The 115,343-nt window shown below is 69.3% G+C and carries 84 protein-coding genes, 3 tRNA genes and 1 pseudogene (1 of these 88 running past the window's edge); 40 read left to right on the top strand and 48 right to left on the bottom strand.

Annotated features, from left to right (window positions below):
* From gltB to IPV10_RS00425, 4 genes are all read left to right on the top strand, one after another.
* A protein-coding gene (gene gltB, locus IPV10_RS00440; protein ID WP_242684460.1) for a glutamate synthase large subunit crosses the window boundary here: on the top strand, positions 1–3,839 show its 3' portion. Its footprint begins 709 nt before the window's first position; the window shows 3,839 of its 4,548 coding nt (coding positions 710–4,548); the start codon falls outside the window, past its left edge; it ends in the stop codon at positions 3,837–3,839.
* The gene (locus IPV10_RS00435; protein ID WP_207479196.1) at positions 3,832–5,298 is read left to right on the top strand and encodes a glutamate synthase subunit beta; all 1,467 of its coding nucleotides are present in this window, start codon (positions 3,832–3,834) and stop codon (positions 5,296–5,298) included. Before gltB ends, IPV10_RS00435 begins: the two co-directional genes overlap by 8 nt.
* 55 nt (positions 5,299–5,353) lie before the next feature.
* Positions 5,354–6,802, top strand: coding sequence for a pyruvate kinase (gene pyk / locus IPV10_RS00430; RefSeq protein WP_207479194.1), 1,449 nt, complete (start codon positions 5,354–5,356; stop codon positions 6,800–6,802).
* A gap of 73 nt (positions 6,803–6,875) precedes the next feature.
* Positions 6,876–7,742, top strand: coding sequence for a transposase (locus IPV10_RS00425; protein ID WP_207479191.1), 867 nt, complete (start codon positions 6,876–6,878; stop codon positions 7,740–7,742).
* Between the two features lie 25 nt (positions 7,743–7,767).
* Here IPV10_RS00425 and IPV10_RS00420 read toward each other — a convergent pair.
* A tRNA-Leu gene (locus IPV10_RS00420) sits at positions 7,768–7,853 on the bottom strand.
* A gap of 100 nt (positions 7,854–7,953) precedes the next feature.
* Between IPV10_RS00420 and IPV10_RS00415 the strand changes: the two genes are divergently transcribed.
* From IPV10_RS00415 to IPV10_RS00395, 5 genes are all read left to right on the top strand, one after another.
* Entirely contained in the window at positions 7,954–8,571 is a 618-nt protein-coding gene (locus IPV10_RS00415) for an ANTAR domain-containing response regulator (RefSeq protein WP_025103469.1), read from the top strand.
* A 2-nt stretch (positions 8,572–8,573) separates the two neighbouring features.
* Positions 8,574–9,128: a GNAT family N-acetyltransferase gene (locus IPV10_RS00410; RefSeq protein WP_207479190.1), complete on the top strand. Its 555-nt coding sequence runs from the start codon at positions 8,574–8,576 to the stop codon at positions 9,126–9,128.
* Between the two features lie 62 nt (positions 9,129–9,190).
* Entirely contained in the window at positions 9,191–9,901 is a 711-nt protein-coding gene (locus IPV10_RS17260) for a GAF and ANTAR domain-containing protein (protein ID WP_307861017.1), read from the top strand.
* On the top strand, positions 9,898–10,500 hold the full coding sequence (locus IPV10_RS00400) for an ANTAR domain-containing protein (protein ID WP_207479186.1): 603 nt from the start codon (positions 9,898–9,900) through the stop codon (positions 10,498–10,500). Before IPV10_RS17260 ends, IPV10_RS00400 begins: the two co-directional genes overlap by 4 nt.
* A gap of 113 nt (positions 10,501–10,613) precedes the next feature.
* Positions 10,614–10,946, top strand: coding sequence for a hypothetical protein (locus tag IPV10_RS00395; protein WP_207479184.1), 333 nt, complete (start codon positions 10,614–10,616; stop codon positions 10,944–10,946).
* 7 nt (positions 10,947–10,953) lie between these two features.
* On the opposite strand, the gene IPV10_RS00390 is transcribed toward IPV10_RS00395, so the two are convergent.
* A complete protein-coding gene (locus IPV10_RS00390; RefSeq protein WP_207479182.1) occupies positions 10,954–11,379 on the bottom strand; it encodes a hotdog fold thioesterase in 426 nt (141 codons plus the stop codon).
* Positions 11,380–11,425: 46 nt separating this feature from the next.
* Here IPV10_RS00390 and polA point away from each other — a divergent pair, with 46 nt between their 5' ends.
* From polA to IPV10_RS00360, 6 genes are all read left to right on the top strand, one after another.
* The gene (gene polA, locus IPV10_RS00385; protein ID WP_207479180.1) at positions 11,426–14,059 is read left to right on the top strand and encodes a DNA polymerase I; all 2,634 of its coding nucleotides are present in this window, start codon (positions 11,426–11,428) and stop codon (positions 14,057–14,059) included.
* Between the two features lie 78 nt (positions 14,060–14,137).
* The gene (locus IPV10_RS00380; protein WP_207479178.1) at positions 14,138–15,814 is read left to right on the top strand and encodes a DUF885 domain-containing protein; all 1,677 of its coding nucleotides are present in this window, start codon (positions 14,138–14,140) and stop codon (positions 15,812–15,814) included.
* A gap of 55 nt (positions 15,815–15,869) precedes the next feature.
* Positions 15,870–16,904, top strand: a complete 1,035-nt coding sequence (locus IPV10_RS00375; protein ID WP_207479176.1) for an LLM class flavin-dependent oxidoreductase — start codon at positions 15,870–15,872, stop codon at positions 16,902–16,904.
* Positions 16,905–16,946: 42 nt separating this feature from the next.
* A complete protein-coding gene (locus IPV10_RS00370) occupies positions 16,947–18,299 on the top strand; it encodes an MFS transporter (protein WP_207479174.1) in 1,353 nt (450 codons plus the stop codon).
* A 43-nt stretch (positions 18,300–18,342) separates the two neighbouring features.
* Positions 18,343–19,101 (top strand): SGNH/GDSL hydrolase family protein, encoded by a 759-nt coding sequence (locus IPV10_RS00365; RefSeq protein ID WP_207479618.1) that lies wholly within the window; start codon positions 18,343–18,345, stop codon positions 19,099–19,101.
* 11 nt (positions 19,102–19,112) lie between these two features.
* The gene (locus IPV10_RS00360) at positions 19,113–19,844 is read left to right on the top strand and encodes an SUMF1/EgtB/PvdO family nonheme iron enzyme (RefSeq protein ID WP_242684480.1); all 732 of its coding nucleotides are present in this window, start codon (positions 19,113–19,115) and stop codon (positions 19,842–19,844) included.
* Here IPV10_RS00360 and IPV10_RS00355 read toward each other — a convergent pair whose 3' ends face one another.
* Genes IPV10_RS00355 through IPV10_RS00340 form a run of 4 tightly spaced genes read right to left on the bottom strand, consistent with a single transcriptional unit; the run spans position 19,845 to position 22,185 of the window.
* Positions 19,845–20,261: a GNAT family N-acetyltransferase gene (locus IPV10_RS00355; protein ID WP_207479170.1), complete on the bottom strand. Its 417-nt coding sequence runs from the start codon at positions 20,259–20,261 to the stop codon at positions 19,845–19,847.
* A gap of 20 nt (positions 20,262–20,281) precedes the next feature.
* On the bottom strand, positions 20,282–21,607 hold the full coding sequence (locus IPV10_RS00350) for a nitrate/nitrite transporter (protein ID WP_207479168.1): 1,326 nt from the start codon (positions 21,605–21,607) through the stop codon (positions 20,282–20,284).
* 36 nt (positions 21,608–21,643) lie between these two features.
* The gene (locus tag IPV10_RS00345; RefSeq protein WP_207479166.1) at positions 21,644–21,928 is read right to left on the bottom strand and encodes a DUF1905 domain-containing protein; all 285 of its coding nucleotides are present in this window, start codon (positions 21,926–21,928) and stop codon (positions 21,644–21,646) included.
* A gap of 23 nt (positions 21,929–21,951) precedes the next feature.
* Positions 21,952–22,185, bottom strand: coding sequence for a hypothetical protein (locus IPV10_RS00340; protein ID WP_374192212.1), 234 nt, complete (start codon positions 22,183–22,185; stop codon positions 21,952–21,954).
* Between the two features lie 221 nt (positions 22,186–22,406).
* Here IPV10_RS00340 and IPV10_RS00335 point away from each other — a divergent pair, with 221 nt between their 5' ends.
* Genes IPV10_RS00335 through IPV10_RS00320 form a run of 4 tightly spaced genes read left to right on the top strand, consistent with a single transcriptional unit; the run spans position 22,407 to position 25,469 of the window.
* Entirely contained in the window at positions 22,407–23,024 is a 618-nt protein-coding gene (locus IPV10_RS00335) for a TetR/AcrR family transcriptional regulator (protein WP_207479162.1), read from the top strand.
* The gene (locus tag IPV10_RS00330) at positions 23,021–23,437 is read left to right on the top strand and encodes a GNAT family N-acetyltransferase (RefSeq protein WP_307861016.1); all 417 of its coding nucleotides are present in this window, start codon (positions 23,021–23,023) and stop codon (positions 23,435–23,437) included. Before IPV10_RS00335 ends, IPV10_RS00330 begins: the two co-directional genes overlap by 4 nt.
* Positions 23,438–23,479: 42 nt before the next feature.
* The gene (locus tag IPV10_RS00325; protein WP_207479160.1) at positions 23,480–23,857 is read left to right on the top strand and encodes a YciI family protein; all 378 of its coding nucleotides are present in this window, start codon (positions 23,480–23,482) and stop codon (positions 23,855–23,857) included.
* A 40-nt stretch (positions 23,858–23,897) separates the two neighbouring features.
* Positions 23,898–25,469 carry a phosphatase PAP2 family protein gene (locus IPV10_RS00320; protein ID WP_207479158.1) on the top strand — a complete coding sequence of 524 codons (1,572 nt, stop codon included), beginning with the start codon at positions 23,898–23,900 and terminating at the stop codon, positions 25,467–25,469.
* A gap of 44 nt (positions 25,470–25,513) precedes the next feature.
* On the opposite strand, the gene IPV10_RS17110 is transcribed toward IPV10_RS00320, so the two are convergent.
* Positions 25,514–26,197 (bottom strand): M23 family metallopeptidase, encoded by a 684-nt coding sequence (locus IPV10_RS17110; protein ID WP_207479156.1) that lies wholly within the window; start codon positions 26,195–26,197, stop codon positions 25,514–25,516.
* Between the two features lie 46 nt (positions 26,198–26,243).
* Here IPV10_RS17110 and IPV10_RS00310 point away from each other — a divergent pair, with 46 nt between their 5' ends.
* Positions 26,244–27,164, top strand: a complete 921-nt coding sequence (locus tag IPV10_RS00310; protein ID WP_207479154.1) for an AEC family transporter — start codon at positions 26,244–26,246, stop codon at positions 27,162–27,164.
* A 4-nt stretch (positions 27,165–27,168) separates the two neighbouring features.
* Here the strand turns inward: IPV10_RS00310 and IPV10_RS00305 are convergent.
* Positions 27,169–27,402 (bottom strand): annotated as a pseudogene (locus tag IPV10_RS00305) (DUF6510 family protein); the annotation flags it as partial.
* A gap of 630 nt (positions 27,403–28,032) precedes the next feature.
* Positions 28,033–28,290: a hypothetical protein gene (locus IPV10_RS00300; protein ID WP_207479150.1), complete on the bottom strand. Its 258-nt coding sequence runs from the start codon at positions 28,288–28,290 to the stop codon at positions 28,033–28,035.
* Positions 28,291–28,303: 13 nt separating this feature from the next.
* On the opposite strand from IPV10_RS00300, the gene IPV10_RS00295 reads away from it, so the two are divergent.
* Positions 28,304–28,588, top strand: a complete 285-nt coding sequence (locus IPV10_RS00295) for a MarR family winged helix-turn-helix transcriptional regulator (RefSeq protein WP_207479148.1) — start codon at positions 28,304–28,306, stop codon at positions 28,586–28,588.
* 9 nt (positions 28,589–28,597) lie between these two features.
* Here IPV10_RS00295 and IPV10_RS00290 read toward each other — a convergent pair whose 3' ends face one another.
* From IPV10_RS00290 to IPV10_RS00280, 3 genes are read right to left on the bottom strand one after another with little or no spacing between them, the layout of a single operon-like run.
* The gene (locus IPV10_RS00290; RefSeq protein ID WP_207479146.1) at positions 28,598–30,955 is read right to left on the bottom strand and encodes an excinuclease ABC subunit UvrA; all 2,358 of its coding nucleotides are present in this window, start codon (positions 30,953–30,955) and stop codon (positions 28,598–28,600) included.
* Between the two features lie 26 nt (positions 30,956–30,981).
* Positions 30,982–31,392 (bottom strand): VOC family protein, encoded by a 411-nt coding sequence (locus IPV10_RS00285; protein ID WP_207479144.1) that lies wholly within the window; start codon positions 31,390–31,392, stop codon positions 30,982–30,984.
* Positions 31,393–31,397: 5 nt separating this feature from the next.
* Positions 31,398–31,796: a helix-turn-helix transcriptional regulator gene (locus IPV10_RS00280; RefSeq protein WP_207479614.1), complete on the bottom strand. Its 399-nt coding sequence runs from the start codon at positions 31,794–31,796 to the stop codon at positions 31,398–31,400.
* A gap of 101 nt (positions 31,797–31,897) precedes the next feature.
* On the opposite strand from IPV10_RS00280, the gene IPV10_RS00275 reads away from it, so the two are divergent.
* The gene (locus tag IPV10_RS00275) at positions 31,898–32,491 is read left to right on the top strand and encodes an HdeD family acid-resistance protein (RefSeq protein ID WP_207479142.1); all 594 of its coding nucleotides are present in this window, start codon (positions 31,898–31,900) and stop codon (positions 32,489–32,491) included.
* Between the two features lie 66 nt (positions 32,492–32,557).
* Here the strand turns inward: IPV10_RS00275 and IPV10_RS00270 are convergent, their stop codons facing one another.
* Positions 32,558–33,322: an SDR family oxidoreductase gene (locus IPV10_RS00270; protein WP_207479140.1), complete on the bottom strand. Its 765-nt coding sequence runs from the start codon at positions 33,320–33,322 to the stop codon at positions 32,558–32,560.
* Between the two features lie 121 nt (positions 33,323–33,443).
* On the opposite strand from IPV10_RS00270, the gene IPV10_RS00265 reads away from it, so the two are divergent.
* From IPV10_RS00265 to IPV10_RS00250, 4 genes are all read left to right on the top strand, one after another.
* Entirely contained in the window at positions 33,444–33,917 is a 474-nt protein-coding gene (locus IPV10_RS00265) for an NfeD family protein (RefSeq protein WP_207479138.1), read from the top strand.
* 8 nt (positions 33,918–33,925) lie between these two features.
* Positions 33,926–34,852, top strand: a complete 927-nt coding sequence (locus IPV10_RS00260) for an SPFH domain-containing protein (protein ID WP_207479136.1) — start codon at positions 33,926–33,928, stop codon at positions 34,850–34,852.
* Positions 34,849–35,619: a glycerophosphodiester phosphodiesterase family protein gene (locus IPV10_RS00255; RefSeq protein WP_207479134.1), complete on the top strand. Its 771-nt coding sequence runs from the start codon at positions 34,849–34,851 to the stop codon at positions 35,617–35,619. The genes IPV10_RS00260 and IPV10_RS00255 overlap by 4 nt, the downstream gene beginning before the upstream one ends.
* Before the next feature lie 124 nt (positions 35,620–35,743).
* Positions 35,744–36,127, top strand: a complete 384-nt coding sequence (locus IPV10_RS00250; protein WP_207479131.1) for an RNA polymerase-binding protein RbpA — start codon at positions 35,744–35,746, stop codon at positions 36,125–36,127.
* Here the strand turns inward: IPV10_RS00250 and lnt are convergent.
* The 9 genes from lnt to IPV10_RS00205 form a co-directional block, all read right to left on the bottom strand.
* On the bottom strand, positions 36,067–37,644 hold the full coding sequence (gene lnt, locus IPV10_RS00245) for an apolipoprotein N-acyltransferase (RefSeq protein WP_207479124.1): 1,578 nt from the start codon (positions 37,642–37,644) through the stop codon (positions 36,067–36,069). The two genes, IPV10_RS00250 and lnt, sit on opposite strands and share 61 nt — an antisense overlap.
* Positions 37,645–37,655: 11 nt before the next feature.
* Positions 37,656–40,130 (bottom strand): RNA helicase, encoded by a 2,475-nt coding sequence (locus IPV10_RS00240; protein ID WP_207479122.1) that lies wholly within the window; start codon positions 40,128–40,130, stop codon positions 37,656–37,658.
* A 13-nt stretch (positions 40,131–40,143) separates the two neighbouring features.
* Complete coding sequence (gene tatC, locus IPV10_RS00235; RefSeq protein ID WP_207479613.1) at positions 40,144–40,902, bottom strand: twin-arginine translocase subunit TatC; 759 nt, start codon at positions 40,900–40,902, stop codon at positions 40,144–40,146.
* A gap of 63 nt (positions 40,903–40,965) precedes the next feature.
* A complete protein-coding gene (tatA, locus tag IPV10_RS00230) occupies positions 40,966–41,211 on the bottom strand; it encodes a twin-arginine translocase TatA/TatE family subunit (protein ID WP_207479120.1) in 246 nt (81 codons plus the stop codon).
* A 43-nt stretch (positions 41,212–41,254) separates the two neighbouring features.
* Positions 41,255–42,238 carry a YafY family protein gene (locus tag IPV10_RS00225; protein WP_207479118.1) on the bottom strand — a complete coding sequence of 328 codons (984 nt, stop codon included), beginning with the start codon at positions 42,236–42,238 and terminating at the stop codon, positions 41,255–41,257.
* Complete coding sequence (locus IPV10_RS00220; protein WP_207479116.1) at positions 42,235–43,227, bottom strand: YafY family protein; 993 nt, start codon at positions 43,225–43,227, stop codon at positions 42,235–42,237. The genes IPV10_RS00225 and IPV10_RS00220 overlap by 4 nt, the downstream gene beginning before the upstream one ends.
* The gene (locus IPV10_RS00215; protein WP_207479114.1) at positions 43,227–44,141 is read right to left on the bottom strand and encodes a hypothetical protein; all 915 of its coding nucleotides are present in this window, start codon (positions 44,139–44,141) and stop codon (positions 43,227–43,229) included. Before IPV10_RS00215 ends, IPV10_RS00220 begins: the two co-directional genes overlap by 1 nt.
* Positions 44,142–44,151: 10 nt before the next feature.
* The gene (locus IPV10_RS00210) at positions 44,152–45,171 is read right to left on the bottom strand and encodes a tRNA (adenine-N1)-methyltransferase (RefSeq protein ID WP_207479112.1); all 1,020 of its coding nucleotides are present in this window, start codon (positions 45,169–45,171) and stop codon (positions 44,152–44,154) included.
* Positions 45,168–45,851: an HAD family phosphatase gene (locus IPV10_RS00205; protein WP_307861015.1), complete on the bottom strand. Its 684-nt coding sequence runs from the start codon at positions 45,849–45,851 to the stop codon at positions 45,168–45,170. The genes IPV10_RS00210 and IPV10_RS00205 overlap by 4 nt, the downstream gene beginning before the upstream one ends.
* A gap of 89 nt (positions 45,852–45,940) precedes the next feature.
* On the opposite strand from IPV10_RS00205, the gene IPV10_RS00200 reads away from it, so the two are divergent.
* Entirely contained in the window at positions 45,941–46,792 is an 852-nt protein-coding gene (locus IPV10_RS00200; RefSeq protein ID WP_207479110.1) for a PAC2 family protein, read from the top strand.
* A gap of 3 nt (positions 46,793–46,795) precedes the next feature.
* Here the strand turns inward: IPV10_RS00200 and IPV10_RS00195 are convergent, their stop codons facing one another.
* Entirely contained in the window at positions 46,796–47,620 is an 825-nt protein-coding gene (locus IPV10_RS00195; RefSeq protein WP_207479108.1) for an undecaprenyl-diphosphate phosphatase, read from the bottom strand.
* A gap of 43 nt (positions 47,621–47,663) precedes the next feature.
* Positions 47,664–48,959, bottom strand: coding sequence for a M20/M25/M40 family metallo-hydrolase (locus tag IPV10_RS00190; protein ID WP_207479107.1), 1,296 nt, complete (start codon positions 48,957–48,959; stop codon positions 47,664–47,666).
* 113 nt (positions 48,960–49,072) lie between these two features.
* Here IPV10_RS00190 and IPV10_RS00185 point away from each other — a divergent pair.
* Positions 49,073–49,155 (top strand) — tRNA-Leu (locus tag IPV10_RS00185).
* Positions 49,156–49,235: 80 nt separating this feature from the next.
* Here IPV10_RS00185 and IPV10_RS00180 read toward each other — a convergent pair.
* The 3 genes from IPV10_RS00180 to IPV10_RS00170 all read right to left on the bottom strand — a co-directional run bounded on the left by IPV10_RS00180 (position 49,236) and on the right by IPV10_RS00170 (position 52,462).
* Positions 49,236–50,333, bottom strand: coding sequence for a VIT1/CCC1 family protein (locus IPV10_RS00180; RefSeq protein WP_207479105.1), 1,098 nt, complete (start codon positions 50,331–50,333; stop codon positions 49,236–49,238).
* Between the two features lie 131 nt (positions 50,334–50,464).
* Positions 50,465–50,641, bottom strand: a complete 177-nt coding sequence (locus IPV10_RS00175; RefSeq protein ID WP_207479103.1) for a hypothetical protein — start codon at positions 50,639–50,641, stop codon at positions 50,465–50,467.
* 78 nt (positions 50,642–50,719) lie between these two features.
* Entirely contained in the window at positions 50,720–52,462 is a 1,743-nt protein-coding gene (locus tag IPV10_RS00170) for a DEAD/DEAH box helicase (protein ID WP_207479101.1), read from the bottom strand.
* Between the two features lie 126 nt (positions 52,463–52,588).
* On the opposite strand from IPV10_RS00170, the gene IPV10_RS00165 reads away from it, so the two are divergent.
* Complete coding sequence (locus IPV10_RS00165; protein ID WP_207479099.1) at positions 52,589–53,416, top strand: SGNH/GDSL hydrolase family protein; 828 nt, start codon at positions 52,589–52,591, stop codon at positions 53,414–53,416.
* Between the two features lie 3 nt (positions 53,417–53,419).
* Here the strand turns inward: IPV10_RS00165 and IPV10_RS00160 are convergent, their stop codons facing one another.
* Entirely contained in the window at positions 53,420–54,220 is an 801-nt protein-coding gene (locus IPV10_RS00160) for an RNA methyltransferase (protein ID WP_207479097.1), read from the bottom strand.
* Positions 54,221–54,320: 100 nt separating this feature from the next.
* On the opposite strand from IPV10_RS00160, the gene IPV10_RS00155 reads away from it, so the two are divergent.
* Both IPV10_RS00155 and IPV10_RS00150 read left to right on the top strand, forming a co-directional pair.
* Entirely contained in the window at positions 54,321–55,160 is an 840-nt protein-coding gene (locus IPV10_RS00155; RefSeq protein WP_207479095.1) for a Sir2 family NAD-dependent protein deacetylase, read from the top strand.
* Positions 55,157–55,744, top strand: coding sequence for a histidine phosphatase family protein (locus IPV10_RS00150; protein WP_207479093.1), 588 nt, complete (start codon positions 55,157–55,159; stop codon positions 55,742–55,744). Before IPV10_RS00155 ends, IPV10_RS00150 begins: the two co-directional genes overlap by 4 nt.
* Before the next feature lie 14 nt (positions 55,745–55,758).
* On the opposite strand, the gene IPV10_RS00145 is transcribed toward IPV10_RS00150, so the two are convergent.
* The 5 genes from IPV10_RS00145 to IPV10_RS00125 are packed head-to-tail and all read right to left on the bottom strand — an operon-like array spanning position 55,759 to position 61,713.
* Positions 55,759–56,568: a CoA ester lyase gene (locus IPV10_RS00145; RefSeq protein WP_207479091.1), complete on the bottom strand. Its 810-nt coding sequence runs from the start codon at positions 56,566–56,568 to the stop codon at positions 55,759–55,761.
* Entirely contained in the window at positions 56,565–57,047 is a 483-nt protein-coding gene (locus tag IPV10_RS00140) for a MaoC family dehydratase (RefSeq protein ID WP_207479089.1), read from the bottom strand. Before IPV10_RS00140 ends, IPV10_RS00145 begins: the two co-directional genes overlap by 4 nt.
* Positions 57,048–57,056: 9 nt before the next feature.
* Positions 57,057–58,226, bottom strand: a complete 1,170-nt coding sequence (locus IPV10_RS00135) for an acyl-CoA dehydrogenase family protein (RefSeq protein ID WP_207479086.1) — start codon at positions 58,224–58,226, stop codon at positions 57,057–57,059.
* Between the two features lie 2 nt (positions 58,227–58,228).
* Positions 58,229–60,154 (bottom strand): biotin carboxylase N-terminal domain-containing protein, encoded by a 1,926-nt coding sequence (locus IPV10_RS00130; RefSeq protein WP_207479084.1) that lies wholly within the window; start codon positions 60,152–60,154, stop codon positions 58,229–58,231.
* A gap of 5 nt (positions 60,155–60,159) precedes the next feature.
* A complete protein-coding gene (locus tag IPV10_RS00125; protein WP_207479082.1) occupies positions 60,160–61,713 on the bottom strand; it encodes a carboxyl transferase domain-containing protein in 1,554 nt (517 codons plus the stop codon).
* A 113-nt stretch (positions 61,714–61,826) separates the two neighbouring features.
* On the opposite strand from IPV10_RS00125, the gene IPV10_RS00120 reads away from it, so the two are divergent.
* Positions 61,827–62,420: a TetR/AcrR family transcriptional regulator gene (locus IPV10_RS00120; protein ID WP_207479080.1), complete on the top strand. Its 594-nt coding sequence runs from the start codon at positions 61,827–61,829 to the stop codon at positions 62,418–62,420.
* On the opposite strand, the gene IPV10_RS00115 is transcribed toward IPV10_RS00120, so the two are convergent.
* The 3 genes from IPV10_RS00115 to pdhA are packed head-to-tail and all read right to left on the bottom strand — an operon-like array spanning position 62,413 to position 65,896.
* The gene (locus IPV10_RS00115; protein WP_207479079.1) at positions 62,413–63,771 is read right to left on the bottom strand and encodes a dihydrolipoamide acetyltransferase family protein; all 1,359 of its coding nucleotides are present in this window, start codon (positions 63,769–63,771) and stop codon (positions 62,413–62,415) included. The genes IPV10_RS00120 and IPV10_RS00115 overlap by 8 nt on opposite strands.
* On the bottom strand, positions 63,768–64,778 hold the full coding sequence (locus IPV10_RS00110; protein ID WP_207479078.1) for an alpha-ketoacid dehydrogenase subunit beta: 1,011 nt from the start codon (positions 64,776–64,778) through the stop codon (positions 63,768–63,770). Before IPV10_RS00110 ends, IPV10_RS00115 begins: the two co-directional genes overlap by 4 nt.
* Before the next feature lie 2 nt (positions 64,779–64,780).
* Entirely contained in the window at positions 64,781–65,896 is a 1,116-nt protein-coding gene (gene pdhA / locus IPV10_RS00105; RefSeq protein WP_207479077.1) for a pyruvate dehydrogenase (acetyl-transferring) E1 component subunit alpha, read from the bottom strand.
* Between the two features lie 170 nt (positions 65,897–66,066).
* Between pdhA and IPV10_RS00100 the strand changes: the two genes are divergently transcribed.
* Positions 66,067–66,540 (top strand): Lrp/AsnC family transcriptional regulator, encoded by a 474-nt coding sequence (locus IPV10_RS00100; RefSeq protein WP_207479076.1) that lies wholly within the window; start codon positions 66,067–66,069, stop codon positions 66,538–66,540.
* Here IPV10_RS00100 and IPV10_RS00095 read toward each other — a convergent pair.
* Complete coding sequence (locus tag IPV10_RS00095) at positions 66,512–67,432, bottom strand: alpha/beta fold hydrolase (RefSeq protein WP_207479075.1); 921 nt, start codon at positions 67,430–67,432, stop codon at positions 66,512–66,514. The two genes, IPV10_RS00100 and IPV10_RS00095, sit on opposite strands and share 29 nt — an antisense overlap.
* Before the next feature lie 81 nt (positions 67,433–67,513).
* On the opposite strand from IPV10_RS00095, the gene IPV10_RS00090 reads away from it, so the two are divergent.
* Positions 67,514–68,242, top strand: coding sequence for a 3'-5' exonuclease (locus IPV10_RS00090; protein WP_207479074.1), 729 nt, complete (start codon positions 67,514–67,516; stop codon positions 68,240–68,242).
* A gap of 79 nt (positions 68,243–68,321) precedes the next feature.
* Here IPV10_RS00090 and IPV10_RS00085 read toward each other — a convergent pair whose 3' ends face one another.
* The 3 genes from IPV10_RS00085 to IPV10_RS00075 all read right to left on the bottom strand — a co-directional run bounded on the left by IPV10_RS00085 (position 68,322) and on the right by IPV10_RS00075 (position 69,252).
* Entirely contained in the window at positions 68,322–68,525 is a 204-nt protein-coding gene (locus IPV10_RS00085; protein ID WP_207479072.1) for a DUF6458 family protein, read from the bottom strand.
* Between the two features lie 87 nt (positions 68,526–68,612).
* A tRNA-Ile gene (locus IPV10_RS00080) sits at positions 68,613–68,686 on the bottom strand.
* Positions 68,687–68,715: 29 nt separating this feature from the next.
* On the bottom strand, positions 68,716–69,252 hold the full coding sequence (locus tag IPV10_RS00075) for a gamma carbonic anhydrase family protein (protein WP_207479071.1): 537 nt from the start codon (positions 69,250–69,252) through the stop codon (positions 68,716–68,718).
* A gap of 139 nt (positions 69,253–69,391) precedes the next feature.
* Here IPV10_RS00075 and IPV10_RS00070 point away from each other — a divergent pair, with 139 nt between their 5' ends.
* Complete coding sequence (locus tag IPV10_RS00070) at positions 69,392–69,877, top strand: Dps family protein (protein ID WP_207479070.1); 486 nt, start codon at positions 69,392–69,394, stop codon at positions 69,875–69,877.
* 62 nt (positions 69,878–69,939) lie between these two features.
* Here the strand turns inward: IPV10_RS00070 and IPV10_RS00065 are convergent, their stop codons facing one another.
* The 6 genes from IPV10_RS00065 to IPV10_RS00040 all read right to left on the bottom strand — a co-directional run bounded on the left by IPV10_RS00065 (position 69,940) and on the right by IPV10_RS00040 (position 76,413).
* Positions 69,940–71,409, bottom strand: coding sequence for an amidohydrolase (locus tag IPV10_RS00065; RefSeq protein WP_207479609.1), 1,470 nt, complete (start codon positions 71,407–71,409; stop codon positions 69,940–69,942).
* Between the two features lie 23 nt (positions 71,410–71,432).
* Positions 71,433–72,074, bottom strand: a complete 642-nt coding sequence (locus IPV10_RS00060; RefSeq protein ID WP_207479069.1) for an FMN-binding negative transcriptional regulator — start codon at positions 72,072–72,074, stop codon at positions 71,433–71,435.
* A gap of 31 nt (positions 72,075–72,105) precedes the next feature.
* Positions 72,106–73,587, bottom strand: a complete 1,482-nt coding sequence (locus IPV10_RS00055; protein WP_207479067.1) for a sodium:alanine symporter family protein — start codon at positions 73,585–73,587, stop codon at positions 72,106–72,108.
* Between the two features lie 99 nt (positions 73,588–73,686).
* Positions 73,687–74,700, bottom strand: coding sequence for an Fpg/Nei family DNA glycosylase (locus IPV10_RS00050; RefSeq protein ID WP_207479065.1), 1,014 nt, complete (start codon positions 74,698–74,700; stop codon positions 73,687–73,689).
* A 1-nt stretch (position 74,701) separates the two neighbouring features.
* Positions 74,702–75,187 carry a ribose-5-phosphate isomerase gene (locus IPV10_RS00045; RefSeq protein ID WP_207479064.1) on the bottom strand — a complete coding sequence of 162 codons (486 nt, stop codon included), beginning with the start codon at positions 75,185–75,187 and terminating at the stop codon, positions 74,702–74,704.
* Positions 75,188–75,228: 41 nt separating this feature from the next.
* Positions 75,229–76,413, bottom strand: a complete 1,185-nt coding sequence (locus IPV10_RS00040) for a ferrochelatase (protein WP_207479062.1) — start codon at positions 76,411–76,413, stop codon at positions 75,229–75,231.
* A 125-nt stretch (positions 76,414–76,538) separates the two neighbouring features.
* On the opposite strand from IPV10_RS00040, the gene pepN reads away from it, so the two are divergent.
* The 4 genes from pepN (at position 76,539) to IPV10_RS00020 (ending at position 82,363) form a co-directional block, all read left to right on the top strand.
* The gene (pepN, locus tag IPV10_RS00035; RefSeq protein ID WP_207479060.1) at positions 76,539–79,091 is read left to right on the top strand and encodes an aminopeptidase N; all 2,553 of its coding nucleotides are present in this window, start codon (positions 76,539–76,541) and stop codon (positions 79,089–79,091) included.
* Between the two features lie 91 nt (positions 79,092–79,182).
* Positions 79,183–80,253, top strand: coding sequence for a mechanosensitive ion channel family protein (locus tag IPV10_RS00030; RefSeq protein WP_207479059.1), 1,071 nt, complete (start codon positions 79,183–79,185; stop codon positions 80,251–80,253).
* Positions 80,250–80,708, top strand: a complete 459-nt coding sequence (locus IPV10_RS00025; RefSeq protein WP_207479057.1) for a globin — start codon at positions 80,250–80,252, stop codon at positions 80,706–80,708. The genes IPV10_RS00030 and IPV10_RS00025 overlap by 4 nt, the downstream gene beginning before the upstream one ends.
* A complete protein-coding gene (locus tag IPV10_RS00020; RefSeq protein ID WP_207479055.1) occupies positions 80,705–82,363 on the top strand; it encodes an FAD-binding dehydrogenase in 1,659 nt (552 codons plus the stop codon). The genes IPV10_RS00025 and IPV10_RS00020 overlap by 4 nt, the downstream gene beginning before the upstream one ends.
* A 10-nt stretch (positions 82,364–82,373) precedes the next feature.
* On the opposite strand, the gene IPV10_RS00015 is transcribed toward IPV10_RS00020, so the two are convergent.
* Positions 82,374–83,033, bottom strand: a complete 660-nt coding sequence (locus IPV10_RS00015; RefSeq protein WP_207479053.1) for a hypothetical protein — start codon at positions 83,031–83,033, stop codon at positions 82,374–82,376.
* Positions 83,034–83,084: 51 nt separating this feature from the next.
* Between IPV10_RS00015 and IPV10_RS00010 the strand changes: the two genes are divergently transcribed.
* Positions 83,085–84,008 carry an acyl-CoA thioesterase II gene (locus IPV10_RS00010; protein WP_207479051.1) on the top strand — a complete coding sequence of 308 codons (924 nt, stop codon included), beginning with the start codon at positions 83,085–83,087 and terminating at the stop codon, positions 84,006–84,008.
* An 81-nt stretch (positions 84,009–84,089) separates the two neighbouring features.
* Here IPV10_RS00010 and IPV10_RS00005 read toward each other — a convergent pair whose 3' ends face one another.
* Positions 84,090–115,232, bottom strand: a complete 31,143-nt coding sequence (locus IPV10_RS00005) for a Calx-beta domain-containing protein (RefSeq protein WP_207479049.1) — start codon at positions 115,230–115,232, stop codon at positions 84,090–84,092.
* Between the last annotated feature and the right edge of the window lie 111 nt (positions 115,233–115,343).

The following is a 115,343-nucleotide window of genomic DNA, read 5'->3' as shown; positions in this document are numbered from 1 at the left end:
CGCAGCCGCTGCGCATGCTCGCGCACAACGGCGAGATCAACACGGTCGGCGGCAACCGCAACTGGATGCGCGCACGTCAGTCGCAGCTCGAGTCCGAGCTGCTCGGCGACATCGCCCCGCTCCTTCCGATCTGCACCGACGGCGCCAGCGACTCGGCCTCCTTCGACGAGGTCCTCGAGCTGCTCACCCTCACCGGTCGCAGCCTCCCGCACGCCATCATGATGATGGTTCCGGAGGCGTACGAGAAGCAGTCCGACATCTCGCCGGAACTGCGCTCGTTCTACGACTACCACTCGAACCAGATGGAGCCGTGGGACGGCCCGGCCGCGCTCATCTTCACCGACGGCACGCTCGTCGGCGCGACCCTGGACCGCAACGGCCTGCGGCCGGGACGCTGGACCGAGACGACCGACGGCCTCGTCGTGATCGGCTCCGAGACCGGCGTGCTGCAGTTCGAGCCGGAGCGCATCAAGCGCCGCGGTCGTCTGCAGCCGGGCAAGATGTTCCTCGTCGACACCTCTCAGCGACGGATCGTCGAGGACGAGGAGATCAAGCACGACCTGGCCGCCATGCACCCGTGGCAGGAATGGCTGGATGCCGGCGCGGTACGTCTCGCCGACCTCCCGGAGCGCGAGCACATCGTGCACCCGCCGGCGTCGATCACGCGGCGTCAGCGCACGTTCGGCTACACCGAGGAGGAGGTGCGGATCCTGCTGACCCCGATGGGGCAGACCGGCGTCGAGCCTCTCGGCGCGATGGGCTCCGACACCCCCATCGCCGTGCTCAGCAAGCGGCCGCGCCTGCTGTTCGACTACTTCACGCAGCAGTTCGCGCAGGTCACCAACCCGCCGCTCGACTCGATCCGCGAAGAGGTCGTCACCAGCCTGAAGCTCGGCCTCGGCCCGGAGAGCAACCTGCTCACCTGGGGACCCGAGCACACCAGGACGGTGTCTCTCGACTTCCCGGTCATCGACAACGACGAGCTCGCGAAGATCCGCCACATCGACAAGGCGCTTCCCGATCGCTCCAGCGTCACGATCAAGGGCCTGTACCACTTCGACGCCGGATCCCACACGCTCCAGGAGCGCCTCACGGAGATGTGCGCCGAGGTCGACGAGGCGATCGAGCAGGGCGCGGAGTTCATCATCCTGTCCGACCGCGACTCGAACAAGGACCTCGTCCCGATCCCGTCGCTGCTCATGGTCTCGGCGGTGCATCACCACCTGATCCGCCGCGAGAACCGGATGAAGGTCGGCCTGATCGTCGAGGCCGGAGACGTCCGCGAGGTGCACCACGTCGCGACGCTGATCGGCTACGGCGCCTCGGCGATCAACCCGTACCTGGCGATGGAGACGGTCGAGCACCTCGTGCGCACCGGCTACATCACCGGGATCACGCCGGAGAAGGCGGTTCGGAACCTCATCTACGCGCTCGGCAAGGGCGTGCTGAAGATCATGTCGAAGATGGGCATCTCGACGGTCTCGTCGTATGCGGGCGCCCAGGTCTTCGAGGCGGTCGGTCTCAGCCAGGAGTTCATCGACGCGTACTTCACGCGCACCGAGTCCAAGCTCGGCGGCATCGGCATCGAAGAGGTGTTCGCCGAGAACCAGGCGCGCCACGACTACGCCTACCCCGAGGACGCGGCCGCCAGGGCGCATGAGCGCCTCTGGACCGGCGGAGAGTACCAGTGGCGCCGCGACGGCTCACCGCACCTCTTCAACCCGGAGACGGTGTTCAAGCTGCAGCACGCCACCCGTGAGCGGCGCTACGACATCTTCCGCGAGTACACCCGGCTGGTCGACGACCAGGCCTCGGAGCTGAAGACCCTCCGCGGCCTGTTCAGGCTGCGCACCGGCACGCGCAGGCCCGTGCCGCTCGACGAGGTCGAGCCCGTCTCCGCGATCGTCAAGCGCTTCTCCACCGGTGCGATGAGCTATGGCTCCATCTCCAAGGAGGCGCACGAGACGCTCGCGATCGCGATGAACCGGATCGGCGGCAAGTCGAACACCGGCGAGGGCGGGGAGGACCCGGACCGCCTGGTCGACCCGGTGCGTCGCAGCTCCATCAAGCAGGTGGCCTCCGGGCGCTTCGGCGTCACCAGCCTCTACCTGACCGAGTCGGATGACATCCAGATCAAGCTCGCCCAGGGCGCCAAGCCCGGCGAGGGCGGTCAGCTGCCCCCGACCAAGGTCTATCCGTGGGTGGCGCGCACGCGGCACGCGACGGCAGGCGTCGGACTCATCTCCCCGCCGCCGCACCACGACATCTACTCGATCGAGGACCTCAAGCAGCTGATCTTCGACCTGAAGCGGGCGAACCCCGAGGCGCGCATCCACACGAAGCTCGTCAGCCAGTCAGGCATCGGCGCAGTCTCGGCCGGTGTCGCGAAGGCGCTCAGCGACGTGATCCTGGTGTCAGGCCACGACGGCGGCACCGGTGCGAGCCCGTTGAACTCGCTCAAGCACGCCGGCACCCCGTGGGAGCTCGGCCTCGCCGAGACGCAGCAGACCCTCATGCTCAACGGCATGCGCGATCGCGTGGTCGTGCAGGTCGACGGGCAGCTCAAGACCGGCCGCGACGTGATCATCGGCGCGCTGCTCGGAGCCGAGGAGTTCGGTTTCGCCACGGCTCCGCTCGTGGTCAGCGGCTGCATCATGATGCGCGTCTGCCACCTGGACACCTGCCCCGTCGGCGTCGCCACGCAGAACCCCGTGCTGCGTGAGCGCTTCACCGGCAAGCCGGAGTTCGTGGTGAACTTCATGGAGTTCATCGCCGAGGAGGTCCGCGAGCTGCTCGCGGAGCTCGGCTTCCGCTCGATCGACGAGATCGTCGGCCGCGCCGAACTGCTCGAGATGGATGCCGCGGTCGAGCACTGGAAGACCGATGGCCTCGATCTCACGCCGGTGCTCGAGGGGCCGGCCTTCCCGGCCGGCGAGCCTCGCCGCAGCGGCCGTGCGCAGGACCACGAGCTCGAGAAGCACTTCGACGTCCAGCTCATCGACATCGCGAAGGACGCTCTCCTGAACGGCGAGCCGGTCAAGGTGACGCTGCCGATCGCGAACACCGAGCGTGCCGTCGGCACGATGCTGGGTCATCAGGTCACCTCGCGCCACGGCGCGACCGGACTGCCGAAGGAGACGATCGACGTCACGCTGAACGGCACGGCCGGCCAGTCGCTCGGAGCGTTCCTCCCGTCCGGCATCATCCTCCGGCTCGAGGGCGACGCGAACGACTACGTCGGCAAGGGCCTCTCGGGTGGTGACATCACGATCCGCCCGCCGCGGGGATCGTCGATCGCCCCGCACGAGAACGTGATCGCCGGCAACGTCATCGGCTACGGCGCGACCTCGGGCACCATGTTCATCTCGGGCGTGGTAGGCGAGCGGTTCCTGGTCCGCAACTCCGGGGCGACCGCCGTCGTCGAAGGCGTCGGCGACCACGCGCTCGAGTACATGACCGGCGGGCTCGCCGTGATCCTGGGCTCGACCGGACGCAACTTCGGCGCCGGCATGTCCGGGGGAGTGGCGTACGTCCGCTCCCTCGACACCGGCAAGATCAACGCGCAGTCCCTCGGCAGCGGCGAGCTCCGGCTGGAGCAGCTGGACCGTGCCGACCTCGAGGTGCTGCGCAGCCTGATCGCCGAGCATGTGGAGCGCACGGCGTCCCCGCTCGGCGCAGACATCCTGGCGCGGTTCGAGGAGACCGCAGCCGAGTTCGTGAAGGTGCTCCCGCGTGACTTCGCCGCCGTGCGCAGCATGCGCGAGGAGGCAGAGGCCGAGGGCATCGATCCCGACGGCGACATCGTCTGGAACCGCATCCTGGAGGTGACCGGTGGCTGATCCCAAAGGTTTTCTGAAGGTCACCGAGCGTGAGCTTCCCAAGCGCCGCCCCGTTCCGGTGCGCATCATGGACTGGAAAGAGGTCTATGAGCCGGGCGATCAGGCGGTGCTGCGGCGCCAGGCCGGACGCTGCATGGACTGCGGCGTCCCGTTCTGCCACCAGGGCTGCCCCCTGGGCAACCTGATCCCGGAGTGGAACGACCTCACCTGGCGCGGCGAGGGCCGTGCGGCGATCGATCGCCTGCACGCGACCAACAACTTCCCGGAGTTCACCGGGCGGCTGTGCCCCGCCCCGTGCGAGAGCTCGTGCGTGCTCGGCATCAACCAGCCCGCGGTCACGATCAAGCAGATCGAGGTCTCGATCATCGACGAGGCCTTCGCCAAGGGCTGGGTCGAGCCGCAGCCGCCTGCACGTCTCACCGGCAAGACCGTCGCCGTCGTCGGCTCGGGCCCTGCCGGCCTCGCCGCCGCGCAGCAGCTCACCAGGGCCGGCCACACCGTCGCCGTCTTCGAGCGGGACGACCGCATCGGCGGCCTCCTCCGGTACGGCATCCCCGACTTCAAGATGGAGAAGGGGCAGCTCGAATCCCGACTGCGCCAGATGCAGGAGGAGGGCACCCGCTTCCGTGCCGGCGTCGAGATCGGCAAGGACATCTCCTGGCCGGACCTGCGGGCACGCTACGACGCGGTGGTGATCGCCACCGGCTCGACCGTGCCGCGCGATCTGCCCATCCCGGGGCGCGACCTCGACGGCGTGCACTTCGCCATGGAGTACCTCGTCGAGTCGAACCACGCGGTCGCGGGCGACAAGGTCCCGGAGCAGATCACCGCAGAGGGCAAGCACGTCATCGTCATCGGCGGTGGCGACACGGGCGCCGACTGCATCGGCACCGCCCACCGTCAGGGTGCGCTCAGCGTCACGAACCTCGCGATCGGCAAGCAGCCGGGCACCGAGCGGCCCGGCCACCAGCCCTGGCCGATGATGCCAACGGTCTTCGAGGTGCAGTCGGCGCACGAAGAGGGCGGCGAGCGTGTCTTCCTCGCGTCGACCGTCGAGTTCCTCGCCAACGAGGTCGGCGAGGTCCGCTCCCTGCGCGTGGCCGAGACCGAGTACATCGACGGACGGCGCGTGCCCAAGAGCGGCAGCGAGCGGGAGATCCCCGCAGATCTCGTGCTGATCGCGATGGGCTTCACCGGTCCCGAGGTCGACGCCTACACCGAGGAGACCCGGCCGCAGGTGACCGATCGCGGCGCCTTCCAGCGCGACTCGTCCTACGAGTCGACGGTCCCCGGCGTGTTCGTGGCCGGCGATGCCGGACGCGGGCAGTCGCTCATCGTCTGGGCGATCGCGGAAGGACGCGCCGCAGCGGCGAACGTCGACCGGTTCCTGATGGGCGAGACCGTGCTGCCCGAGCCCGTGCGACCGGATGATGTCGCCATCGGTCTCCAGCCCGCGTAGGCTGAGCCCGGCACCGTCGCCTGATTTCTATCCCCCTCTCACTCTGGAGAATCTGTTGAGACGCGCGAAAATCGTCGCCACCCTTGGTCCCGCCACCTCGTCGTATGAAAACGTGCGAGCGATCATCGAAGCCGGGGTGGACGTCGCCCGTCTGAACCTCAGCCACGGTGACTACTCCGTGCACGACGCGAACTACGCCAACGTGCGCCGTGCCGCCGACGACGCTGGGCGCGCCGTCGCCGTGCTCGTCGACCTGCAGGGCCCGAAGATCCGCCTCGGCCGGTTCGAGAACGGCCCCTACGAGCTCGCGGCCGGTGACATCTTCAAGATCACCACCGAGGACATCATCGGCAACAAGGACATCTGCGGCACCACGTTCAAGGGCCTGCCCAACGACGTCAAGCCCGGGGACTTCCTGCTCATCGACGACGGCAAGGTCCGCGTCGAGGTCGTCGAGACCGACGGTGTCACTGTGACCACCAAGGTGATCGTCGCCGGCGCGGTGTCGAACAACAAGGGCATCAACCTGCCCGGCGTGGCCGTCAACGTCCCCGCCCTGAGCGAGAAGGACGAAGACGACCTGCGCTGGGGCCTTCGCATCGGCGCCGACCTCATCGCCCTCTCGTTCGTGCGCAACGCATCGGACGTCGAGCGCGTGCACGAGATCATGGCGGAGGAGGGCGTCAAGATCCCCGTGATCGCCAAGATCGAGAAGCCGCAGGCCGTCGACGCGCTCGAGGAGATCGTCGACGCGTTCGACGGGATCATGGTCGCCCGCGGCGACCTCGGCGTCGAGCTGCCCCTGGAGGCCGTGCCGATCGTGCAGAAGCGCGCCGTCGAGCTCGCTCGCCGCAACGCCAAGCCCGTGATCGTCGCGACGCAGATGCTCGAGTCGATGATCAGCAGCCCCGTGCCGACCCGCGCCGAGACGTCCGACGTCGCGAACGCGGTGCTCGACGGTGCGGACGCCGTGATGCTCTCCGGCGAGACCAGCGTCGGCGAGTACCCGGTCGTCGTCGTCGAGACGATGGCGCGCATCATCGAGTCCACGGAGGAGCACGGTCTCGAGCGCATCGCGCCGCTGACCAACAAGCCGAAGACGCAGGGCGGCGCGATCACCCTCGCGGCCCTCGAGGTCGCGGAGTTCGTCGAGGCGAAGTTCCTGTGCGTGTTCACCCAGTCGGGCGACTCCGCGCGTCGTCTTTCGCGCCTGCGCTCCAGCATCCCGATGATCGCGTTCACCCCCGAGCCCGGCATCCGCCGTCGCATGGCGCTCACCTGGGGCATCCGCTCGAACCTCGTCGAGATGGTGCAGCACACCGACCTGATGTACCACCAGGTCGACGACTACCTGCTCGGCAACGGCCTGGCGGCCGAAGGCGACAAGGTCGTCGTGATCTCCGGATCCCCTCCCGGGATCATCGGATCCACGAACGACCTCCGCGTGCACAAGGTCGGCGATGCGCTCGGCGGTGCTGCGCCGATCTACAAGGCCGGCATCTGACACATCAGTCGTTCTGAGGGGCGGGGCTTCGGCCTCGCCCCTCTGTCGTCCCCGCGTCGGGCAGAATGGGGCGATGGCAGGCGACGAGGGTCTCACGCTCGAAGCAGTCGCCGTCGAGCTCTACGGCCTTCTGCCGGACGCGTTCACGGCGGCGCGGAATGCGCGTGCGAAGTCGATCGCGGATGCCGCTCTGGCAACCGCAGTCAAGGGCCTGCGCAAGCCGCTGCTCGCGGCATGGGTGGTCAACGTCTTCGCGCGGGAGCGCGCGGAGGAGCTCGGCGAGGCCCTCGAGCTCGCTGAGGCGCTGCGGGAGGCGCAGGCCGATCTGGATGCCGCGACGATGACGGCGCTGAACCGGGACCGGCGCGCGCTGGTGCGCAGGCTCGCCGAGCAGGCCGCCGAGCTCGCGAGTGCGCGCGGCGAGCGGATCACGCCCGCGACGACCGACGCCGTTCAGGAGACGCTCAACGCCGCGATGTTCGATGCGGATGCCGCGGCGGCGGTCGCGTCGGGGCGGCTGATCCGGCCGCTGGAGGTGTCGGGGTCGGGTGACGCAGACCTCTCGGATGCGGTCGCCGGGGGCCCGGTCGCATTCCCTCGGCGAGCGACCCCGCCGGAGGACGAGGTCGCAGCGCGCCGGGAGCGCAAGCAGGCCGAGCTCGCCGCGAAGACGGCCGATGAAGAGGTCGCCCGGGCCAGGCGCGAGGCTCAGGACCTCGAGCGGCGCCGCAGAACGCTCGGGGACCGCGCGCAGTCCCTCGAGGCACGGCTGTCCGAGCTCGAGACCGAGATGGAACGGGTGCGGGCGGACGCCGTCCGCGTGCACGAGGAACTGGACGAGATCCGTACGCGAGAGGCGGCCGCGTCCGAGCGCGTCGAGAAGTCGGAACGCGCCGCGGAGGCTGCCCGCGCCCGGCTGGATGCTCGCCCGCCGAGGTGACCCGGGATCGACGTTCGCCTCAAGATGGTGCCGGCGGTGGGACTCGAACCCACACGCCCTTTCGGACAAAGCATTTTGAGTGCTCCGCGTCTGCCATTCCGCCACGCCGGCTCGTGTGTCGCGTCTTCGACTTTAGCGCAGGCGGCAGCACCGGACGGCCTGCCGCCGTCCCTTCAGCAAGCACACGTGACGTCTCCACTAGGATGGAGACGTGACCGAGCAAGAACAGGCTGAGCAGCCCACGGCATCCGCACCCCGACGCGTCGTCGTCGCAGAGGACGAATCGCTGATCCGTCTCGACATCGTCGAGATCCTCCGCGACAACGGATTCGACGTGGTCGGTGAGGCCGGAGACGGCGAGACCGCGGTGGCGCTGGCCACGGAGCTGCGTCCCGATCTCGTCATCATGGACGTCAAGATGCCGCAGCTCGACGGCATCAGCGCCGCCGAGAAGCTGCACAAGGGGAACATCGCTCCTGTCGTGCTGCTGACGGCGTTCAGCCAGAAGGAGCTCGTCGAGCGGGCGAGCGAGGCCGGTGCACTCGCCTACGTCGTCAAGCCCTTCACCCCGAACGACCTGCTGCCGGCGATCGAGATCGCCCTGGCACGCCACGAGCAGATCATCACGCTCGAGGCCGAGGTCGCCGACATGGTCGAGCGCTTCGAGACCCGCAAGCTCGTCGACAGGGCCAAGGGCCTTCTCAACGAGAAGATGGGGCTCAGCGAGCCGGAGGCGTTCCGCTGGATCCAGAAGGCGTCGATGGACCGCCGTCTGACCATGCAGGACGTCGCGAAGGCGATCATCGAGCAGCTGGCTCCCAAGAAGTAGCGATGCTTCCGCTCGACGCGGAGCACCTCCTTCGGCCCGTCCGCTCCGGTGACGGGGCGGCCCTCGCGCGCGCGTACGTCGCGAACCGCGAGCATCTCGCACCGTGGGAGCCGACGCGCGCGCCTGCGTTCTTCACCGAGGAATGGCAGGAGCATCACGCCAGGCAGTGCGTGCAGGATGCCGCGTCAGGACGCAGCATCCGCTTCGTCATCGAATCGGATGACGGTGAGATCCGCGGGCGGATGAACCTGAACAACATCGTGCGCGGAGCGTTCTGGAGTGCCGACCTCGGCTACTGGGTCGACGTGACCCGCCTGCGTCGCGGGCTCGCATCGCGCGCGGTCGGCGCAGTCGCGGCATACGCGCGACAGGAGCTGCGGCTGCACAGGCTCCAGGCGGCGACACTGCGGCACAACACGGGATCCCAGCGCGTCCTCGCCGGCAACGGCTTCGAGCGCATCGGGATGGCGCCGCTGTATCTCCGGATCGCGGGGGAGTGGCAGGACCACCTGCTCTTCCAGCGGATCCTCGAGGCGCCAGAGCCCGTCGCGCGCTGAGGCGCGCCCCCGTTGCCGGTGCACCAGCCCCGGGCTAACGTGGAAGGGAGAGGTGGGCTGCTGTGGAAGACGCGTTTCGCATGGCGATGGTGAGTCTGGACGACCCGGACACGAAGGTGAGCTCTCTGCCGCACTCGTTCCTCGCGGTGCTCCCGGTGACGGGCGCCTCGGTGTCGACTCTCGGCAGCTTCCTCGGCAGCCAGACGGTCTCCGCGACCGACAGCTCTTCGGCGTGGCTGGACGAGCTGCAGTTCGATCTCGGCGAGGGGCCCTGCTGGGATGCGGTGCGTCTCGCGCGGCCGGTCATGGAGCCGCATCTGCGAGGGCGGCGAGGACCCGAGCGCTGGCCCGCGTTCGGGCGTGCCGTGCAGCAGCGCGAGATCGCCTCGATCTTCGCCTTTCCCCTCTCGGTCGCCGGCCTCCGCTTCGGTGCGGTCGATCTCTACTCGGACTCGCCGTTGGACTTCGACGAGGAGCAGACGCAGCACGCGAGTGCGCTCGCCTCCGCCGTCGCGCGACGCGTGCTGCGGCAGAGCCTCGCCGATCTGGACATCGCCGACGAGACGGCGCTGTCGCCGTTCTCACGCCGGCGTGTGCACCAGGCGACCGGCATCGTGCTCGCCCAGTTCGACGTGGATGCGGAGGACGCGCGGATGCTGCTGCAGAGCCACGCGTTCGCGAGCGATCGCAGCGTCATGGAGGTCGCCGACGACGTGCTCGCCGGCCGGCTGGCGTTCAGCAGGGAGTCGGGCGCGATCGAGGTGGACTCATGACCGCCCTCGAACGAGAGAAGCAGCTCCTCCGCACCTTCACGGAACTCGCCGACACGCTCGTCGACGACTACGACGTCGTCGAGCTCATGCAGCATCTCGTGGACACCTGCCGAGACCAGCTGCACGTGTCGGCGGCTGGCCTTCTGCTCTCCGACGACCGCGGCGAGCTGGAGCTCGTGGCGTCGACCAGCGAGGCGGCCGCCGTCGTCGAGGCGCTGCTCGACGGCTCTCGCGAATCGCTGGTCGCCATCCCGCTGCGGCTGCGCGACAAGACGATCGGCTCGCTCAAGCTGATCCAGGCCGAGGACGACATGCTGACGGAGGCCGACCTCGTGATCGCCCGCGCCCTCGCGGACATCGCCACGATCGGCATCCTGCACGAGCGCACCCTTCGAGAGACCGAGGCGCTCACCCAGCAGCTCCAGCACGCGCTCAGCAGCCGGGTGCTGATCGAGCAGGCCAAGGGCGTCGTCTCCTACACGAACGGCGTTCCGATCGACGACGCGTTCACGCTCATCAGGACGTACGCCCGCAACCACGGCGAGCACCTCGGCGATGTGGCGAGGCGCATCGTGGAGCGCCGGCTCACTCTCTCTTAATCCTTGACGGAGGCTGCGTCAAGGGGGCTCGCTGCATCGGCGGCCGGTGGTTATCATGAACCGCAGGTCGCCCTGGCCCCGGTGACACCACTCCACTCGGATTGGGGGTCCTCATGAAGCGCATCGTCACCACGATCGGCGACTTCCGCACGGGAGACGACATCGCCGACGCCATCGGCCGGTACGGCCTCGCGCTGGCGCGCGCACACGAGACGGATCTCGTGGAGTTCCCGTACCGGGATCCGCAGGGAGACGTCGACCGGATCGAGCTGCGGATCGGCTGGCTCGTCGACATCGGCATCGCACACGACGGCGGCATGGGAGACGAGCTGGTCGAGCCCGACACGGTCAGGCAGCTGCGCGACACCGCACTGGCGGTCGAGCGACTCGGGTTCGTGCCGGAGGATCTGTCCCGCTTCTGGACGAAGTGGGAGTACGACCTCTGACGCCGCGTCAGCTCGCCGGGAGGTCCTTGATCATGTTCGTGATGCGGATCGTCGAGCAGCGGCGGCCCTGATCGTCTGTCACGACGATCTCGTGGACGGTCACGCTCCGGCCGAGGTGGATCGGCGTGCAGACGCCCGTGACCCGTCCCGACGTCGCGGAACGCGTGTGGGTGGCGTTGATGTCGACGCCGACGGCGAGGCGGCCGTGGCCCGCGTGCAGGTTCGCCGCCATCGAGCCGAGCGATTCTCCGAGCACGACGTACGCGCCGCCGTGCATGAGTCCGACCGGCTGCGTGTTGCCCTCCACCGGCATCGTCGCGACGCACCGCTCGAGGCCGAACTCGGTGAACTCCATGCCCATCTTCTGGGCGAGTGCGCCCATCCCTCGGGCCGTGGCCCAGTCGAGCCCTTCGCTCGTCGCGCTCTCGGACATGCGTTCCTCCTCAGCGGGTGTCTGCCGTCCTCGTTAGGCTGACAGGGTGACGGACTCCGCAAAGCCTACCCTCATGGTCGTCGACGGCCATTCACTCGCCTATCGTGCCTTCTTCGCCCTCCCGGTCGAGAACTTCACGACGAAGGACAATCAGCACACGAACGCCATCTACGGCTTCCTGTCGATGTTCGTGAACCTCATCAAGGCCGAGAAGCCGACGCACATGGCAGTCGCGTTCGACACGTCGCGGCATTCGTTCCGCACCGATGTGTACCCGGAGTACAAGGCCACCCGCTCGGAGACGCCGCAGGAGTTCCGCGGGCAGATCCCGCTGCTGCAGGACTGCCTGGCGGCGATGTCCATCCCCGTGCTGACCAAGGAGGGCATCGAGGCGGATGACATCCTCGCGACTCTCGCCGCGCAGGGCGCCGAGCAGGGGTACGACGTGCTCGTCGTCTCCGGCGACCGCGACACGATCCAGCTGGTGACGGATGACGTCACGCTGCTGTATCCGTCGGTGCAGGGCGTCTCTCAGCTCAAACGCTACGACCCGGTCACCGTGCAGGAGCGCTACGGGGTGCGGCCCGAGCAGTACCCCGACATCGCCGCCCTCGTCGGCGAGACCAGCGACAACCTGCCCGGCGTGCCGAAGGTGGGGGAGAAGACCGCCGTCAAGTGGCTCACCCAGTTCGGCACGCTCGACGATCTTCTCACGCGCGCCGAGGAGATCAAGGGCGTCGTCGGCGGCAACCTCCGCGATCACATCGAGTCCGTTCGACGAAACCGTCAGCTGAACCGGCTGCTCACCGACGTCGAGCTCCCCGTCGCACCCGGCGACCTCGCCGTCGCCCCGATCGACGCGCAGGCCGTGCGCGACATCTTCGCGCGGCTGGAGTTCCGCACGCTGCTGCCCCGCGTGTTCGAGGCCGTGGGCGCCGGCGAGGTCGCCGACGACCCGGCATCCGCGGTCGTTCTTCCCGTTCCCGTCCAGGCGACCGCCTCCGACTTCCTGAGCTGGGCGCAGGCGCAGACCGACGACGTCGCGCTGCGCATCACCACGCAGGGCGGTGCGCCGGCGCGCATCGGCGCCGCGACAGAGACCGAGCTGCGCGAACTCGACTGGAGCGATGACGCCGCCGAAGCCCTCCGCCCGTGGTTCGAGTCGAACGCCGCCAAGGTGCTCCATGACGCGAAGCCGCAGGTGAAGGCGCTGCTGAGGCTCGGCATCCGCTTCGCCGGGCTCGCATACGACACCAGCCTCGCGGGCTGGCTGCTGCGCCCGAGCTTCCCCGACAAGACGCTCGGCGACCTGGTCGAGCGATACCTCGGTGAGAAGCTCCCAGAGGCCGATCCCACGCAGCTGGTGCCCGAGACCGAGGGGGCGACCCCCTCCCAGGAGGCGTGGTTCGCGCTCCGCGTCGCCGCGGCGCTGCGCGAGGACATCCCCGAGTCCGTGGCGAGGGTCCTCACCGAGATCGAGCTGCCGACCCTGCTCACGCTCGCCGATATGGAGGTCGCGGGCGTCGCGGTCTCGCATGAGGTGCTCTCCACCTTCTCCGGCGAGCTCGGCATCCGCGCCGAAGGCCTCGCACAGGAGGCGTACTCACTCGTCGGGCGCGAGTTCAACCTCGGCTCGCCGAAGCAGCTGCAGGAGGTCCTCTTCGACGACCTGCAGCTGCCGAAGACCCGCAAGACCAAGACCGGGTACTCCACGGATGCCGCCGTCCTGGCAGACCTGCAGGAATCGCACCCGCATCCGTTCCTCGGGCTCCTGCTGCAGCATCGAGAGGCGACGAAGCTCCGTCAGATCATCGAGTCGCTCGACACCGCGATCGGAGCGGATCACCGTGTGCGCACGACCTACGTGCAGACCGGCAGCCAGACCGGTCGCCTCTCCAGCACCGACCCGAACCTGCAGAACATCCCGGTGCGCACCGAGGAGTCGCGACGGATCCGCAGCGCGTTCGAGGTGGGCGAGGGCTATGAGGCGCTTCTCACGGCCGACTACTCGCAGATCGAGATGCGCATCATGGCGCACCTCTCGGGCGATGAGGGGCTGATCGAGGCCTTCAACAGCGGCGAGGACCTGCACCGCTTCGTCGGCGCGCGCGTCTTCGGCGTCGAGCCGGATGATGTGACCTCGGCGATGCGGACCAAGGTCAAGGCGATGTCGTACGGCCTCGTGTACGGCCTGTCGGCGTTCGGCCTCTCCAAGCAGCTCCGCATCGAGCAGTCGGAGGCGAAGCAGCTCATGGTGGAGTACTTCGCCCGCTTCGGCGCCGTGCGCGACTACCTGCGCGCCTCTGTCATGAAGGCGAAGGAGGTCGGCTACACCGAGACGATCTTCGGGCGCCGTCGCCCGTTCCCCGACCTCGCGAGCCCGAACCGCGTGCTGCGCGAGAACGCGGAGCGCGCCGCTCTCAACGCTCCCATCCAGGGCAGCGCCGCCGACATCATGAAGATCGCGCTTTTGCATATCCACGACGACCTCCGTGCCGAGGGGCTCGCCTCCCGCGCGCTCCTGCAGATCCACGACGAGCTCGTGGTCGAGGTCGCGCCGGGGGAGTGGGATGCCGCAGAGCGGATCGTCCGCACCCGCATGGGCGACGCTGCGGACCTCCGCGTTCCGCTCGACGTGCAGGTCGGGCGCGGCGCGGACTGGAACGAGGCGGCGCACTGACGCGTGCGGTCGCAGACCCGCCTCTGCGACCGAGTGCCGGAGATGCTGCGACGCAGTGCCGGGGTTTAGGCTGGACGGATGACTTCAGCCCCCCGCACCCCGTCTGCAATCGACAAGGTCGCCGATGAATGGGTCGACACCATCGTGGAACTCGCTCCCGTCCTCGGAACCTATATCGGCCGCAACGAGGTCAACGACCGCTTCGGAGATCTGAGCCCGGCGGGCCACGAGCAGATCACCGGCGCCGCCCGTGCGACGCTCGCCAGGCTCGCGGACCTCGAGCCGGTCGACGCGATCGACGAGGTGACCAAGACCGACCTGTCGGCCGAGCTCGCGCTCGACCTCGAGCTGCATGAGGCGAACTGGCACCTGCGCGACCTCAATGTGATCTCCTCGGCAGCCCAGGACCTGCGGTCGGCGTTCGACCTGATGCCGACAGCGACGGCCGACGACTGGGCCGTCGTGGCCGCGCGTCTCGAGGCGCTCCCCGAGGCGCTGCGCGGGTACACCGAGACGCTTCGCGCCGGCATCGCCGCCGGCGTGACGCCGGCGCGCCGCCAGGTGACCGAGGTCGCGACCCAGATCGGCCGCTACACCGCGGACGACGGGTTCTTCGCCGCCTTCGTGGCTGAGGCCGCTCCCGAGGAGGGCAACCTGCCCGCCTCCCTCGCGCGCACACTGGCCGACAACTCGGCTGCCGCGCGCGTCGCGTACGACGAGCTGCGCAGCTTCCTCGCCGAGGAGCTCGCGCCCGTGGCGGCCGAACAGGACGCGGTCGGCCGGGAACTGTACGCGCTGAATTCACGGCGGTTCCTCGGAGCGACCATCGATCTCGACGAGACCTACGAGTGGGGTCGCCAGGAGCTCGAGCGGATGGTCGCCGAGCAGACCGCCATCGCGAACGAGATCCTCCCCGGAGCGTCGGTCGAGGAGGCCGTCGCGCACCTCGAATCCGACCCGGCGCGCAAGCTCGTCGGCACCGAGGCGCTGCAGCGATGGATGCAGGAGACCAGCGACCGCGCCGTCGCCGAGCTCGGCGCGACCCACTTCGACATCCCCGAGGCGATCCGCACCCTCCAGTGCATGATCGCGCCGACGCAGGAGGGCGGGATCTACTACACCGGGCCGACGGACGACTTCTCACGCCCCGGACGCATGTGGTGGTCGGTGCCGGAGGGCGTCACCGAGTTCGACACCTGGCGCGAGCTCACCACCGTCTACCACGAGGGCGTTCCCGGCCACCACCTGCAGATCGCGCAGACGGTGCACAACCGCGTGGAGCTGAACTCCTGGCGCCGGCTCCTCGCCGGAACGTCGGGTCATGCCGAGGGCTGGGCGCTGTACGCCGAGCGGCTGATGCAGCAGCTCGGATACCTCGACGACCCGGCCGACCGGCTCGGCATGCTCGATGGGCAGCGCATGCGCGCAGCGCGCGTGGTGCTCGACATCGGCGTGCACCTCGGCAAGCCGCGCCTGGACGGCACCGGGGTGTGGGATGCCGAGTACGCGCTCGACTTCATGCGCAAGAACGTCAACATGTCCGACCAGTTCGTCAGGTTCGAGGTCAACCGGTACCTCGGCTGGCCGGGACAGGCGCCGTCGTACAAGGTCGGTCAGCGCATCTGGGAGCAGGTGCGTGACGCGTACCAGGCGGAGCGCGGCGCGGACTTCGACATCAAGGAGTTCCACAAGCGCGCGCTCGACATGGGCGGAGTCGGACTCGACACCCTGCGCACCGCGCTGCTCGCGCGCTGAGCGGGAATGCCGGGGGACCGGCGCGTGTTCATTCATCTGAATAGGAAGGGATGACATGGGCATCGAGTTCGGTCTGGACACATTCGGCGACATCACCCGCGGCGAGGACGGAGAGCTTCTCTCCGGCGCGCAGACGATCCGCAACATCGTCTCGCAGGCGGAGCTCGCCGACTCGGTCGGCGTGCACTTCTTCGGCGTGGGGGAGCACCACCGCCCGGAGTTCGCCGTGTCGTCGCCCGAGATGGTGCTCGCGGCCATCGCGGCCCGTACCGAGAGCATCCGGCTCGGCACTGCGGTCACCGTTCTGTCGTCCGACGACCCGGTGCGGGTCTTCGAGCGCTTCGCCACCCTGGACGCGATCTCGAACGGCCGTGCCGAGGTCGTGCTCGGTCGCGGATCCTTCATCGAGTCCTTCCCCCTGTTCGGCTACGACCTGCGCGACTACGATGCGCTGTTCGAGCAGAAGCTCGAGTTGTTCGTCGAGCTGCTGAAGGAGGAGCCCGTGACGTGGTCCGGCACGATGCGCGCATCGCTCGAGAACGCGAACGTCTTCCCCAAGACGGAGAAGGGCCTGCGCACCTGGGTGGGCGTGGGCGGCAGCCCTGAGTCGGTCGTGCGTGTCGCCAGGCACGGCCTCGGCCTGATGCTGGCGATCATCGGCGGACCGGCGATCCGCTTCAAGCCCTTCGTCGACCTCTACCACCGGTCGGTCGCCTCGTTCGGCACCGCCTCTCACCCGGTGTCGGTGCACTCGCCAGGGCACATCGCGGAGACGGACGCGGAGGCGTGGGACGCCGCGTACTCGGGGTTCGAGGCCATGAACGACACGATCGGCAGGGAGCGCGGGTGGCCGGCGTACAGCCGGGCCCGGTTCCAGAACGACGTCGGCCCCGAGGGCGCCCTCTATGTCGGCTCACCCGACCGTGTCGCCGCCAAGATCGCGGACACCGTGACGATGCTCGGCCTCGGCCGCTTCGACTTGAAGTACGCCACAGGCACGATGTCCCACGAGTCGATGATGAGGAGCATCGAGCTGTACGGCACCGAGGTGATCCCACGGGTTCGCCGGCTGCTCGACGCGCGCGACTGACCTCGCGTCACACGGGGCGGCGCCGGCTCTACGATGAGTCACATGGCCAACACCGCCCTGCCCAGCCGCGCCTCTCTCGCCGGGCGCCTGGATGATCTGCCGTTCACCCGGCGGCATCTGCGTCTGCTCACGGGATCGGGCGTCGGCTGGGCGCTCGACGCGATGGACGTCGGGCTGATCTCGTTCGTCATCGCCGCCCTGGGGCAGCAATGGGCGCTCACCAAGACCGAGGCCGGATGGATCGCCTCCGTGGGCTTCATCGGCATGGCACTCGGCGCGACACTGGGCGGACTGCTCGCAGACCGGCTCGGGCGACGACAGGTGTTCGCGCTCACTCTCCTGATCTACGGGGTCGCGACGGGGGCGAGCGCCCTCGTCGGCAGCATCGCGCTCCTTCTCGTGCTCCGGTTCTTCGTCGGCCTCGGTCTCGGCGCCGAGTTGCCGGTGGCATCGACGTACGTCAGCGAGTTCGCGCCGGCGCGCATCCGCGGGCGTCTGATCGTGATCCTGGAGGCGTTCTGGGCCGTCGGCTGGACGGCCGCAGCCCTCATCGGCTTCCTGGTGATCCCGGCTTCCGAATCCGGCTGGCGCTGGGCGTTCGCACTCGGTGCGATCCCGGCCGTGTACGCGCTGGTCGTGCGGTGGGGGATGCCGGAGTCTCCGCGATGGCTCGCCTCCAGGGGCCGCATCGCGGAGGCCGAGCGGATCGTCGCGGAATTCGAGGCTGACGCCGGGATCGTGGCGGGGCCGCCGATCCGCAGGGAGCCGCAGTCCCGCGCCCTCGCGGTGACCGCGCGAGCGCGGCTCGCCACTCTGCTGAACGCGGAGTTCCGGCTGCGGACCCTGTGTCTGTGGATCGTGTGGCTGTGCGTGAACTTCGCGTACTACGGCGCCTTCATCTGGATCCCGAGCATCCTCGTCGATGCGGGATTCGACCTGGTGCGCTCCTTCGGCTTCACCCTGATCATCACGCTCGCGCAGCTGCCGGGCTACGCGGTCGCCGCGTGGCTGATCGAGCTGTGGGGGCGGCGCACCACCCTCTCCGTCTTCCTCGTCGGCTCAGCGGGATCGGCCGTGCTCTTCGGCACCGCGACGAGCGAATCGGGCATCATCGCGGCGGGCATGGCACTGTCGTTCTTCAACCTCGGCGCCTGGGGCGCGCTGTACGCCGTGACTCCCGAGATCTATCCGACCTCGCTGCGCGGCACCGGGAGCGGCTGGGCAGCAGGGGTCGGGCGCATCGCGTCGATCGTCGCGCCTCTCGCCGTGCCCGTGCTGCTGGTCGCCGGAGGTGCGCCGCTGCTGTTCGTGGTGTTCGGCGCCTGCTTCGTCCTCGCCGCCGTGGCGGCGTGGGGACTCGCGGATCGGCGAGGGGTCGCGCTCGACGACCGCTGAGCGCGAGCCGCCTCGCCGGGAATAGGCTGTGCTGGTGACAGAGGTGCGTTTCGTGGCTATCGGCGATTCCTTCACGGAGGGAGTCGGTGACGTGCTGCCCGACGGGCGTGAACGCGGCTGGGCCGACCTGGTGGCGCAGGGATGGGCGGATGCGGCGGGGCATCCGATCCGCTACGCGAACCTCGCCATCCGCGGCCGGCTCGCCTGGCCGATCGTGGAGCAGCAGCTCGAGCCTGCGCTCGCGCTGCGGCCGACGCATCTCTCCTTCAACGGCGGCGGCAACGACATGCTGCGTCCGCGGTCCGACCTGGAGCACATCGCCGATGCGTTCAGCAGGGTGCTGCGCCGCTGCGACGAGGAGGGCGTCACGCTGATTCTCCTGTCCGGCGCGAATCCCAGCGGGCAGCTCCCGATGGGGAGCGTCGTGCAGCGACGTGGCGACCTGCTCTCCGAGGCGGTGCTCCGCCGCGTCGAGGGCCGGCAGGACGTGGTGCGAGCCCTGAACTGGCCCGATGGCGAACTCTCCAAGGCGCAGTACTGGTCGGAGGACAGGCTCCACATGAACTCCGCCGGACACCACAGGGTCGCGGCCCGCGTGCTTCACGCGCTCGGGTTCGAGCCGCCCGAGACGTGGTGGGCGCCGACGATGCAGGCCGGCGCAGGGCCAGCGGGCCTCGCGTACTACCGCGAGTTCGTCGGACCGTGGGTGAAGCGCCGGGTGACCCGCACGTCCTCCGGGGACGGCCGTGCGGCGAAGTACCCCGACTGGGTCGAACGGACCCCGCGGTCCTCGGACTCGTGACCGACATCGAGATGCGCCGCATCCGTGGCGGACAGGTCACGCTGCACGATGCGCGGCGCAGGATCGAGCGCACCGTCGTGCTCGAGGACTTCGAGATCGGAGTCTTCCCGATCACCGAGGAGCAGCTCGCCGAGGTGCTCCCGGTGCCGTCGCGCAGTCCACGCCGACCCGCGGCGGATGTCAGCTGGCTCCGTGCCGTGCACTTCTGCAACGCGGCATCCGAATGGGAGGCGCTCGACCCGGTCTACCGCTTCGACGGCGAAGACGTGACGTGGGACGTGACCGCCGAAGGCTACCGACTGCCGACCGAGGCGGAGTGGGAGTTCGCGTGCCGTGCGGGTTCCACCGGTCCGCACTACGCGCCGCTCGCGGAGGCCGCATGGACCGCTGCGGACGGCATGGGCTCCCCGCAGGACGTCGGCGGGAAGCTGCCGAACCTCAACGGCCTCTTCGACACGCTCGGCAACGTCTGGGAGTGGTGCTGGGACCTGCTCGATCCCGCCAGGTACGACGACTACCGGGTGTTCCGTGGCGGCGGCTACGCCGACGACGCGTGGAGCGTGCGGGCGTCGGTGCGCCGCGGCGGCGCGCCGCGGATGCACCACGAGGATGTCGGTCTTCGGGTCGCCAGAGGCGCGTTCGACATCCCAGACGAGGCGCAGGGGTGGTCGGCGCGGGCCGATCGCGAACGGGCGATTCTGGATGGCGCGATCCCGTTCGGCTGGACTCCGCGCGGGAGATGATCAGGTCATCGGCCTGATGAGATAGCGGTCGGGATCCTCGGACGGGGCGAATCCGTACTGCTTGTAGAGTCCGTGGGCGTCGGCCGTGGCGAGCATCACCCGCTTGAGCCCCAGCGGCGTCAGATCCGCGATGACGCCCTCGACCAGCATCTTGCCGATCCCGCGCCCCCGGACGCCCGGTTCGACGAAGACGTCGCAGAGCCACGCGAAGGTCACGCCATCCGTCACCACGCGTGCGTACGCCACCTGCTCGCCCTCGGCGTCCCAGACGCCGTAGTTCCGCGAGGCGTCGATGGCCGCATCCTGCACGTGCCGGGGGCGGCCTTTCGCCCAGTACGCCTCCCCGCTGAGCCACGAGTGTATGCGCCGGCGATCGAGGCGAGAGCTGTCAGCGGAGAAGGCGAATGAGGAGGGCATCCCTCATCCTACGAGAGGACTCAGCGGTGCCGATCGGGGTCCAGGCCCATCCGGATACGCGTGCGCTTGCGCTCGATGAGGATGAAGACGACGCCGATCAGCCAGAGCGGCACCGGCATCAGGAACGCGACCCGGAACGCCTCAAGCGAGTAAGTCTCCGGAGTGCCTGCGCCCTGCAGATCGAGCGCCAGTCCGATCAGGAAGATCGCGATCAGCGCGGCGATGAAACCGCCGGCATTCGTGACCCCGGTCGCGGTGCTGAGCCGATGAGAGGGGTTGTGGGTCCGCGCGTGATCGAACGCGATCATGGACGCCGGCCCTCCCGTCGCGAGGGCGACCGCGAGGACGTACAGGAGCCAGAGCGGAGCGGCTCCGGGGAGGAGGATCACCGTGAGCCAGGCCAGCAGCTGCACCCCGACGGCCGGCAGGACGAGAGCGAACGAGCGTCGATACGGCATGCGACGCGACAGGTCTCCGATCAGCGGGCCGAGCGCCATGCCGGCGACCACGTAGACGGAGATGATCCCCGCTGCGTGGGCGGCATCGAGACCCTGCGCGGCGGTCAGGAACGGCATCCCCCAGAGCAGCACGAAAGCCGTACCCGCGAACGGGGTCGTGAAGTGCGACCAGAACGCCAGTCGAGTGCCCGGATGCGCCCAGGCCGCCCGGATGCCGACGCCGACGTCGATCGCGGATGTGACGACGCGGACGAGGCCGGTGTCGGTGTTGACGCTCACGTCAGCCGCCCGTTCCGGCGGATGATTGCGGATGACGGCGAAGACGAGGAGCGTGAACAGCACGCCGAGTCCGGCGATGCTCCCGAACGTGATCGTCCAGGTCGTGGCATGCAGCAGGGCGGCGAGCGGAACCAGCGCCACCAGCTGCCCTGCCTGGCCCAGGATGCCGGTGAACTGGACCATGAGCGGTCCCCGCTGGGCCGGGAACCAGGTGGCGACCAGACGGAGCACCGCGGGGAAGATCGCGGCGTCGCCCGCGCCGAGCAGGATGCGCGCGACGATCGCGATGCCGATGCTCGGGGAGAGCGCCATGGTCAGCTGGCCTGCGGCCATCAGGAGCATGCCGATCGTCATGATCGGGCGGGAGCCATGGCGATCGAGCAGCACGCCGATCGGGATCTGCATGCCGCCGTACACGGCGAGCTGCACCACCGCGAACAGCGCCAGCGTGGATGCGTCTGCCTGAAACCGGTCGGCGGCTTCGACACCGACCGCGCCGAGTGACGTGCGGTTCGTTATCGCCAGGACGTATGCGGCGACGCCAACGCCCCAGATGAGCCAGGCCCGCCATCCCGGAGCTGCGCTGGGGGAGTGGGAGAGCTGGGGCACGTGTCAACGCTACTCCTGCTCGCGGGCTCGCCTACCTCAGCTCAGGCGCTCGGTCAGGTGAACGGTGACGTCGTCGCCGCCGGTCTTGCCGATCCGCCTGCGGATCGCTGCGGCGACGGGAAGCTTGTGCGTGCCGTCGCCGAGCGCCATGAACGCGCCGCGGAACGGCTCGCCGTCGACGGTGCCGGCGACCTTCACCAGCCCGCGCGTGCCGAAGACGGTCGCGGAGTCGGAAAGCTGGACGCAGGTCCAGGTGTCGCCGTCGCGCACCTTGCCGAGCGTTGCCGTGAATGTGATGTCGAGAGGGCCTGACGTGCTCATGGGAGATCTCCGTTCGTCCGAGTTCAGATGAAGAGGCCGAGGATGGCGCCGATGACGGTGAGCTTGACGATCCAGTCGAGCAGGTGGATGCCGGCTGCCGGCAGAGCCGTGTTCTCGTGGATCACACCGCCCATCAGCAGGATGAGCGGCAGAACCGACAGTGACAGGCCGAGCAGACCGCCGGCGAGTGCGCCGTGCCAGCCCGCCGCAGACATGAGTCCGGCCAGGAGGCATGAGGCGATGAGGCTGCGAAGCAGACCGAGCCCATCTGAACGGCGAGGGGCAGCCCCGGCCGCGGGGTGCTGCTGCGCGTCACCAGTGCCGAGACAGGCGGGATGGCGTAGAGCGCGGCGCTGGCGAGGAACGAGACGACGGTGGCGACTGCGATGCCCAGAACGATCATGGCGACTCCTTTAGTACCGTATAGTACTCAATCTAGGAGGCGGTTTTGATACTGTCAAGTACTAATATGGCTTCCATGACCTCACCACTGCGAGCACGCGGGCGGCCGTCTGGGCGCACCGGCGATGAGCTGATCTCTGTCGCGCGCGAGGTCTTCCTGGAACGCGGATACGCCGGGACCTCGATGGATGAGGTCGCGAAGCGTGCGCGGATCTCCAAGGCATCGCTGTACCGCGAGCACCCTTCGAAGAGCACCCTGTACGCTGCGGTCGTCCACCAGTGGACCCTCGCCGGGAGGAGCGCGATGCGTCCGGCGCTCGAGCGACTGCGGGGGAGCGGTGACCTCAGAGAGGGGCTGATCGAGCTCGCGCGGACTATGCAGAGCGGCATCCTGAGCGAGCCGGTGCTCGCGATGCGCAGGCTCGTCACCGCGGAGGCGCAGGCGCAGCCCGAGGTCGCGCAGACGTATCTCGACGAGAGCTGGAATCGCAACATCGGGGATCTCGCCGCCGTGCTCGACTCCATGACGGGGGAGGGGCGCCTTGCTCTCGACGATCCTCGTACCGCCGCCGAGCAGTTCACCTGGCTCGTGATCGGCGCCCCGCTCAACTCACGGCTCCTCGGCAGTCCGGCCGAAGCGCCGCGAACCGACGATGCCGTGGATCTGTTCCTCGCCGGATATGCGCCTCGGTGAAGGAGCCGGATCTTCTCACCGTCTTGCGCAAGGACACGCTCGACGCGATCGGCTACTGCGGGCTGGTCTTCCACGGCACAGGAAGCGCGGGCGAACCCGAGATCGCGTTCGAGCTCTTGCGCGCGGCGCACGGGCGGGGCCATGCCACCGAGGCAGCGACCGCGGTCATCTCGTGGGCCGAGAAGTCAGGGCATCCGCGTCTGTGGGCCTCGGTGTGGGACTGGAACATCGCGTCTCGACGGGTGCTGGAGAAGCTCGGATTCCAGGATTCGGGGCGGAGCGATCTCCTCGGGCAGCACGGAAGGAGCCTGATCACCGTGCGTGGCGGTGACCCAGCGCACGATCTGCGCAAGGGCGGCGAGAAGATTCTCGGAGAGGATGTCGATCCGGCGGTCGCTCGTTCGACGAAGTGATGAGGGCGACATCCCGTGGCCCCGAGACGAAAGGTTCCGATCATGACTCAGTACTTTCTCACCGTTCCGCATGACTCCGCGACGGAGCCGACGATGGAGTCGATGCAGGAGTTCGATCCTGCGGAGCTCGCCGCTGTGTTCGCCGCAGTCGACGAGTTCAACACCGCGCTGAAGGACTCCGGTGCCTTCTTGTTCGCCGGCGGACTCAACCCGCCTTCGACGGCGAAGACGATCGACGTGAGCTCGGGGGAGACCCGCGTGCTCGACGAGCCGTTCGTGGAGGCGGAGTCGTACGTCGGAGGCTTCTGGGTGATCGAAGCCACAGACGAGGCCGCAGCCGTGGAATGGGCGACCAGGGCCTCGCACGCGCTGCAGTGCCGGATCGAGGTGCGGGCCCTCCAGGAGGAGCCCGACGCATAGGGGCTCGAACAGAGCGCATAGGTCGTTCTACGCTCGGTGCATGAGACTGCTCTCACGTCCGCGCGTCGCCCTGCGTCGCGTCAGCATCCTGCCGCGGTGGGTGCGTCGCGTGGACGCGCGCGTCGCGAAGGCGGTGAACGGACACCGGCATCTCCCCGGTCTCGATCGTCGGCTCGCCCGGCTGTCGCACCTGGCGGATCGGAGCAGGCTCTGGGTGGCGATCGCGGTCGTCCTCCACCTGCTCGGGGGTGCGCCGCGGCGGGGAGCGGTGAGAGGACTCGCCTCTCTGCTCGTCGGGAGCGTGCTCGCGAACCTCGTCGGCAAGCGCATCTTCGGCGGTGACCGCCCGCTGCTGAAGGACGTCCCGGTGCCGCGGCGCCTGAAGACCTTTCCCACCTCCGCCTCGTTCCCTTCAGGGCATTCCGCATCGGCTGCGGCATTCGTGACCGGCGTTGCTCTCGAATCGCCCCGCGCCGGGGCGGCGCTGGCGCCGCTCGGCGCTGCCGTCGCGTACTCACGCCTGCACACCGGGGCGCACTGGCTCTCCGACGTCGTCGGGGGAGTGGGACTCGGGGCTGCGATCGCGATCGCCGGGCGGATGCTGGTGCCCGCTCGGCCACGTCCGGAGCCTCCGCCGACTGCACCGAGGGCGCTCGTGCCGGCGCTTCCGGACGGATCCGGCGCGTTCATCCTCGTGAATCCGTCGTCCGGGATCGACCCGTTCCGGCCCGATCCCGTCGAGTTCATCTCCGAGGCGCTGCCTGGCGCTGAGCTGCACGTGCTCGAGCCCGGCGACCACATCGCCGCGCTCGTGCGGGAGGCTCTCGCGTCGCCGACGCCGCCACGCGCGATCGGCATCTGGGGCGGTGACGGGTCCGTCGCGTCTGCTGCAGACGCTGCCCGACAGGTCCGGCTTCCGCTGCTGGTGCTCCCAGGGGGCACGTTCAATCACTTCGCGCGCACCGTCGGCGCGGCCACCCTCGACCAGGCGACCGAAGCGCTCCGGGCGGGCGCAGGAAGGCGCGTCGACGTGGCCGAGCTCGTCCTGGAAGACAGCGAGGCGGTCACCGTGCTGAACGCGTCATCCGTCGGCCTGTATCCCGACTTCGTCGAGATCCGTGAATCGATGGAGAAGAAGCTCGGCAAGCCGCTCGCAGCTCTTGTGGCGGCGGTCAGGGTACTGGCCAGGGCCGAGACGATCGCCGTGCGCGTCGACGGACGCCCGGCGCTGGTCTGGTCGGTCGCCGTGGCCGCAGGGGAGAACCGGTCACCGGCCATGGTGCCGCTCCAACGGCGCCGCCTCGACGACTCCGTGCTCGACGTGCGGGTGCTGCATGCGCACGGACGGATGCCTCGATTGAGGGGACTCATCGCCCTGGCATTCGGCGTCCGCGCATCCGCCGTCGTCGACCGCATGCCCGGACGCACTCGGCGAACGACCATCGAGTCGTTCACGGCGAGCTCGGTGCGCATCGAGGCGCGCAATGAAGGCCAGACGCTGAGCATCGCGCACGACGGAGAGATCACGCTGAGCGCGCCGCTCGGTCCTGGCCACGGTGCAGCTGCGACGATCACCGCGGTTCCCGGCGGGCTGGACGTGTACGGCGGGTGAGCGGGGCGGGGCGGATCTCCCTTATTCTGACATAATGTGCATTATCAGCGATTGCGTATTCGTTCGCGAGCACCGGGTATGCCGCGCTCGACACGTTCCCAGCCGCCTGCGGTGTGCACGTCGTACTCCGCGAACGCGCACGCGATTCCGTGTGCGCGCATGAGATCGGCCGAGTCCATCAGTTGGAAATGCAGATGCGGCGACGTCGAGTTGCCAGTGTGACCGACGCCCCCCAGGATCTCGCCGGACTGCACCGATTGACCCACCTCCACGGCGACCGTTCCCGGCGCCAGATGTGCGAACCCCGCGAACACGTCGCCGGAACGCAGCACGATGTGGTTTCCGAGTATCGACGGGATCTTCTCGGGCCGAAACGTCACACCGTTCCACATCATTCGTGCGGCCTCCCGAAACGGGTTGATCCACGCGCGCTCGGGCACGCCGTCGACGGCCGCCACGACCTCCGCGGCGAAGGGAGCGTGGATCGCGGCGCCCCAGGCGTAGCAGTCGACTGTCCGGCCGCCGATCGTGTTCGCCACGAAGCTGGACGTCGGATGCACGTGCACACCCGGTCGATCATCGACCTTGACGAAGTCGAACGCGAACCGCTGTCCGAGAATGTCGACGCCGTGGCTCGGAATCCGCGCAGCGGGAGTCGTGACGGCCATCCATCCCTCACCCCGGAGCGGAAACTCCACGACCACCGGGTTCTCGAGTTCGCCAGCCACGACCCGAGCTTACGGTGCCACTGCAGCGCACGGATAGCCTGGAAGCGTGATCGAGTCGCTTATCGGGTTCGTCGTGGTCGGCGTCGCGATCCTGGTGGGCTGGATCATCGGGCGAATCGATCTGCTCGGCGAACATGCGAAACCGGTGCTCGCGCGCCTCACATTCTTCGTGCTGTCGCCGTTCCTCCTGTTCGTCGTGCTGGCACAGGCTGATGTCCGCACGCTGTTCTCGGCGCTCCTTCCGGTCGCTGCCATCGCCGCCGTGTCGATCTTCTTGATCTACACGCTGATCGCCCGCCTCGCGTGGAAACGCCCTCTGGGCGAGATAGTCATCGGCGCGCTCAGCTCAGGACAGGTCAACTCCAACAACATCGGCATTCCGCTCTCGGTCTATCTGCTTGGCAGCGCGGCGTACCCCGCACCGGTGATCCTCTTGCAGCTGCTGATCTTCACGCCGATCACCATGACGATCCTCGATGCCGTCACCAACGGCCGCACGTCGCCGGGACGAGCCCTCGCGCGGACGATATCGAACCCGATCGTCCTGGGCTCGGTGCTCGGCACCGTCGTCTCGATCAGTGGGATCGAGCTGCCACCGGTCGTCCTCGAGCCCGCGATGCTCATCGCCAACGCCTGCGTGCCCGTCATGCTGATCAGCTACGGCGTCTCTCTGTACGGACAGCGTGTTCTGGCGCCCTCCGGCCGCCGGCGCGACGTCATCCTCGCCACGACCCTCAAACTCATCGCCATGCCGCTGATCGCCTGGGCGGTCGCGCAGTTCGTGTTCGGCCTGTCGGCGCGGGATGTGCTCATCGTCGTCGTGCTCGCGGCCCTCCCGACCGCGCAGAACGTCTTCAACTACTCACAGCGGTACAACATCGGCGAGGCGATCTCGCGCGACACGATCTTCCTCACGACCATCGGGTGCATACCCGTGCTGATCGCCGCGACTCTGATCCTCGGCTGAGGCGTCAGCTCTGCGGAATGTCGCGCTGAAGGCTGCGCTCAAGACTGCTCAGTGACGCGACCATCACGCGCACGCCGCCCTCGTCCCGCATGACCGTGAACAGGGTGTGCGAGCATCCGCGGCACCGCACGATCGCCGCCCTCTCATCGATCTCCACCATCGCTTCGGCGAGCGCGGCATGGGAGTCGCATCCTCTGCAGACACCGACCATCGTCGTCGCGTCACCCGCGAAGACGTCGCGTCCTTGTCCAAGTGCGCGCCCAAGGGGATGCGCATCAGCGGCATCCCGTCGATCTTCAGCTCGGCTTCGAGAATGATCTCGCGATCCCCGGTCCGCATTAGGGGTTGGGCACTCACCAGGTGATCAGCGTTGATCCAGATTGTGGGATTCCCTGACGCGTCCGGAACCCCAAGCATGCGCATGTCGACACAGTACGACGTGATCGTTTCGGAGGCGTAAAGGCGAGCCGAACATCGCCGGCATCCCCGTACCCAGAAGCGCGCGTTCGGTTTCGGAGGTCTCGTTGCGGCCCAACGGGCCGCCGAGCGGACGGTGCAAGAGGAAACAGAGAGGGTCGCCGGCGCCGTCGACACCCTCCGTGTGCGACGGTGCCCCGCCGCGCCCAGCGTGTGGAAGTGGGAGGTGCTCCGTGGCCAGAAAGAGTCGTCGGAACAGCAAGCCGCTCACCATCGAGGGGTTTCGTCCCGTCGCGAACCCCGAACTCGAGCACTGGAACCGCGAGCTCGCACGCTCCAACGCAGCGCGACCGCACACCCCCACCCCTCGCAAGGGCACGCGCCGAGAGCGCGAACGCCAAGCGATCCGCGATCAGAGAAGGGACCGAGACCGATGACCAGGAGTCTGGAACTACAGACCTGCCCCACCAGTACGCAGATCCCGCCGGCGATCGTCGACGACGACGGCTTCTGCAACGAGCATGGCTGGGACTGCGGCGACTACCAGCTCGTCCAGCACGAGCAGGAGCTCGACGACGATGCCGCGGATGAAGACATCACGCACGTCGTCTGGAACGGCGAGACCGGGTACTCGGACGAATCCATGCGATTCGACACCCGCACTGCAGCCGACGCCTGGATCTTCGAGCAGGAGTGCGGGGATTTCCACTCCCCTCTCTCAGGTGGCGATCGGCACGTTGACCCGTCTCGATCGGCGCGACGTGGCGGTGACACTGGCCACCCTCGAGAGCGACGGCCTCATCGAACGCGCTCCTGACCCGGACGATGCGCGCCGCAACCTCGTGGTTCCGACTCCGGCGGGGAGAGAACGGCAGCACCTGCTGGCGGGCCTGGCGGCCGATGCGCAGGAGGACGTCCTCGCTCCTCTCGATGCGGAGGCGCGTGCCGCCTTCCTCGCAGCCTTGAGGCTCCTGGCAGGCGCAGCCGTCCTGCCGTCTCAGTCCTGAGACGGCAGCTCAGCCCCCGACGTACTCCGCGAGGTGCTCCCCCGTGAGCGTCGACTTCTGAGTCACCAGTTCGGCGGGCGTGCCCTCGAACACCACTCGCCCGCCATCGTGCCCCGCGCCGGGCCCGATGTCGATGATCCAGTCGGCGTGCGCCATCACGGCCTGGTGGTGCTCGATCACGATGACCGTCTTCCCCGAGTCGACCAGCCGGTCGAGCAGCCCGAGGATGTTCTGCACATCGGCCAGATGGAGGCCGGTGGTGGGCTCATCGAGCACGTAGATGTCGCCCTTCTCCCCCATCTGGATCGCCAGTTTGATGCGCTGGCGCTCTCCACCCGACAACGTCGACAGCGGTTGCCCCAGCGACAGATAACCCAGTCCGACGTCCTCGAGACGCCCCAGGATGGCGGCCGCGGCGGGGAGCTTCGCCTCGCCCTCGGAGAAGAACACGCGCGCCTCGGACACCGGCAGCTCCAGCACCTCGGTGATGTCCTTCCCGGCGAGCTTGTAGTCGAGCACGGCCGCCTGGAAGCGCTTGCCACCGCAGTCCTCGCACGGCGTCTCGATCGTGTCCATGAAGCCGAGCTCGGTGATGATCACGCCGGCGCCCTTGCACGTCGGACAGGCGCCCTCGGAGTTCGCGCTGAAGAACGCGGGCTTGACGCCGTTCGCCTTCGCGAACGCCTTGCGGATCGGCTCGAGAAGTCCGGTGTACGTCGCGGGGCTGCTGCGGCGCGACCCCTTGATCGCGGCCTGATCGATCGACACGACGCCGGCACGGTGCGAGACCGAGCCGTGGATCAGCGAGCTCTTGCCCGAGCCAGCCACGCCCGTGACGACCGTCAGCACACCGAGGGGGATGTCCACATCCACGTCCTGGAGGTTGTTGTCCGAGGCTCCTCGGACCTCGATCGTCCCGTCTGCCGAGCGCAAGGAATCCTTCAGCACCGCGCGGTCGTCGAGGTGACGGCCGGTGCGGGTTCCGCTGGCCTTCAGCCCCTCCACGCTGCCCTCGAAGCAGATCTCGCCGCCGCCGGAGCCCGCACCGGGACCGAGATCGACGACATGGTCGCCGATCACGATCGTCTCCGGCTTGTGCTCGACCACGAGGACCGTGTTCCCCTTGTCCCTGAGCTTCAGAAGCAGGCCGTTCATCCGCTGGATGTCGTGCGGGTGCAGGCCGATGGTCGGCTCGTCGAAGACATAGGTGACATCGGTGAGAGAGGAGCCGAGGTGGCGGAGCATCTTGATCCGCTGCGCCTCTCCCCCGGACAGCGTGCCGGACGGGCGCTCGAGGCTGAGGTAGCCGAGACCGAGCGTGACGAACGCGTCAAGATTGGCACTCAGTGCCGTCAGGAGCGGCCCGGCACCCGGCAGGTCGAGTCCGCGGACCCATTCCGCGAGATCGGTCACCTGCATCCGGCAGGCATCCGCGATGCTCACGCCGGCGATCTTCGACGACCTGGCACCCTCGGTGAGTCGCGTGCCGTCGCACTCCGGGCACGTAGCGAACGTCGCGACCCGCTCGACGAACGCGCGGATGTGCGGCTGCAGCGCCTCGAGATCCTTCGAGAGCATCGACTTCGTTATCTTCGGGATGAGTCCCTCGTACGTCATGTTGATGCCCGAGATCTTCACCTTCGTGACCTCGCCGTAGAGGAACAGATGACGCTGCTTCTCACTGAACTGCGCGATCGGCTTGTCGGCCGGGTAGAAGCCGGACTGCGAGAAGCCCTTCACCATCCAGCCGTCCGCGGTGTACCCGGGCACCGTGATCGCGCCCTCGTCGAGAGACTTGGACTCATCGACGATCTGCGAGAGGTCGAGATCCGACACCGCGCCCCTGCCCTCGCAGCGCGGGCACATGCCGCCGAGATATATCGCGTCCTTCACGATCTTCTTCTCGCCCCCAGGACCGGTCATCACTCCACTGGCCCGCTGCGTGGGGATGTTGAAGGAGAACGCCGTCGGCCCGCCGATGTACGGCTGCCCGAGCTTCGAGAACAGGATGCGCAGCATCGCGTTCGCATCGGTCACCGTGCCGACCGTCGAGCGCGGGTTCGCCCCGAGCCGCTCCTGGTCGACGATGATCGCCGTGGTCAGTCCTTCGAGCACATCCACGTCGGGACGCGGCACCGACGGCATGAACCCCTGGACGAAGGCGCTGTACGTCTCGTCGATCATGCGGCGGGACTCGGCGGCGATCGTGTCGAAGACGAGCGAGCTCTTGCCGGAGCCGGAGACGCCGGTGAACACCGTGAGCCTTCGCTTCGGGATGTCGACGCTGACGTCCTTGAGGTTGTTCTCGCGTGCTCCCTGCACGCGAATGACGTCATGGGCGTCGGCGAGGTGTTCGACCGGGGTCATCGGGGTCCTTCGGCTCTGGGCGCGGATCACGCGGCCTGGTTGATGCGGAGCAGATTTCCTGCGGGGTCGCGGAACGCGCAGTCGCGCACGCCGTAGGGCTGATCCATCGGCTCCTGCACGACGTCGGCGCCCTTCTCCACGAGGCGCTCGAAGAGCGCATCGAGATCGTCGCTCGCCAGCGTGAGGGCGCTGTAGCTTCCCTTCGCGATGAGCTCGAGGATCGTCTGCCTCTCGGCATCCGTCAGTCCGGGATCGGTCGCCGGCGGATGCAGCACGATCGACGTCTCGGGCTGCCCCTCGGGGCCGACCGTCAGCCAGCGCAGGCCGTCGTAGCCGACGTCGTTGCGCACCTCGAAGCCGAGGGCGTCGCGGTAGAAGCCGAGCGCCGCATCGGCGTCGGTGTGGGGCAGGAATGCGTAGCGGATGCTGATCTTCATGATGTTCAGGCTAGGTGGGCATCGGTGCGCGGCGCTTCTTGATTCCTGATCGGTCGGATGACCTGCTTGGCCTGGAACGTCGGGATGCCGTCGACGTTCGCTGCGCGTTCACGGTACACGCCGGGTGAGACACCGACCAGCTCGGTGAACCGGGTGCTGAATGTGCCGAGCGAGGAGCAGCCGACTTCGAAGCACACCTCTGTGACGCTGAGATCGCCGCGGCGGAGCAGCGCCATCGCCCGCTCGATCCGGCGGGTCATCAGGTAGGAGTACGGAGACTCACCGTACGTCTCCCGGAACTTCCGGCTGAGGTGCCCCGCCGACATGTGCACGCCACGGGCCAGTGCCTCGACATCCAGAGGCCTCGCGTACTCGCGATCGATGCGGTCGCGCACCCTGCGCATCACCGCGAGCTCGCGGAGGCGCACCTCATCGACGGGAGTCACGACTCGATCCTGCCACGACGTCGGCGCGCAGCGGGCGAGCGTGCGCTATGGTCACACCCATGTCCGAACTCATCGCAGACGCCAGGTCGGCGTTCAAAGCCGTCCGCATCTCGCTCGCCGTCTCCGGCGTCCTCGCGCTCATCGCCGGTGTCGTCCTCCTGGTGTGGCCCGTGAAGTCCGCCGTCATCGTGACCGGCATCTTCGCGTCGTACCTGATCATCGCCGGGCTCGTCTACGCCGGACTCGGCATCTTCTCCAGCTCCAGGGGCGGCTGGGCCAGGATCGGGCACGTCGTGCTGGGTCTGCTCTACGTGGTCGCGGGCGTCATCGCCTTCGCCAACCTCGGCGCGGCCGCTGCCACGCTGGCGATCGTCGTGGTCGTGTTCATCGGAATCAGCTGGATCCTCGACGGAGTGGTGTCGCTCACCCTGCTCGGCAGCGACAGCTCCCGCATCTGGACGTTCCTCTATGCCGTGCTCAGCGTCATCGCCGGCATCTACGTCCTCGTCAACGTGCTGGCGGCGGGAATCGTGCTGTGGATCTTCCTCGGCATCTCGCTCTTGGTGCTGGGCGTGGTCCAGATCGTTCGCGCCATCACCCTGGGCAGGGACGCGAAGACCGTCTCCGCGGCGCTGCGGGGCGACGCAGCCTGAGCCGCGCGGAGATGCAGATCGGCCCCGTCCCGCGTGGAGCGCGACGGGGCCGATCTGCACGTGCGGCTACTCCGCGGCGAAGGCGCTCACGTCGCCGACGAGGCGCGTGTTGTCGGCCGGGACAGGGTCGACGACGGCCTTGGCGACCTCGGCGGCGAACTCAGAGACGTTGTAGAGCTTTCCCGCCGACTCGCGGCGCTCGGCGATGGCGCCGGGGTTGGCCCGCTCGAGCAGGGTCGCCGTGATGGTTCCCTCGATCATGTCGCCCGAGACGACGGTGAACCCGATGCCCTTCTCGGCGAGGCCAGGGATGAGCTCGCGAAGAGCATCCTCACCGGCGCGCTTGGAGAGTGCGACCGGCTCGTACTCCGGCATGGTCGGCGTCGTCCGGATGAAGTGCGCCTGGTGGCTGGTGACGAACACGACGCGCGATCCCTCGCCCAGCAGCGGCGTCGCCGCGTTCAGGACGTTGAGCTGGGCATCGCGGTTCAGAGTCAGCGCGTAATCCTCGGCCATGCCCGACTCCATGCCGCCCGACGCGTTCAGGACGAGCACGTCGAGCCGGCCGAACTCCGTCTCCACAGCGCCGAACATCTCCTCGACGGAGGCCCTGTCCGTCAGGTCGGCGCCGACGACGAGCACTCGACGGCCCAGTTCGCGCAGCTCGCGCGCCAGCTTCTCGGCCCGCGGGGCCTTGTTGCGGAAGTTGATCACGACGTCCGCGCCGGCCTCGGCGAGGTAGCGCACGGTGTCGGCGCCGATCCCCCGTGACGATCCGGTGACGAGCGCGACTCTGCCGTCGAGAGAACCTGCGGGTAGAACGTCGGTCACGATGACTCCTCATGGTGCGTGAGATCGCCGCGGTGACGCGGCATCTCACACTATCAACCAGCGTCGACGGCGCCCGGGTCGCTCGCCGGGCGCGTGATAGGTTGACCGCAAAGGAGGCCGCATGGACAACTTCGCGACATTCGTTCAGTTCATCGACCAATGGGCCTGGATCGGCTGGCTGGTCCTGATCGCCGCTTTCCTCGTGATCGAGATGCTGACGCTGGACTTCACGTTCCTGATGCTGAGCTTCGGAAGCGTGGTCGGCCTGCTCACCGATCTCGTCGGCCTCCCGGTGTGGGTTCAGGTCCTCATCGCCGCCGCTGCCGCCGCGGTCTTCATACTCTTCCTCCGCCCGCCGCTGCTGAAGCGCCTGCGCCGCGGCGAGGATCCGACGAAGTCGAACGTCGACGCGCTGATCGACCTGCGCGGCATCGCACTGCAGGACATCACCCAGATCTCGGGTCAGGTGAAGCTGAGCAACGGGGACACCTGGACCGCGCGCACCGCGACGTCCGTCCCGATCCCCCACGGATCGCCGATCGCCATCAGCGCGATCAACGGTGCGACCGCCATCGTCCGTCCCGTCAACGACTAGGAGAACCAGTGGACGACACATCGTTCATCCCCACCGCGCTCGCGTGGATCCTCGTGATCGCGATCATCATCTTCGTGGTGGTCACGCTCGCCCGGTCGATCCGCATCATCCCGCAGGCCACGGCCGGCGTGGTCGAGCGTCTCGGCCGCTACCACAAGACCCTCACTCCCGGGCTCAACCTCCTGGTGCCCTTCATCGACCGGCTGCGCCCGCTGCTCGACATGCGCGAGCAGGTGGTCTCGTTCCCGCCCCAGCCGGTGATCACCGAGGACAACCTCGTGGTCTCGATCGACACGGTCGTGTACTTCCAGGTGACGGATGCCCGGGCCGCGACCTACGAGATCGCGAACTACCTCGGTGCGGTCGAGCAGCTCACGACCACGACGCTCCGCAACGTGGTCGGCGGACTGAACCTCGAGGAGGCGCTGACCAGCCGTGACAACATCAACGGCCAGCTGCGCGTGGTCCTGGATGAGGCGACCGGCAAGTGGGGCATCCGCGTAGGCCGTGTCGAGCTCAAGGCGATCGACCCGCCCATCTCCATCCAGGACTCGATGGAGAAGCAGATGCGCGCCGAGCGCGACCGCCGTGCCGCGATCCTGACGGCCGAGGGCACCAAGCAGTCCGCGATCCTCGAGGCCGAGGGGGCACGCCAGGCCGAGATCCTCCGCGCCGAGGGCGACAAGCAGGCCGCGGTCCTGCGTGCACAGGGTGAGGCTGAGGCGATCCAGAACGTCTTCTCCGCCATCCATCAGGGCGCCCCGGACGACAAGCTGCTCGCCTACCAGTACCTCCAGATGCTGCCGAAGATCAGCGAAGGGCAGTCGAACAAGCTGTGGATCATCCCGAGCGAGCTCACCGAGGCGCTCAAGGGAATCGGCACCGCCTTCACACCGAAGCCCGGACAGTCACCCGACGGCACGCACGGCGCGTGACGCACCCGTACTTCGAGAAGGCACGACTTCCCAGAGTCCTCGCCCACCGTGGTCTCGTGACCGCGGCCGGCGAGGACTCGGGCGTCTGGGAGAACTCCGCCGCGGCCTTCGCCGCCGCCCACGCAGCCGGCGCCGAGTACATCGAGACCGACTGCCGGGTCACCGCGGACGGCGATGTCGTGCTGTTCCACGATCAGACGCTGACGCGGCTGACCGGCGACGACCGGGCGGTGTCGAGCGTGTCGACCGGCGAGCTCAGAGAGATCTTCGCCGATCACGGCGGGCTGCTCACGGTCGCCGAGGCGCTCGCCTCCTTCCCCGGCATGCGATTCAACATCGATGTCAAGACGGATGCCGCGGCGCGCCCCCTCGGAACCGCCGTCGCCGATCACGTCCGTCGCGTCCTCGTCACGAGCTTCTCCGACGCCCGGCGACGAGCCGCTGTCGCGGCGGTGCTCCAGGCAGGCGCCGAGATGAGGCCCGCCACCTCCGGCGGAAGCAGCACCATCGCCGCGCTGAGGGCCCTCTCCGCGGCCCGCCTCTCCCCCGCCCGTGTACTGCGCGACATCGACGCCGTGCAGATCCCCGAGCGACAGCGCGGTCTGCGCATCATGACACCAGCCCTCGTGCGGGCCGCCCGCCGCCACGACGTCGAGGTCCACGTCTGGACGGTCAACGACGCGGACGACATGCGACGCATCATCGCGGCCGGCGCACATGGCATCGTCTCGGATCGCGCCGACCTCGCACTGGCGACGCTCGCCTGAGGTGCGACACGGTCTTTCGTCTCCGGCGCTGAGATTACGCTGTGAATCCTGCCGAGAATCCGCTTGCTCGGATGAAGCGCACAGGCTCGAGCGTTATACCTGACAGCGACGAGAGGACCACAAAATGGCAGATCGCAGCCTGCGCGGCATCCGACTCGGCGCCCAGAGCCTACAGAGCGAAGAGGGCGTCGTGTTCATGGAGCGCCGCGAGACCATTTACACCTGTGACGAATGCGGACACGTCACGAACCTGATGTTCGCGGCGGACGCCGAACCGCCTCAGACCTGGGAGTGCCGTTCCTGCGGCGCCGACGCGCGCCTGAACGTCGACGGCCACGCCGTCACGCTCGAGACCGCAGACGTCAAGGCCGCCCGAACCCACTGGGACATGCTCCTGGAGCGCCGCACGCGCGCCGAGCTGGAGGAGCTCCTGGAGGAGCGCCTCACCTACATCCGCGGTCGCCGCGGTGCGGGTGAGGACCCGACTCGGGAGAAGATCGGCGCCTGACGCCACCGGGAGCGCCACCACCCGAAGACCAGCGCGCCCAGTCCGCCCCACAGCATCAGAAGCTGAAGCCAGGGGCCGACCACGACACCAGCCGTGAGGCCGGATCGCAGCTCGACATCCTCGAGCAGCGCTCCGGCCTCATCTGCGTCCAGGGCTGCGACGGTCGAGCCGTCCGGCCGGATCACCTGACTGGCCCCGACGGTGGAGATGTTCACGACACTGCGGCCCGACTCGATCGCACGCATGCGGGCGAAGGCGAGCTGCTGGAGGTTCTCGTCCGTTCCCCGGAAGTCGGCATTGTTCGTCTGGAGAACCAGGACCTGCGCACCGGAGGCGAGGCCCGCGTGGATCACGTCGTCGTAGATGACGTCGAAGCAGACGGCCAGGCCGACGGACACGCCGTCGACGTCCACGACCGGCGGGTTCTCCCCCGGGGCGTATTCGCGCTGTAGCAGACCGATGAGGTCCGGCACGAGGGCGTTGTAGAAGGGGCGGTCCGGCACGTACTCGCCGAACGGCACCGGATGCCGCTTGTCGTGGAACTGCTCGCCCGCGCCGTCCTCCCACACCATCGAGGTGTTGTAGAAGAGGCCGTCGCGCTCCGTCGCCGCGTTCGCGAGCAGCGGGGCGGCGATCCGCGTCGACACGAGGGTCATGCGCCTCGCGATCGTGTCGTACTCGAACGGGCTCCCGTCGAGCGAGCCCTCCGGCCACACGAGAAGATCGACGTCCTCTCCGTATAGGGGCTCGGTCGCATCGGTCTGGGCCTGGATGACGGAGAACGCCTCACGCTCGTCGAAGTAGCCGGTCGGCCCGTTCCCCTGGACCGCGGCGATGCGCATCGACCCCGCGTGGGCAGTCGGGAACAGCGGCGTGAAGAGCAGGACGAGGGCTGTCGCAGCCGGCACCAGCAGGGCGAGCGGCCGGCGCCAGAGACGCAGGCGGACGATCTCGATCAGCATCGCGACGAAGAACACCATCAGGAAGCTCAGGCCGCTGACGCCGACCCACGAGGAGACGGGAGCCAGCGGGCTCTCTGCCTGGCTCATCCCGAGCCTCGCCCAGGGGAAGCCGCCGTACGGCCAGGACCCGACGAAGACCTCGCGACCGACCCACACCGCGGCGACCACGGCGGGAAGGCCGAGCAGGCGCCCTGCGAGCCCTGAGAACACCCGGGGCATCCAGCGATACGCGAGTGCCGTGGGGATCAGCGCGATGGCGGTGAGACCGCCCTCGACGACGCTGAGCGCCGCCCACGGGATCGGGCCGAGGTAGCGGGAGGTCCAGGACACGAGGAGGGCGAAGAAGAGCACGCCGAAGACCGCGCCGACCAGCAGCGCTCCCCCGGCGCGGCGTCCGACCAGCGCGAGCAGCAGCAGCGCCGTGGCGGGGAAGGCCAGAACCCACACCGCCGCCTCGGGGTACGCGGCGTCCATGAGGAGCGCGGCGGCGGCCGACGCGAGCACGGCGGCCCAGAGCGGGAGGAGCGGGCGTTCGCGCGCACGGGAATCAGGCATCCCGTCAATTCTCACATCGACGAGTAGGCGACGATGCCACGTCGCACGCCGTCGAGGGCGGTCCGCGCGGTTCGAGCGATCGCCGCGTCCTCCGCGACGATCGACAGCTGGTCGAGCAGGTCGATGGTCTGCTTCGCCCAGCGGACGAAATCGCCGGCCGCCATGTCGGCGTCGACCAGCACTCGATCGAGCATCCCGCCGCGGGCCCACGAGTGCATCGCTCCGGCGAGACCGGCCGCGAGCGGCTCGCTGCCGGGCAGGTGGTGATCCTTCTCGAGGTCGTCGAGTTCCGACCACAGCGTGGTCGTCTTCTCGTGCGCCGCGCGGAACGGCCCGCGGGGCAGACCCCGCTCCCCCGAATTCGCCTCGTCACGGCGCGGTTCGTATACCAGGCAGCATGCCATGGCAGCCAGCGAAGGCGCGTCGAGGTTCTTCCAGAGCCCCTGGCGGAGGGACTCGGCGACCAGGAGGTCGCGCTCCCCGTAGATGCGCCGCATCGTGCGGCCGGCATCCGTCAGCTTCGTCTCGCCCGCATCGTCCGTGAGGTAGTCGAGCGTCTCCAGCACCTCGACCACGCGGTCGAAGACGCGGGCGACCGTGCCGGTGCGGGTCTCGATCTGACGGCGGATGCGGTCGGTCTGGCGCTTCAGCTTCCAGTAGCGCTCCGCCCAGCGGGCGTGCGACTCGCGATCGGGGCAGCGATGGCACCCGTGGCGCTGCATCCGGTTGCGCAGCGACTGGATCCGCTTCATCCGCTTCTCACGCGACGCTCGCGGAGCCTGCGAGTCCTGCCGGTTCTTCTTCTCCAGGTCGCTGAGCTCGCGGCGGATGGCCGCGTAGTCGGCGAAGTCGCCGTGCTCGCAGGCCATCGCTGTGACATAGCCCTCGAGGGACTCCTCGGCCTCGCGGACCTGTCTCGCCAGCCCCACGACCGAGCGGTCGGCCTGGAACTGGGCGAAGGAGGACTCCAGGATCTGCCTGGCGCGAGCCTTCCCGAACAGATCGATCAGGTTCACGGCCATGTTGTACGTCGGCCGGAAGCTGGAGTTCAGCGGGTAGGTTCGGCGCGATGCGAGCGCCGCGACCGCCTGCGGGTCCATCCCCTCCGTCCACTGCACGACGGCGTGCCCCTCGACGTCGATGCCTCGACGGCCGGCGCGTCCGGTGATCTGCGTGTACTCCCCCGAGGTGATGGCGACCCGCGCCTCGCCGTTGAACTTCTCCATCTTCTCGAGGACGACCGTGCGCGCCGGCATGTTGATGCCGAGCGCGAGCGTCTCGGTCGCGAAGACCGCCTTGACGAGTTTGCGCTGGAACAGCTCCTCGACGACCTCCTTGAACGCGGGCAGCAGGCCTGCATGGTGGGCCGCCACGCCGCGCTCGAGGTTGTCCAGCCACTCCCAGTAGCCGAGCACCGCGAGATCCTCGTCCTGCAGGCTGCGCGTCCGTTCCTCGACGATCGCGCGGATCTCCGCCCGCTCCTCGGCATCCGTGAGCCGGATGCCGGAGCGGCGCACCTGCTGCACCGCCGCGTCGCAGCCGACGCGACTGAAGATGAAGAAGATGGCCGGCAGCAGATTGGATCGCTCCAGCAGCTTCACGACGTCGGGACGGTCCATCCGCTCGATGCGCCCGACGTTCGCGGAGCGCACCGGCCGTCGCCCGCCCCTGGGCGGACGCTGCGCCTGACGGCCGGCATGGCGCCCGCTGCTGTACGACTGCGCCTGCCTGTTGCTCTCGTAGCGCGACCCGGTGAACGACCGGATGCGCATGAGCTCCTGATTCACCTGCGCGGTGGCGATGCCGGCACGATCGTCGAACAGCGGGAGAAGATCGTCACGGACGAGCACATGCTGCTCAAGCGGAACGGGACGGATCTCGGAGACGATCACCTCTGTGTCGCCGCGCACCGTGTCGAGCCAGTCGCCGAACTCCTCGGCGTTCGACACCGTCGCACTCAGGGAGACGAGCCTGACGTGCTGCGGGAGGTGGATGATCACCTCTTCCCAGACGGCTCCGCGGAAGCGATCCGCGAGATAATGCACCTCGTCCATGATGACGTACCGCAGATCCCGCAGCGCGGCGGAGTCCGCGTAGATCATGTTCCGGAGCACCTCGGTCGTCATCACGACGATGCGCGCGTTGCCGTTGATGTTCGTGTCGCCGGTGAGGAGGCCGACGTGCTCGGCCCCGTAGACGTCCACCAGCTCACGGAACTTCTGATTGGAGAGCGCCTTCATGGGCGTCGTGTAGAACGCCTTGTCGCTCGGGGTCTGCATCGCCAGGTGGATCGCGAACTCGCCGACGATCGTCTTGCCCGCCCCGGTCGGCGCTGCGACGAGCACGCTGTGGCCGCGCTCCAGCGCGTGGCAGCCGGCGACCTGGAACGGGTCGAGCTCGAACTTCTGCTTTGCGGCGAACGCGCCCGTCTCGGGATGCTCGGCGGCTTCTCGCGCCGCGGCATATCGATCCGAAGGAGAGGTCATGCCGGGCCCGGACTCACGCGGCGCCAGGCAGGAGCCCTGCCGCCAGGTTGCGCTTGCGCTTGCGCCGGTCGAACAGGAGAGAGAGTCCCGCCGCGGCGAAGTACAGCACGACGAGGATTCCGGCGAGCATCAGCATGCTGATCACGTCGGCGGCCGGAGTCGCAAGTGCAGCGAACACCGTCGCCACGACGATCGCGATGCGCCATCCCTTGAGGATGGCCTTGCCGGACATGATCCCCGCGAAGTTCAAGGCGACGAGGAACACCGGAAGCACGAACGAGATGCCGATCACGATCATCAGCTTGAAGATGAAGTCGTAATACTCCTGCGCTTGGTAGAGGTTCTTCGCACCCTCGGGGGTGAACGCCGCCATCAGCTCGATGACGTGCGGCTGGATCAGCACGCCCACGTAGCATCCGGCGAAGAACAGCGGAATCGCGGCGGCGATGAAGCCGACGGAGTACTGGATCTCCTTGCGGGTCAGCCCAGGCATGATGAACGCCCACACCTGCCACAACCAGACCGGGGCGGAGATGAACAGGCCGATCGAGAACGCGATCCGCATGCGCATATCGAACGGTCCGGTGACCGTGGTGTAGTTGAGCGCTGCGAACTCGTCGCCGCGCTTGTCTGCGATGACACGGATCGGCTCCGTGATGAAATGCAGGATCGGGTCGGTGACCATGAATGCCACGACCATGCCGATCAGCAGCGCGAGCGCCGCGATCATCAGTCGCTTGCGCAACTCCACCAGGTGCGCACCGAGCGACATCCTCCGGTCGCGCTGCCGTGCCTTACCCTCGTCCGCGGCGGATTCTGAGACTTCCACGGACTGTCAGGCGCGCGGCGGAGTCTCAGGGTCGGTGCCCGAGTCCTTCACCGAGGTGGGCTCAGCGGCGACAGACGGAGAGGCCGCGGTTCCCGGGGCATCCTCTTCCTTCATCGCCTTCATCTCGCCCTTGAACACACGGGCGGACTGGCCGACGCTCTTGGCGAGAGCAGGCAGCTTCGCTGCACCGAACAGGAGAAGGATCACCGCGAGGACGATCAGCAGGTGCCAGCCTTGCATTCCAGCAAACATCTCAATTTCCCGTCTTCGTTGGGTGGTGTCAGCAGTCTACAGCTCAACCGGCGGAGCCGGGGCTCTGGTAGAGCGCAAGTCCGGCACCGGCCCATTCGCGTGTCGCCGAGCGGGCCACCGCCGGGTCGATGACCTCGAGCGCACCCCCGAAGCGGGCCGCGATCCGCTTGATGCTGCGCGGATCCGCGAGATGCAGGCGCGCGGTGACGACGTCATCGACCGTCTCGACGTTGTCGGCGGACAGGAAGGCTCCGAGCAGCGGGGCGAGACGCGCGGGCAGCCGGACGCTCACCTCCCGGTCCTCCTGGATCGCGGAGAAGGCCTCAGGGACGTGATCGCCCGCGTGCGTGATCGGGATCTCGGTCAACTGCGGGGCGCTCACCCGATCGAGGTGGAACGTCCTCATCGCCTGGCGGAGATGGCACCATCCCTGCAGATACCACTGCGCGTTCGTGATCAGGATCTGGACCGGGTCGACCGTGCGAGTCGTCGGCTCTGCGTCAGGAGCCTGGTAGGTGAAGGACACCGCGACGCCCTGCTGCACTCCCCTGGCCACGACCTCGCGCACCTCGTCGACTGCGCTCGGGGCGACGACGACATCGGCGGGCGCGTCGGCGGCCCCGCGCGACAGCTTCGAGATCAGACCGGCGACGAGTCCCGAATCCGATACCGCCGGCACCGCAGCGACCATCTGGAGACCGGCGAGGAGAGCTGCGGCCTCGCGGGCGGTGAACCGCGGCACCCGGCGGAGTGCGACGTCGTTCGTGATCTCGATGACGTCCTCCTCGTCGAGGAGGTCCCAGTTGATGTCGAACATCTCCTGGGGCTGCTGCCAGTAGCCCGAGTCGCCTGGCAGCCCGATCACCGTCAGCTTCTCGACCATCGCGCGCATCTCGTCGCGCGTGACGCCGAACTCCTCGGCAGCCTCGTCCAGGGAGACCTGACCGTGCTCGAGGAGGTAGGGCACGAGGGTGAGATAGAGGCGCACCCGCTCGGCGGCGAGCAGCGGTTTCGGCTGGGCGCTCATCGCGTCTCCTCCCGCTCGGCGTTGGCGGCCACCACGGCGCGCAGCCGGGAGATCACCGCATCGCGCAGCGAATCCGGCTCGACGACCCGCACTTCAGGGCCGTAGGAGGCGAGCTCGTCGGCGAGGATGTGCATGTCGACGAACGGCAGGCGGATTCCCTGTGTGGCCGGCGTCGCACGGCGCCCCAATCGCAGCGCCGCCTCGGTGCCGGGCGTGACCTCGAGAAGGGCCGAGTTCTCCGTCGCGACGCGTTCGAGGCCGGCAAGAGCACGCTCCCCCGCCCCTTCGCGGAGCTCCGGGTCGAACGTCCTCGTCGTGATCCGCACGTCGCCGACGATCCGCCCCAGCAGGAACATCCGGTCGGCATCCGCGTCGACGTCGATGCCGAACACATGCCAGCGCGCCTCGTAGTCGACGAGCGCGAGGGGCTGGATCGTCCGCTGGCGCGGGGCGTCCTCCCCCGGCTTGAGATAGTCGAAGACGACGACACGGCTCTTCTCGATGGCCTCCTGCAGGGGGCCGAAGGCCGCATCCCTCGCGGTGATCCGCGGGGCGAATCCGATGATCGGCTCGTCGCCGTCGATGCCGAGCGCCCGGATCTTGCGCACACCGGCCTGAGCATCGCCGGAGACGGACTCGGCGCTCCACACGCTGCCGGCGAGGCGCAGCACCGCCAGCTCCGCCGGGGTGAACTCGATGTCGGCGGGAAGGTCGTATTCCGCCTGCGGAATACGGTAGCGGGCCTCGCGGAGGTCGTTCGGGTCTGCCGCGTCGCCGATCGTCTCGACGGGGATGCCGAGCGTACGCAGCTCATCCTTGTCACGCTCGAACATCTTCTCGAGCGCATCCGAGCGTGCGCCGGCGTCGGCACGCTGCCGGTACCCCGAGACGTTGTCCAGGATCTGCTGCTTGGTGAGCCCGATCTCCGTGGCCATCAGCGCCACGACGAGATTCGTCAGGCGCTCCTCCGCGGGAATCCGGGCTGCCATCACTGTGCCGGTGCGGGAGAGATTCCGAGGATGTCGACGACGATCGCGGTCGCCGCCCCGCCTTCGGCGCCAGGGACCACGACGAGCAGCTGAGAGCCGACGGTCGCACCGACAAGCTCCTGGGCGGCAGGGCCGATGTTGGGATCGGTGCCCCATGTGCTGGAGGCGACCTTCTTGTCGTCCCAGCCGACCGCCATGACGTTGCTGATCACCGTGGAGCCCTCCTCCACGACGGCCCCGTCGCCCTTGATCAGGGTCTGCGTGACCGGCTCGGCAGGCGCGGCGCTGTCGGGGATGATGACGCCCGGCGTGCCGTCCGGCGCCCGGACGACCGTCGGCAGACCGCGGGCGTCGTTGAACTGAGAGGCGCCCTCCGCGTGGGCGAGGTGCACCTCGAGGATGTCGATGACGGCCACGACGTTCTCGTCCGCATCCAGGCCGAAGCCCTCGACGTTGGCCGCGCCGAAGTCCTCCGGCGTGAGCGCGGCCACGATGCGGGTGCCGGCGGTGGCGCACTCGAGGACCTTCTCGAGGCCGGGCGACCGCTGCGTCCAGTAGTCGATGTTGTGGACGCGGCTCAGATCGCCGTCGAACTCGGATTCGTAGACCTTCTCGCCGCTGTCGCCGCCGAAGAACGCGATGTCGAGCACCATCGGCTGCGTGAAGGAGGTGAGCGCCTCCCCTTCGCCGACAGTGATGTCCGCGAAGGAGGTCTTCTTCACCTTCACCGGTGCGTACACCGTGGCGTCGGGGCTCTCTCCGAGCTCGCCCTCGACGGTGACCGCGTCCTCGATGCCGTTCGCATCCGACGTGCGATCGCACGCGGCGCCGTCGTAGGTCGGAGCCGACGTGCACCCGGTCAGGGCGAGGACGGCGAGGCTGAGTGTGGCCAGAACGGCGGACGTTTTACGCACGCGCTCCAGTCTATTCCGTCGCCGCGTCCGTTTCGCGCGAAGAGGCGGCCAGGCGCGCCCCGTCGGCGGCCTTCGCGGCCTCTCGCGCGCGCTTGCGCAGGTTCTTGTCGTTGATCTCGCGGTCGCCGACCGCGCCGGGGGTCCACACCTCGACGTCTTCGTCGCCGTAGCTGCTCTTGGACGCCCGTCGCTTGACGGAGGGCGCGATCGCGCCGGGCGCGAGCCGGCGTGCGGTGAGCAGGAACCCGGTGTGCGCGACCATGCGGTGGTCAGGACGCACGGCCAGGCCCTCGACGTGCCAGCCTCGGACCATGGTCTCGGAGGCGTCGGGATCCGTGAAGAGGCCGGTGCTGCGGATGTACTCGGCGACGCGCGAGAGCTGCGTGGCGGTGGCGACGTAGCAGAGCACGACGCCGCCGGGAGTCAGCGCGTCGGCGACGACGTCCATGCACTCCCAGGGTGCGAGCATGTCGAGGACTACCCGGTCGACGGTGCCGGGCGCGAACTCGTCGGGAAGCTGCTCGGCCAGGTCGCCGACCACGACGTCCCAGGTGTCCGGCGTCGTTCCGAAGAACGTCTCGACGTTGCCGCGGGCGACCTCGGCGAAATCGTCACGACGCTCGAACGAGGCCAGCCGGCCGTCCGGTCCGATGGCGCGCAGCAGCGAGAGCGAGAGCGCCCCTGAGCCGACGCCCGCCTCCACGACGACCGCACCGGGGAAGACATCGGCCAGCATCACGATCTGCGCGGCATCCTTGGGGTACACGATCGCGGCTCCGCGAGGCATCGACATCGCGAAATCGCGCAGCAGCGGGCGCAGCGCGAGGTAGTCGTGACCGGAGCTGTTCGCGACGACGGAGCCGTCGGGAAGCCCGATGAGGTCGCGGTGCCGCAGCACTCCCTGGTGGGTGTGCAGCTCACCGGTCTCACTCAGCGTGACCGTGTGCAGGCGCCCCTTCGGTCCCGTCAGCTGCACCCGATCGCCCTCTCGGAACGGGCCGCTGGGCCGGTGCGCGCGTGCGTGGGTCATCGAGATGCTCCTGACATGGACGTGATGCGGGTGAAGAGGTCGACGACGTCGGCGGCGCCCTTGTCGGCAAGACTGGGCCAGAGCTCATGCGCCCCGACCTCGTCGAGCGAAACGATGTGCGGGATGCCGAGGGCGACGGCGCCCGATGCGATGCCCGCCCGCAGGCCGGTCGGGGAATCCTCGATCACGACGGCATCCGCGATGTCGATGCCGAGCAGGGTCGCCGCCTGCAGATACGGCTCGGGGTGCGGCTTCGGGTTCTCGACGTCGTCTCCTGCGACGATCACGTCGAACGCCTCGAAGTCGATGAGATCGACGACGCCGAGCGCCATCCGCCGCAGCGACATCGTCACGAGGCCGGTGCGGATGCCGACCGTCTTCAGTTCGCGCAGCAGCTCCCTCGCGCCCGGCCGGAACGGGACGCCGTGCGTGCGCAGAGAGGCCTGCACGGCGTCGGTGAGGTGGGAGATGATCGCCTCGGGCGCCATGTCCACACCGGCGTCCTGCAGGATGATCGCGCTGTCGATCAGGCCGTTGCCGACGAGCTGCAGCGCGTCCTCGTGGCTCCAGGTGCCCCCGAAGGACTCGACCAGAGTCGTCTCCGCCGCCATCCAATAAGGCTCGGTGTCGACCAGGGTTCCATCCATGTCCCAAAGGACCGCGCCGGGCTGTCTGCTCACTGAACCATGTTAGCCGTGGCGCCACCCCGGCCCGTCCGCGCGGACTAGCCTGGAGGGATACCGATCCGGCATACCGAAGGGAGCACACGATGGATGTTCTCGGTTCGCGCATCATCATCGCCGCCTTCGACGGCTGGAACGACGCGGGTGAGGCGGCCAGCGGCGCCATCGCGGCTCTTCGCGAGATGACGGACTACGACCTCGTGCACTCGATCGATCCGGAGCTGTACTTCGACTACCAGTACACCCGGCCCGCCACGAAGATGGACGCCGAGGGACGCCGCCAGCTGACCTGGCCGGAGGCGGGCCTGTGGCGTCCGCGCGACCCGGGCGAAGGCCCCGAGTTCTGGCTGCTGACGGGTGTGGAGCCCGCGCGGACCTGGCAGGCGTTCGCGGCCGAGTTCATGGATGTGGCCCTCCGGGACGACATCACGGGTCTCGTGACCCTCGGCGCGATGCTCTCCGACGTGCCGCACACCCGGCCGATCTCGATCTTCGCCTCCAGTCAGAACGAGCAGGTCCGCGAGGTGCACGGACTCGAGCGATCGCTCTACGAGGGGCCCGTCGGCATCCTCAGCGTCTTCGAGCATTTCGCCGAGAGCGCCGGCATCCCCACCGCCAGCCTGTGGGCCAGCGTGCCGCATTACGTGGCCACCGCGACGCCCTCCCCCAAGGTGACGCTCGCGCTCCTCGACCGGCTCGAGGAGCTCACCGGCGTCGACGTGCCGCGCGACCAGCTGCGCACGGACGCCGCCGCGTGGGAGGCGTCGATCGACGCCGCCGCGGCGGAGGACGAGGACATGACCGAATACATCCATCAGCTGGAGCGCACGCGCGACACCTGGGACTCGCCGGAGGCATCGGGCGATGCGATCGCCCAGGCGTTCGAGCGCTACCTGCGCCGTCGCGGCGAGGGCGGCCCCGGCGACTTCAAGCGCTGAGACTCAGGCCGGGATCACTCCCGTGCCGAGCAGCACCAGCAGCGTCGTGCCCAGCAGGATGCGGTAGATCACGAACGGCAGGAAGCTGCGCTTCGAGATGTAGTTCATGAAGAACGCGATGACTCCGAGCGCCACGACGAACGCGATGCCGGTCGCTGCGAGCGTGTCGCCGAACGAGAAGAACGACGGCTCGTCCCAGCTCTTGAACACCTGGAAGAAGCCGCTGCCGAACACGGCGGGGATCGCGAGCAGGAACGCGTAGCGTGCGGCGGCGGCGCGCTCGTAGCCGAGGAACAGACCCATCGTGATCGTCCCGCCGGAGCGGGAGACGCCGGGGATCAGGGCGAGCGCCTGTGCGAACCCGTAGGCGATGCCGTGCGGGTAGGTCAGCTGGTCGAGCCCCCGGCGCTTGGCGCCGACATGGTCGGCGATACCCAGCAGGATGCCGAACACGATGAGCATGATCGCCACGATCCACAGCGACCGGAGGACGGTCTCGATCTGATCCTGGAAGAGCAGGCCCAGCAGCACGATGGGGATGCTGCCGATGATGATCATCCATCCCATCCGCGCATCCGGGTCTGTGCGAGGCGCCCGGCCGATCAGCGACCGGAACCATTGCGAGATTATCCGGACGATGTCGCGCCAGAAGAACACCACGACCGCCGCCTCGGTGCCGATCTGCGTGATCGCGGTGAACGCCGCGCCGGGGTCTTCGCCGGAGGGCAGGAAGGTTCCGAGGATGCGCAGGTGCGCGCTGGAGGAGATCGGCAGGAACTCGGTGAGTCCCTGCACGATGCCGAGGATGAGCGCTTCGAGCAGGTGCATGGGGGTCTTTCTGGTCGTGAACGCAGATGCGGGGAGCGATCGCTCAGTACGTGCGCAGCAGATCGGCCAGCACCTGCTGGCCGAAGACAAGCGATTCTACGGGGACGCGCTCGTCGACTCCGTGGAACATCCCTGTGAAGTCCAGGTCAGCCGGGAGTTTCAGCGGCGCGAATCCGTATCCGGTGATGCCGAGATAGGCCAGCGCCTTGTTGTCGGTGCCGGCGCCGAGCAGGTACGGGATCACCGGCACTCCGGGGTCATGGCGGCCGAGGCTCGCGACCATGGCGTCGACGAGATCCCCTGAGAACGGGGTCTCCATGCCGATGTCCTGCACCACGATCTCAATGGCGACCTCGTCTCCGACGATGCCCTGGAGTTCGGCGAGCACGGCATCTTCGGTGCCGGGGATGACGCGGACGTCGATGAGCGCCTCGGCGCGCTCGGGGATCACGTTGTGCTTGTAACCCGCCGTGAGTGCCGTCGGGTTGGTCGTGGTGCGGAACGTGGAGCGCAGGAACGCCTCGGCCGGCCCGGCGGCGGCCGCCAGCGCGTCGGGGTCGTCGACCGGACGACCGGTGAGCGCGCTGAGTCCTTCGAGGAGCGCCTCTGTGGTCGGGGTGAGGCGGATCGGCCAGCGCGTGCGCCCGATCGCGGCCACCGCCTCCGCGAGCTTGGTGACCGCGTTGTCCTCATGAAGGCGGCTGCCGTGTCCGGCGCGGCCCTTCGCGACGAGGCGGATCCAGATCAGCGCCTTCTCCCCCACCTGCAGCAGGTAGGCGCGGCGATCGTCCACGGTGATCGAATAGCCGCCGACCTCGCTGATCGCCTCTGTCGCGCCGTCGAACCAATGCCGGCGGTTCTGCACGACCAGTGCGGAGCCCTCGACCCCGCCGTTCTCCTCGTCGGCGAAGAACGCGAGGATGAGATCGCGCTCGGGCTGCTCCCCCGCACGAACGATGTCGGCGACCGCCGTGAGGATCATCGCGTTCATGTTCTTCATGTCGACGGCGCCGCGGCCCCACAGCATCCCGTCCTTCACGATGCCGCCGAAGGGGTCGACGCTCCAGTCCTCGGCCATGGCGGGCACGACGTCGAGATGTCCGTGCACGACCAGCGCCGGCTTGCTGCGGTCCCGGCCGGGCACGCGTGCCATCACGTTCGTGCGGCGCGGGATCGGCTCGTAGTACTCGACATCGAGGCCGAGCTCCTCCAGGTAGGCGCCCACATACTCGGCGGCCTCCTTCTCGCCCTTGGCGTTTCCGCCGCCGAAGTTCGAGGTGTCGATGCGGATCAGCTCGCTCGCGATGCGGACGACCTCGGCAAGCGTCGGATCAGTCATGAGGTCAAGGCTATCGAAGCCGCAGGGCGCGCCCGGGCGGAGCGCTCGGTTTCTGGGAGCCGCCGCGCTCGTGCTAATGTAAATCTTCGTTCGGCAACGAGCATCCAACACCTGCGCGGGTGGCGGAATGGTAGACGCGCTACGTTGAGGTCGTAGTGCCCGTAAGGGCGTGGGGGTTCAAGTCCCCCTCCGCGCACAGAGAGAATCGAGAGCCCCGGCCAGCTGGCCGGGGCTCTCTTTCGTCGTCTCAGTCAGCGTGCATGACTCAGGCGCCGCCTAGACTGCGCCCACCCCGAAGAGCAGCCCGAGCAGGTACGTGATCGCGGCCGCGCCGACTCCGATCGCCAGCTGGCGCAGGGCACGGCGCAGCGGCGGTCCGCCGGAGAGGATGCCGACCATCGCGCCTGTCGAGAGCAGCGCGACGCCGACCAGCACGAGAGCGACGATGATCGCTGTCGTGCCCTCGAGGCCGAAGATCCACGGCAGCACGGGCACGATGGCTCCGGAGGCGAACAGCAGGAAGCTCGAGACGGCGGCGGTCCAGTCGCTGCCGACGACGTCGTGGTCATCGCCGCCGTGGAGCCGGACGGGGCCGGTCGAGGCGCGCTGCGCCCCCGCCCTGGCGGCGGCGACGATGCGGTGGGCGCGAGCCAGCGCCTCGGTCTGGTCCATCCCGCGGGCGCGGTAGACGAGCGCCAGTTCGTTCTCGTCGATGTCGAGATCGCCGGCAGATGCTGCGGCATTCTCGTTCGCCTCGGTGGCAGCCAGGAGCTCGCGCTGCGAACGCACCGAGACGAACTCCCCCGCTCCCATGGAGAGGGCGCCGGCGAGCAGGCCCGCGATGCCGCTGAACAGCACGAACGCGGAGCTCACGCCGGTCGCACCGATGCCCAGGACGAGGGCGAGGTTGCTGACCAGGCCGTCGTTCGCGCCGAACACCGCCGCGCGGAAGGACCCGGACAGCCGCCGGCGACCGCGCGCAGCGAGGCCGCGGACGACCTCGTAGTGGACCTTCTCGTCGGCGCGCATCGCGGGCGTCGCATAATGCTCCGTGTCGTACGGCGAACGCGCCTCCGCGCTCTGCGCCAGCGCGAGCACGAAGATCGATCCGAAGCGGCCGGCCATCCAGCCGAGAAGCCGGGAGCGGATGCCGGCGCGCGGCAGGCGAGCAGGCTCACCGCCCAGGAGACCGAGCCAATGCTGCTCGTGCCGCCGCTCGGCGTCGGCGAGGCTGAGCAGGATCTCGCGCTCCTCCCCCGTCCGTCGAGCGGCGAGCTTCTGATACACGAATCCCTCGGCGCGCTCCTCGACGAGATAGCGCGCCCATCGGCGGCGGTCGGCGGGGGTCGGGTCGGCGGCAGCGGGGGCTGTCATTCGTCCTCCAGATCGGCGGGAACCCGTTGAGGGCAACCGTTCAACGCTAGCCGCGGGGGTCGGTCGAGCTCCAACTCAGACGACGATTGCCAGCATTTCGGGGCTCCGAAGGGCGCTGCTGTCCGCGTACCTCATCGGCCGGGTGGGCCGGTGGTGGCGAGGGCGCGGAGCGCGTCGAGCGTGGGTTTCGGGGTGCGCCATTTCCGGTCGGGGTCCCACCAGGCCGGGCCCCGGATCTGCGGGATGCCGCCTGCCATGCGGATCTCCCACTCGGAATGGTCCAGGCTGTGGTGGATGCTCCTATGCATCAACGACCAGTTCCTTCCTCGGTCGTTGAATGAGGGAGCGAAGCGAGTGAGACGGGACGCGGTTTCGGTTCCGTGCTCTCAGGAGCGGACGCGCTTGCGGAGCACCTCGATGCGCGACTGCAGCTGCGCGACCGTGGCCTGCGCGACGGCCGGTCCTCCGCAGATGCGGCGCAGCTCGGCATGGACCGCACCGTGCGGCTCCCCCGCCTGACGCGCGTACAGCCCGACGAGGCTGTTCAGCAGCTGCCGCTGCTCGCGGAGGGTCCGGTGCAGCGGAGCTGGAAGCGTCGTCGTCTCGACCGGGTCGGCCGTAGCCTCACGCACCTCCCGCAGACGCGACTGCCGCGCCTGACGCTGCATCAGCAGCTCATGGACGTGCTCGGGTTCCAGGAGACCCGGGAACCCGATGAACTCCTCCTCCTCGGGCGTGCCGGGCTCCGCGAGCTGCCCGAACTCCTGACCCTCGAACACGATCCGGTCGAAGTGCGCGACGGAGGAGATCGCCTGGTAGCTGAACTCCTGGGTCAGCGCGTCAGAAGCATCGTCCTCGCGGTTCGCGCTCTCCAGCAGCGAGTCGTCGAGCCCGTCCTCGTCCTTCGACTGGCGATCCAGCGCGTGATCGCGCTGCTTCTCCATCTCGTTCGCGAGCCCCATCAGCACCGGGACGTTCGGCAGGAACACGCTCGCCGCCTCGCCGCGGCGACGCGCGCGGACGAAGCGTCCGATGGCCTGCGCGAAGAACAGTGGAGTCGACGACGACGTCGCGTACACGCCGACGGCGAGTCGCGGCACGTCGACGCCCTCCGACACCATGCGCACCGCCACCATCCACCGGCTCGTGTTCCCGCTGAACTTCTCGATGCGCTCGGAGGCGGACGCATCGTCGGAGAGCACGATCGTCGGCTGCTCGCGGGTGATGCTGTGCAGGATCTTCGCGTACGCCCGTGCGACGGTCTGATCCGTCGCGAGAACGAGCCCCCCGGCATCCGGGACATGGTGGCGCACCTCGGTCAGGCGGCGATCCGCGGCCGAGAGCACCGCCGGCATCCACGAGCCCTCCGGATCGAGGGCGGTGCGCCAGGCCTGGGAGTTGACGTCCTTGGTGTTGTCCTGGCCGAGATGCGCCTCGAGCTCATCGCCCGCGCTGGTGCGCCAGCGCATCTTGCCGGCGTACATGTGGAAGAGCACGGGACGGACGACGCCATCCGCCAGGGCGCGGCCGTAGCCGTAGGCGTAGTCCGTGGTCGAGATGCGGGCGCCGGATTCGTCCGGCAGATAGTCCACGAACGGGATGGGCGCAGTATCGCTGCGGAACGGGGTGCCGGAGAGCAGCAGCCGGCGCTTCGCCGGACCGTAGGCGTCGCGGATCGCATCGCCCCAGCTCAGCGCGTCGCCGCCGTGATGCACCTCGTCGAGGATCACGAGAGTCTTCGCATCCTCGGTCAGGTGACGATGCACCGACGACTTCGCAGCCACCTGCGCATAGGTGACGACGACGCCGTGATACTGCCGGGCCGGCGCCCAGTGGCTGTTCCGGAAGCGCGGATCGAGGCGGATGTGCACGCGCGCGGCGGCATCCGCCCACTGGGTCTTCAGATGCTCGGTCGGAGCGACCACGATGATGCGGTTGACCTCGCCGATGCGGAGCAGCTCCACGGCCAGGGTGAGCGCGAACGTCGTCTTGCCTGCACCCGGCGTCGCGGCGACGAGGAAGTCGCGCTGGTCGGCCTGGAAGTACTGCTCCAGTGCTTCCTGCTGCCATGCTCGCAGCTTGCTCGCGGTACCCCAGGGGGCGCGCTGAGGGAAGGACGGAGAGAGCATCGACTCAACGATAATCGCTCCCGCCGACACTCGCCGCCGCAGCGGACACAGCCTGCGACGCCGGGTAGGCTCGGTCTCTGCGCCGCCGCGAACCATGGACGGCGCTCGTTCGCGAAGGAGAGCTGGATGACCGACCAGGATTCGACTCGGACCCCGTACGTGGCCAACGAGACGCTGCACCCGTGGCGGCGCTTCGTCGCCATCGGCGACTCGTTCACGGAGGGGATCGGCGACCCTGACCCGTCGAACCCCGGCGGTCACCGCGGCTGGGCCGACCGCGTCGCCGCCGTGCTCTCTCAGCAGGTCGACGGCTTCGCCTACGCCAACCTCGCCGTCCGCGGCAAGCTGATCGCGCAGATCGTCGCCGATCAGATCGAGCCGGCGGTCGCGCTGCACCCCGATCTCGTGTCCCTCTGCGCCGGCGGCAACGATGTCATCCGCCCCGGCACCGACCCCGACGCCATCGCCGCACAGCTCGAGGATGCCGTCACGCGTCTCGCCTCGACCGGCGCGGCCATCGTGCTCTTCACCGGCATCGACACCGGGTTCACGCCGGTGTTCCGCGCCTTCCGCGGGAAGGTCGCCATCTACAACGAGAACGTCCGCGCGATCGCGGATCGACACGACTGCATCGTCGCCGACCAGTGGGCTCTCAAAGCCGTGCAGGACATGCGCTTCTTCGACGACGACCGCCTGCACTACAACTCACTCGGTCACCACGAGATCGCGCGGATGGTGCTGCGCGCCCTCAACGTGCCCAACGACCTCGAGGCCATGCAGCCGGAGCCCATCCCCTTCCGTACCTGGCGCGAGGCGCGCAGCGAAGATCTCGGGTGGGCTCGCGAGCACCTCGTGCCCTGGGTGCTCAGGCGTCTGCGACACCAGTCGTCCGGCGACAACATCGTGGCGAAGCGCCCTGACCCGTCGCCGGTCGTGCGACCCCAGACCGACTGAGCGTCAGGCCTTGAGCGCCCAGAGCGCCACCGCGGCCGCTGAGGCCACGTTGAGCGAGTCGACTCCGCCGAACATGGGGATCGTGACGACAGTGTCCGCGCTGTCGATCGCCGTCCGGGAGAGACCGTCGCCCTCTGAGCCCATCACGAGCGCGACACGCTCAGGACGGTCGGCAGCGTAAGCGTCGAGTGTCACCGCATCGTCGCTCAGTGCGAGTGCCGCGATATCGAAGCCCGCGAGGTGCAGATCTGCGATCGCGGCGTCCCAGTCCATGATGCGGGTCCATGGCACCTGGAACACCGTCCCCATGCTCACGCGCACGCTGCGCCGATAGAGCGGGTCCGCACCGCGCGGCGACACCAGCACAGCGTCCGCGCCGAGCCCGGCCGCCGCACGGAACGCGGCGCCCACGTTGGTGTGATCGCCGACGTTCTCGAGAATCAGGACGACGGAGGCGCCGTCGATGACCTCACGAACGGTCGGCAGCTGCGGACGGTGCATCGAGGCGATCGTCCCCCGGTGCACGGCAAAGCCCGTCACTGCTTCGGCCACCTCGTCCGGAACGACGTACACCGGCACATCGAGCGCGCCGACGATCTCCCTGATGTCTTCCACCCGCCGCTCCTGCACCAGAACGGACCGGGGACGATGGCCTGCAGCCACAGCACGGGCGATGACCTTCGTCGACTCCGCGATGTAGAGTCCGCTGGACGGATCGCGCACGTTCCGCAGTGCCACGTCGGTGAGACCGCGGTAGTCGTCCAGGCGTCGATCGTCGGCATCGGTCACACGCAGCAGTTGCACGGCACCCACTCTGCCATCAGCACGCCCGGTCCGCTGACACCGGGTGGGAACGCGCGCGACCACCTCAGGTGCACACCGTAGACTCGCTCGGGGAGGTCATGTGAGCACGTCGAGCGCTGCCGAGCTGTCGGCCCCCATCGCACAGGCCGCAGAACTGCTCCGTGGCAGGCGCGTGGCGCTCCTCACCGGAGCCGGCATCTCCACAGACTCGGGAATCCCGGCCTATCGAGGCGAGGGGTCTCGCAACCGCACCGACCCGATGACGATCCAGCGCTACCTCGCCGACGAGGCGGCACGACGCCGGTACTGGGTGGGCGGTCACCTCGGCTGGCGCGCATTCGCTGACGCGGCGCCGAACCCCGGACATCTCGCGCTTGCGGAGATGGAGGCTGCGGGCCTGGTCTCCGGCATCATCACGCAGAACGTCGACGGGCTGCACCTGCGCGCCGGCAGCTCGCATGTGATCGAGGTGCACGGCACGATGCGCCGCGTCACCTGCCTACAGTGCGGGCAGGTCTTCGACCGCCGCGACATCGCCGTGCAGATCGAGGAGCGCAACCCCTGGATCACGGTGCCGGACAGCATCGCGCTGGCACCGGACGGCGACGTGCTGCCGGAGACCACCGACGGCTTCGTCGTCCCCGTGTGCACCGTCTGCGGCGGGATGCTCAAGCCCGACGTCGTCTTCTTCGGGGAGTTCGTGCCGCAGGACCGCTTCCGCGCGGCCGAATCGCTGCTGCGCTCCAGCACCGCACTGGTCGTCGCAGGCTCCTCCCTCGTCGTGAACTCCGGAGTCCGGCTCGTCGAGAGAGCCCGGCGGCGCGGCATCCCGCTGATCATCATCAATCGCGAGCCGACGCGTGCGGACCCGTGGGCGGACATGACGCTCGCGGCAGGCACGAGCGAGGTGCTCCCCGCGCTCAAGGAGATTCTGACATGACCCTGCTCACGCTCGTCCGCCACGGCCAGACCGACTGGAACCTCGCCAAGAGGATCCAGGGGACCACCGACATCCCCCTCAACGACACCGGGCGGGCGGATGCGCGCGCCGCAGCTGCACTCCTCGCCGACGGCACGCATCACGCCATCTACGCCAGCCCTCTCGCCCGTGCCAGGGAGACCGCCGAGATCATCGCAGGTGAGCTCGGCCTGAACGACCCTCACCTCGTACCGGACATGCGCGAACGGGAGTTCGGCGACGGTGAGGGCCTGCTGGTCGCCGACTACCTCGCCGCGTACGGCGACTGGTTCGCCGCAGTCCCCGGCGCCGAGACGCTCGAGGCTGTGGCCGATCGCGCCCTCGTCGCCCTCGACCGGATCGCGAGGCACTCGCGCCGTCGCTCGACACCGCTGGCCGAGTCGATCGTGGTGGTGACGCACGGCGGCGTGATCCGGTCACTCATCGACCGCGTGTCCAGCGGCACGCTCCCCCGCGAGGGCGAGCCGCTGCGCAACGGGTCGGTGCACCGCTTCGAGTCGTCGCCGCACTCGCTGCGCCTGCTGGAGCTGGCAGACCTGCGCTGATCGCCAGGGCGCTCTCAGCGCACGCGCGACATCACGGATCGCGCATGCCGGAGCACCGGCTCGTCGATCATCCGCCCCTCGAAGCGGAACACGCCGCGCTCGGTCTCAGCGGCCTTCAGCACGGCGCCGGCCCACGCGATCGCCGCCTCATCCGGCCGGTAGGCGTCCCTGATCACGGCGACCTGATTAGGGTGGATGCAGGCGGTCGCCCGGAAGCCGGATGCCGCGGCATCCGCCGCCTCGCGCTCCAGCCCGTCGACATCGTCGAGGTCGACGTGCACGGCGTCGATCGCCGCCTTGCCCTGCGCTCCCGATTCGAGGAGGACGCGGGAACGGGAATAGCGGGCGATGTCACGATACGAGCCGTCGGAGTGCCGGCTGGACGTGCCGCCGAGGGACGCGACCAGGTCCTCCGCCCCCCACATCATCGCGACCACCCGCGGATGCGCGGCGATGCGGTCGGCCGCGTGGATCCCGCGTGCCGTCTCGCACAGCGCGATCAGCGAGAAGCGCCCGTCGAACACGTCGAGACTCTTCGCGCTCTCCGTCTTCGCCACCATCACCGTGCGGAAGTCGGTCTGCGAAAGCGTGGCGATGTCCGAGGCGAACGCCTCGCTCCCCGGCGCGTTCACCCGCACGATCACGCGATCCGGGTCGACGTCCGCGTCGATCAGGTTGCCTCGCGCCGCCGCCTTCGAATCCGGCAGCACCGCGTCCTCGAGGTCGAGGATGACGGCATCCGCCTTCGCCAGAGCGCCGCGGAACCGCTCCGGACGATCCGCGGGGCAGAACAGCAGCGCAGGGCCCAGATCGAACGGACTCATGCCGAGGCCTCCGGAAGACGGTGCACGAGCACGGTTCTGGTCGCCGTGGCGACGACGGTGCCGTCCTGGTTGCGGCCGGTGTGCGCGATCGAGACCACGCCCTGCCCTGGGCGCGAGGACGACTCCCGCTTCGACACGATCACGCTCTCGGTGTACAGCGTGTCACCCGCGAAGAGCGGATGCGGGAACGCGATGTCCCCGAGCCCGAGCTGTGCCACGAGCGTCCCCTGCGTCAGCTGAGCGACCGAGGCGCCGACCATCGTGGAGAGGGTCCACATCGAGTTCATCAGGCGCGCGCCGAACTCCTGCGTCGCCGCGAACGCGGCGTCCAGGTGCAGCGCCTGGGTGTTCATCGTCAGCGTCGTGAACAGCACGTTGTCGGCCTCGGTCGCGGTGCGACCGGGGCGGTGCAGATAGCGGGCGTCCACCACGAACTCCTCGTAGTAGAGGCCCCGCTGGATGATGTCCTGAGCGCTCATGGCTTCACGCTACCCGGCGAGGCCGAGCGCCCGCGCGATCACGAGCAGCTGCACCTCGGTGGTGCCCTCGCCGATCTCCAGGATCTTCGAGTCGCGGTAGTGCCTGGCGACGGGGAACTCGTTCATGAACCCGTTGCCGCCGAAGATCTGGGTGGCATCACGGGCGTTGTCCATCGCCGCCTCGCCCGAGACGAGCTTGGCGATCGCCGCCTCCTCCGCGAAGGGCTTCCCGGCATCGCGCAGCCGCGCGGCATGATGCCAGGCGAGGCGCGCGGTGTGCACGCGGGCGCGCATCCTGGCGAGGGTGAACTGGGCGTTCTGGCGGGTGCTGAGAGCACTGCCGAAGATCGTGCGGCTCTTCGCATAGTCGACGGCGGCCTCCAAGCATCCCTCCGCGGCGCCGGTGGACAGCGCGGCGATCGCGATGCGCCCCTCGTCCAGGATGCTGAGGAAGCTGCGGAAGCCGCTCCCCCGCTCGCCGAGCAGATTGGATGCCGGCACCCGAGCGCCGTCGAAGGTCAGTGGATGCGTGTCGGAGGCGTTCCAGCCGACCTTGTCGTACGGCGCCTCGACGGTGAAGCCGGGCGTGCCGTTCGGGACGATGATCGTGGAGATCTCCTTCCTCTCCCCACTGGGTCCCTGAGCCTGTCGAAGGGTACCGGTGACCGCGGTGACGGTGACGAACCGGGTGATCGGCGTGCCCGAATTCGTGATGAACTGCTTCGACCCGTCGATGACCCACTCGTCGCCGTCGAGGCGCGCGGTGGTCCTGGTCGCACCGGCGTCGCTGCCCGCCTCCGGCTCGGTGAGGCCGAAACCGGCGAGGGCGCGCCCGGCGAGAAGGTCGGGCAGCAGCTCGCGCTTCTGCTCCTCGGTGCCGAACCTGTAGACCGGCATCGCCCCCAGGCTGACCCCCGCCTCCAGGGTGATGGCGATCGACTGGTCGACCCGGCCGAGCGCCTCGATCGCGATGCCGAGCGCCATGTAGTCGCCGCCCTGCCCGCCGTACTGCTCGGGGAAGGGCAGCCCGAACAGTCCGAGCTCCCCCATCTTCGCCACGACGTCCATCGACAGCGTGTGCGTGCGGTCGGCTTCGTAGGACTGCGGCGCGACGACGGTCTCGGCGAACTCTCGCACCATCGCGGCGAGCTCGCGCTCCTCCTCGGTCAGATCTTCCATCTTCAGTCCTCCTCGATCACGCGCGCGACCGGCTGGTCGCGCCGCACCTGGTCGCCCACCGCGACCAGGAGGTGCACCGTGCCGTCATGCGGCGCGAGCACCGGATGCTCCATCTTCATCGCCTCGATCGAGACGAGCGGCGTGCCGGCGGCGACCGTCGCGCCCTCCGTCACGTGCACCGCGACCACGCCTCCGGGCATCGGCGCCCTGGCGTCGGGTTCGGTCGCGGTGATCGCCCTGTCGCGGGCGGCGAGACGCCGCAGCATCCGCCCTCGCCTGTCGAGCGGCCGCAGGCGCACGGTGCGCCCCTCGGCGCTGACCCAGACCGCCCCGTCAGCGTCGGTGGCGACCCTCGCACGGGATCGGCCGCCCTCCACGGCATCCAGCACCTCGCCGTCGTCCGTCATGAAGACGAGTGCGCGCGTCCCCGCGTCGGAGAGCTCCTGCCAGGTGCTGCCGGCGCGCCGGGCCACAGTGTCGGGCAGACGCGACCCCTCCGCGCACGGCGTCTCGTGCAGGGTGTGACTCCTCGCGGCCGCGAGCATGGCCTCCGTCGGAGCCTCCGCCGCGTAAGGCAGCAGTGTCTCGATGAGACCGGTGTCGAGGTCTCCTGCGCGCACCCGCTCGTCCTGGCAGAGCGCGCGAAGGAACGCGATGTTCGTCTCCACACCGAGCACGACGGTGCGGGCGAGCGCCTCATCGAGCCGCCGCAGCGCTGTGGCGCGGTCGTCCGCCGTCGCGATGACCTTGGCTATCATCGGGTCGTAGAACCCGGTCACCTCGCTGCCGGTCTCGATGGATGCGTCCACCCGCACACCGGCTGGCGCCTCGAACAGGAGCACCCGTCCGGTCGACGGGAGGAATCCGCGCTCCGGTGCCTCCGCGTAGATCCGCGCCTCGACGGCGTGGCCGTGCACCGCGGGAGCCTGCTCGAGCGGGCGTCCTGCCGCGACGCGCAGCTGGAGCTCCACCAGGTCGAGACCGGTGACCTGCTCCGTGACCGGATGCTCGACCTGCAGCCGCGTGTTCATCTCGATGAAGAACACCTCGTCCGGCTCGTCGGCGTCCACCAGGAACTCGACGGTGCCGGCGCCGACGTAGGAGACGCTCTCCGCCGCCTGCACGGCCGCGGAGAGCAGCCGGTCCCTGGTCACGTCGGGGATTCCGGCCGACGGCGCCTCCTCCATCACCTTCTGGTGCCGGCGCTGCAGCGTGCACTCGCGCTCCCCGAGGGCGATCACGGTGCCGTGGCTGTCGCCGAACACCTGCACCTCGATGTGCCGGGGCCTTCGGATCAGGCGCTCCAGGATCAGCGAGTCGTCACCGAACGCGGCCGCGGCGATCCGCCGCGCCGAGGACAGTGCGGCGCTGAGGCCCTCGGCATCCGCCACGACCTCCATGCCCTTGCCTCCGCCGCCGGCGCTGGGCTTGACCAGCAGCGGGAATCCGACGTCGACGGCCTCTTCGGCGATCTCGACGTCGGAGAGTCCCCTGGCGTCGAAACCGGGAACGACCGGGACGCCGTGGCGGATCACGTGCTCGCGTGCCTTCGCCTTGTCTCCCATGATCTGCAGAGACTCGACGGACGGACCGATGAAGGTGATGCCGCTCTCGGCGCAGGCCTCGGCGAGGCCGACGCTCTCCGAGAGGAACCCGTACCCGGGATGGATCGCCTGCGCGCCGCCGGCACGGGCGGCTGCGATGATCGCGTCGATGTCGAGGTACGACTCCGCGGCGGGAGCTGGGCCGATCCGGACGGCGTCGTCGGCTTCGCGCACGTGCGGGGCGCCGGCATCCGCATCGCTGTACACCGCGACGCTCCGGATGCCGAGCCTGCGCAGGGTGCGGATGATGCGGTGGGCGATCTCGCCGCGATTGGCGACGAGCACGGTGTCGAAGAGCACGGTGTCGAAGAGTGCGGTGGTCATGACGTTCACATCCGGAAGACGCCGAAGCGCGGCTCGGGCAGCGGGCTGCGGGTGACGACGTCGAGCGCGAGACCCAGGACGTCGCGGGTCTGCTCGGGGTCGATGATGCCGTCGTCCCACAGACGTGCGGTGGCGTAGTAGGGCTCGCCCTGCTTCTCGTACTGCTCGCGGATCGGCGACTCGAAATCGGCACGCTCCTCGACGGACCAGGAATCGCCTCGGGCGCCGAGCTGATCCTCCTTCACCGTGGCGAGGACGGATGCCGCCTGTGCACCGCCCATCACCGAGATGCGGCTCGCGGGCCAGGTCCACAGGAACCGGGGCGAGTAGGCGCGCCCGCACATGGAGTAATTGCCGGCGCCGAACGAGCCGCCGATGATGACGGTCAGCTTCGGGACCCTGGTGCTGGCCACGGCCGTGACCATCTTGGCCCCGTCCTTCGCGATGCCGCCGGCCTCCGCCTCGGAGCCGACCATGAACCCCGTGATGTTCTGCAGGAACAGCAGAGGGATGCCACGCTGATCGCACAGCTCGATGAAGTGCGCTCCCTTGAGCGCCGATTCGCTGAACAGCACCCCGCTGTTGGCGACGATGCCAACCGGGTGGCCGTGCAGGCGCGCGAATCCGGTCACCAGCGTGGTGCCATACTCCGCCTTGAACTCCCGGAACGTGTCGCCGTCGACGAGCCTGCTGATGACCTCGTGCACGTCGTATCCGGCGTTCACGTCGACCGGGACGACGTCGTAGAGCGACGACGTCTCCGACGGCGGACGACTCGGGTGCACCTCCCAGGCGGGTGCCAGCGGAGCGGGAAGCGTGGCCACGATGTCGCGGAGGATCTCGAGGGCGTGCTCGTCGTCTTCTGCGAGGTGGTCGACCACGCCGCTCCGCCGCGCGTGCAGCTCACCGCCGCCGAGCTCCTCGGCGGTCACGATCTCGCCGATGGCCGCTTTCACCAGAGGAGGACCCCCGAGGAAGATCGTGCCCTGACCGCGGACGATCACGGTCTCGTCGCTCATCGCCGGAACGTACGCACCGCCGGCCGTGCACGAGCCGAGCACAGCCGCGAGCTGCGGGATGCCGGCCGCCGACATCCTGGCCTGGTTGAAGAAGATGCGACCGAAGTGATCCCGGTCGGGGAAGACCTCGTCCTGCTTGGGCAGGAACGCGCCGCCGGAGTCGACGAGGTACAGGCACGGAAGGCGGTTCTCGAGGGCGATCTCCTGCGCGCGCAGGTGCTTCTTCACGGTGAGCGGGTAGTACGTGCCGCCCTTCACCGTCGCGTCGTTGCAGACGACCATGACGTGGCGTCCGTGCACCAGGCCGATCCCGGCGATCACACCGGCACCGGGCGCCTCTCCCCCGTACACGCCCTCCGCCGCGAGCGGCGCGACCTCGAGGAACGGACTGCCCTCGTCGAGGAGCCTGGCGACGCGGTCGCGAGGCAGGAGCTTGCCTCGCGAGACATGCCGCGTCCGCGACGTCTCCGGCCCCCCGAGCGCGGCCACCGCGAGCCTCTCGTGCAGGTGCGCGGCCAGCGACTGCTGGGTTTCGGGCATCGTGACGTCCTCCTCGACCCACGGGTGCACCGTCGTAACGCTCTGGCGCGGTGCATGCTTTTTCGGTTAGTGTTCACTAACCCGTTGATTCAGGTTAGCGAGGATTAACTGAGATGACAAGCCTGCTCACCGCACGTGATCGCGCCAAAGCCGAGCGCTCGGGCGCCATCCTCCGCGAGGCCGCGACGCTCTTCGCCGCGCGCGGATACAACGGCGTCAGCCTGGAGGACATCGGCACCGCGGTCGGGGTCTCCGGTCCGGCGGTCTACCGTCATTTCGCCGGCAAGCAGGCGCTGCTCGGCGCCGTCCTGATCAAGGTGAGCGATGACCTGATCACCGGCGGCACCCGCGTCGCCGAGGCTGCGGATGACGATGGGGCGCGGATGCAGGCGCTGATCGGGTTCCACGTCGACTTCGCACTGGGCAACGCGGAGGTGATCCGGGTGCAGGACCGCGACGTCGCGCACCTCGCAGACGCGGATCACGCCGAGGTGCGCCGGCTGCAGCGCGCCTACATCGAACTGTGGATCGACGCGCTCGCCGCATTGATCGATGCCACTCCGGAGGAGCTCCGGCTGCGCGTGCAGGCGTGCTTCGGGCTCATCAACTCCACGCCGCACAGCACCAGGGCGGCCTCGCGACGGCACTCCGCCACCGCGACGGTGCTCGCCGCGATGGCCGAGGCCGCCGTACGCGTCGCTATCTGAGCAGCATCGCCCGGCCGGGCTCCTCGAGGATGTCGGCGACGTCCTTCAGGAACCGCGCACCCTCTGCCCCGTCCACCAGGCGGTGGTCGAACGAGAGGCTCAGCGTCATCATCTGCCGCAGGGCGATCTCGCCGCGGTGCTCCCACGGCTGGCGCCGCACGGCGCCGACGGCGAGGATTCCCGACTGCCCGGGCGGCAGGATCGGCGTGCCGGCATCGACGCCGAACACCCCGATGTTCGAGATCGAGAACGTGCCGCCGGCGAGCTCGGCCGGCGACGTCCTGCCGGTGCGGGCCGTCTCGGCGAGCGACTTCAGGGCGTCGGAAAGCTCCACGAGGGTGAGGCGCTGGGCATCGCGGATGTTCGGCACGATCAGGCCGCGCTCGGTGGCAGCGGCGATGCCGAGATCGACGTAGTGGTGCTGGACGATCTCCCCCGCCTCCTCATCCCAGCGGGAGTTGAGCCCCGGTGCGCGCCCGAGGGCCAGGCAGACCGCCTTCGCGATGACCGCGAGCGGGCCGATCCGGTGCTCGGCGAGCGAGCGGTCGTCGCGCAGAGTCGCGAGCAAGTCCATCGTGGCGGTCACGTCGACCGTGTGGAACACCGTGACGTGCGGAGCGGTGAAGGCGCTCTGCACCATCGCCGCCGCCGTGTGCTTGCGCACGCCGCGGATCGGGATCCGCGACTCCCGCTCGTCGCCGCCCAGCGCGGCGGCGGTGTCCGGCACCGTGGGTGCGCTCTGCGTGGCCGGCTCCGTGTCGCGGATGCCGGTGCGCTGCGCGTACTCGTCGACGTCGTCCCGAGTGATGACACGGTCGCCGACCGCGGCAGCGACCAGCACGAGGTCGATGCCCAGCCGCTTGGCGTACGCGCGCACCGGCGGCGTCGAACGAGGCCGCTCCACGACGTGCTCGACGTTCGCCGTCGGCGTGGCATCGTGCGGTGCGGCCTCGAGGACCGCGGTGTCGGCGACGACGGGCCGTGCGCCGACGCGTCGAGCGCGACGTGCGGGGCGACCCGAACTCGAGGGAGCCGCGCCGTACCCGACCAGATTCGGCTGCGCCTTCTCCTCGGCATCCGAGGTCTGCGCAGGCGCCGACGGCTCGTCGCCGCCGTCCACGTCGAAGTCGATCAGCGGCGAGCCGACGGCGACGGTCTGCCCGGCCTCGGCGTGCAGGGCGGCGACCGTGCCCTCGTAGGGTGAGGGCAGCTCGACGATCGCCTTGGCTGTCTCGACCTCCGCGAGGGTCTGGTTCAGCGTCACGGTGTCGCCGGGGGCGACGAGCCAGTTCACGACCTCGGCCTCGGTGAGACCCTCGCCGAGGTCGGGGAGCCGGAATTCGGCGATCATGCGTCTGCTCCCGTCAGGCTGTTCGGGCGGTCGAGGACCCGGTCGACCGCGTCCAGCAGACGATCGAGGTCCGGGAGGTGATACTTCTCCAGCTTCGCCGGCGGGTACGGCACGTCGTGCCCCGTCACCCGGAGAGGCGCGGATTCGAGGTACTCGAAGCAGCGCTCCGTGATGCTGGCGATGACCTCGGCTGCGACACCCGCCTCACGGGACGCCTCATGGGCGACGACCACGCGACCGGTCTTGCGGACCGATGCCGCGACCGAGTCGTAGTCGACGGGCGAAAGCGAGCGCAGGTCGATGACCTCGAGCGAGATCCCCTCGTCTGCTGCGGCTTCAGCGGCCTGCAGCGCCGTGGTGACCATGGCCCCGTATGTGATCAGAGTGGCGTCGGTTCCGGCGCGCACCACGCGTGCCAGGCCCATGGGCGGGGCATCCGCCAGTGGCGCCTCGAGGTCGACCTCTCCCTTGTGGTGGTAGAGCCGCTTCGGCTCGAAGAAGATCACGGGGTCGTCGCTGGCGATCGCCTGGCGAAGGCTCCGGTAGGCGTCCTCGGGGTTCGAGACCGCGATCACCCGCAGTCCCGCGGTGTGCACGAAGTAGGCCTCCGGCGACTCCGAGTGGTGCTCGGCGGCGCCGATGCCGCCGGCCCACGGGATGCGGATCGTGATCGGCATCTTCACCCGGCCCTGCGTGCGATAGTGCAGCTTCGCGACCTGGGCGACGATCTGATCGAACGCCGGGTACACGAATCCGTCGAACTGGATCTCCACGACCGGGCGGTAGCCGCGGAACGCGAGTCCCACCGCCGTGCCGACGATGCCGGACTCCGCGAGCGGGGTGTCGATCACGCGCGACCTGCCGAACTCGTCGAGCAGTCCGTCGGTGATGCGGAAGACGCCGCCGAGCTTTCCGATGTCCTCGCCGAGGAGCACGACCTTCTCGTCGTCGCGCATCGCCTGGCGCAGTCCCGCGCCGAGAGCCTTGCCCAGTGTGAGCTCGGTCATGCTCAGGCCTCGCCTTCGAAGCTCGCGAGGTACGCGGCGTACTCGTCACGCTGGCGCTCGAGGCCGGTGTGCGGCTCGGCGTAGACCCCGTCGAACACCGCGAGCGGCGGGCGAGTGACCATTCCGAGGCACGCGGCGCGCATCTCGCGCGCGACGGTGTCTGCCGCCGCCTGCGTCTCGGCGAGCTGCCCATCGCTGAGCTCGCCGAGGGAGCGGAGGTACGCCTCGAGGCGGGCGATGGGGTCGCGGCGGCCCCACGCCTCGAGCTCGCTGTCCTGGCGGTACCGGGTCGGGTCGTCGGCCGTCGTGTGCGGTCCCATCCGGTACGTGACGGCCTCGATGTAGGCGGGGCCCTTGCCGGAGCGGGCGTGCTCGAGAGCCCAGCGCATGGCGGCCATGCAGGCGAGCACGTCGTTGCCGTCGACGCGCAGGCTCGGGATGCCGAACCCGGGGGCGCGACCCGCGATCGGGAACTGCGACTGCACCGACACCGGCTCGGAGATCGCCCAGTGGTTGTTCTGGCACACGAAGACGACCGGCGCCTGGTAGGAGGAGGCGAAGATCATCGCCTCGTTGACGTCGCCCTGGCTGGTGGCGCCATCGCCGAAGTACGTGACCGCCACCTCGTCGGCCTTGTCGTGGCGGATGCCGAGGGCGTACCCGACGGCGTGCAGCGTCTGCGCGCCGATGATGATCTGCAGCGGTGCGACGCGGAGTGCGGCCGGATCGTACGCCGCGCCCTCCTCGCCGCGCCACATACGCACGTAGTCGCCCGGCTGCGCACCTCTCGCGTAGATCACGCCGGTCTCGCGATAACTGGGGAAGACATAGTCCTGCGGGTCGAGTGCCCTGGCGGTGCCGATCTGCGTGGCCTCCTGACCCCGGCAGGGGGCCCAGAGCCCGAGCTGCCCCTGGCGCTGCAGCGCGACGCCCTCGGTGTCGATGCGGCGGAGGATGACCATGTCACGGTGCAGCGCTCGCAGCTGGGCGGCGTCCACGTCGGTCACGTACGCGTCCAGCTGAGGGTTGACGATGCGGGTTCCGTCCGGCGTCAGGATGCGCTCGGAGAGCTCGAGATCCTGGGCGGTGTCGGCGATGGGCGTGATCTGCGGTGACATCAGCGTCCTCCTCATTCGTGGCGGCCCTCGTGGGGCGACGCACGTGTGCGCCGGCGTCTTCACCGGCTCATCTGAGCGTACGTCTACTGCACACCTCGCTCAAGCAATTGCGAGCCTCTTGAGCATGTTGCTCAATATGTGACCCTGCACCCCTGCTACTCTTTGGCACTATGCCAGGACTTGACCGCATCGATCTGGAACTGCTCGCCGCTCTCGCCGACGATCCGCGCATCACGATCGTCGCTCTCGCCGAGAACCTCGGCCTGTCGCGCAACACGATCCAGGCGCGGATGGCCCGGCTGGAGCAGACCGGGGTGTTCCTGTCCTACGAGCGGTCCTTCTCCCCCGACGTGCTCGGCTTCCCGCTGCAGGCGTTCGTGAGCATCGGCGTGCGCCAGACCGAGCTGCCCAGGATCATCAACGAGCTGGCGCGGATCCCAGAGGTCGTGCAGGCTCACGGCCTGAGCGGATCGGTCGATCTGCTGGCGCGCGTGGCGTGTCGTGACGCGCGGCATCTCTTCGACACCGACGCCCGCATCCTGTCGATCGACGGCGTGGAGCGGACAGAGACCTCCCTCGCCATGGGCGAGGTCATCCCCTTCCGGGTGGCCGGCCTCATCGGCCTCGCGCGACGGGAATCCTGAGGAATCTGCGGATCGCGCCGGCTGCCTCCGCCGGCGTCTCGTAGTGGATGAGGTGCCCGACATCTGCGATCTCGACCAGGGTCGCGTCGCGGAACAGCGTGGCGAGCGTCCGCTCGGCCTCGATGGGCGTGATGTCGTCACGCTGGGCGGCGATCAGGAGCGTCGGCGCGTCGATCTCCGGCGCGTACGCCCGCACGTCGTTCGACACGCTCGCCACGAACGCGTCCCGGAGCATGTCACGGTCTGAGAAGCGCGAGAAGTAGGTGTCGTGCTGGTCGTGGATGAAGCGCCGGAGGCCGGCGTCCTTCGTCTTCGCCATCGTGATGCTCATCGCGCGGACGATCACTCTGTTGCGCAGGAGCGCCGTGCCGAGCCTCGACGGCAGCCGCGCGCCCAGCGCGTAGTACAGCACGGCGAGGCGCGTCATCACGCCTTTCGGGCCCTCCAGCGCCGGGGCGCCGATCGGGTTGATCAGGATCAGCCGGGGCGTGGCCAGACCTCCCGCGACCGCAGCCGACGTCACGATGGAGCCGAACGAATGCCCGAGGATCACCGCGCCCGGCGCCGTCGCGGCAGCGAACTCCTGCAGCCAGGCCGCGTACTCGTCGAGATCGTAGGTATGCCCTGGCACCGGCGCGCTCTCGCCGAAGCCGGGAAGGTCCGGCGCGATCACCCTGGCCTCGGGGAGGAAGGCGAGCACGGACTCCAGGCCGTGATGCTCGCCGCGGAAGCCGTGCACGGCGATGATCGTGGTCGCGTCCTCCGGTGCGGTCCCCGGCTCGGCCGACGGTCCGTACACCCAGTACGCGGTCGTCCCGCCCCGCACCTCGACCTCGTGACGTTCGACCGGCAGTCGGCGGAGGCGCTCGGCGTAGGGCGAGGGGACGGTCATCCTCCGAGTCTACGGAGTCGGAGCCGACCGGTCCCCGTGCGCCTGCCGTTCGATGTCGGCGCCCGCCTCTACGGTGAGCACATGTCCTCCGTCGCCGCCCTTCCGCACTGGCTCACCCGCGTCGGCGTGTTCGATCTGGAGACCACCGGCGTCGACGTCGTGCACGATCGCATCGTCACCGCGCACGTCGGCGTGCTGGATGCCCGGGGCCACGAGTTCGCGGCGAAGGACTGGCTCGCCGACCCCGGCATCCCGATCCCCGAAGGCGCGACGGCGGTGCACGGGATCACGACGGAGCAGGCCCGGCGCGAGGGCCGGCCGGCAGTGCAGGTCGTGACGGAGGTCACGGCCGCGCTGCGCTCGCTCCTCTCGCAGGGGGTCCCGGTCGTGGCGTACAACGCCTCCTACGACTTCTCGCTGCTGGCGCACGAGGGCGCCAGGCACGGCGTCGCCCCGCTGATCGACCCGTCGCCGATCATCGATCCGCTCGTGATCGACAAGGCCTACGACCGCTATCGGCGCGGCAAGAGGACGCTCGAGGTGGTCGCCGCCCATTATTCGGTGCCGCTCGACGGCGCGCACGACGCTTCTGCGGACGCCGTCGCCGCCGGCCGTGTCGCCCAGGCGCTGGCGAAGCGGTTCGCGCTCCCCGACACGCTCTCCGAGCTGCACACCAGGCAGGTCGGCTGGGCACGGTCGCAGGCGGAGAGCCTGACCGAGTACTTCATCAGCATCGGGCGGCTCGAACCCGAGGAGTCGCTCGACGGCACGTGGCCCGTCCGCTCAGCCCACGCTGCCGTCACGCAGTAGCCGCCGGCCCCGCGGGGACGGCGCACGCCCCTCGGGCAGGACCGACCGGCGGTGGTGCCGCCCGACCCTGCCCGATGCCTCAGGCCACTTCGTCGTCGACCACTCCGTCCCGACGTCCGCGCCGGGTGAGCAGGAGGATGATCCCGATCAGGAACGCCACAGCTCCGGCGGCCATCAGGATGTAGCCGACCATGTCGAGGTCGACGAACTCGGTCTGCACATTGAGGGCGAACACGAGGATCGCCCCGATCACGAACAACACGATTCCGGTGCCGATGGTCATGGTGTCTCCTCCTTCGTGGCGGAATGCCGCCTGACGAAGAAGATGCCGGATGCCCGCGGATTCCAGAAGGGGGTTGACACCGGAGAGTAGGGCGGGCGGGACTTGAACCCGCGATCGTTGGGTTATGAGCCCACTGCCTTAACCAGCTTGGCCACCGCCCCGTACGGCTCCAGCCTAGCGGCCGGGAGTATCAGGCCGGCGTCGCCGCCGCATGCGTCCTCAGGTGCCCGAGGTAGATGTCCGCGTTCTCGACCAGGCCGGCGCGCTCCTCGTCGGTGAGCTCCCTGCGCACCTTCGCCGGCACCCCTGCGACCAGCGAGCCGTCAGGGATCTCGGTCCCGCCGAGAACGACCGCACCGCCCGCGACCAGGCAGCCGGACCCGATCACGGCGCCGCTGAGCACGACCGCGCCCATGCCGATCAGCGATCCGTCGCCGATCGTGCAGCCGTGGACCACCGCGTTGTGGCCGATCGACACCTTGGAGCCGATCACCACCGGATGCCCTGCGTCGACGTGGACGGAGACGTTGTCCTGCACATTGCTGCCAGGTCCGACGACGATCCCGGCCGAATCACCGCGGAGCACGGCGTTGTACCAGACGCTCGCGCCGGCGCCGAGGGCGACGTCGCCGACGATGCGCGCGCCCTCGGCGACGAAGCTGCCGTCGGCCAGTGACGGGGTGCGGTCTGGGAGGGCGAGAACGGATGCTCCTGGCGCGATGGTCATACCGCGAGAGTACTCTCGGGCGCCCGGATTCCGCGTGATTCCGGGGCACTAAGCCCAGCCTTCGCTTGCTTGCGGAATGTCTGAGGCTGAGTAGCGTTGAGTTCAGCAGGTACGAGAAGACCCTTCGGAGGAGCCCAAGATGAGCAAGGCACAGACCGTTTCCACCACCGCCAGCGACCCGACCGTCGCCGCGGCCGCAGCCCAGTTCCTCTCCCCCGTGGTCCTGGGCCTCGAGGCCCTCACCGTGAACGGCAAGCAGGCGCACTGGCACGTCCGCGGCGCGAACTTCGTCGGCGTCCACGAGCTGCTCGACACGATCGTCGCGCACGCGGGCGACTTCGCCGACACCGCCGCTGAGCGCATCGTCGCTCTCGGCCTCCCGATCGACGCACGCATCGGCACCGTCGCGGAGAAGGCGGGCTCCACGTCCGTCCCCGCCGGCTTCACCCAGTCGGACGAGCTCGTCCGCGCCGTCATCTCCGACATCGACGCGATCCTCGTCGACGTCAAGGCGGCCATCGACGGCCTCGACGACGTCGACCTGACCAGCCAGGACGTCGCCATCGAGATCATGCGCGGGCTCGAGAAGGACCGCTGGTTCCTCGTCTCGCACATCGCGGCGTAAGCCTCCGATTCGCGGAAGGGCACCGGGATCCGTCCCGGTGCCCTTCCGCGTATCCGCACACGTCAGGCGAGGTGCGTGAGCCTGCCCGCAAGCATCGTCGCCGCGACCGGCATCGCCCTCAGCCCGTCGCCGTTCGCGCGATGCGGATCCAGTCCGCACAGCACGACGTCGGCCGCCTCTCCTGGGCGCAGCGCGGTGCGGACGCTCGCCTGCAGCGCCTGGTCGACCGTGAGCCTCTCCTCCGGATGCCATGGCGCCCGGTCATCGTCTGTGCGGGCCACGGCTGCGGCGATCGCCTGCCACGGGTCCAGTGCCGCGACAGGCGCATCGGATCCGAACCGCAGCTCGACGCCGGCGTCCCGCAGCGCCGCGAGCGGATAGCCGATCGAGGTCTGCCCCGCCCAGTGCCGCTCGACGAGGTCACGATCGTCCAGCGCGTGCTGCGGCTGCACACTCGCGACGATCCCGAGCCTCGCGAACCTCGCGAGGTCCGCGTGACGGACCAGCTGCGCGTGCTCGACCGTGCCGGTGGCACCGGTGGCCGTGAACGCGTCGAGTGCGGCAGTCACCGCCCTGTCGCCGATCGCATGGACGGCGGCTCCGAGCCCCGCACCTGTCGCGCGCGTCAGCAGCTCGACGAGTTCCGCCGCATCCACGTTGAGCACGCCGAAGTTCTCCCGGTCGCCGGGATAGTGGTGCGAGCAGGCTGCCGTCCTGGTGCCGAGCGAGCCGTCGGTGATGATCTTGAGGGGTCCGGTGCGGATGAGACCGCGTGCTCCGGACGGCGTCTCCGCGAGGTCGCGGAGCTCGCCGGTGCGCAGACCTGCGGCGATCGCCCGGTCCAGATCGAACGGGTAGACCGCGAACTCGACCCTGTGGGCGGCGAATCCCGCCGCGACGCGGCGCGGCCAGGCATCCGCGTTCCAGGCCATGTCGAAATCGACGAGCCCGGTCACGCCCCTGGCCGCGGCGCGCTCCCCCGCCTGCTGGACCGCGCGGTCGCCGTGCGCGGGGTCGACGGCATTCAGGCGGCGCGAGATCTCGAACGCCTGCTCTTCGCGGAGCACGCCGTCGATGCTGTCGAAGCCCTCTCGCCTGAGCGCCGCCGAGTTGAGCCAGGTGCTGTGCACATCCGCGTTGATGAGGTACGCGGGCGTCTCGCCGGTGGCGGCGTCGAGCAGGTCGAGCGAGGGCTCGTCCGGCCACATGGCGTCGCGGTATCCGGTGCCGACGAGCCGTCCGTCCGGGAGCGGCGCCGCATCGGCCATGATCCGGGCCGCCTGCGCAGCGGTCCCCGCCGCGCCGAGCGGCACGCGCTCCGCGGCCAGCGCCCACTGCACGGTGTGCACGTGGTTGTCCCAGAGACCGGGCACGGCCCAGGTGCCGTCGGCGTCGAGCACCTCGCCCTGCGGACGGAGCGCCCCGGTGGGAGCGATGTCCGCGATCCTGCCGTCCGCGATGACGATGTCGACCGGCTCGTCGTCGATCAGGAACTCGCGCCCCGGACCCGCGATGCGCACTGCGCGGATCATGCCGATCTGCGCGCCGACTCCGCTCACCGGGCCGCCCCGGTGCGGGCGTCCTGTGCCCGGCGCATCTCCCGCGCCAGGGCCGGCTGCGCGTAGGGGCCGTCTCCCTCGAGCGCGGCGATGACGGCCTCGATGGTCTCGGCCGGCTTGTTCTGACTCAGCTTGCGCTTCGCCACCACGCGGGTCGGGGTGAGCCGGAACCCGACAGTGCCAGCGGCGAGGCGGTTCACGAAGGCGGGATCGTTGGGACGCTCCCACATGCGCCGCGGCTCCGGCATCCGCCCCTCGAACCGATCGACGAGCCGGTCCAGCACCGCGAGGTTCTCCTCGTCTGTCAGGATCTCCGCGACTCCTGCGAGGTGCACCGCGGTGTAGTTCCAGGTGGGCACCGCCTGCACGTCGCCGTACCAGCCCGGCGACACATAGCCGTGCGGCCCCTGGAAGATCACGAGAAGCTCGCGCCCACCCAGACCGTGGATCAGGTCATCCGGACGGCCGACATGTCCGACGACGGTCAGGTCGTCGCGGTCAGGGTCCAGCAGCACGACATAGTGCGACGCGACATGCCCGTCCTCGCCAGCACTGACGATCGTCGCCCACGGGTTCGCGTCTATGACGCGGCGGATCTCTGGCACGTCGGCGAGCGTGAAACTCGGGTTCTGGCGCATGCACTCAGCCTACGACCGGGCGGCACCCGCGTCAGCCGCGTCGCCCCACCACGGGGACGGCCTGCGTCTTCCAGTCCTCCCAGCCGGGCGTCCCCGCCATGAAGGCCTCGATCTGATTCCTGTCCGCGCGCAGCTTCGGATCGTTGTCGAGGTACTTCTTCGTCTCCCTGGCGACGAGGCCGGACAGTATCAGCAGGCCGATCAGGTTCGGCAGCGCCATCAGGCCGTTCATCGCGTCGGAGAACGCCCACACCACGCCGAGCTGCACCGTGCAGCCGATGAACACGACGAGCGAGAACAGGATCCGGAAAGGCATCACGGCCCGGCGCCCGAGGAGTCGCTCGATGTTCCGCTCGCCATAGTAGGACCAGCCGAGGATCGTGGATGCCGCGAACATCACCAGGCCGATCGTGACGATGATGTGGCCCCAGTCTCCCGGGAGGCCGTTCGAGAACGCCGCCCCGGTCATCAGGGCGGGGCTGATCTGCTCTCCGGTGGCCGGATCGATCTCCTTCCACGTCCCGGTCGCGACGATGACGAGGCCGGTGCAGCTGACAACGATGATCGTGTCGATGAAGGTCTGCGTCATCGACACCAGCCCCTGGCGGACGGGATGGCTCGTCTGCGCCGCGGCGGCCGCGATCGCCGCCGACCCCATGCCCGACTCGTTCGAGAAGATGCCGCGGGCGACGCCGAACTGCACTGCGACGATGATCGCCGAGCCGGCGAATCCGCCGACCGCGCTCGTTCCGGTGAACGCCTCGCTGAAGATCTGCGCGAAGGCCGCGGGGATGGCGCCGACGTTGACGATGAGGATGTACAGCGCGCCCAGCACGTAGAAGATGATCATGATCGGCACGAATCCGGCCGTGACCCGGCCGATCGACTTGATGCCGCCGACGAGCACGACCATCGCGAACACCGTCAGCACGACGCCGGTGACCCACGTGGGCACCTCGAAACTCGCCTCCAGGTTCTGCGCGATCGAGTTCCCCTGCGTCATGTTGCCGATGCCGAAGCAGGCGATGACCGCGAACACGGCGAACGACAGCCCGAGGATCTTTCCGAGAGGACCGGGGATGCCGCGCTCGAGGTAGTACTGCGGCCCGCCGGACTTCTCGCCCGCGTCATCCGTCTTGCGGAATCGCACCCCGAGGAACGCCTCGGAGTACTTCGACGCCATGCCGAGGAGACCGGTCACCCACATCCAGAAAAGCGCGCCGGGACCGCCGATGCCGATCGCGGTCGCGACGCCGACGATGTTGCCGGTGCCCACTGTCGCAGCGAGCGCCGTCGTGAGCGCCTGGAACTGGGAGATGTCTCCGTCGGAGCCCGGGTCCTTGCGTGTCAGGAGCCCCAGGCGCAGCGCCGGCCCGAGGCGGAGGAACTGCAGCCCGCCGAGCCTGATCGTCAGATACAGCCCGGTGCCGAGCAGCAGCGGGATGAGGAAGAACGGTCCCCAGATGAATCCGCTGATCGTCTCGAGGATCGTCTGCAATGCGGTGAGGTCCACGTCTGCTCCTGTCTCGCGGGGTGTGCGGCGCTCTCACCCTATTCACAGGAACCGGCACGCGTCAGGCAATGCGCTCCGCGTGTCCGTCGAGCCGGATCCTCAGGCCTGGCAGCGCGGGCACCAGTAGAGCTTGCGCGCGCCGATCTCCTCCAGCGCGATCTCGGTGCCGCACACGCGGCAGGGAAGCCCCGCACGGTGGTAGACCCAGTGCCGGTCGTCACGGCTCGCCATCGCGGCGCGGTAGCCGTCGGGCGAGAGGTCGTCCATCGTCATCATCTGACCGGTCTCGACGCCGACGGCGAGCAGGCGCACCCAGTCGTGCCACAGCGCGCGCACGATCTCCTCCGGCACGTCACGACCGGGCGTGTGCGGGTTCAGACGCGCGCGGAAGAGCATCTCGGCGCGATAGACGTTGCCGATGCCGCTGACGACCGCCTGGTCCATCAGCAGGAGCGCGATCACGGTCTGCCGCTTGCGCACGGCGCGCACGAACCGCTCCTCGTTCTCGGCAGGGTCTCCCACCAGAGGGTCGGGCCCGAGCTTCGCCACCGTCGCGAGCATCTCCTCCGGGGTCTGCAGCACGCACGCCGTCGGGCCGCGGAGGTCCGCCGCGGTGATGTCGGTCATGAGGCGCAGTCTCACCTGGCCGACGACCGGCGGCGGCCACTCCAGACCGTCGTCCGCGAGCCCCTTCGTCTGCTCCGACATCCTTACGTGCACGCGCGCGCGGCGCGGGGCGCCGATCGAGGCGAGCGAGTTCTCCCCCGCATCGTCGAGGATCGCATCGTCGAGGACGGGGGCGTCGAGGACCGTGCCGCGCTGGTTCGTCTGCCCCATCCGGCCGTTCGCAGCGGCGATCGTCGGGTCGACGAGGATCTCTCCGGCGAAGTCCCACGCGCCGTACAGGCCCAGGTGCACGCGGAGCCAGAGGTCGCCTTCCGCCTCCAGGAACATCTGCTTGCCAACCGCCTGGACGCTCACTGCCTCACGGCCGTCCAGAACGGCCGCGCCCTCGGCGAAGCGGCCCTGCGGGCTCGACGCGTGCATCGTCTTGCCGACGAAGTTGCGGTCGAACTGCCGCGCGATGCGGTGGACGGAGTGGCCCTCGGGCATGTCAGGCCCGGGGGTCCGGCAGCAGCGACCCGTCGCGCTCGAAGTCGGCGATCTGCGCGATGCGGCGCACGTGCCGCTCGTCGCCGGGGAAGGGCGTGGCGATGAACGTGTCGATGAACGTGGTGACCTCGTCGAAGGTGTGCTGGCGCGCGCCGATCGAGATGACGTTGGCGTCGTTGTGCTCACGGGCCAGCTCGGCCGTCGAGACGTTCCACACGAGGGCGGCGCGGATGCCCTGCACCTTGTTGGCGGCGATCTGCTCGCCGTTGCCGGAGCCGCCGAACACGACGCCGAGGGCCTCGACGCCCGTGCTCCGATCGGCCACGACCGCCTGCGCCGCACGGATGCAGAACGCAGGGTAGTCGTCGACCGCGTCGTACTCCACCGGGCCGTGATCCACGACCTCGTGCCCTGCGGCGCGAAGGTGGTCCTGCAGCTGGGTCGAGAAGTCGAGTCCTGCGTGATCGGTGGCGATGTGGATGCGCATGGCTTCCATCCTATTGAGGGTGCCGGATGCCGATTCCGGCGTTACGGGACGAGTCCGGCGGCCGCCGGCTTGAAGCCGGCGCGGATGTTCTCGCAGCAGCCGGGGCGGCAGACGTCGAAGCTGCCGCCGAGGCCGGTCACGGCGCCCCGCTCGGCGAGCGGGCGTCCGTCCAGACGCTCCTCGATGAGGTCGACGATCCCGGCGACGAACGCGGGAGACACGCCGGGGGTCGGGGTGCGGACGAAGCTCAGACCAGCCGCCTCCGCGGCCTCCGCGGCCTCGGTGTCGAGGTCCCAGAGCACCTCCATGTGGTCGCTCATGAACCCGACCGGGACGACGACGACCGCCCTGCGCCCGCGCGCCGGGAGCTCGCCGATGACATCGCACACGTCCGGCTCGAGCCACGGCTGCGACGCTGGACCAGAGCGCGACTGGTAGACGAGCTCCCAGTGCACGTCGGCTGCTGCCGGAAGCGCCTGCCGCACGCGGTCCATCACCCAGGCGGCGACGGCCTCGTGCTGCGCCGCATATGCGCCGCCGGGACCCCAGTCGATGTCACGGGCGCCGGAGCGCTCGGCATCCGCGGTGGGGATGCTGTGGGTCGAGAACAGGATCTGGATCTCGGAAGCGCCGACGCCCTCCGCCAGGAACCTCTCGACGGCCTCGCGCACGCCGTTCTCGAACGCGTCGACGAAGCCGGGGTGATCGTAGAACGGCCGGACCTTGTCGATCGTGACCTTGTCAGCGAGTCCGGTCTCGTCGAGCACCCGCGCGAAGTCCTCTCGGTACTGGCGGCAGCTGGAGAAGGAGCTGTAGGCGCTGGTCGCGAAGGCGAGCAGGGTCGTGTGGTCGTTCGCCGCGGCATCCTGCACCGCCTCTTCGAGGTAGGGCGCCCAGTTGCGGTTGCCCCAGTACACCGGCAGCTCATGTCCGCGACGCGCGAGTTCGACCTCGAGTGCCGCCTTGAGCGCGCGGTTCTGGCCGTTGATGGGGCTCACTCCGCCGAAGTGGCGGTAGTGGTGTGCGACCTCCTCGAGGCGCTCGTCGGGGATGCCTCGACCGCGCGTGACGTTGCGCAGGAAGGGGATGACGTCGCCCTGTCCTTCCGGACCGCCGAAGCCGGCGAGGAGGATGCCGTCGTACCGGACGGGCGTCGTCACGAACGGTGCTCCGCCGGCAGCAGCCGCGGATGCAAAGGGAACGATTTTCGGCTCGATCGCAGTCACCCGTCCATCCTTTCACCTCCGGAGAGCGAGACGGTCCGCCGCCCTGGCGTAGGCTGTCATGGTTGCCGCGGGCGCCAACTGCGCCACGATTGCGGCTGCGTCCCCTCACCCCTGGGAGTAGAGCTGTGCCTGGAGAGAACCTCACCCGCGTCGAAGCGCAGGAGCGCCGCGACGTCATCGACACTCAGTCGTACGAAGTCGCCCTCGATCTGACGAAGGGCGCCGAGGTCTTCGGCTCTCGCAGCGTCGTCCGCTTCACGGCGACGCCGGACAGCTTCACGTTCATCGACCTGATCGCGCGCGAGGTCAGGGAGATCTCCCTCAACGGCGAGCAGCTCGACCCCAGCGACGTCTTCGCCGACTCCCGCATCACGCTGACCGGCCTGCAGGCGGAGAACGTCCTGGTCGTCGACGCCGACTGCGTGTACACGAACACGGGCGAGGGCCTGCACCGCTTCGTCGACCCGGTCGACGGCGAGGTCTATCTGTACTCCCAGTTCGAGGTTCCCGACTCCCGCCGTGTCTTCGCGGTGTTCGAGCAGCCCGACCTGAAGGCCACGTTCCAGTTCACGGTCACGGCGCCAGCCGCGTGGAAGGTCGTCTCCAACTCCCCCACGCCCGAGCCGATCGTGCACGACGACAAGACCGTCGCCACGTGGGGCTTCGAGCCCACCCCGCGGATCTCCTCGTACATCACCGCGCTCGTCGCGGGCCCCTACGAGGCCACCTTCTCCGAGCTCACGAGCGCCTCCGGCCGCGTCATCCCGCTCGGCGTCTACGGCCGCAAGAGCCTCTGGCAGCACCTCGATGCCGACTACATCTTCGAGAAGACCCGCCAGGGATTCGAGTACTTCGAGTCGAAGTTCGCAGTCCCGTACCCGTTCGCGAAGTACGACCAGCTCTTCGTGCCGGAGTTCAACGCCGGAGCGATGGAGAACGCGGGCGCTGTGACGTTCACCGAGACGTACGTGTTCCGCAGCAAGGTGACGGATGCCGTCAAGGAGCGCCGCGTCGTCACCATCCTGCATGAGCTCGCGCACATGTGGTTCGGGGACCTCGTCACCATGAAGTGGTGGAACGACCTGTGGCTGAACGAGTCGTTCGCCGAGTGGGCGTCGACCATCGCCACCGCCGAGGCCACTGAGTGGACCGAGGCGTGGACCACCTTCAACGCCATGGAGAAGACCTGGGCTTACCGCCAGGACCAGCTCCCCTCCACGCATCCGATCGTCGCGGAGATCAACGACCTGGAGGACGTGCAGGTCAACTTCGACGGGATCACGTACGCCAAGGGCGGATCGGTCCTCAAGCAGCTGGCCGCGTGGGTCGGCATCGAGGCCTTCTTCGGCGGTGTCTCGCAGTACTTCCAGAAGCACTCCTGGGGAAACACCGAGCTCAGTGACCTGCTCACCGAGCTCGAGGCCACGAGCGGGCGCGATCTCGGCAGCTGGTCGAAGAAGTGGCTCGAGACGGCGGGCGTCAACACCCTGGAGCCGGTGATCGCCGACGACGCGTCCGGCTCGATCACCCGGTTCGCGGTCACTCAGACCGCCCCGGCGGACTACCCGACCATCCGCCCGCACCGCCTGGGCATCGGGTTCTACAGCCTGCAGGACGGCAGCCTGCAGCGCACCCACCACGCGGAGGTCGACGTCGACGGCGATCGCACAGAGGTGCCGGAGCTGCACGGCCTGAAGCGCCCGGATCTGGTGCTGCTCAACGACAACGACCTGGCGTACGCGAAGATCCGCCTCGACGACCGGTCACTCGCCACCGCGATCTCGCATCTCGCCGACATCGCGGACCCCCTCGCCCGCTCGCTGGTGTGGGGCGCCGCCTGGGACCAGACCCGCGACGCGGAGAGCGCGGCATCCGCATACATCGACCTCGTGCTCGGCAACATCGGCCGCGAGTCCGAGTCGACGACCGTGCGCACGACGCTCGCGCAGCTGCGCACCGCCGCGACCCTGTACGTCGCGCCGGAGGCGCGCCTCGCCGCGCGTCAGAAGATCGCCGACGGGCTGTGGTCGCTCGCCGAGGCCGCCGAACCCGGCAGCGACAGCCAGCTGCAGTTCGTCACCGCATTCGCCGGTGCACTGGTGACCCCGGAGCATGCCGGCATCGTCGGGCGCCTGCGCTCCGGTGAAGAGCCCCTCCCCGGGCTCGAGATCGACGCGGACCTCAACTGGCAGCTGCTCGTCGGCCTCGCCACGATCGGCGCGACGGATGCCGCCACGATCGACGCGGCCCTCGCAGCGGACAACACCTCGAAGGGCGGCGAGTTCGCGGCCCAGGCTCGCGCGGCGCTGCCCGACCTCGCCTCGAAGCAGGCCGCATGGTCCTCACTCATCGAGCACCACGACGCACCGAACACGATCGTGCGCGCCGCCGCGCACGGGTTCGTGCACCCGGCAGGCGTCGCGGTGCTCGGCGAGTTCGTTCCCGCCTACTTCGACATGCTGCTGCCGATCTGGGAGTCGCGCACGTATCAGATCGCCCAGTACCTCATCGTCGGCCTCTTCCCGACGGCGCTGGCGAACACGCCCCTCCGTGACGCGACCCGCTCCTGGCTCGCCGCGCACCAGGATGCGGCTCCGGCGCTCCGCCGTCTCGTGATGGAGAACCTGGCCGACGTCGAGCGGGCGCTCGCCGCCCAGGCGCGCGACGCCGACGACTGACCCTTCGACAGGCTCAGGGACCCATGTGCCTGGTTCCTGAGCCTGCCGACATCCAGCCCGCGCAGAGGCCTGATCGTTAGTATCGGGAGTGATGATGATCCCTTTCGAGACCACCCCTGATCCAGAACCGACGGAGCTCCCCACCGTGTGGGCAGACCTGCTCGACGTGCTCGCCACGATCGGCGGCAAGGCGCTCCACGTCGCGATCATCATCGCCGCCTGCGTGCTCATAGCCTTCGCGTTGCGGATCGTCATCCGTCGCATCGTGCATCGGATCGTCGACAGCGCGAAGAGCAAGGCGGCGGTCGACGACACTCAGGCGCTGGAGCGCTCGCCACTGGCCGACATGCGGCTCGTGCAGCGCACGAGAACCCTCGGCACGATCCTGCAGAACATCGTGAACGTGATGCTCGTCGTCATCGCCACCGTGCTCACCGTGAATGCGCTCGACCAAAGCCTGCTGGGCTCCCTCACGCTGCTGACCGCCGCCGTCGGCGCCGGCCTCGGCTTCGGCGCGCAGAACATCGTCAAGGACGTCTTCAACGGCATGTTCATCGTCGCGGAGGACCAGATCGGCATCGGCGACGTCGTCGACCTCGGTCTCGCCACCGGCGTGGTCGAGTACGTCAGCGTCCGCATCACCCAGGTGCGCGATGTGAACGGCACGCTCTGGTACGTGCGCAACGGCGAGGTCACCCGGATCGGGAACATGTCGCAGGGGTGGGCGCGCGCCATCATCGACCTCGGAGTTCCGGCGGACTCCGATCTCGACACCGTCGAGCAGGCGATGCTGGAGACGGCGCAGGGGCTCGCGAAGGACCCGAAGTGGCGCACCCGGATCGTGGAGAAGCCGGAGCTGTGGGGTCTGGAGTCGATCGGCGGCGACGCCCTCGTCGTGCGGATCGTCATCAAGGCCAGGGCGAACGCGAAGGACGACGTGGCCCAGGAGCTGCGGCGGCGCCTGCGCACCGCGCTCTCCGAGAAGGAGATCGCGATCCCCAGCATGGTGGACGTGATCCCGACGGGCCTGGACGGCGCGCGCCGCGTCCGCGGGGCGAACCCGCCGAAGACCCGGCCGAACGCGGTGACGGGAGTGCCGCCGGTGCCAGAGCGCGGCATCTGGCGACGCAAGAAGACGAACGACGACGGGAGCGGGAAGTGACCTTCTACGACGAGGTGGGCGGACACGAGACGTTCGCGAAGATCGTCCACGTCTTCTACCGCGAAGTGGCCCTCGACCCTGTCCTCAAGCCGATGTACCCGGAGGAGGACCTCGGGCCGGCCGAGGACCGGCTGACGATGTTCCTGGAGCAGTACTGGGGCGGGCCGACGACCTACGGCGAGACCCGCGGGCACCCGCGGCTGAGGATGCGCCACATGCCGTTCCATGTCGACCCCGATGCGCGTGATCGGTGGCTGCGTCACATGCGCACCGGCGTGGAGGCCGCGCAGCTCTCGCCGCTGCACGAATCCACGCTGTGGGACTACCTCGAGCGCGCGGCGTATGCCATGGTGAACACATTCGAGCCCTCGGGCATCGGAGCAGTCCCCGGCGGACGGCCGACACTCGAGGCCGTGTCGGAGCAGTCACGTCAGGAATCAACGGAGAGCACATGACGAACACGCCCCTGTCCGCAGACGTCCTGGTCATCGGATGGGGGCTCGCCGGTCTCGTCGCGGCGGCCGAGTCGCTGGATGCCGGGCGTCGGGTGATCATCGTGGATCAGGAGCCGCGCACGAATCTCGGCGGGCAGGCCTGGTGGTCCTTCGGCGGACTGTTCCTCGTGGACTCGCCGGAGCAGCGGCGGATGGGCATCCGCGACTCGCTCGCCCTCGCCACTCAGGACTGGTTCGGCAATGCCGCCTTCGACCGCGCCGAGGACCACTGGCCGCGCCGCTGGGCGGAGGCGTACCTCGACTTCGCGGCCGGAGAGAAGCGCGCCTGGCTCCGCGAACGCGGCGTCGGGCTGTTCCCCGTCGTCGGCTGGGCGGAGCGTGGCGGCTACGGGGCGCTCGGACCGGGCAACTCGGTCCCCCGGTTCCACATCACCTGGGGAACCGGGCCGGGCATCGTCGCGCCGTTCGTCGCGGCCGTCGAGCAGGGCGAGCGCGAGGGCAGGGTCACGGTCCTCCCCCGCCATCGGGTGACCGAGCTGATCGTGACCGGAGGCGCAGTCACCGGGGCACGAGGCAGCATCCTCGCGAACAGCGCCGCCGCACGCGGCGAGGTGTCCTCCCGCGAGACGGTCGCGGAGTTCGTGATCTCCGCCGGCGCCACCGTCGTGTCGTCGGGCGGCATCGGCGGCAATCATGACCTGGTCCGCGCATTCTGGCCGGAGCGTCTCGGCACACCGCCCGCCGACATGCTCACCGGAGTCCCCGCCTACGTCGACGGGTCGATGCAGGCCGTGAGCGATGCCGCCGGCGCGAACCTCATCAACGGCGACCGGATGTGGCACTACGTCGAGGGCATCAGGAACTGGGACCCGGTGTGGCCAGGGCACGGGATCCGGATACTGCCAGGTCCGTCGTCCCTGTGGCTCGACGCGACGGGCCGCCGGCTGCCGGTGCCGCTGTTCCCCGGCTTCGACACGCTCGGCACCCTGAGCCATCTGCGCTCGACCGGACACGACCACTCGTGGTTCGTCACCTCGCGCCAGATCGTCGAGAAGGAGTTCGCGCTCTCCGGCAGCGAGCAGAACCCGGACCTCACCGGCAAAGACATCCCGCTGCTGCTGAGATCGCGTCTGGCGAAAGGACCAACCGGCCCCGTGCAGTCGTTCCTCGACGAGGGTGCCGACTTCATCGTCGAGAACGATCTCGAGTCGCTCCTGGAGAGTATGCGAAGCCACCCGGGCGGCGACCTGCTGGACGTCGACCTGGTGCGCCGCGAAGTCGTCGCGCGGGACAGGGAGATGGACAACGACTTCACCAAGGACGCCCAGATCGGCATGCTCCGGTCGATGCGCGGCTACCGCGGCGACAGGCTGATCCGGACGGCGGCGCCTCATCGCCTGCAGGACCCGTCGGCCGGCCCGATGATCGCCGTGAAGCTGCACGTGATCACGCGGAAATCGCTCGGCGGAATCAGCACCGACCTCGATGGCAGGGCGCTGCGTCTCGACGGCACCGTGATCCCAGGGCTGTACGCCGCGGGCGAGGCCAGCGGGTTCGGCGGCGGAGGCATGCACGGCTATCGCGCGCTGGAGGGGACGTTCCTCGGCGGATGCCTGTTCTCCGGCCGGACGGCCGGTCGCGCCGCGGCGGGCTGAAAGAGCGTGCCTAGGCGCCGGTTCCCCGCACCGCGGTGAGTCCGGTGGCGACGGGTCCGCGGGCGAGCACGTGCCCGCGGCGGAAGGCGACGCGGGTCCACCTGCCCGATCGCATGACCGGCACATCCTCCTCGCCCGAGATGAAGCCGAACGCGTCTGCGGCGAAGGCGACGCCGCGCGGCAGATCGCCGAGGTCTGCGTCCGGCTCGCCCCAGATCGCGGCTCGGAGGGCACGAACGGCTTCCTCCCCCGCGCCGGGAGTGGCACCGCGGGCGACGGCGCTGATGCCCCATTGCGCACGCTGGGCCACGAGTGACGCCGGAAGCACCCCGGTCTGCTGCCATTCGCCGCGCGGTGGCGCGATGCCGGCCCACGCGGGTGAGAGCCCCGTTTCCGGGAACTCCAGCGTGTGCTCGTCTTCCGTGGACGAGAGGGATCCGACCACGACGTCGCACTCCAGCTCAGGGTCGGCGTTCACGATGCGCATCGCCAGGATCGTCGGCGTCTGGTCGAAGAGCCCGTGCGGCGCCAGCGCGGCCGCGGTGAGGGCGAGAACACCCCGTGCGGCCTGCAGCCGGACCCCCTCGTCCGAGATGCGGGCCGCCCGTCCGATGAAGGTCAGGACGTCCTTGGACGTGTCGGCATCGGCGAGTACGAGGGTATGCGGCACGCCCTCTAAACTAGCAACGCCGGCGGCACCGCAGTCGCAGGAAGGAACACCATGCGACGCACCGATCCAGCTGGCCGACTCGAATCCGAACCGGACGCGCACGCGATCCGCACCGTGGAGCAGCTGCTGGCGGTGCTCGACCTCGACTCGACGCAGGCCCGCACCACGGAGGACATCTTCACGGGATCGTCGCACCCGATGCCCACCGGCCGGATCTACGGCGGCCAGGTGCTCGCACAGAGCCTGCTGGCGGCGGAGCGCACGCTCCCGGAGGATCGCGCGGTGCATTCGATGCACGGCTACTTCCTCCGCCCCGGCGACGCCTCACAGGGGATCACGATCGCCGTCGATCGCATCCACGACGGCCGGTCGTTCTCGACCCGTCGTTCTCAGGCGTACCAGAACGGCGTGCCGATCTTCTCGATGATCGCGTCGTTCCAGGATGCGGACCCCGGGCTGGAGCACGCCGTCCCGATGCCGGAGGGCGTGCCTGATCCCGACGCACTGCTCCGCGACGAGGACAGGGTGGAAGGACTCCCCCCTGGGACGGCGCGGATGCTCAGCGACCGCGCAGCGGACGTACGTCACGTCGAATCGCCGCTGTTCCTCCCCGGCGACGAGGGCCGCGCCCCGCAGCAGGCCGTCTGGATGCGGATGCGGGCCCCGTTGCCGGACGATCCGCGGATCCATCGTGCGGCCCTCGCCTACCTGAGCGACATGACCATCCAGGAGTCGATCCTCCGGGCGCACGGCGTGTACTGGGCGCTGCCAGGGCTCAAGGTCGCGAGCCTGGACCACGCGATGTGGTGGCATCGTCCCGCACGCGTCGACGAGTGGCTGCTGTACGTGCAGGAGTCGCCGAATGCGCGAGGCGGCCGGGGCCTCGCGAACGGCCGCATCTACGCACAGGACGGCGACCTGATCGCCACCGTCGCGCAGGAGATCATGATCCGGGTGCCCGGCGATCCTCACTGAGTGACCGGCCGGCCTGAAATGACTGGCGGGTCGGGACCCCCGGGGGAGGTGAGGCCCGACCCGCCAGAGACCTGTGCCGGCTCAGGCTGAGCCGTCGTCGGTCACGATCGTCACCAGGCCGCGAGAGCGCTTGACGTTCACTGCGCCCGACGGTTCAAGTCTGATGACGAACGATTCGGTGTTCTCGGCGACGGAATCGCCGAGAATGGTGAAGGTGATCGTCGAGGTGGTCTGACCTTCCGCGAACGTGATCACCCCGGAGGTCGGTCCGGTGACGTCGGTGCCGAAAGAGGCCGTGTCGCCTTCTTCCGCGGGGCCCGCGGTCCAGCCGACCGAGAGCGTGCCCTCGCCGGACGACCGCGTGACCGTGAGCGTCACCGTCCTGGTCGTGCCGCTGCGGCCCTCCGTGACCGACGCGTCGGAGATCGAGACCGCCTGCAGGGCCGCGGGCGCTCCCGTGTAGGCGTCGTCATCCGTCCGCATGCGGTACTCGTCGGCGGAGACCACTGCTCCGGCGCCGAGTCCGAACACTCCCTGCCTCCCGTCGCCGAGCGGCGAGTTGAAGGCGAACGATGCGAGCACCTGACCGTTCAGAGTCACTGTCACGACCGTCGCCTTCAGCACCACGTTCAGGGTCAGCATGGAGCCTGAGACGATAGTCCTCGCGATCGCCCTGTCCACGACCCTGGCACCCCGGGCGACATGCCCGATGAGGATGCGCTGGCCGGCGACGTCGACGGCGACGAACTTGTGATCGGATGCCGAGTACCAGTCGAAGACGAATCCGGTGATGCCGACGGCCTGCATCCGGGCCTCGAGCTCGACGTAGCTCGTGGCGTCGAAGGAAGGCACCCCGGTGTGCCCTGCCGGCACGACTCCGAGCAGCGAGATCGCGGTGCCGGTGGCATCCGCCGTGCCGGTGAAGCGGCCGTCCTGCGTCGTAGTCCAGGTGCCGGTCTGCGCTTCCGACTGCATCTGCGGCGTGCCGTCGAAGTACTCGGTGCGATCCACCGTGATGGCCGGCGCGATGACGGTCAGGGCGATGTTGTCGAACCATCCTCTGGCCTGATCCGATCCGAACCCGGCCAGCCCCTTGTTCAGTGCGACCTGGTCGCCGTTCAGCACACGCGGGGCGAAGGTGTGGGACAGCGCGTTCCTGCCGTTCACGGTCACCGTCACGACGAGCCCGTTCACGATGACGTCGAGCGCGTAGTACGTGCCGGCCTTCACGCCGCCGGGAACGGTGCCCTGCGCGAGTGCCGCCCATCCCCAGCTGGCGCGCTGCCCGATGACGAGCTTGTTCGTCGACTGGTCGATTCCGGCGAACTTGAAGTCGGTCGGGCTGAAGTAGTCGAACACGATGTAGGCGTTCGCCTTCCACCCGCCGGTGGGCTTGTCCATCGAGATCTTCGCCGACAGCTCGTAGTAGACGCTCTTGTAGGCGTCGGAGTACCAGACCGCGATCGCGTCGCCGCTGGAGTCCGCGGCCGTGACCTTGAGGACGCCCTGCTGCACCGAGAAGATACCGGAGTCCGTCGCGAAGCCCTGCATCGTGCCGTCGTTGAAGTCGGACCCGCGGAGCGTGTCCCGCCGCCCGCCCGGGATGTTGCCCGCCTGCGGGTCGGTCGGGCCGCCGGTCTGCGTCTGCCACTGTCCGTGATCGTGCTGCGTGATGAGACCGAGTTCGCCGAACGGCTCGCCGTTGCGGATCTGCTCCGTGCCCTCGTCGCTCCAGCGGGTGAGATCCGCGCCCTGGCTCCTGCTGAGCGCGTACAGGAACTCGGGCAGCTGGGGCTCCACCTGGCGACTCACGGTCGCGATGCCGAAGGGCGAGAACGGCACGATGTACGAGTTGAACTCGCCGACCCAGTCGATCAGGCGGTCGCCGCCGGTGTTCCCGATCAGGATGTCGAGGCCGGCGCCGCCGAACACGCGATCCTGGAAGCTCGAGTTGACGCCGTCCGGGGTGTCGTTCAGCCAGGTGTCGCCGGTCTGCGTGCAGGTGCCGTTGGACTGCATCATGACGCAGCCGGAGTGCAGATCGTCATCGGCCTGGTGGAGATCGTTGCCCCACCCGCCCCACAGCGTGTCCTTGCCGGTGCCGCCGACGAGCCAGTCGTTGCCGAGGTCGCCGAAGATCATGTCGTCGCCGTCGGACCGCTGCGTGCCTGTCGTGGCTGTGCAGCTGCCCTGGTTGTCGACGGCGATGCAGGCGGTGACGTGGTCGCCGGTGAGATCCTCGTTGTTGAGGAACCACTGGTTCGGGAACAGCGCCCGTTCGGCGCTGCCGGTGCAGGTGTGGCCGCTCGGCGACGTGGAGGTGCAGCGCCAGACGGAGCCTGCGCCGTCGAACAGGATGGCGCGGCGCGGGTCGTACTCGTCGTACAGGACGAACTCACCCAGTCGCAGCTCGTTGTGGTTGTTGGCGTGCCACGGGTTGGTGTCTGCGCCGAAGTGCAGCACGTCGCCGGGGTTCCACGGGTGGGCGAAGTCGATGTACTCGAGGCCGATCGGGTCTCCGTCAGCGTCGAAGTGCTGCGCGTAGCCCGAGGCGCCGCCGACGCCGATCGCCTCGGCTCCGCTGATGGCGTCGTCGCCGGCACCGCCGTGGATCCAGTCGCCTCCCCAGCCTCCGAAGATGATGTCGTCGGAGTTGTTGGCGTCGAAGGTCGGCTGGTTGGCGACGTGCTGCTGGCTCTGGTTCGTGTCGGGGCCCAGGTTGTAGACGGTGAGGTCGACGCTCTTCACGAGGGCTCCTGCGACGTTGATGGTCGCGGTCTGCACCTGGCCCGGCGTGTAGATGTACTCCCCCAGCACGTCGCCCTGGCTGGTCTTCGTGTCGGGGTCGACCGTGCGCAGCCGGCGGACGCCGTAGAGGGGCTCGGCGAACTCGGTGCAGATCGCGGTCGAGGCGACGGAGCATCCGGCGTTGCGGCTGGTGAAGATGCGTCCGTCGTCGCCGAGGATGCCGTCGGAGCCGGTGCCGCCGGAGATCCAGTCGTTGCCCCAGCCGCCGATCAGATCGTCGTTCTGGGCGTCTCCGAAGAGGATGTCATGGTCTGCGCCGCCGTACACGGTGTCGGCGCCGGTCTCGCCGTGGACTTCGTCGCGTCCGCCGATCTGGCTGGTCTTCCACGCACCGGCCGACGTGTCGAGCACACTCGAGCAGACGGGCTGCGTCACCGAGTCGTGACAGTCGGCGCCCGCGCCGGGTCCGAACTCCTCTGGGCGGTAGTCGGGGCCGCCGACCGTGTAGTCGAGCAGGTGCACGCCCCGGACGACGATCCGCTGGGAGCCCGCATCGATTCCCCCGTGAACGTCGTACACGAAGGTCACGTAGTTCGGCCCGGGCGTCGGCGCGACGCCGATCGACCCCGTGTTCGCGTTCCCATTGACGTCGACGTGGGCGGTGCCGACGATCCGGATGATGCGTCCGTTGTCGCCGATCATCGTGTCGGAGTCGCGTGCGTCCATGTCGTTCGCGGGCGTCGCGTCGGCCAGGGAGCCGCCGGTCCCTGGAGTGCTGGCGAGGGCGCCTGCACCCGTGGTCTGGTCGTTGATGCCGATACGGGTGCCGGCGCCGCCGAACAGGATGTCCGCACCACGGTCGTGACCAGGCAGGTAGGCGCCGTTCGGCGCCGGAAGCCCGTCGGGGCGCATGTCGGGCGTGTCGAGGCTGAAGAAGTCGCTCGACCCGCCGACGAGGTCGTCCTGCCCGAGTCCGCCGAAGATCACGTCGTTGCCGGCGTTGCCCTCCAGATAGTCCTGCCCGTCGGTCGCAGCTTCCACCGCAGCGACGACCACGAGCACGCCGGTGTAGTCGCACACCATGGAGCCGGCGGCGCCGACGCAGCCGAGCGGGGTGCGCGAGGCGCCGACGTGGATCGCGGCGGTGTGGTCGTCGATCCAGCGGCGGAAGGCGCGGTCGATGTCACCGTCGCCCTGCATCACGTCGTCGCCCAGCTGGCCGAACAGCAGGTCGTTCGCCTGTCCGCCTGCGAGGTGATCGTTGCCCCAGGTGCCCGCCCACTTCGCGCCCGCGTCGGAGGCGAAGTCGTGGAACAGGTCCGTCACGTCGTACTCCGCCCACCACGGCGCGCCGTCGGGGTCGCGGTACGGCCGAGGCGTGCCGTCGACGAGCAGATGTCCGGAGGTGTTCTCCGTGGGCACCGGCGCGCCGTTGCACAGATTCGCGGCGGTGAGGATGTCGCTGCGGCTGTAGAGCAGCGTGCCGCACAGCGTCTGGAACCGGCCGCTGGTCCAGTCGCCCGGTGTCCGGACGAAGAGGACCGCGTCGCCGAACACGATGTCGTCGGACTCGTCGCCGTCGGCCATGTCGTTGCCGGCGCCGCCGACCAGGACGTCACGGCCGAGCCCGCCGAAGATGATGTCGTCCGCGCCCTTGTCGAGGTTGACGCTGCGGATCGCGATGACCGTCGAGAGCGCGGTGGTCTGGATCTTCTGCGGGCGCTGGTCCGGCTCGTTCGGGTCGGCGACGTCCTGGTCGACGGCTCCGTGGTCGCCGAAGACGATGTCGTCGTGGGCGCTCTCGGGCTGCGTGCCGGCGTTGATGACGAGTGTTCCGAGGCCGAGGCCCGGCGCGCCCTCTCCGAAGAGGACGTCGTGGCCGGCGACCAGCAGGTCGTCGACGATCCCGGCGACACCCCCGACGATCGGCGTGAGCGTCGTGCCGTTGGGGATGAACCCGGCCTCCGTCACGGTCGGGCGCGGGCTGCGGTTGATCGTCGCGATCTCCAGCGCGCGCGTCAGCACGTCGACGTTGACGCCGGAGTCGCCATAGATGTGGTCGACGCCGCGCTGCCCGCGGACTTCGTCGTCGCCGGACCCGCCGGCGAGGTGGTCGCCGGCCTGACTGCCGATGATCAGGTCGTCGCCGAGGCCGCCGTAGGCCGTGAAGCCGACCGTGGGCAGGTTCCCGGGCGCGACGTCTGCGAAGAGGCCGGAGGCGTCGATGATGTCGTCGCCGCTGTGGTCGAACGGGTTCGCGAGACCGAAGATCCACTCGTCGTCCTCGTTCTCGCCGTCGGGGATGTGCGTGAACGGGTCGAACGGCTTCGGTCCGAACTCCATGCCGAGGTTGTCGCCCGGGGTGCCCGAGTACCAGACGCCGTCCTGAGTGGTGTCGCCGTAGACGACCAGCGGTGAGCCGGGGCCCGCGGTGCGTGACTGGTCGCACGTGACCGGGTCGTCGAGGATGCCGTCCGGCTGGGCGGCGACCTTGAACAGCAGGGCGGATGCCGCGCGGTTGCAGACCGTGATGATGTCGCCGCCGATCGCGATGCCGTCGGACTGGATGTACTCGTCCCAAGCGGTGAGGGTCATCGTGACGGCATCCCAGACCGCCACCCCTCCGGCGCCGAGGTGCATGCTCGGCGCCCACGCCGTGTTCGCGAAGGTCATCACGCTGCCTGCGAGGGCCGAGACGGTGAACGGTCCTGCGAAGGCGCTGATCCGCACCTGCATGCCGACCTTGAATCCTGCTGCGGCCCAGCTCACTCCGTCGGTGCGCGTGAGGCTGGAGGTGCGCACCTGCACCGCCGTGATCACCTCGATCTTCACCGGTGCGGCGACGCGGACGTCGGTCGCGGCGGTGCCGGCTGGCAGCGCTCCGGATGCTCCGGGCAGTGGCCCGCTCAGGATCATGATGGAGCCCATGCCGCAGCCGGGGAACGGGTCGGCGTACGGGCACTGCGCGAACGGCAGGTCCTGGAAGCCGAGGATCATCCTCGTGAAGCTCTCCCCCACGAGCTGAACGTGCTGGAAGGCGTGCAGGTAGGGGTTGCCGGCGTAGTAGCCGCTGCCGGGGAGCAGCCCGTTGAAGGCCCAGTTGAGACCGTCCAGGCGGGTGAGGACGAGACCGGCGCCCGGGAACGCCGTCAGCTGTGCCGCGCCGGGTGCGCTGCGCTGCATCTCGAACACGGTGCGGATCGGAGTGTTCCCGCCGCCGTGCACTGCGGTGAGGCCGCCGTGCGGGCCGGGGACGAACACCGTCCGCGGCGTCTGGCCGCTCGAGGGCAGCAGATCGCCTCGATCGAGCGTGAGGGTCCTGCCGTCCGCGGAGATTCCGATCAGCCGCCACTGACCGGTGACGTTCGCGATGCGGACGAGCTGCCCGACCACGAAGCCGTCGGTCAACCAGCTGCCGGACGAGCGCGTCACGGTGCCGCCTGCGGCCCCGCCGGCGATCACGACCGGGATCGTGATGGTCACAGGGACGTCCTGGGCGATCACGGTCCGAAGGGCGGATCCGGCGGATGCAGCGCCCGAGAGCAGCTGGAGGTACATGACCGTGTTGTCGGTCGTGTCGTCGGGATCGTCGTCCCCGAAGCCGACCACGCGGAAGGTGCCCGTCATGCCCGTGATCGTCACCGGCTGGCCGATCAGGAAGCCCTGCGCCTTCCAGTCGAACGGAGCCGAGCGCGAGAGCCTGTGAGTCGAGCCGAACTGCCCTGCTGAGGCATCGAGAGTCACGGTTCCGGTGAGCTTGACCGGAACGTCGGGCTGCAGGGTGCCCTGGATGTCGAGTCGGTCGTTGCCGGAGCCGAGGAACAGGTTCAGCACCTCGATCGTGCTCTTCCCGCCGTCGGTCGCGTATTCGCCGTCCACCAGCGACACGGAGCCGAAGCTGATGCCGCCGGGGAAGACCTGAGGCTCGCCGAAGGTCTCGTCCTGGCCGCCGCCGTATGCTGCTCCGAAGTCGAGATCCTTGGCCATACCGAGGCCGCGGAGCGTCGTCGAGGTCAGCACGCCCCAGTTGTGCGCCACGCTGCCGTCGCCGTAGATGTTCAGCACGTCGATCTGCTTGGACTCGGGCGCCTGCGTGGCGATCGCGAAGAGAGGCCCGTCCTGCTCCCCCGGCAGCTTGAGTCCGAGTTCCAGCGAGCGGTCGGCTCCGGTGACGCCGCCCTCGACCGCGAGCGGTCCGCGCAGCCGGCTCAGCAGGTGCTGCGATGCCGGGAAGTTCTTCACGCCCTGACGCACGATCGGCTGGTAGTAGCCGAGGTCGGCCTCGAGTTCGACGTACTGGTCCGCGGACCAGTCTGCGGCGGTGAAGGTCACCTGGGCGGCGATCCGCACCACGGTGAACGAGCTGCCGCTGATGGCTGCGAAGTCGTCGTAGGACACCGGACGGAACTCGAGCTGCTGGTCGTGCGCCGTATTGGTGCCGCGGATGTTCTGGATCTTCGCGCGGATGCATGTGCCGAACCCGTCGCAGATCTCGACCCACTGCCCCTCGAGGAACCCGTCGGCGAGCCAGCCTCCTCCCGACCTGGTGAGTCGGTGGTGGCTCAGTCCGTCGTCGCCGATCGCGGTGCCGAGGCTCGCCTGGCCGTCCCAGATGCCGCGGCGCGTGAGCACGTTGATCGACGTTCCGGAGACGCTGGCGCCGGAGCATCCGCTCAGTGCCGTCGTCACCGTGAACGACTTGCCGTCCACGCCGACCGTCGCGACGGTGTACGTGCCGGCGCAGGCCGCGAACCGCACCCGCATCCCGGGGGTGAGTCCCTCATCGAGGAAGCTTCCGGTGTCGCTGCCGTTCGCCCTGGTGATGGTGGAGCCTGCGAAGAGGAGGTTGCCGAGGAAGATGCGCGAGGGGATGTCGCCGCCGATCTCCACGTAGTCGACGGGGGCGACGGCGGTGCCGCCGATCGAGACGACGTCGACGAGTCCGTCCGGCGTGATGATGACCCGCACCGTGCCGGTGGGCGTCGTGGTCAGGCGGATCCAGTAGCCGTCGGTGAGGCCGGGGATCGAGCAGGCGGCGTCGCCGCACTGGACGACGACAGTGTCGGTTCCGGTCGGGATCGTGACGACCTGGGCCGTCTCGTCGTCGTACACGAGGACGTCGCTGCGCTGCGCGCCAGAGCGGAGGTTCGGGAACCGGTAGGAGGTGGTCGCGAACTCCTGTCCCCACGTGATGACCGCTGTCGTCGGGTCTCCCGGCTCGGGGTTGTTCCGCGCCTGCAGGATCAGCCGCACCGGGATGTTCCAGTTCGTGCCGTCGAAGGTCAGCAGGTAGTACGTGCCGAGCACCGCGTCGACGATCTTCGTCCAGCGGGAGCCGAGACCGGGATCGAGGATCTGCAGGATGCGCTGCGAGTCGGCATCCATCGTGATCCTGACCGTGATGGTCAGCGCGCCCGGGTCCTTCGCGAGCTGCACGAGCACCTCGTCGAGACGCTGGTCGAGGGGTGCGCCCTCGATCACGATGCCGCGGTCGTCGAGGACGCAGTTCGCGGTGTTCGAGGTGCAGGCGGCGGAGGGCTCGACGTGCGTGACGTAGACGCCGGGGGTGTCGTCGTCGTACACCCGGACGTTGACCTGGCGCACGGCGGCACCGTGGAACTCGGAATCGGCGATGGGGTCGGCGGCGATCACGGAGTGCTGCACCACGACCGTGCGGTCGCCTTCGGAGCGGAGGTCGTCGAACGCCCTGACGTACACGCGCTGCGGCGCGTTCCAGTTGCCGGCGTCGAACGCCAGCACCACCGCGCGGCCCGCCTCGTCGACGAGGACACCGTTTCGGACGTAGTGCCGCTGGAAGTCGCCGATGCCGTTGCACTGGTCGCCGTACGGGAAGGTGTCGACGCACAGCCAGATCGTGTCGGCTTCGCCGTCGGTGAGCCCGAACCCGGTCGGGTTGTCGAAGGTGTCGCGGGCCTCCTCGTCGGGCGAGAGCGCGGCGGACACCGTCACGTACACGTTCGAGGTCGGAGCGTGACTGAGCTCGACGGTGTAGAAGTCGCGCTCGGTGATGGGTCCGCCGGTGGTGCCCTCGCGCACGCTCGTGGACGAGCCCTGCTCCTTGATCACCACGACGCCCGACTGCGGTGTGGCCAGGTTGTACGGGACACCGTCGACGACGATGCCGTCGTAGCGCGGGTCGTCGGAGAGCACGATGTGGTCGACGGCACCCGAGAGACCCTCGAGCTCGCGGGTGACGATGTCGGCCGTGACGTCGCCGGCGACCGAGATCTGATCGGAGCCGAGCCCGCCGATGACGCGGTAGGCGACCCCGAATGCGGTGGAGAGGACGAAGAACTGGTCGTCGCCCTCGAGCCCGTCGACCTCGATGATCTCGATCGTCGAGTACTTGACGTTCAGGCCCGCCCCGTAGATCGCCCTGTCGGTGATCACGAAGTCGTCGGCGAACTCGGTGCCGAGCACCACGAGCTTGTCGAACCCTGTGCCGCCGTCGACGTTGACGGGGGCGTTGACGTTGTACTGGACCTCGTCCTCACCGCCGCCGGCGCGGATGTCGAGCGGCCGGTTCGTGGAGAAGCCGAGGCCGATCACCGGCACCGCGACGCCGTTCGCGTCGAGCGGGATGACGTCGTCCTGCCACATGGTGTGGTCGAGGTCGACGTTGCTGCCGGCCGCGTGGCTGTACGTGATGTGCGCGTCGGCGTTGTTGCAGACGTTGTCGCCGTTGTTGTCGTAGCGGACGTAGCCGCCGGAGAGGACGCACTGCCCGTCGTCGGCACCGTCGGCCGCGTCCTGCGGGAACACGCCGCCCGCGGGCCGGTAGTCGACGTCGGTGAGCCCGCAGCCGGCGATGCTGTCGGCGTTCGTGTCGCAGACGGCGGCGATCGCGAAGGCCCGCACGATGAACAGGTCGTTGTCGTCGTCGCCGTTGAGCTGGATCTCAGCCTGATTCGAGTACACGATGAACCGGTCGTTGCCGGTGCCCCCGGTGGCGAGCAGCGGTGCGTGGGCGCCGGGGCTGAGCCAGCCGCGGGTCGTCGGCACGAGCGACGGGAACGTGTCCGCCGTGAGCAGACCGCCGCCGTCCGGCGCGGCCTGGCTGTCGCGCTGCGTGCCGAAGATCTGGCCGATCTGGAAGGAGTCGTTGCCCGCGCCGCCGTCGAGGGTCATGGTGGCCTGCGTGTCGTCGACGTAGAACGCGTCGTTGCCAGCCATGCCGAAGACGGTGATCCGGCCGTTGAGGGCGCGATCGTAGTTGATCCGCTGGACCATGGCACTCGGCTCGTTGCCCTGGATGCGGTCTCGGTAGAGGCCGATGCCGCCGTCGGGGTTGCCGTTGCCCGCGAGCAGGGCGATGAAGGCGGGGTGATCGGCCTGCTCGCTCGGCGTCGCACAGGTTGCCGGGACTCCGGCGTTCAGTGCGAACGGCGACTGGTTGTCGATGCAGGTGAGGGCCCGCAGCAGCCAGATGTCGTCGGTGGCGCCGTTCGGGCCGTTGAAGCCGGCGGCGGTGTTGTCGTAGCCGAACACGTCGAGCTCGTCGACGCCGTCGCTCGCGGGGCCGGTGTCGAGGACGTTGATGACGTAGTTGCGGATGCTGCCGTGGCTGCCGTTCGTGTAGACGGCGTAGTGGTCGGTCTCGCCCTGGCCGTCGAGCGTGAGCGTGTGGCCGGCTCCGACTCCGGACTGCAGGCCGGTCGGGCTGGTCACGACGTTCATGGACTGCAGGAACCAGACGGTGATCTCGTCCTCGCCGTCGGCAGTGCCCGAGGCGGAGGTCGCGTTGCCGTGCACGACGGTCTTGGCGCCGAGGAAGATGTAGCCGGCGCTCCCCCAGGTCGTCTTCGCGCCGGGCTGGGCGGTGTCCAGACCCGAGGGATCGCCGAGCTGGATGGTGTCGACGTCGCCGCCGCCCCATACGTTCGTCTGGCGGCCGGCCACGGGGTTCGCGGTGGTGGGAGCACAGCCGCCCATCGGCTCGTCTCCGGGGCCGCCGGCGGTGACGACGCAGTCGGCGATGAGGCGCCCGCGGAGGATCATCGAAGTGCCGTACTCGGAGCCGATGCCGCCGGTGTCGGCGTTGCCGAAGTCGCCGCGGATGTCGATAGACAGGTTCGCGAGGATCTGGCTGTTCTGGTGCAGGGTGACGTCGTCGCCGACCCGCAGCTCCACGCTGCCGGTCTCGGCGAAGATCGTGCCGTTCGGGACGACGCGCGGGGCGTCGGCGTCCGAGTTCGGTCCGCGGGTGCTCGATTCGGCGAACCGCGCGGTGCCGCTGTGGATGAGGTAGAGGTCCTCGTCCAGCTCCGCCGTCTCACGGACGGTGATGCGGATGTTCCCGGTGAGGGAATGCGCGAGCACGAGCCGCAGATACGAGTCGGTCTCTGTGTAGTGGATGCCGCCGGTGGCTTCGAGTCCGACGTCGTCGCCGGTGGCGGCGAGGGCCGGGTCGGAGGTCCCGGTGACGGGGTTGTTGCCGCAGTTGAGGTACGTGCAGCCGAAGGGTGGCGCACGACCGGAGTCCACCATGATGTCCTTGGACTGCAGGCCGATGGAGCCGCCGTTCGCGTCCATGTCGACGGTGTCGCCGCGGACGTTGTCCTGGGTCTCGTCGACCTTGGCGTTCAGGATGGAGCCGCCGACCGTCCGCAGCGAGACGTTGCCGGTGATGACCGTCGTGCTGCCAGCGGTGAAGACCTCCCAGATCGGCATGTCGCCGGTGAGCTCATCGAGGTGGATGCCGGCCGTCAGCGCGTCGTCCCCGTCGACGTCGTAGGCCCGGAGCACGCCGTCGGAGACGTCGTCCCAGGTGGGGTCGAGCACCGCGGTGTCGATCTCGAGCCAATCGCTCGGCAGTCCGATGCCGCCGCTGCCGCCGTCTTCGCCCGCGTGCATGGTGATGTTGATGCCGGTGACGTCGATCGTGGCGCGGCCGTCGGCGTCGAGGATGCGCATCGGCGAGTGCAGCTCGACGTCGCCGTTCGTGGAGTGGATGTGGCCGACCAGCATGTCGCCCGCGAGCTCCGTGGCGGTGATGTCGCCGTCGGTGCGGATGAAGATCTGCGCGACGTTCACGAGCATCCCAGGGTCGTCTACCGGGCCGCTGTGCGCTCCGCCCGTCCAGGCGACGTCGGTGCTGACGACGATGTCGATCCGGGTGTCCGGCGTGCTGTCGGCGGATGCCGTGTGCGCCGCGCTGTCGATGGCCGTCGTGAAGCAGGTCTTGGGCTCTTCGCCGCCGGTGGTGACGTGGCAGATGTCGATGTCGTCGCCGGCGCGGACCTCGGTGAAGTCGTAGGTCGAGTCGATCTCGCCGTCGTCGTCGGTGCCGAGCGCGCGGAGGATGTGCGCGAGGTCGGCGTCGGAGACGTCCGGGCGGAAGTGGGTCTCGTACTGGCCGGATCCGGTGCCGCAGTCGCCGGGGTAGGCGCCCGCGCAGCCGCCTCGCTCGATGGAATTGCCGTCGTTGATCGCGGGTGCGTAGGTCGAGGGGAACGCGAAGCCGTAGTACGTCGAGGTGGCGGCGGGCTCGTACAGGTCGACCACGACGAGCACCAGTGCGCTCTTCCCGTCGCCGTTCTTCGAGTCGTTGAGCACGACGTCCACGTCGTCGCCGGCGCGGATGCGGTCGATCACGACCGTCGCGGTCGTGCCGAGCGCGGTGTCGGTGCGGCGGAAGTACGTGAGGTCGACGACGACGTCCTTGCCCGCGTCGAGGGTCACCAGGGGCACCTTGTCGCACGGGGCGCTGCCTGTGCAGAAGTCGGGGTCGGGGTGCAGGTAGTGGACGAGCTCGATCTCGATCGGGTTGCGCACCGGATCGGGGTTCTGGTGCGTCGGGCTCTGGTGTCCGATGCTTCCGTGCGGGGCGTCGATATCGATGATGTTCGTGCGGATGATCTCGTGGCCGCTGCCGGAGAGGATGTCGCCCGAGGCGCCCCAGATCTCGGTCTCGCCCAGCGGGTTCTCGATGTAGTCGTCGAGGCGGATGAACGGGTTGCGCACCGGGCAGGTGAACGCGCACGTGTTGTGGATCCGCACGAAGGTCGGCGGGAAGGTGTACTCGATGTCGAAGTCGAACGTCGTGTTCGGGTCGTTCTCGGAGAGGGACGCGTTCGCTGCGGCGCCGTTGTTCCAGATCTCGTCGACGCGGATGTCGATGCGCGGCGGGTTCTGCGTGTTCACGACGTCGATGATGTTCGTGACGAGGTTGAGGCTGGAGGCGTTGATGATGCGCACGAAGTCCCACGTCTGCTGGAACTCGAAGCGTCCGACGCCGCCCCAGACGTTGCCGTCGGGCCCGCCGATCAGAGACAGGTCGTTCGCGAGGAACCGGGCCCTGGCGCCGTGGTCGTAGACGATGTCGTCGACGGTGATCGTCGTTCCGGTCAGGGTTCCCTGCGTGTGGGTGTCAGTGAACGGGTTGTCCTCGTAGCAGTGTCCCGCATCGTCGCAGACGCGCACGTTGACGATGGCCGTGATGGCGCCGTTGGCGTCGACCTCGAGGATCGGGTTGGGCTCGCCGAGCATGATCACCCGGACCTCCCAGAAGATCTCGCGCCGCAGTGCGGAGTTGTTCCCCTCCTCGTCGCCGTCGTTGCCGAAGTCGAGCAGGCCGCCGGAGGTGCTGGCGTGCCGCCGCATCCGGTTGATCTGGTCGTTGACCTGCACGGTCAGATCCGACGTGGTGATCACTGCGAGGCTGCGGCCGACGACCTTCGCCTCGAGGGTCGGGTAGATGCGCGCATACGAGTCGGTGTCGCCGCCGCCGCAGTCGCACTCGGCGAACGCGTCGGAGTTGAAGTCGACGCCGCGCCACTCGGCGAGGATCGCCGTGTCGACGTGCCCGGTGATCGTGACGTTCGCGAGCAGCGTGGTGCGGGTGAAGCCGTCGACATTGATCTCGGAGTCGGCGTCGGAGTCGGCGCCGAGCGCGATCGCGTAGGTGTAGGTGTGCGCATAGGCCTTCGCCGAGTCGACGAACGCGCCGACCTTCACGTGACGGCCGGTCAGCGCGCCGCCTGCCTCGGTGAGGGTGTCGGCGTCGTCGGAGCCCGTGCCGATGAGCACGTTCGCATCGGTCTCCGCGGAAGCGCCGAGGCCGCCGACATCGGCCACCGAGTCGGAGAATCCGTCGAACGACGTGTGCGACTCGACGGCGAGCCGGTCTCCCGCGACGAGGGTGCCGTTCGTGGTGGTCTTGGTGGAGTATCCGGCGCGGGCGTCGGTGGAGCCGAACGAGCCGCCGACGAGGCCGCCCTGCTGCGTCGAGGCGACGACCTTGGGCCGCAGGTCGCTGTGGGCGGCGATCGTGAGGTCGTCGGTCGCCGTGATGGTGACGCCGGAGGAGATCGCGATGTCGTTGTCGACGATCGTCGTGGCCCGAGCATCCGAATCGCCGATGGAGATCGCCCCGCCGCCCGCGTTGCCGGCGATGCCCTTGGCCTGCGCGGTGGCGTGCGTGGTGATCGTCACGTCGTCGCCGACGATGGTCGCACCGGTCTGCAGCGTCACGCTCACGGTGACCGTGGTCGTCGCGCTCGAGCTCGCGGTCGAGACGTTGATGGCGCCGCCGCCACCGCCCGCGGCCGTCGCGGACACGACCCCGTCGTTGGAGCTGGCAGCGCCCGAGGGGCCTCCGATGCCGTTCAGCCGCTGGATGCCGCTGGTGGCGCCGATCTGGAGGATGAGGCGCTGGATCCCGCTGCCGCTGCCGGTGAGGTCGACGCCCTCGAGGCGGAAGATGTGCGGGAATCCGCCGCCGTCCGAGATGTCGATGGCGCCGCCGCCGAGTGTGTGCGAGAGCTGGAAGGTCGAGCCGTTCGCCCCGACGACGTAGTAGCCGTGTCCGTCGTCGAGGTTGCCGATCTCGAAGTCGGTCACCGCGTGCAGGAAGTGCCCGACGGCCGCGTATGCGGGTGTCGTGTTCGGGGTGAGGCTGATCGCGACGACCGATGCGCTGCCGACGGCGCCGTCGTCGCCGCCGACGCCGCCGGAGAAGGAGCTGTTGCAGACCCCGTTTGCACCGAGGGCGATGCCGCGTGCCCGGCAGTAGGTGGTGGCGAGACGCAGGTGCTGGCCGTCGACGCGGATCACGTAGTAGGTGCTACCGCTGCTGAGACCGCCGATCGCCTTCGACGCATCGGTCGCGACGTACTGCACCGGTGTGCCGCTCGAGGGCACGGTGTCGTCGATCGTACTGTTGCCGTCCTGGTCGAGGCTGACGTTGATCGTGTTCCCGCTCACCGCGACCGAGGAGAACGATCCGGCCGGTGGGGCCGTGTGGTAGGTGACGTACTGACCGTTCGTGAAGCCGCCGGCGATGCGGTTGTCGGTGCCGTCGATGTCGCCGGAGACGATCACCTGGGGGGCGTTCAGAACGTCGACGCCGGTGAGCTGCAGCTTCAGGCGGGTCGCGTCGATCCGGTACACCTTGTAGGTGCCGGCGGGGAGCCCGCCGATGGCGCTGCCGACCGGCTGGTAGAAGACGAGGTCCCCGGTCTGGAAGTGGTGCGACTGACCGAAGTCGATGATGTCGGTCACCGGGTCGATCGTGAGGTTCCCCTCGACGATCCCGGGGGTGCCCGGATCGTCGAACAGGGCCTCGAGGCCGAGCTGCAGCGAATTCGCACCCGTCACGATGACGTTGAGGCTGCGACCCTGGAGGCCTGTGGCGATCTGGGCGCCGTTGCCCTGCGTGTCGTACGCCACGAGCTGGCCGGTGAAGGCGTTGTGTTGAAGGGCGAACGTGATCGTGTTGCCGGAGACCGTGCCCGCGTCGAAGGTGCCGTCCGAGCTCGGCGGCGGCGGCTGGTTGTTCGTCGCATCGATCGTGATGAGCCCGTTGCTGCGGATCGAGGCGCCGCCGGTGATCAGCACGGAGACCGTGGGGGTCATCGTCGCTGTCGCCCCGAACAGGTTGATGTTGAGCAGGCCTCCCGTCCCGCTGGTGGTCGCGGCATCCGAGTCGTTGAGGCTCTCGGCCTTCGCCGAGATCGCTCCGGAGGCGATGATCACGGACGCCGCGCCGCCGAGGGTGACCGCCACGGTCGGCGTGCCCTTGGAGGTCGAGGACGAGTCGCTGATCGACAGGGCGCCGCCGCCCGCGTTCTCCATCCCGGCGAACGCGAGATCGTCGGCCTTGGCCAGGACGTCGAGGAGGCTCGCGCCGCTCGCGGTGCCGACGCGGACGTGGCCGAGGAGGTCGGCACGGGTGACGCCCTTCACGTCGGCGGTCGGGTTGGCGTCGGGGGCGATGCTCGCGAGGCCGCCCTGCACCCGCTCGAACACCGCCTTCGCCTCGTTGTGCGAGAGCGCCCTGAGCGCCGCGGTGCCGGACGGTGCGGCGAGGGTCGCGCCGGACTCGACCGTGGCGGTCGTCGTCGCCATCGCGGTGGCGAGCATCGACACGTCGCTGATCGCGAGGAGGAGCGAGACCGTCGTCGCGCTCGCGGAGGCGAAGACGCGGTTGCCGAGGAATCCTCCGCTGTAGTTGTGGTGCGCGAGGACGGATGCCGAGGCGCCGGTGCTGTACACGCGTCCGATTCCGGAGATCGACGCCGCCGTCGTGCTGCTGTCGGTCGCGGTGACGGCGCCTGCGACTGCAGAGACGAAGCCCGAGATCTGCAGTGCCTTGTAGGTGGCTGTCACCTTGATGCGGGCGTCGGCGAGGACTGTGATCGCCCCGGATGCCTGAAGGTTCCCGCCGACACGCGAGCGCGTCGTGACGGATGCCGTGGCGTCGAGGTCTGCGACCGAGACGCCTGCGCCGATTCCGCCGCCCGCCGCCCGGCCCTGTACGCGCGGGTGCGCGTCGGTGCGGGCGGTGACGGATGCCGCGGCGATGGTTCCGGAGATGCCGTCGAAGTAGGCGTCGACCGTCCCGCCGGAGGTGACCGTGCCCTCGACCACGCCGATGCCGGCGAGGAGGCCGACGGTCGGAAGTGCCAGCGCGTCGACCTGCGCATCGCCGAACGCCCGGCCGAGGACCGTGAGCAGGGTGGATGCGCTGACCTGTGTGCCGCCGCCGACTCCGGCCGCCACGGTCGGCGAGTTCTTCGCCTCGGAGAAGCCGCCGGCGACGCCCGCGGCGAGTCCGATCGACCCGAGACTGACCCGCGCGAAGGCCGGTGCGACCGTCGTCAGCACGTCGGACGTGGTGTTGCTCGCGTCGTTGATGTTCGAGAACGTGTAGCTCGGCGAGATCGTGTTGCCGTTCTGGTCGACGTTCACGCGGGCGATCAGCGAGACGTTCTGGCCGCTCAGCGATCCGCCGCCGACCGTGTACGCCTTGACGGTGGGTGTCAGCACCGCATGCGTCGAGGTGAGGCCCGCATCGAATCCGAGCGACGCGCCGAAGCCCTTCGCGTCGGCGATGGAGACGGCGATGGCTGCGGCGGTGAAGGTGACGCCGCCGCCGTTCGCGGTGACCTGCGCGTCGTCGCCGAGGTACGCGAGCACCGTCGGGGTGGAGCTCGTGGTGACCTTCACGATCGCAGCCGCGAAGCCGAGGCTGAACCCGAAGGCCGACGAGGTCGCGAGCGGCGTGGAGGTGTACTGCGCGGTGACCGTCACTCCCCCGCCGGTCGTGACGACCGAGGTCGGGTCGGTCGCATCGACCGAGGAGATGCCGTCGGCGGGGCCGATGCGCGAGACGACGGTCGTGGAGTCGGTGGCGCGGGTCTGCGAGCCGGAGACCCCGATGATCCGGATGCCGGCCGCCGCCGTGGATGCCTGCGGCGAGCTGGTGCCGCCAGCCGTGAGCGAGACGCTGCCGGCGGTGACGTCGGCGCGGTCGTCGATGAAGGCGGCGATCGTGCCGCTCGTGGTCGCCTCGAGGTCGACGAAGGAGATGTCGATCGGTGCCGCCGAGATGTTGGTGCCGATGGCTGTCGCGTGCGCGGTGCGGGTCGCGTTCAGGGTGGCTGCGCCCGAGCCGAGGGCGACGGTCTCGTCGAATCCGATGTACGACTCCGTGGTGCCGCCCACGGACGCGCGCGGGCCGGAGACGAGCACGTTGGCGAGGGCGGAGATCCCGACCATCTTCGCCTCGGCTTTCGCGTCCGGTGTCGCCGTCGACGTGATCGTGAGCGAGCCGGCGTTGACCGTCTTGCCGTTGCCGACGAACGCCCGGGTGATGCCGTTGACGCGGGCGTCGGGCTGCAGGAGGGCGACGCTGAGGCCGCCGCCGACGCCGCCGCCGGCCGCTGCGGTCGCATTGTCGTCGGAGACTGCGGTGACCGTCACCGCTCCGGATCCGACGAGGGCTCCGCCGATGGCGGCCTCGGTCGTCGCGCTGACCTCGGCCAGCGCGTACGCGACGGTCACGGCGACGATGCCGACGGCGACGATGTCGGAGGCGTCGGCGGTGGCGCCGTTGTGCGAGTGGGAGATCGCCGAGGCCGAGGTGCCGCCGGTGACCTGGCCCAGGTAGCTGGCTTTCGTGGCACCGCTCACCCGGGCGAACGGCATCTTCACGTCGATGGTGAGGAACCCGACCGTCGGGCCGTCGGAGCTCGACGTGGCCGTGTAGGTGGAGTCGCTGGTGACGACGAAGGCACCGTTCGTGAAGGCCGTGCCGCTGTCGCCGCCGGCGACGGTGTCGGCCGACACCACCGCCGAGGTCTGCGTGCCGGAGAGCGTGAGGAGGCCGATGCCGACGAAGGTGCTGTCCGCGTCGGCGAGCATCGTGGCGTCGGCGTTGATCGTGATCGAGCCGGACCCGGCGACCGCGCCGTTGAGCTTGGCGCGGACGGAGCCGCTGACGGTGGCGTCCGCGCTCACCAGGCCCGCGCTGATGCCACCGGCAGAGCCGCCGTTCACGACGCTGCGCGCGTAGTTGTGCTGCCCGTCGGCGAGGGTGGTCTGCGCATCGATCAGGATCGCGCCGGCGACGTTCACGGCGGCGTTCACGTCGACGACCGCGTCGGCGTCGCCTCCCGCGCGCGCGTCGGAGAGCACGCCGGTGCCGGCGAGGCCGAGCGACACGGTGAGCACGAAGACGTCGGAGATCGCCTGGTTGCGTGCGCGGACCTGCACGGTGAGGCTCGCGGTCTTGGTGCCGGTGCTCGGGATGTCGCCGTCGAAGGATGCCTTCGTGGGCCCGTCGGCGTACGCGATGCTCTTCTGCACGCTGAGGCTGACGCCGATGCCGGCGCCGACGGCGGTCGTCGAGGCGGTGGCCCTGTTCATCGAGGTCGCACTCACCAGCACCGCGCCCGCCGGCGCACTCACCTGGGAGTTCGCGAGCACGAGCGCATACGTGACTGCCGCGGCGGTGACCCGTGCGTCGGCCACGTTCACGGCGGCGGAGCCGATGCCGCCGATGGTCACGATCACGACCTCGCTGACTGCGCGGTTCGCGCTCGTCGAAGACACAGTCACCCCGGCGGAGCCCGCGGTCAGGTCGCCCTCGACCGAGGCTGTCGTGCCGCCCGCGACTGTCGCCGACGGCACCGAGACGGCGACGCCGAACAGCCCGCCGCCGGCGCCGATGCCGGTCGTCACGCGCGCCTCGTTGCCGCTCGATGCGGTGAACGAGATGGCGCCGCTGCTGGAGATGATCTGGTCGTCGTTCCCGTCGCGGGAGAGCGCCTCGACGTCGGCGCCGCTGCCGATGACGGCGGAGAGCACGCTCGCGGCGATGCCGACGGCAGCGGATGCCGCCACCACGATGCCGTCCGCCTTGGCGAGGTTCTTGCCGACGGCGCTCACCGCGACGGACGTGGAACCCGTCACGTCGCCGTCGAGGATCGCCTGCACCGCCCCGCCGATGTACGCCTCGGTGAAGAAGAGGCTGATCGAGGCTCCTGCCGCAATCGACACGATCCGGCCGATCGAGAGTGCTTCGTTCCTGAGGTTCGCGCCCTTGAGGCCTGCCGTCACGGCGACCGCACCGGAGGAGGCGATCGAGCCGGCCGCGGTCACGTGGGCGACGACGTCGGCGGTGTCGGCGACGACGGCCCTGGCGTACGCGACGCTGAGGGCGAAGGCGGCCGAGATCCCGGCGATGATGACCTCGGCTTCCGCGCGGTTCTCGGCGAGGGCGTGCACCGTGGCGCTGGAGGATCCGGCGATGGTGCCGCTGACCGTCGCCGTGGTGTGCCCGGAGACGGTCGCGATCGGGATCATCGCGGCCACGCCAGCCACGCCGCCGACGATACCGGGGGCGTACGCCCGCACGACGTTGGTCGCGTCGGCCTTGACGACGACGGCGCCCGAGGTGTTCACCGAGCCGCCGAGCTCCGCCTCCGTGTCGCGATCGCTGGTCGCGATCACGACCGTGAAGCCGAACGAGAACGCGCCGACCGTGACGTTGAAGGTGCTGCCGGAGATCTTCTTGCGGTCGCCGGTCGCGATGACCTGGACGCCGCCGGAGACGACGACGCCGCCCGTGGTGAACGAGGCCGCGCGGGTCGTGCCCGAGTACTCGATGACCGAGACGATGCCGCCGAGCGCGATGCCGGCGCCGGCGACGACGCCGACAGCCCAGGACGTCGGGTCGAAGTGGTCGGTCGCGGTGACCTGGATGCCGCCGATCGCCCCGCCCGCTCCGATCGCCACCGTGCCGCCCTGGCCGATCAGCGCCTGGGTGTCGCCGCTGATGTCGATGACCGAGATCGCCGCGCCGATCGCGCCGAGGGCGATCGTGATGCCGACCGCGTATCCGGCGACGGTCTTGTCGGAGTCGGCGCTGACTGCAATGCCGCCGGCGGCCTTCGTGACCGCCGCGGTCGCATCGATGTGCGCCTTCGTGGCCGAGGAGTCTGTGAGCACCAGGATCTGTCCGGCGATGGCGACCGCTCCGACCGCGCCGGTCACGGCGATGATCGTGACGTCCTCATCGAGCTCGGCGGTCACGCGCACCGCGCCGCCCGCCGAGACCACCGCGCCGCCGAAGATCCCCGCGTCGACGTTGCCTGCGATGGTCATGATCGCGATGCCGGCGCCGATCGCCCCCGCACCGCCGGCGACGGCGCCGGCGAGGACGAACACGTCGAGCACCTCACGGGCCACGACCTCAACATCGGCGAGCATCGAGCGCACGGTGCCGTAGATGCCTGCGGAGACGCCGGAGGGCGGGGCCGGCTGGGTGAACTGGTCGGATGTCGGGCTGGACTCGGAGTAAGAGCCGCTGACACTGGTGTCGGATGCCGCAGCTCCTCCGAACACCCGGAACCGGTAGTCGCTGTCGGCGTTCGCCCAGCGTGTGGTGTCGATGTTCGGGGCGATGTTCGCGTTGGCGATGGCGACCTTCGCGCGGTACCTGTGACCGCCGAAGCTGACGTAGTCGCCGGCGGCGTATGCCGCGCCGAGGACGAAGGCGGCCGTCCCGTCGCTCGGGGCGCCGTCGAGAGCCGACTTCCATCCGTCCTTGACGGCATACCAGTCGCTGTTGCTCTCCGGGTTCGCCGCCCCGGCGAGGATGTCGGCGGTGGCCTGATACCGGGTTCCGTCGAAGGTGACGTAGTCGCCCTTCGAGTACGCGGTCGCATTGCTCCAGGCGGGAGCCGGCGCGTCGCTGCCGTTGCCGGACGCGACCTGGTCGGCCTGGTGCTGTCCGCTCGTGCCCTCGCCGTCCGTCGCGGTCTTCGGGGCATCCTGCTGCCACTTGGCGGCATCGGTGCCGGGCTGCACGCCCAGGCTGTTGCCCTTCGCGACCCAGGTGCTGCCGCCGAAGGTGACGACGTCGCCCGTCGTGTACGACACGGTGTTCGACCACGCGCCGCGGTGCGGGCCGTTGGCATCGTTCGAATACGAGGCTGTGGGTGCGGTGCCGATCGACCAGACCGACACGGCGCCGGCGACGCCGACGAAGCCGCCGCCGATCGAGACGGCATAGGACTGCACGTGCTTGATCGCGAGGGCGTTCACCCGCACATCGCCCTTCGCCCAGACGTCCGTCCCGGTCGCGAGGTAGGCGTTCACCGTGATCGAGGCGACGCCGATGTCGATGCCGCCGGAGGCGCCGACGAAGCCGCCGGCGACGCCGCCCGCGAATGTGAGCGAGTCGAACAGGTCGGTCGCCACGACCGCGACGGCCTGTGCGTCGTCGACACCGCCGACGATCGTGCCCGCGCCCTTGTTGACCGTTGTGCCGAGATCGAGGTACGCCCTCGTGATGACCGTGAAGACGTTGACGCCGATGTTGGCGGTGACGCCGACGAAACCCGCGCCGACACCCGCCACGAGACCGAAGAGCTTCTCTGTCGACTGCGCCTGCACCGCGAGCCCGCGGAGCGTCGCGGTCGGGAACCCGTTCGCGCCGACCGGGCCGCTCGCGACGCCGGTGAGTCCACCGCCGAGCGCCTTCACGATGACGGTGTTGCTCTGCCCGAGGAAGGCGCGCGTGGTCTTCTCGATGACCGCGACGCCCACACCCACGCCGACCCCGACGTAGCCTGCGGCGATCGAGGCGGTGATGAGGATGAGCTGCGAGGCGCCGTTCGCGAAGACACCGAAGTTGTTGTCGGCCCGCAGCGTCACCCCGGTTCCGGTGAACGCGTTCGTGAATTCCTTGATCACGGTCACGCCGACGGTCCCGGCGACGCCGACCGTGCCGCCGCCGGCGGCGGCGTTGACGGAGACGACCGCGGTGCGGGCATCCGCTCGGATCTCGATGTTGTTCCGGGCGTTGACGACCGCATTGGACGCGATCGAGGCGTTCGTGTGCAGTTCGACGACCCGCACGGCCACGGAGGCGCCGACGCCGGCCGACCCGCCGATCGCGATGGATGCCGCGATGCCGAGGGTGCGGAAGCTGTTGACCGCCGAGACGAGGACCGACTGGCTGCCGTCCGCCGAGCCGCTGTTGGCGGCGCAGGCGATATCGGCATCGGCGCAGTTGATCTTGGCGCCGGATCCGATCGTCGCCGTGGTGTGCACGGTCACGACCGCGATCGAGCCGGAGAGGCTCACGGCCGCCGTACCGGCGCCGCCGGCCGCGATGCCGATCGAGCCGAGGTAGTCGCTGTTGGAAGCCGTGACCGCGACGCCGCCGAAGCCGCCTCTCACGGGCGGGGTGATGATCTGCGGTCCGACCTCGGAGCCGGGTCCTGCGGGCAGCATGCCCGAGGGCACGAGGCTGTGCGAGCGTCCGCTGCCGGTCGACGTGAAGTCGATGGGGGTTCCGCGCGCGATGTCAGCCGGGGTGTTGCAGTCTTCCTTCTTGCCTGTCGCCTCGCACTTCGTGCGCACGAGCTGCACGTGGCTGAGGTCGACGCTGTCGGCGGGGTTCGCCGTGAAGAAGTAGTAGGTCTGTCCGTCGACGAGTCCGCCGATCGGGGTGCCTCCGCCGGCGCTGTACACGACGGGGTCGCCGTTCTTCAGGACGAGCGGGGTGGTGCCGTCGTCTTCGTAGAGCACGTACGGGAGCACGATGTGGTTGGAGCCGACGTGGACGGCGCGTTCTGCGGTGAACCTGGCCGAGACATCGGAGGCGACGCCGGGCTCGGTGGTCGGGACGAACCGGTGGTTCTCCCCCATGATGACGCCGACGGGGAGCGAGAGTCCGGTGACCGCGAAGCCGGGCGCGCAGGAGAACTCGCTGGAACCCGGCGAGAGCGGAGGGCCGCGCTTGGTGCACAGCTGGATCGCGGTCGCCGAGACCGGGATCACGAAGTAGGTGCCGCCGTCGGTGAGACCCGTGATCGGGGCCCCGCCTCCGGCGTCGTAGATGACCTGCTGGCCGTACTTGAAGCCGTGGTTGTATCCGAGGTTGATCGTCGTCCCGTCTGCCTGCAGCCCCTTGCCGTCGAACGGGCTGCCGGGGAACGGCACCGGCCAGCCGCCGAGAGTGCCACGGGGATCGATGCGGGTATCCGTCCCGGCGGTCGCGTAGCTGCCCGCGTTGACGGTCGCGTGCGAGATGTGTCCGGCGAGGGCGAGGGCGGTGACTCTGGCGTTCGCGCCGATCGTCGCGGTCGTCGTCTTGGTCACGACCGGGACTGCCACGCCGGCCCCGACCGCGGCGGTGCCGGCGACCGAGATGTTTCCGGCGATGGAGAACAGGGTGAGGGCCGAATCGGCCGAGACGATGACGTTGCCCCCGGCGCGGAGGTCCGCGGAGGCGCCGACGGTGGCGGTCGTGGTGATCGTGATGACCGGAACCGTGACGTTGACGTTGACAGCGGCGGTGCCACCACCGCCCCCGCCGACCGAGATCGACTTGAAGTCGTCGCGCGATGCCGAATCGACGACGATGTCGCCGTTGGCCCGCACGATGCTCGACGCTCCGATCGAGGCGGCAGTCGTCTTCGTCACCGCCTGCACGTCGACACCGACACCGACACCCGCCGTGCCGCCGACCGCGAGGACGCCGGCGAGGGCGAGCAGGTCGACCTCATCGGATGCACGCACGATGACGTCCTGCGTGAGCGTCGGTCCGGCGTTCGTGCACGATACGCCGACGCAGTTGACGCGGGCGCTGTCGCCGATCTCGGCGGTCGTCGTATCGTCGAGGACGGTGATGGTGACGGAGCCGCCGACACCGGCGGACTGTCCGCCGGCTCCGCCGACGGCGAGCAGCAGGTAGTCGCCGGTCTGCTCGGCTTCGACCGTGAGGTCGTCACGTGCCCGGACGTCTGCGCCGTCATCGATCCGGGCGGTCACATGGTTGTCGCGGACGACGACGGCGACGGAGGCGCCGACGCCGGCGCCGCTCGTGGACACCGAGAGGTTGCCGCTCGCGAGGTCGGCTGTCGTCGTCTTCTCTGCGTGCACGGTGATGTCGTCCAGTGCGTCCACGAGCGAGTCGCCGATCGCGGCGAGCGTCTGCGGCGACGATCCGCCCTGGTTCGAGACCAGGACGAGGACGGATCCAGTGGCGGCGACGGAGCCGGCGCTCGCGGCGCCGGCGACGGCGAGGACGAACCAGTCCTCGGAGGAGACGGCCTCCACCACGACCGAGCCGCCCGCGCGGACGGAGGAGCTGTCGCCGATCCAGGCCCGGACGTCGGAGTTCGAGACCTCGACGACGACCGTGATGCCGACGCCGGCCGAGTCCTTGCTCAGCGCGAGCGTGCCGCCGACGTCGACGACCTCGAGGTCGTCCTCTGCGCGCACTGTCACGTCTTGGCCGGCGCCGCCCACGGCGCCTGCCTGATTGATGTCGGCCCCGTTCCCGATCCAGGCGCGTGTCGAGAAGTTCAGGATGTTGACGCTGAATGCTCCGGTGACGGCTGCGCCGCCCGAGCTCGCCGCTCCCGCGATCGCGACGTTCGTGAGCGTCAGCCAGTCGATCTTGCCCTTGATGGGATCCGGCACCTCGGGGACGAGCGGAACCAGGGTGCTGTTCGCCGTCACGGCGATCGCGCCGGTCGCATCCACAGTCGTCGGTGCGACGACGGTCGAGTCGATCCAAGCCCGTGTGCTCACCTCGAGGAAGTTGACCAGGAAGGCGCCGCCGATCGCCGAGCCGGAGTCGGTCGACAGGGCACCCGAGATCGCCAGGTTCTGCAGGCCGATCGACTGATCCGCGTTCACCGCGATGCCTCCGGCCGGGGCGTCGAGATCGGCGCCCGCGCCCACGCTGGCCTCGGTCGTCAGCAGCAGGATCTGCACGGCCGCGCTTCCGGCGACCGACGTGCTCTTGCCTCCGCCTGCGGCGAACGACCAGACGATGAACTCGTTGCGCGCGCCGCCAGGGAGGATCGCGGCGACCGTGATCCCGGTCTGACCCGTGACCTGGGCGCCTGCACCGATCCTCGCGGTGTTGTGCACGTCCTGGACGTTCAGGCCGATCGTCGCGCCGACCTTCGTGCCGCTCGAGTCGAGGTCGATCGCGGACCCGACGCCGAACGCGTACGCGCGGAGCAGGAACTGCGACCTCACCGTGACGGCACCGGTCGTCGCGGTGACGACCGCGGCGTCCGCGATGCGGGCGGTGGAGGTGGCTGCCAGCCAGTTCACCGCGACGGCCGCGCCGACCGCGGTCGTGCTGCTCTGCTGCGAGCCGGAGGTGCCTGACTGCCCGCTCTGGGCGTCGTTCGCCCCATTGGCACCGTTCGAGCCGTTCGTACCGCCGTTGGAGGTCGGCATGCCGGCGGTGGAGTCCTTCGTGCCCTGCGTGTTGGGGTTGCTGGCGCCGTTGACCTGCTCGGTGGACTTCTGGTCGCCGGACGAGTCGGATTCCTCGGCGCCCTTCGCGCTCGCCACAGAACGGGCCTCGGTCCGGGCCTCCGAGATCGCGAGCACATCCACCGCGGTCCCCTCGACGTTCCGGGCGATCTCGGCGAGCGTGTCCCAGTCGACGATCACATTGATCGCGAGGTCGACGCCGACGGCGGTGCTCTTGCCCGCGGCATCCGCCTTGCCCTCGGTCTTCACCCAGAGCGTGTGCGTCGCGCTGACGACGACGGCGCCGGTGCCCAGATAGCCGCTGCCGCCGGTGCCGAAGCGCGCGGTGACGTCGTCGTCGACGCTGACCACGAGTGCCACGACGGGTGTCACGGCGGTGCCGCCCTCGGTGCCGCCCTCCGCCTTGGTGCTGAAGTCGCGGAGACCGATCGCCGAGATCGTGATGCCGGCTCCTCCGGTCACTGCTGCGCCGTTCTGCACTTCAGCGCGCACGTCGCTGCCGTCGATCACCTGGAGGGCGAAGGATGCGCCGACTCCTGTGGCGGAGCCGACTTCGGCCCGGCTGGTCGCCTGCACGACGTCGCGCTCGTTGCTGTGTGCGCGCACGGAGCTCGCGGCCGCGGACAGCGTCACGGTGGCTCCGGCGGCGATGAGTGCCTCGGTGGTGTTGTCGAGGATATTGATCGCGAGCGCTCCGGCCACGCCGACGCTGTCGGCCTTGCTCGCTCCGGCCCTGGCGGTCGCGGTGACCTCGTGCTCGAACAGACGGAACAGAGCGTCGGAGGCGGGGGCCGCGGGCAGCTGGTCGCCACTGCCGACGGCGACAGACCCCTGGAGCACCCATCGGTGCTGGTCGTTCCGCTTGTAGAAGCCCGCCGCGTTCGCGCCATCGGCGTCGGTGAGCTGGAACCAGGTGTCCTTGTCGATCTCGTCCTTCGGGAGCTCGGACTTCTCCTTCACCGTGAACTTCGTCACGAAGATCCAGGCGCCACCGTCGCGCTTCCAGATGCTGCCGGCAGGATGGCCGTCCTTGGCCGTCGTGAGGAGGAAGTACTGGCCGTCGGAGGCACCGCCGGGAAGAGCGGCGACCGTACCGGTGAGGGTCACGTCGGTCTCGACGTTCCAGTCCGAGCCGTCGAACTTGTAGAGTCCGTCGTCTCCGCCGCCGTCGTCTGTGCGGACGAACGAGAGGTCGTCCTTGGACGGACCTGGGAGCTGCTTGCCGGACTCCACGGCCTCCCAGCCGCTGCCGTTCCAGCGACGGACGACGTCGTCGGTGTCGCCGCCGAGCATCCCGGCGATCACGCTCACGCCCGTGGCGGTGATGGTCGAGGCGCCGGTCGTGGCGCGGACGAGTATCGTGACGACCTGGACCGCCACTCCGGCGCCGACTCCCACGGAGCCGTCGGTCGCGGAGTCACCGGATGCTTCGGCGGACACATCCGTGTCGCCGCGCGCTTCGAGGGTCACGGTGCCGTCGGCGTCGATGGCGATGCCGTCGGCGAAGAGCGCCCTCACCGTGCTCGCGACGACGTTGATCGCGATAGCGCCGGCGATGGATACGCTGCTGCCGCTGCTCTCGCCCGATGCGGCCTTCGGCGTGGAGCTGGTCGAGGAGCCGCCGCCGGCGTTCTGCTGCTTGCTCTCGTTCGCCTTGCCGAGGTTCGCGTCGGCCTTCTGGTTCACGTCCTTGCCGCCGCCGCCGGATCCCTCGGACGGGGAGGCGCCCTTCGTGGCGGCTTCGGCCTTCGTCTCGACGTCGACGCGCTGGTGGGCGGTGAAGGAGACGGCGCCGGTGGTGTCGATGCTTCGAGCGCTTGAGGCCTCTGCGACGATGTCGTCGAGAACGGCCAGCGCGAGCGAGACTCCGATTCCGGCGGTGCTGCCTGCGACGGTCGACCCTGTTGCGGTCGTCATCGCGGCGACGTTCTGTGTGGCGGAGGCGGTGATGCTCGAGGCGGTGAGGGCGGTGGCCCCTGCGCCGAGCGTGGCGTTGGTGCGGATGGATGCGATGACGATGGCGACGGCTGGGACGATCGTGACGGTTCCCGACTTGCCTCCGGCCTGCGCCTGAGTCGTGAGCGTGACGTCGTGGGTCGCGGTGAGCGTGAGTGCTCCGGCTCCCGTGAGCGGGGGGCCACGGGTCGGGTCGATGACGGCCGAGATCCCGGCGAAGACGCGGTGGGTCGGCAGGTTCAGCGCGAGCGAGGCCCCGAGGCCGACTGTGGCGCCGCCGGACTGCGTCGCCTTGGCGGAGGCCTTGTCGATGCTCTTCGAGCCCGCCGTGATGGTGACTGCGCCGCCGCCGATGATCGCGACGCCGGGGAGCGGTCCGGGTCCTGGGTGCGGGCCGGGTGTCGGGTCGCCGAGGATCGCCGCGGTGGTGTCCTCTTCGACGAGGTTGAGTGCGAAGGCTCCTGCGACTCCGAGCGTGCCGCTCGTGTTGCCGGCGCCGGCCTCGGCTGTGGCTTCGAACGAGTGCGTGACGTCGGCGCCGACCTGCCGCACCGTGGCGATGATCGTCAGGCTCGCTGCCTGCACCGAGGCTCCGATCCCGATGCCGGCCTGGTTGATCAGGCGCACCTTGTTGACGGCGATCGCCGCGCCGATCCCGACGGAACTCGAGTTCGTCGCGGTGCCCTTGGCAGTGGCCGCGGCATCGGTATTGCTGCGTGCGGTGAAGGACGCGGCTCCCGTCGTGACGAGGGCCTGCCCGGCCGAGAGCATCGCGAACGTCGCGGAGCGGACGAGGTTGAACGCGAGCGCGGCAGCCACGCTGACCGTCGTGCCGTCCTCGTTCTGCGCCTTCGGGGTCGTCGATCCGCCACCTGCGCCGCCGGTCGTGCGGGTGGAGGCATTGCCGAGCTTGTCGTTCGACTTCGTGTTGGCGTCCTTGCCGGTCGAGTCCTTGCCGCTGCCGCCGGACTCCCCCGGTGCGCCGGCCGCGCTCGCCTCGGCCGACGTCGAGGTCGTCGACGTGTTGTCCGCCGTGATCGTGACCGCTCCCTGCGCCGTGAGTCCGCGATCGATCGTCGCTGCCGCCTCGTGGTCCGCAGAGGTGAGAGCGAACGCGATCGTGGCGCCGAGCGTGGATCCTGCACCCGCCGCCGTCGCGCCGGTGGCCGTGGTGACCGCTTTGGCCGTCTGCACGGCGGTGGCGGACACGGCGCCGGCGACGGTGAGGCTCGGGCCCCCGAGGATGGCGGCGACGGTCTTCACGTTGTGGATCGCGATGCTCGCGACGCCGGTCAGTGATGCGGTGCTGCCTCCGCCCGCACCGCCGATCGTCTCGGTCGTCGCGTCGTCGAGTCCGGTGGCGGTTGCCGTGAACGCGGAGAGACCGGTCGGTGCGGCGCCCAGTGCGACGCCGGACTCGATGGTGCTCCGGATGAGGCTGAGAGCGACGGATGCTCCGGCTCCGACGGCCGTGCCGTTCGAGCCGCCGCCGGACTGCTTGGCTGTCGCCTTCGCGGTGCTCTTGTGGCTTCCCCTCGCCGCCGTCGTGACGGCGCTGTCCCCGAAGGACCCGACGCCGCGGAGCTGCGCCGAGGTGCGCGCGTCCTTCTTCACGATCGCCAGCGAACCGGCGATCGATGCGGATCCGCCGCTGTTCTTGCCAGAGACCCCCGTCGCGGTGTACGACGAGTCGCCGGATGCCGGCTCGGATGCGGTCACGACGATGCCGCCTGCGGCGTCCAGCGCCGCGTCCTGCAGATAAGCCTCGGTCAGGAGATCGGCGATGATGATGCCCACTCCGATGCCGAGACCGAATCCGCTCCCGCCGCCGGAACCGGAGCCGTCGGTCGTGCCACCGTCTCCATCCGAGATCACGGTGTTCTTCGCGCTCGCGGTGATCGACTGCGCACCGGTCGTGGTGAAGCCGGCGCCGCTGACGTACGCCTTCGTGTCGTTGTCGATCACGACGACGGAGATGGCGCCGGCGACGTCGATCGCGCCGTCGCTGGTCGACGACTGCCCGTTTCCGCGTCCGCTGCTGTTGGCGCTCTGGTTGTTCTGCGTGGCGCCGCCCTTGCCCGCCTTCGAGCGGGCGGTGACGGTCGAGACCTGATTCGCGAGGATCGCCAGCGAGGCCGCGGTGGAGGCCGCGCCATTCGTGCTGTCGAACGCCGCCTCGGTGTTCTGCTGCAGGTGGACGACCGCGACACCGGCGCCGCTCGCGGCGTTGCTGGCGTCACCCGTGGAGGTGAGCGTCGCGGTGTTGGACGCCGCGATCCCGAGTGCTCCCCCGACCACGGCGCGCGCGGTGCCGGTGACCTTGCTGACGGCATCCGACCACACCGTGATGATCGCGACAGCGGCGTCGTAGTCGTTCGCCGTCGAGCCCTGCTGCCTCGATGCGTCGACCTGCGGGGTCGTGCTCGCGGTGACCGTCGACGCGGCGCTGACGGTGGCCGAGCCGCCGACCTCGATCAGCGCGCTCTCCCCGATCGTCGCGGTCGCGTCGGAGAAGACGATGGCTGCGTCGCCGTACTGCTTGATCAGGTCGAACGGGCCGACGACCGAGGTCGCGGTCGCTGTGAGGTCGCCGCCGACGTCGAGATGGGACGCTCCGCGGACATCGACCGTCGCGCGCGAGTTCACGAGCACCGCGTAGGCCGTCGCAGCCGAGGCATCCGGGATCACGGTCGCGGTGGCCGTCATCGCCACGTCGCCGGCGGTCGTGATCGTGCTGTCGTCGATGATCACCTCCGCCGTGGCGTCGTGATCGATGCAGCCGAGGATGCTGAAGTCGTCGAAGTTCGTGCAGTCGGCCACGTCGAGCGGCACGCCATCTGTGTTGCTCTCCGCGGCGGTGAGCGTGACTGAGCCGGCTGTGACCTGCGCGTTCGCGAACGTGATCGATTCGAACAGAATGACGAATGCCGCGTTGAGCAGTGCGATGACGCCGCTCACGACGATGCTGTCGTGGCCGTCGCCGCCTTCGATCCGGAGCATCTCGCCGGCAGCGGTCGGCGCGAAGAAGCTGATCTGCTCGAAGGCGTCGCCGCCGGTCGAGCGGAGCAGCAGCCTGGTTGCATCGCCCGGGTCCTGCACGAGCTCGGCCTGGTTGTCGCCCGGCGTCAGCACGTGCGTCTTGCTGCCGGTCGTGTTGTCGATGATCGGCTCGATGTTCGCGTACGTCACGACCGTCGCGCCGAAGTCCAGAGTGCCGCTCGATGCGTTCGCGGCGGCGGACGCGAGCCCGCCCGCACCTCGGGTGGCGAGAGAGTCGAACCCTGCGGCCCCGTCGAAGAGGATCGGGATGCCGGGATCGGTGCTGCCGAAGTCGATCGTGAGCGTGTCGTCGCCGCCGGTGCCTGTCACGCGGATCTCAGCGATCTCGGCGAGTGACCGCGTGATCCCGTCGATGCTCACGGTGCCGTCTGCGTGGAAAACCAGCGTCGAAGCTGTGCCGCTCATCGTGATGTGCCATGCCGACGCGGCCATGTCGGCCGACGTCGCGAACGAATCCGCCGGCTCTCCCGTGCTCGATGCATCCGGCGCAGGAGCGTCATCGGATGGCGCAGGCGC

This window comes from Microbacterium sp. SD291 (assembly GCF_017355365.1).
In the GTDB taxonomy this organism is placed as follows: domain Bacteria; phylum Actinomycetota; class Actinomycetes; order Actinomycetales; family Microbacteriaceae; genus Microbacterium.
Note: the sequence above shows the minus strand (reverse complement) of the source record. Positions and strands in the feature narration are given on the sequence as shown.

What these genes read in the sequence shown, in the direction of transcription:
- IPV10_RS00425 (WP_207479191.1), top strand. Translation starts at nt 6,876, where the DNA reads ATGGCAGGCGACGAGGGTCTCACGCTCGAAGCAGTCGCCGTCGAGCTC.
- IPV10_RS00410 (WP_207479190.1), top strand. Translation starts at nt 8,574, where the DNA reads ATGCTTCCGCTCGACGCGGAGCACCTCCTTCGGCCCGTCCGCTCCGGT.
- IPV10_RS00400 (WP_207479186.1), top strand. Translation starts at nt 9,898, where the DNA reads ATGACCGCCCTCGAACGAGAGAAGCAGCTCCTCCGCACCTTCACGGAA.
- IPV10_RS00395 (WP_207479184.1), top strand. Translation starts at nt 10,614, where the DNA reads ATGAAGCGCATCGTCACCACGATCGGCGACTTCCGCACGGGAGACGAC.
- IPV10_RS00390 (WP_207479182.1), bottom strand. Translation starts at nt 11,379, where the DNA reads ATGTCCGAGAGCGCGACGAGCGAAGGGCTCGACTGGGCCACGGCCCGA.
- IPV10_RS00380 (WP_207479178.1), top strand. Translation starts at nt 14,138, where the DNA reads ATGACTTCAGCCCCCCGCACCCCGTCTGCAATCGACAAGGTCGCCGAT.
- IPV10_RS00375 (WP_207479176.1), top strand. Translation starts at nt 15,870, where the DNA reads ATGGGCATCGAGTTCGGTCTGGACACATTCGGCGACATCACCCGCGGC.
- IPV10_RS00370 (WP_207479174.1), top strand. Translation starts at nt 16,947, where the DNA reads ATGGCCAACACCGCCCTGCCCAGCCGCGCCTCTCTCGCCGGGCGCCTG.
- IPV10_RS00360 (WP_242684480.1), top strand. Translation starts at nt 19,113, where the DNA reads ATGCGCCGCATCCGTGGCGGACAGGTCACGCTGCACGATGCGCGGCGC.
- IPV10_RS00355 (WP_207479170.1), bottom strand. Translation starts at nt 20,261, where the DNA reads ATGCCCTCCTCATTCGCCTTCTCCGCTGACAGCTCTCGCCTCGATCGC.
- IPV10_RS00345 (WP_207479166.1), bottom strand. Translation starts at nt 21,928, where the DNA reads ATGAGCACGTCAGGCCCTCTCGACATCACATTCACGGCAACGCTCGGC.
- IPV10_RS00335 (WP_207479162.1), top strand. Translation starts at nt 22,407, where the DNA reads ATGACCTCACCACTGCGAGCACGCGGGCGGCCGTCTGGGCGCACCGGC.
- IPV10_RS00325 (WP_207479160.1), top strand. Translation starts at nt 23,480, where the DNA reads ATGACTCAGTACTTTCTCACCGTTCCGCATGACTCCGCGACGGAGCCG.
- IPV10_RS00320 (WP_207479158.1), top strand. Translation starts at nt 23,898, where the DNA reads ATGAGACTGCTCTCACGTCCGCGCGTCGCCCTGCGTCGCGTCAGCATC.
- IPV10_RS00290 (WP_207479146.1), bottom strand. Translation starts at nt 30,955, where the DNA reads ATGACCCCGGTCGAACACCTCGCCGACGCCCATGACGTCATTCGCGTG.
- IPV10_RS00285 (WP_207479144.1), bottom strand. Translation starts at nt 31,392, where the DNA reads ATGAAGATCAGCATCCGCTACGCATTCCTGCCCCACACCGACGCCGAT.
- IPV10_RS00280 (WP_207479614.1), bottom strand. Translation starts at nt 31,796, where the DNA reads ATGCGCAGGGTGCGCGACCGCATCGATCGCGAGTACGCGAGGCCTCTG.
- IPV10_RS00275 (WP_207479142.1), top strand. Translation starts at nt 31,898, where the DNA reads ATGTCCGAACTCATCGCAGACGCCAGGTCGGCGTTCAAAGCCGTCCGC.
- IPV10_RS00265 (WP_207479138.1), top strand. Translation starts at nt 33,444, where the DNA reads ATGGACAACTTCGCGACATTCGTTCAGTTCATCGACCAATGGGCCTGG.
- IPV10_RS00250 (WP_207479131.1), top strand. Translation starts at nt 35,744, where the DNA reads ATGGCAGATCGCAGCCTGCGCGGCATCCGACTCGGCGCCCAGAGCCTA.
- lnt (WP_207479124.1), bottom strand. Translation starts at nt 37,644, where the DNA reads ATGCCTGATTCCCGTGCGCGCGAACGCCCGCTCCTCCCGCTCTGGGCC.
- IPV10_RS00240 (WP_207479122.1), bottom strand. Translation starts at nt 40,130, where the DNA reads ATGACCTCTCCTTCGGATCGATATGCCGCGGCGCGAGAAGCCGCCGAG.
- tatC (WP_207479613.1), bottom strand. Translation starts at nt 40,902, where the DNA reads ATGTCGCTCGGTGCGCACCTGGTGGAGTTGCGCAAGCGACTGATGATC.
- tatA (WP_207479120.1), bottom strand. Translation starts at nt 41,211, where the DNA reads ATGTTTGCTGGAATGCAAGGCTGGCACCTGCTGATCGTCCTCGCGGTG.
- IPV10_RS00225 (WP_207479118.1), bottom strand. Translation starts at nt 42,238, where the DNA reads ATGAGCGCCCAGCCGAAACCGCTGCTCGCCGCCGAGCGGGTGCGCCTC.
- IPV10_RS00220 (WP_207479116.1), bottom strand. Translation starts at nt 43,227, where the DNA reads ATGGCAGCCCGGATTCCCGCGGAGGAGCGCCTGACGAATCTCGTCGTG.
- IPV10_RS00210 (WP_207479112.1), bottom strand. Translation starts at nt 45,171, where the DNA reads ATGACCCACGCACGCGCGCACCGGCCCAGCGGCCCGTTCCGAGAGGGC.
- IPV10_RS00200 (WP_207479110.1), top strand. Translation starts at nt 45,941, where the DNA reads ATGGATGTTCTCGGTTCGCGCATCATCATCGCCGCCTTCGACGGCTGG.
- IPV10_RS00195 (WP_207479108.1), bottom strand. Translation starts at nt 47,620, where the DNA reads ATGCACCTGCTCGAAGCGCTCATCCTCGGCATCGTGCAGGGACTCACC.
- IPV10_RS00190 (WP_207479107.1), bottom strand. Translation starts at nt 48,959, where the DNA reads ATGACTGATCCGACGCTTGCCGAGGTCGTCCGCATCGCGAGCGAGCTG.
- IPV10_RS00180 (WP_207479105.1), bottom strand. Translation starts at nt 50,333, where the DNA reads ATGACAGCCCCCGCTGCCGCCGACCCGACCCCCGCCGACCGCCGCCGA.
- IPV10_RS00175 (WP_207479103.1), bottom strand. Translation starts at nt 50,641, where the DNA reads ATGCATAGGAGCATCCACCACAGCCTGGACCATTCCGAGTGGGAGATC.
- IPV10_RS00170 (WP_207479101.1), bottom strand. Translation starts at nt 52,462, where the DNA reads ATGCTCTCTCCGTCCTTCCCTCAGCGCGCCCCCTGGGGTACCGCGAGC.
- IPV10_RS00165 (WP_207479099.1), top strand. Translation starts at nt 52,589, where the DNA reads ATGACCGACCAGGATTCGACTCGGACCCCGTACGTGGCCAACGAGACG.
- IPV10_RS00150 (WP_207479093.1), top strand. Translation starts at nt 55,157, where the DNA reads ATGACCCTGCTCACGCTCGTCCGCCACGGCCAGACCGACTGGAACCTC.
- IPV10_RS00145 (WP_207479091.1), bottom strand. Translation starts at nt 56,568, where the DNA reads ATGAGTCCGTTCGATCTGGGCCCTGCGCTGCTGTTCTGCCCCGCGGAT.
- IPV10_RS00140 (WP_207479089.1), bottom strand. Translation starts at nt 57,047, where the DNA reads ATGAGCGCTCAGGACATCATCCAGCGGGGCCTCTACTACGAGGAGTTC.
- IPV10_RS00135 (WP_207479086.1), bottom strand. Translation starts at nt 58,226, where the DNA reads ATGGAAGATCTGACCGAGGAGGAGCGCGAGCTCGCCGCGATGGTGCGA.
- IPV10_RS00130 (WP_207479084.1), bottom strand. Translation starts at nt 60,154, where the DNA reads ATGACCACCGCACTCTTCGACACCGTGCTCTTCGACACCGTGCTCGTC.
- IPV10_RS00125 (WP_207479082.1), bottom strand. Translation starts at nt 61,713, where the DNA reads ATGCCCGAAACCCAGCAGTCGCTGGCCGCGCACCTGCACGAGAGGCTC.
- IPV10_RS00120 (WP_207479080.1), top strand. Translation starts at nt 61,827, where the DNA reads ATGACAAGCCTGCTCACCGCACGTGATCGCGCCAAAGCCGAGCGCTCG.
- IPV10_RS00115 (WP_207479079.1), bottom strand. Translation starts at nt 63,771, where the DNA reads ATGATCGCCGAATTCCGGCTCCCCGACCTCGGCGAGGGTCTCACCGAG.
- IPV10_RS00110 (WP_207479078.1), bottom strand. Translation starts at nt 64,778, where the DNA reads ATGACCGAGCTCACACTGGGCAAGGCTCTCGGCGCGGGACTGCGCCAG.
- pdhA (WP_207479077.1), bottom strand. Translation starts at nt 65,896, where the DNA reads ATGTCACCGCAGATCACGCCCATCGCCGACACCGCCCAGGATCTCGAG.
- IPV10_RS00100 (WP_207479076.1), top strand. Translation starts at nt 66,067, where the DNA reads ATGCCAGGACTTGACCGCATCGATCTGGAACTGCTCGCCGCTCTCGCC.
- IPV10_RS00095 (WP_207479075.1), bottom strand. Translation starts at nt 67,432, where the DNA reads ATGACCGTCCCCTCGCCCTACGCCGAGCGCCTCCGCCGACTGCCGGTC.
- IPV10_RS00090 (WP_207479074.1), top strand. Translation starts at nt 67,514, where the DNA reads ATGTCCTCCGTCGCCGCCCTTCCGCACTGGCTCACCCGCGTCGGCGTG.
- IPV10_RS00085 (WP_207479072.1), bottom strand. Translation starts at nt 68,525, where the DNA reads ATGACCATCGGCACCGGAATCGTGTTGTTCGTGATCGGGGCGATCCTC.
- IPV10_RS00075 (WP_207479071.1), bottom strand. Translation starts at nt 69,252, where the DNA reads ATGACCATCGCGCCAGGAGCATCCGTTCTCGCCCTCCCAGACCGCACC.
- IPV10_RS00070 (WP_207479070.1), top strand. Translation starts at nt 69,392, where the DNA reads ATGAGCAAGGCACAGACCGTTTCCACCACCGCCAGCGACCCGACCGTC.
- IPV10_RS00065 (WP_207479609.1), bottom strand. Translation starts at nt 71,409, where the DNA reads ATGATCCGCGCAGTGCGCATCGCGGGTCCGGGGCGCGAGTTCCTGATC.
- IPV10_RS00060 (WP_207479069.1), bottom strand. Translation starts at nt 72,074, where the DNA reads ATGCGCCAGAACCCGAGTTTCACGCTCGCCGACGTGCCAGAGATCCGC.
- IPV10_RS00050 (WP_207479065.1), bottom strand. Translation starts at nt 74,700, where the DNA reads ATGCCCGAGGGCCACTCCGTCCACCGCATCGCGCGGCAGTTCGACCGC.
- IPV10_RS00045 (WP_207479064.1), bottom strand. Translation starts at nt 75,187, where the DNA reads ATGCGCATCCACATCGCCACCGATCACGCAGGACTCGACTTCTCGACC.
- IPV10_RS00030 (WP_207479059.1), top strand. Translation starts at nt 79,183, where the DNA reads ATGATGATCCCTTTCGAGACCACCCCTGATCCAGAACCGACGGAGCTC.
- IPV10_RS00020 (WP_207479055.1), top strand. Translation starts at nt 80,705, where the DNA reads ATGACGAACACGCCCCTGTCCGCAGACGTCCTGGTCATCGGATGGGGG.
- IPV10_RS00010 (WP_207479051.1), top strand. Translation starts at nt 83,085, where the DNA reads ATGCGACGCACCGATCCAGCTGGCCGACTCGAATCCGAACCGGACGCG.
- IPV10_RS00005 (WP_207479049.1), bottom strand. Translation starts at nt 115,232, where the DNA reads ATGAGCGGCACAGCTTCGACGCTGGTTTTCCACGCAGACGGCACCGTG.